The organism is Microbulbifer sp. MI-G (assembly GCF_030440425.1).
Taxonomy (GTDB): Bacteria; Pseudomonadota; Gammaproteobacteria; order Pseudomonadales; family Cellvibrionaceae; genus Microbulbifer; species Microbulbifer spongiae.
The window spans coordinates 3,546,888-3,662,230 of sequence record NZ_CP098023.1; the positions used below are offsets into that span (position 1 = coordinate 3,546,888).

At 46.8% G+C, this 115,343-nt stretch carries 36 protein-coding genes (2 of these 36 cut by a window edge); 9 read left to right on the plus strand and 27 right to left on the minus strand.

What is annotated here, in order from left to right; genetic code table 11:
• From M8T91_RS14855 to M8T91_RS14870, 4 genes are all read left to right on the plus strand, one after another.
• A protein-coding gene (locus tag M8T91_RS14855; protein ID WP_301414943.1) for a proline--tRNA ligase crosses the window boundary here: on the plus strand, positions 1-918 show its 3' portion. The gene continues 810 nt to the left of window position 1, outside the view; only the last 918 of its 1,728 coding nucleotides appear in the window; the start codon falls outside the window, past its left edge; it ends in the stop codon at positions 916-918.
• Between the two features lie 131 nt (positions 919-1,049).
• Positions 1,050-1,616, plus strand: coding sequence for a lytic transglycosylase domain-containing protein (locus tag M8T91_RS14860; protein WP_301414944.1), 567 nt, complete (start codon positions 1,050-1,052; stop codon positions 1,614-1,616).
• Between the two features lie 3 nt (positions 1,617-1,619).
• Positions 1,620-2,684, plus strand: coding sequence for a helix-turn-helix domain-containing protein (locus tag M8T91_RS14865; protein WP_301414945.1), 1,065 nt, complete (start codon positions 1,620-1,622; stop codon positions 2,682-2,684).
• Positions 2,685-3,027: 343 nt separating this feature from the next.
• Complete coding sequence (locus tag M8T91_RS14870) at positions 3,028-3,870, plus strand: sterol desaturase family protein (RefSeq protein ID WP_301414946.1); 843 nt, start codon at positions 3,028-3,030, stop codon at positions 3,868-3,870.
• A gap of 331 nt (positions 3,871-4,201) precedes the next feature.
• Here M8T91_RS14870 and M8T91_RS14875 read toward each other — a convergent pair whose 3' ends face one another.
• The 3 genes from M8T91_RS14875 to M8T91_RS14885 all read right to left on the minus strand — a co-directional run bounded on the left by M8T91_RS14875 (position 4,202) and on the right by M8T91_RS14885 (position 6,611).
• A complete protein-coding gene (locus M8T91_RS14875) occupies positions 4,202-4,633 on the minus strand; it encodes a DUF4345 family protein (RefSeq protein ID WP_301414947.1) in 432 nt (143 codons plus the stop codon).
• 165 nt (positions 4,634-4,798) lie between these two features.
• Complete coding sequence (locus M8T91_RS14880) at positions 4,799-5,275, minus strand: Lrp/AsnC family transcriptional regulator (protein ID WP_301414948.1); 477 nt, start codon at positions 5,273-5,275, stop codon at positions 4,799-4,801.
• A 136-nt stretch (positions 5,276-5,411) separates the two neighbouring features.
• Positions 5,412-6,611 carry a pyridoxal phosphate-dependent aminotransferase gene (locus M8T91_RS14885; protein ID WP_301414949.1) on the minus strand — a complete coding sequence of 400 codons (1,200 nt, stop codon included), beginning with the start codon at positions 6,609-6,611 and terminating at the stop codon, positions 5,412-5,414.
• Between the two features lie 721 nt (positions 6,612-7,332).
• On the opposite strand from M8T91_RS14885, the gene M8T91_RS14890 reads away from it, so the two are divergent.
• Positions 7,333-8,070 carry an aspartate/glutamate racemase family protein gene (locus M8T91_RS14890; protein ID WP_301414950.1) on the plus strand — a complete coding sequence of 246 codons (738 nt, stop codon included), beginning with the start codon at positions 7,333-7,335 and terminating at the stop codon, positions 8,068-8,070.
• A 216-nt stretch (positions 8,071-8,286) separates the two neighbouring features.
• Here M8T91_RS14890 and M8T91_RS14895 read toward each other — a convergent pair whose 3' ends face one another.
• Positions 8,287-8,517: a tautomerase family protein gene (locus tag M8T91_RS14895; RefSeq protein WP_301414951.1), complete on the minus strand. Its 231-nt coding sequence runs from the start codon at positions 8,515-8,517 to the stop codon at positions 8,287-8,289.
• 255 nt (positions 8,518-8,772) lie between these two features.
• Between M8T91_RS14895 and M8T91_RS14900 the strand changes: the two genes are divergently transcribed.
• Positions 8,773-9,201, plus strand: coding sequence for an MAPEG family protein (locus tag M8T91_RS14900; RefSeq protein WP_301414952.1), 429 nt, complete (start codon positions 8,773-8,775; stop codon positions 9,199-9,201).
• A 216-nt stretch (positions 9,202-9,417) separates the two neighbouring features.
• Here the strand turns inward: M8T91_RS14900 and M8T91_RS14905 are convergent, their stop codons facing one another.
• Together M8T91_RS14905 and M8T91_RS14910 are read right to left on the minus strand one after the other, a co-directional pair.
• Positions 9,418-10,890: a cryptochrome/photolyase family protein gene (locus tag M8T91_RS14905; RefSeq protein WP_301414953.1), complete on the minus strand. Its 1,473-nt coding sequence runs from the start codon at positions 10,888-10,890 to the stop codon at positions 9,418-9,420.
• A gap of 249 nt (positions 10,891-11,139) precedes the next feature.
• Complete coding sequence (locus M8T91_RS14910; RefSeq protein WP_301414954.1) at positions 11,140-12,087, minus strand: DUF523 and DUF1722 domain-containing protein; 948 nt, start codon at positions 12,085-12,087, stop codon at positions 11,140-11,142.
• Between the two features lie 258 nt (positions 12,088-12,345).
• On the opposite strand from M8T91_RS14910, the gene ydiJ reads away from it, so the two are divergent.
• From ydiJ to M8T91_RS14925, 3 genes are all read left to right on the plus strand, one after another.
• Entirely contained in the window at positions 12,346-15,384 is a 3,039-nt protein-coding gene (ydiJ, locus tag M8T91_RS14915) for a D-2-hydroxyglutarate dehydrogenase YdiJ (protein WP_301414955.1), read from the plus strand.
• A 75-nt stretch (positions 15,385-15,459) separates the two neighbouring features.
• A complete protein-coding gene (locus tag M8T91_RS14920) occupies positions 15,460-16,197 on the plus strand; it encodes a tetratricopeptide repeat protein (protein WP_301414956.1) in 738 nt (245 codons plus the stop codon).
• Between the two features lie 502 nt (positions 16,198-16,699).
• The gene (locus M8T91_RS14925; protein WP_301414957.1) at positions 16,700-17,104 is read left to right on the plus strand and encodes a 3D domain-containing protein; all 405 of its coding nucleotides are present in this window, start codon (positions 16,700-16,702) and stop codon (positions 17,102-17,104) included.
• 1,821 nt (positions 17,105-18,925) lie between these two features.
• Here the strand turns inward: M8T91_RS14925 and M8T91_RS14930 are convergent.
• The 21 genes from M8T91_RS14930 to M8T91_RS15030 form a co-directional block, all read right to left on the minus strand.
• Positions 18,926-22,240, minus strand: coding sequence for an NACHT domain-containing protein (locus M8T91_RS14930; RefSeq protein WP_301414958.1), 3,315 nt, complete (start codon positions 22,238-22,240; stop codon positions 18,926-18,928).
• Positions 22,241-23,398: 1,158 nt separating this feature from the next.
• On the minus strand, positions 23,399-24,367 hold the full coding sequence (locus M8T91_RS14935) for an acyltransferase domain-containing protein (protein ID WP_301414959.1): 969 nt from the start codon (positions 24,365-24,367) through the stop codon (positions 23,399-23,401).
• A 4-nt stretch (positions 24,368-24,371) separates the two neighbouring features.
• Entirely contained in the window at positions 24,372-25,517 is a 1,146-nt protein-coding gene (fabD, locus tag M8T91_RS14940) for an ACP S-malonyltransferase (RefSeq protein ID WP_301414960.1), read from the minus strand.
• Positions 25,518-25,539: 22 nt separating this feature from the next.
• Positions 25,540-26,766: a beta-ketoacyl synthase N-terminal-like domain-containing protein gene (locus M8T91_RS14945; RefSeq protein WP_301414961.1), complete on the minus strand. Its 1,227-nt coding sequence runs from the start codon at positions 26,764-26,766 to the stop codon at positions 25,540-25,542.
• A complete protein-coding gene (locus M8T91_RS14950) occupies positions 26,763-27,008 on the minus strand; it encodes an acyl carrier protein (RefSeq protein WP_301414962.1) in 246 nt (81 codons plus the stop codon). Before M8T91_RS14950 ends, M8T91_RS14945 begins: the two co-directional genes overlap by 4 nt.
• A 124-nt stretch (positions 27,009-27,132) precedes the next feature.
• Positions 27,133-27,903, minus strand: coding sequence for an enoyl-CoA hydratase/isomerase (locus M8T91_RS14955; RefSeq protein ID WP_301414963.1), 771 nt, complete (start codon positions 27,901-27,903; stop codon positions 27,133-27,135).
• Entirely contained in the window at positions 27,903-29,162 is a 1,260-nt protein-coding gene (locus M8T91_RS14960) for a hydroxymethylglutaryl-CoA synthase family protein (RefSeq protein ID WP_301414964.1), read from the minus strand. Before M8T91_RS14960 ends, M8T91_RS14955 begins: the two co-directional genes overlap by 1 nt.
• A gap of 74 nt (positions 29,163-29,236) precedes the next feature.
• Positions 29,237-29,863, minus strand: coding sequence for an MBL fold metallo-hydrolase (locus tag M8T91_RS14965; RefSeq protein WP_301414965.1), 627 nt, complete (start codon positions 29,861-29,863; stop codon positions 29,237-29,239).
• Positions 29,864-29,931: 68 nt separating this feature from the next.
• The gene (locus M8T91_RS14970; protein ID WP_301414966.1) at positions 29,932-33,996 is read right to left on the minus strand and encodes an SDR family NAD(P)-dependent oxidoreductase; all 4,065 of its coding nucleotides are present in this window, start codon (positions 33,994-33,996) and stop codon (positions 29,932-29,934) included.
• A 20-nt stretch (positions 33,997-34,016) separates the two neighbouring features.
• Positions 34,017-47,750, minus strand: coding sequence for an SDR family NAD(P)-dependent oxidoreductase (locus M8T91_RS14975; protein ID WP_301414967.1), 13,734 nt, complete (start codon positions 47,748-47,750; stop codon positions 34,017-34,019).
• A gap of 186 nt (positions 47,751-47,936) precedes the next feature.
• The gene (locus M8T91_RS14980; RefSeq protein WP_301414968.1) at positions 47,937-59,105 is read right to left on the minus strand and encodes an SDR family NAD(P)-dependent oxidoreductase; all 11,169 of its coding nucleotides are present in this window, start codon (positions 59,103-59,105) and stop codon (positions 47,937-47,939) included.
• Between the two features lie 86 nt (positions 59,106-59,191).
• Entirely contained in the window at positions 59,192-74,164 is a 14,973-nt protein-coding gene (locus M8T91_RS14985) for a beta-ketoacyl synthase N-terminal-like domain-containing protein (RefSeq protein ID WP_301414969.1), read from the minus strand.
• Positions 74,164-74,916 (minus strand): alpha/beta fold hydrolase, encoded by a 753-nt coding sequence (locus tag M8T91_RS14990; protein WP_301414970.1) that lies wholly within the window; start codon positions 74,914-74,916, stop codon positions 74,164-74,166. The genes M8T91_RS14985 and M8T91_RS14990 overlap by 1 nt, the downstream gene beginning before the upstream one ends.
• Positions 74,917-74,988: 72 nt before the next feature.
• Entirely contained in the window at positions 74,989-79,497 is a 4,509-nt protein-coding gene (locus tag M8T91_RS14995) for a beta-ketoacyl synthase N-terminal-like domain-containing protein (RefSeq protein WP_301414971.1), read from the minus strand.
• Positions 79,466-80,179 carry an SRPBCC family protein gene (locus tag M8T91_RS15000; protein ID WP_301414972.1) on the minus strand — a complete coding sequence of 238 codons (714 nt, stop codon included), beginning with the start codon at positions 80,177-80,179 and terminating at the stop codon, positions 79,466-79,468. Before M8T91_RS15000 ends, M8T91_RS14995 begins: the two co-directional genes overlap by 32 nt.
• A gap of 433 nt (positions 80,180-80,612) precedes the next feature.
• Entirely contained in the window at positions 80,613-81,302 is a 690-nt protein-coding gene (locus tag M8T91_RS15005; protein ID WP_301414974.1) for an SRPBCC family protein, read from the minus strand.
• A gap of 28 nt (positions 81,303-81,330) precedes the next feature.
• Positions 81,331-82,650 carry an MATE family efflux transporter gene (locus M8T91_RS15010; RefSeq protein WP_301414976.1) on the minus strand — a complete coding sequence of 440 codons (1,320 nt, stop codon included), beginning with the start codon at positions 82,648-82,650 and terminating at the stop codon, positions 81,331-81,333.
• A 355-nt stretch (positions 82,651-83,005) separates the two neighbouring features.
• Positions 83,006-90,142, minus strand: coding sequence for a non-ribosomal peptide synthetase (locus tag M8T91_RS15015; protein WP_301414977.1), 7,137 nt, complete (start codon positions 90,140-90,142; stop codon positions 83,006-83,008).
• Positions 90,139-100,008 carry a non-ribosomal peptide synthetase gene (locus tag M8T91_RS15020; protein ID WP_301414978.1) on the minus strand — a complete coding sequence of 3,290 codons (9,870 nt, stop codon included), beginning with the start codon at positions 100,006-100,008 and terminating at the stop codon, positions 90,139-90,141. The genes M8T91_RS15015 and M8T91_RS15020 overlap by 4 nt, the downstream gene beginning before the upstream one ends.
• A 20-nt stretch (positions 100,009-100,028) precedes the next feature.
• Entirely contained in the window at positions 100,029-113,651 is a 13,623-nt protein-coding gene (locus M8T91_RS15025; protein WP_301414979.1) for an SDR family NAD(P)-dependent oxidoreductase, read from the minus strand.
• Positions 113,652-113,827: 176 nt separating this feature from the next.
• Positions 113,828-115,343: the end of an aldehyde dehydrogenase family protein gene (locus M8T91_RS15030; RefSeq protein WP_301414980.1), read on the minus strand. The gene runs 1,547 nt beyond the window's last position; the window shows 1,516 of its 3,063 coding nt (coding positions 1,548-3,063); its start codon lies off the right edge, out of view; the stop codon is at positions 113,828-113,830.

Genomic DNA, 115,343 nt, shown 5'->3' on the forward strand with positions numbered 1-115,343 from the left:
AAGGCAGACCCGGCACACTCCGTGAAAACACTGATCGTTCTGGGTGAATGTACACAGGGTGAAACCCCACCGCTGCTTGCACTGGTACTGCGTGGTGATCACGACCTGAATACACTCAAGGCGGAAAAACTGGCCGGTGTCGCCAGCCCATTGCAATTTGCCCCCGAGTCGCGTATCGCGGAGGAATTACACTGTACTATCGGCTCACTGGGCCCGGTGGGGATGGAGATTGAAACCATTGTGGACAGGTCTGCCGCCCATCTTGCGGACTTTATCTGTGGTGCCAATCGCGACGACTATCACTACACCGGCGTCAATTGGAACCGCGATGTGAAACTCGACCGCATTGAGGATCTGCGCAATATTGTCACCGGTGACCCCAGCCCGGATGGCCGGGGTACCCTGGAAGTCAGGCGCGGCATCGAAGTGGGCCATATTTTCCAGTTGGGCGACAAGTACAGCCGCGCCATGAACGCCACCCTCCTCGATGAGAACGGTAAAGAGCAGCTGATGAGCATGGGCTGTTATGGTATCGGTGTGTCCCGTATTGTGGCAGCGGCCATCGAGCAGAAACACGATAGTGCCGGCATACTCTGGCCCGAGGCCATTGCCCCTTTCCAGCTGGCCATTGTGCCCATCAATATGCACAAGAGCGATAGGGTAAGGGACAAGTGCGAGCACCTGTACGAATTCCTGCGCAGCAGAGGCATTGATGTACTGCTGATGGACGAGTCCAAGGCGCGCCTCGGCGCCATGTTGGCGGATATTGAGTTGCTGGGTATTCCCCACCGTGTTGTCATTGGCGATCGCGGTCTGGAGAAGGGCGTGGCGGAGTACAAGGGTCGCGCCGATAGCGAGGCCCAGGACTTTGCCCTCTCCCAGTTGGAGACAGTGCTGCTGGAAAAAATTGACCGCTGACACTTGCATTCCGGCCCGCCACTGTTTGGGCCGGATACCCCGCTTACCCAAGAAAACTCTAGACAGGGGGTAGTACCGCCAGTCAAAAAAGGGGCTGCCCATTTTCCCGGGCTTTTCGTAAAATCTCGGACATGATGAGAAAAGCCACTGCTGCTCTGCTGCTCTGTCTTGCCTGGAGCAGTGTCGAATCCCAAAGCCCCGCTGTGAAGGTAGACCCCGAATTGCGCCTCGCGCTGCAGGAGGCTATCAACCAGGCAGGCAGTTTTGTGGATCGCTTCGATGCCGAAGTGTGGCTGATGTCAAAATCCCAGCCGCTTTCCCGCTATATCAAAGACCCAAAAGAGCGCATGCAGGTGTTAAAGGCGGTGCACCGGGAAGCCACCCGGGCCGGCCTGCGCCCCGAGATTGTGCTCGCCGTAATCCAGATAGAGAGCGCCTTCGATCCCTACGCAGTTTCCCGTGTCGGTGCTCAGGGCATGATGCAGGTCATGCCTTTTTGGAAAAAGGAAATCGGGCGCCCGGATGACAACCTGATCAACATGGATACCAACCTGCGCTATGGCTGTACCATTCTCAAGCACTACATCGAAAAGGCCAAAGGCAACCTCGCTAACGCCCTTGCCTATTACAATGGCAGTTATGGTCGCCATACCTATAGCAGCAAGGTTCTGGATGCCTGGGCAACACGCTGGAGATAAAGCATGACCGCCGGTTATTTATTTTTCTCCGGCGGCGCCTGTGCCCTGCTGTTACTGGCAGCGGCAAAAGTGTCTTTGAATCACCATCGACTGGCCGCGGGGCGCTGGCTGATACTGGTGCTGGTTGGCGTCATTTGCTATTTACTGTGGCCCACCCTACCGCCAATGCCTCCGGCAGGCGCATTCCTGATTAACCTGCCGATTTTCTTGGTACCTGCAGCATTCTGGCTCTTTACCCACCTGCTTTGCCGAGAGGAGGAGCCCTTCCCCCGCTGGGGCTGGATACCTATCGGCCTCGCTATTGCATTGAGTATTTTTGCGAAATACGCGCCTTCTTCCCTGGCTTCAGGGGCCCAGACATTGCTCTTTAACCTGTCCCAACTACTGAGCATGGGGCTGGTTGGTGCCGGCATGCTGACGCTGTTGGGGCAATTCCACTCCGACTTAGTGGAGGAGCGCCGGCGGCTGCGTGCCATTTTGCTCATTGCCGTGGGTGTCTACATGCTGATCGTGATCGGCGCTGAATTCCTGTTTACCTACCACCCGGTACCCCATGGGGTACCGACCTTACACGCACTACTCGCCAGCCTCCTCTCCCTAGCCGCCTGCCTGTGGTTGCTGGCACTCTCACCCAGTGCTTTGGGGGAGTCCCTGCCCCCATCCGCCACTCCTGCCGAAGAGAAAATCTCACCTCCTGCACAAGCACCCTCTCCGGATGAGCAGCAGCAAGCACAAATGAGAAAACTGCAGGCACATATGCACAACGGGGGCTATCGCCAGACAGGTCTCACTATTCGTGAACTGGCTGAGCAACTGGATACCCGTGAGCATCTATTGCGCATCCTGATCAACCGCCACCTGGGTTATCGCAATTTCAACGAATATCTAAACCAGTTCCGTATCGATGAGGCCAGTGCGCGCCTGGCCGATCCGGAGCAGGCCCACCTGCCGGTACTCACCATCGCCCTGGATATTGGCTACCGGTCACTGAGCCCTTTCAATGCAGCCTTCAAGCGCCGTCACAACCTGACCCCAACTGAGTACCGTCGGCAAAGGTTACCTACCTGAATCATTGCGGGTTCGAAATCCGTTAGAAATTTTTCACTTTCCGCAAGCCGCGTCATGAAAACCTCTCCAGACTGAGTGCACCACTGCATACAACCCCCGAACAATGGTGGGACACGATATCCCGATAGGGTGTCGCAACAACCAAACTGGGTTGTGCGACAGTGCTGTACGGCATAGTGCCACCGTCAGGCGGGTGCCGTTGAGATTCGGACAATCTCGGACAGTTTCATTCGTGTTTCAAGGGCAACCGCTACCAATTGGTCATTACAAACGGATCGGTTGACCGGGTTGTATAGCAAGAAAACGACGTCTCCATTCCCAATACAATATTGATGGTGAGTGTATGGATTTTCTGATGGAACTGGCCCAATACGGAGCCAAGCACTTTCATTTGACCCTATTTCGCTATGTGTTGGCAGCCTCTGTAATGAGTATCTGCGCAGGCTGGCTGTTTCGTACCTGGATGCATCGCCGCCGCATTCAAAAGCGCCGGGCGGAATGGAAGGATATACGCCGCGAAGTCAGTTTCTCCATGCTGACCGTATGTATCTTTACTGTGATTGGCACCATTATCAGCCTGCTTGAAAAGATGGGGCTAACAAAATTATATTGGCAATGGGGCGACTACCCCATGTGGTGGAATATTGCCAGCCTGCCGGTGCTGATCCTTTTGCACGATGCATACTTTTACTGGACTCACCGGGGCATGCATCACCCAAAAATATTCAAGCACTTTCACCGCCTGCACCACCTATCCCGAACTCCCACGCCCTGGACAGCCTATAGCTTTTCTGTGGGGGAAGCCGCTCTAAACGGGCTCTTCTCACCACTGATCATCCTGATGATTCCCATGCACCCCACTATCTGGCTATCCTTCGTGTTTATCATGATTTTTCGCAACGCTATGCTGCATACGGGCTGTGAGTTTCATCCACGCAACTGGGTGGACGGCCCATTGGACAATATGACCACCACCACCCACCACGATCTGCACCACCAACGCTTCCAGGGCAACTACGGTTTCTACTTCACCTGGTGGGACCGTTGGATGGGTACGGAATTCAAAGACTACAAGCTCGCTTTTCGCCGGGCAGTAGACGGGACGCTATCTGATGCTTCGCAGGAGAAAACAGCCGATGCCCGGACAAACTTAAGCCAGGGTGGCAGCGCCAATATGCCGGCCTGACCCATCCAGCCCGCAGCCGGCCAAATGCGCCAGAACACAATCTGTGGGCTGTGGGCTGTGGGCTGTGGGCTGTGGGCTGTGGGCTGTGGGCTGTGGGCTGTGGGCTGTGGGCTGTGGGCTGTGGGCTGTGGGCTGTGGGCTGTGGGCTGTGGGCTGTGGGCTGTGGGCTTCAGTCTACGCGAAATTGGATTGTTTACTCCCCATCGGTGAAAACCACCACTGGCCGCAGTCTGGCACAACCCTTTGAAATACCAGCGGTTATACGCAATTGACGCGATATCTCAGGAGCGATCAGCCAACAATCTAAGGGATCGAATGGTTTCGGAGTGCACTAATGACCGTGTTGGAGAGGCAGCCAGCGAGATTCACGGTAACAAAAAAGCCCCCAAACCACCATCACCACTTCCAAAAAGAAAAACAGCAGATTGCGCTCGTCAAATCCGCTGATGAACAGCATAGCGTACAACCGGCCGAGCCCAAAGCCGATATAGGCCATTGAAAGCGCCGCATAGGCCACTCTGCGATACCGCCGCAATGCCTGTGCAATCAAAAGAACCACAGCAATCGCCAGCATAAAACCGCCATAAGTAGCCAGAAATTCAGGCATTGCGGCAGAGGTATTGAATGTGATCCCGATAGCAGCGGCGAAAGCTTGCGGGTAAAGCAATGCCCCCAGACCCACAAATGCAAAAATCAACGCATTGCCAGCCAGGTAGATCCTTCCAAAATATCTCAATGCTAATTCCCCTCCAACCGTAGTCATCGAACACTTCTTGCGACCGGCCCCAAATTGTCCTACGGCACGACTAAAGTGTGACTACAGTATATATGAGGCTCTAACCGCCATAAGCCCTATTAATCATTCGTTGGCAGTGTTTGCCCGGTAGATGCTAAAAAACGGGAACTGGGCCAGTTCCTGAAATGACATTTAGTCTTTGAAGAGCAGTTCGAGGGGATATCCAGTGAACCGCTTGGTTTTCTCGATCACAAGATGCGAAGTCATACGGGATATGGCTGCTGCTTCATTGGCCAACAGTTGTTCAGATACCAAATTGAAGTCCGCTGCGTCCGGACATACAAATCGCAACATATAGTCGAACTCCCCGGACATCTTCACACAGGAAACAATCTGAGGGATATCATTGATAATATGGCGGAAATTTTCACTGGTCCGCGCATCTTGGCGCTTCAGTGCCACATTCACATAAAATTCGGCATGGCGCACTTTGTCCAGGTTTATCTCTGCAAGAAACGCGCGGATATAACGCTCACTGGTCAGGCGCTTCACCCGGGCCAGACAAGCACTCTCCGACAATCCAATCTGTTCACTCAAGTTCAGGTTGCTAATACGGGCGTTGGTTTGCAGTGCCTGCAAAATACGCAAATTATGCCGGTCAATTTTCACGAAGTTGGTTTCTTTTGCATCTGAAAGGGGGCAAGGATAGCGGTATTCGCCGATGGCTGAAACACTCTATTGTTTCGCGCGGGTAGAAGTGCTCGCCTCGGCAAGGGCATCCGGGGCGTATTCAACAGCCGTCCGCTCAGCTGACCTGGCGGCACCCGTGGGTAACAAAGCGCTCAATACGATCCAGCGCACGGGTCAACTCTGCCTCCTCTGCCGCGAGAGTCAGACGCACATGATTCACTGCACTCCGGCCGAATGGCGCGCCGGGCAGCACGGAAACCCGCTCGGCATCCAGCAGGGCCTCGGCAAACTCCTGCCCTGAGGCGGCCACTTCGGACACATCCACCATCACGAACATGCCTGCCTCTGGGCTGTAGCAGTTGAGGCCCGGTATCCTGCCAATACGCGCAACAATCAGGTCCCGGCGCCGCTTGTAGGCATCGCGCATCTGCTTGACAAAGTAGCTGTCAAACTCCAGGGCAAACGCGGCCGCTTCCTGGATAAACTGCGGGCAGCCAAAAATAGTGGCACCGGCAAACTGCGCCAGTCGCTCCACCAAAGGTCCCCGCGCCACTGCCCAACCCAGGCGCCAACCACTCATCGCGTGGGATTTGGACAGGCCATCGATCACGACAATATTGTCCAGCGCTTCCGCCGCGGTGCGTAGGGAAGTATGCCGGCGAGCAAAAGTGATCATGGAGTACATCTCATCGCACACCAGCCAGATCCCCCGTTCACGACAATCGGCCGCAAGCGCACGCAACTGCCCCGGTGTCGCCATGGCACCGGTGGGGTTAACCGGAGTGTTGATCATCACCACCCGGGTTTGCTCGCTGATGGCCGCCTTGATCGCCTCCACATCAAAGGCAAAGTCCTTTTCTGCCGGGCAGGCCACCCGTTTCACCGACAGCCTGAGACTGTCGCAGATGGGCACATAACCGATATACATCGGTTCGGGGATCACGATCTCCTCACCGGGGTTGAGCAGGCAGGAAAGCACGGCATAAATGGCGTTAGTCCCACCGGGAAACACCACTACATCATCGGGATTGCAGGGGTGTGGTGACACTTTGCTCTCAATATCTGCTATAGCGCGTTGCAGCATGGGCTCACCGGCGGCAGGTGAGTAATGCGTACGCCCGACACCCAGGCGGGCACGGGCAAAATCCAGAATGGGCTCAGGGGTATCGAAATTGGGATCTCCCACACAGAGAAAAATAACATCTTCCCCGGTGTTGGCCAGCCTGTGGGCCCGGTCACTGACGGCCCAGACATTGGAATCCTCACAGTTCAGTGCCTCGCTTTGCAAGCTGAATCGGGGAGTAAAATCTGTCACGCTTTTTAACACTTTATCCGCTGTTTATGCCGCTACCTTAGCGATCGCGAAAGTAATCGATTACGCTATATCACCATAGAATGTGCAGTAGTCAGGTGTTTTCGGGGCTTTTCCCGCAGATAATGCTGTGGATACGTCCTCTGTGGCGATCTTCGACCCGGGATTGGCTTCCGGTCTGCCTTGGGATGACCTGTTCTAAAAAAGACAATCTGTTACCGATAAAACCCCAAGCACCGTCAAAAATCCTGACTGCCAAGACTGTTCTATCATGGGGCAATTCTAGCGCCATCAAAAAATGCCTGATAAAGCACTACAGGCAATGCGAGACTGCACAAACTCGCTACCGGTTTGCAGTTCAGATCTGCTTCACACTGCACTGGTGCCAATAAAGGCAGCGCAGTACAAACTTGTCTACTGTCTTCTCACCACTGTGCATCACCCATATAACTCAATTCAGGCTACCAGGCAGTGATGGTAAGAGACACGATTACCGTTTAAACCTGAAGCCGGGGTATCTACAGGCCAACAAAAACCAGGCACACCTGTTGGTAACCCAACCGGTACAGTATCTTCTCGGCTGCTGAGACATTTTCAAACGGTTTGAAACACCTTAAGCTTACCACCAGCATTCGCGAAACCATGAAAGCCGATCAAGGTGGAACACATCCCATACAACTCCTTAATACTCACCTATATTTACAGGTTGAAAAGGAAATAGCGTATGAAAAACCGGCATTACACAAAGCATGTTGGAATTGTTGGCTGCTCCGCCGAGGGTGCGGCTCTCTGCTACAAGACTATCTGCACAGAGAGCAGAAAATACCTCGGTGAGCATGCACACCCCGAGATCTCCATGCATACCCATTCTTTAGCCCGTTATGTGAAATGCCTTGAGGCAAATGACCTGCGGGGCGTTGGCGACCTGATGCTCTCTTCTGCCAACAAGCTCAAAGCACAGGGGGCAGACTTCCTGGTCTGCCCGGACAACACCATTCACAAGGCTTTCGATTATGTTGTACAAAAATCCCCCCTGCCCTGGCTCCATATCGGCGATTGTGTGGTTGCGGCAGCACAAGCTCTCGGGTACAAAAAGCCCGGCATACTGGGCACCCAGTGGCTGGTAGAAAGCGATGTGTATCCGGCAAAACTAGTAACTGCCGGGCTCAGCTGGCAGCGTCCACCAAAGAAAGCGATAGAAAACATAGGCCAATTGATTATGCATGAATTAGTCTACGGGATTTTCAAGCCTGAAACTGTTCAGTACTTTCAGAATATCATTGGTGATCTGGAGGATGCGGGATGCGATAGCGTTATCCTGGGTTGTACAGAGATACCATTAATTATCGATAACAGTAATTCATCAATTCCAACACTCAACTCCAACCGCCTTTTGGCTGAAGCAGCGATTAAAGAGGCTATACCCGTTGACCGGAGAATGTCATCCTACCATACCAGCTAGGTGTAGTATTCAGACCATACCCTCATCAAGGATCCTTACCGCCCTACCTCCCATAGAGCCAGAGACGCGGTCAATGAGCACCTGGCCCATGATGTAGCAACCGTTTTTGCACCAGCGTAATGCTCCCTGAAGTCAGCATTCTGCCTGCAATTGCAGCAGGTCAATTGATCTCGCGAGTTGATGCCTGTCTCCCCAGGTACCTTTCCCTGTGGGGCGCTAACCACCGGTTTTGTGAAATAGTTTTTCACGTTCCGCAATCTCAGGGCAGGTATCGGTGAGCAATTGCCCGCCTACACCGATGTTATCGTAGGAATGCTCTTCAATATGGATTGTGAGCAAGTTGGCATCCAGCCCTGTACTTTCCTCAAAAGCCCGGGTTAATGCAGCGACACAGGCAACTTTTTTCTCCCTCGGCAGGCGGGGTGCGTAAACAACAATGTGTGGCATAACCAATCTCCATCCTAAACTGTACAGACGTCTACCGTGTTGATTCGGCATTCAGACTAGCATGAATACACTAGAAACAGGGACCTCGACCGTCACCGTTGCGGTATCCCAACTGGAATGACCTTTTAAGGCGGACTCAGATGGAGAAAAGAACCTTGTTATTGGGCCGCCTTCACGGTTCACATCCCCCAGTCTCACCCTAATGTGGTATTGTTGGGTAAGAAATAATAATTATGAATAGTCTTGGGAGCAGATATGGAAACCAAAATTCTCATGATTCAACCCATAGTTGCGCTGATTATCTGGTCGCTGGTGATGTGGGCATGGATGTATGTAACCCGCCTGCCAGCCATTGCGGCAGCAAAAATGCAGATGGACCCCAATGCCCCCGCTGGCGATCAGATGTCAAAACTACCGGCAAAGGTCCGCTGGAAAGCCGATAACTACAATCACTTGATGGAGCAGCCAACGATCTTTTACGCCATTGCGCTTTCTCTAGCCGTCATTGGTGATTCAGCTACTATCAATATTTTTGCCGCATGGTCTTATGTTGCCTTGAGAATTCTGCACAGCCTGATACAGGCACTGGGCAATAAAATTGAATTGCGTTTTTTCGTTTTCCTGTTATCCAACATCCCGCTGATACTGCTGACATTCAATGGCGCTCGAGCGGTTTTTCAATAGGCTAGCATTACTGGCACAACCGATTCAGATACCGGTTACTCGGTAGCTGCGCTGGTGATGCATCCGGCAGTTCCGGTCCCGAACCAGCATAACAACCTGCCAGGTTCTGCAGTTGGGGGCAGAGCGCGGTTTTTTCGAGAGTGGATTGCCTTTCCAGCACCCTGCCAAGGGTCTCATCGCCCAGCCTCCAAGGCTCTGGATACCAAACTTCAGGGCCTATTTTAGTCTGGCAAAAACCGCAATCGCGCGCTTGCGACCAGCCCCCACATCACAGATGACTTGAGGATACCCCGAAACAGGGGGTGGATTGTGGATTTCCCTGTTATTGAGTGAGGCCAGTTCCGGGATATATCGGCGAATAAATGTGCCGTCAGGATCAAATTTCTGCGATTGGCTGTAGGGGTTGAAGACACGGAAATAGGGGGCGGCATCGGTGCCTGTAGAGGCAGTCCACTGCCAACCACCATTGTTGGAGGCGAAATCGCCGTCGATGAGGTGCTGCATAAAATAGCGTTCGCCCCAGCGCCAGTCGATCAGCATATTCTTGCTGAGAAATGAGGCCACAATCATGCGCAGGCGATTGTGCATCCAGGCACTTTCATTTAACTGATGCATGGCGGCATCCACAATAGGGACCCCGGTTTCGCCGCGACCCCAACAGTCAAAAAGCTTCTGGTTATAAACCCAGGGAATCCGCTCAGTCTCCAGCTTAAATGGCTGGCCCTTACTCAGGCGAGGGAAGTCCACCAGCAGATGGGTGTAGAACTCACGCCAAATCAGCTCGCTGATCCAGCAGGCAATACCCTCACTGCCTCCCTGCCAATTACCATCATTTAAACTGAGAGCCATATAGGCGCACTGGCGAATGGAAATGGCTCCGCTGTTCAGATAAGGCGATAATCGAGAAGTGCTGTCCAATGCGGGGAAATCCCGCTCGGCCTGATATCTGGTGATCCTCTCACCAAATAGCTTCAGGCGCTTCTGTGCCTCCTTCTCCCCGGCCTTCCAGCCTTTCACCATCCCTGTCACAGTATTATCGATTGAATAGTGAGGTAACTGGCTGGGTATTTTCTGAGTCAGTCTGACACCCCTCCCCATTTCCAGCCATTTCGGCCAATGTGATCCCCCATCGAGGATTGGCATTTTTCTCGGCACCGGCAGAGGATTAACCGCACTTTCCGCACACAATTGAAGAAGGGTACGCTTGAAGGGGGTAAACACTTTATAGGGTTCGCCATTGCCGGTTCTTACCGATCCCGGTGGCAACAAGGTGCGGTCGCTATAGTACTCGATATGAATACCGCTCTTGCACAATATATCCCGCACAGCATGGTCCCGGCGCTGTTCATTTATTGGATACTCCGCATTGGCAAATACGCCCTCGATTTTCAAGCGCAGCGCAACTTGCTGCAGCGCTTTGGGCACCTGGGAAAAAGTAGAAATATTGAGGCAATACAGGGGAATATTGCGGGTTTGCAACCGGGTCTGCAATTCGTGCAGACAGGCCATGCGAAAGGCCACCAGAGCATCGCCCTCACCATGAGATTTCCAGTTGTGGGGGCAGGCAATAAAGAGAGCGGCCAAGTATTCGCAACACTGACTGGCGCGGTACAGGGCCGAGTTGTCCTGCATACGCAGATCGCTGCGAAACCACACCAGGCCGCGCGCCAGGGAAAGCGGCCGGCGCATTACTTTAACGGCTCCCGCAGTTGCTCAATTGCACTATCTCCACTGCCCGGCAGTACAGAAGTCATGGGCAGCTGTTCCAGCGTATCCAGACCAGGGCACAGCTTCAATATGGCACACCTCCCCCCCGCTGTAGAGGCGGTGTTACTTGCCGCTGCGGGCCCGCCAGCGGGCCGTCACCGGTACGAGGGGCCACTTCGCGAATAGGCAGGCGGGTCTCTTTGGGTGTTTCAGTGTCAACCATAGCGGCTTTCAACGGAATTCACACAAACCCAGCTCGGCGGGCTCGGCGGCGAGCAGAACCTGGCTGTGAATAAAATGGTGCGGGCTGCGCGGCAAATAATGGCGCAGCATGGTGAGCACCGCGGACAGGGGTTTATGCCCCTGGCGATATGCCTCAATCAGTTGTGCCAATTCCGCCCGCTCCGCCCTGCTTAAATATCCCTTCAAGTGCCCCTGACTGTGCATCAGGGCATTAGTCCGATCCTCGCGGCTGGCCTGGTGCGCAAGAATTTCCATCATTTTCCCCCGCACTTCACTGGCAAATTGCTTCGGCCCCAGCATGCGGGCGTTGGCGATAAACTGGCCGAGTGCTCGGGTCAGGGGTTGGCTGTGTGCGAGCAGGAGATACTTGTAAGCGGTATAGAACTCGATGACCCGCGCGGGACGCAGATCGGGCGCCACATAGCGGTGCCAGGCATCGTAGGCAAACACGCGGGTGAGGAAGTTTTCGCGCAGGCTGCTGGCATTCAAACGCCCCACTTCCTCCAGGGGCAGGTGCGGGAAATGGTGGCGCAAGCGCGCCGTAAACAGTCCAGAATCGTGAGCCAGAACACCCTTCCCGTCGGCCTTATAGTGCGGTGTGGTGCGCACACCGCAACTTGGGGACCTCTGCATCAGGATAAAACCGCGCAGGTTTTCCACCTCTGGCACAATCTGGTCCCCATAGGCCTCCAGTGCCTCGGTAACCTCTATGGCGGGATCATCCCGCCCTACCGCCCGCAGGCGATCGCTCACAATCAAGTGGATGGGTGGTCGCGGCACACCCATACCAATCGCCACCTCCGGGCAATAGGCGTGCAGGTCAAAGCAGTGACCCAATAATTCGGTGCAGACTTTACTGTGCTTGTGGCTGCCGTTGTATCGCACCGGATCACCCATCGCGCAACGGCTGATTCCCACCGGGATCTTGTGAGGCAACAGCTGGATATGCATGGTTTTAAGGCGCAGAAAATATCTGTTTCTTTTTTATAGCCTGTCGTGTTTAGTTATACAAGGACTACTTTTATACAGCTTTCTGGCGCCAGGGCTTGAACTCCACCCCGCTTGCACCCACCCCCATCACAGCTACAATGCGAGGTCACATTCTTATCGGGCAGCTTGACAGCCAGGCTTTACTTCACCGCCTCTACCGGTCACCTGTGCGGTCTCTACCTGCCCGAAACTACGGATTAGCCCATGATTCCAGCATTGCGCGAAGTCGACGAGGTTCAGGCGCTGTATTTGCAGTTTTTGCAGACGCTGACAGACGCTGGTTTTCGCGGTGACATCGCCTCCAGTTATGCCAACCGCACAGTTCTGGCAACAGACAACTCCATTTATCAGGTACTGCCCCAGGCAGTGGTATTCCCCCGCGACAATCGCGACCTGCAATTATTGGCGGAACTGGCCGACCGGGAGGAATTCCACTGCGTGGTGCTCTCCCCCAGAGGCGGTGGTACCGGCACCAATGGCCAGTCCCTCAGCGACGGACTGGTGGTGGATATCTCCCGACATATGAACCAGATTCTGGAAATCAATGTGGAGCAACGCTGGGTGCGCGTACAGGCGGGCGTCGTAAAGGATCAGTTGAATGCCGTCCTCAAGCCCCACGGCCTGTTCTTTGCCCCGGAACTCTCCACCAGCAACCGCGCCACCATCGGCGGCATGATCAATACCGACGCCTCGGGCCAGGGCTCCTGTGTCTATGGCAAGACCCGCGACCACGTGTTGGAGCTGCATACCGTGCTCATAGGCGGCGAACTGTGGCGATCCTCATCAATAGAAGAGGCGAAGTTGCGGGAAATCAGCAGCGGCGATAACCGCTCGGCCAAAGTGCACAAAACCTGCGACGAAATTGCGCGGCAAAAGGCGGATTTGATTGAGGAGAGATTTCCCAAGCTGAACCGCTGCCTCACAGGCTACGATCTGGCCCATATCCGCGAGAACGGGTGCTTTAACCTCAACAGTGTGCTGTGCGGCTCCGAGGGCACCCTCGGCTTTGTGGCAGAGGCAAAGCTCAACCTGCTGCCAATTCCAAAGTGCGTAGCGCTGGTAAACCTGAAATACGACCACTTCCGGGATGCCCTGCGCGACGCCAAGCACTTGATGGACGCCGGCCCCATGTCTATCGAAACGGTGGACAGCAAGGTACTGCAGTTGGCCATGGAGGATATCGTGTGGCACAGCGTGAGCGGGTTTTTCCCCACAGAGGACAGGCCAGTCAAAGGAATCAACCTGGTGGAGTACACAGCGGATTCCGAAGAGGAGCTGGAAAGTGCACTGGCAGGATTCACCGCACAAATAGGCGAAGCGATCGGCCAGCCGGGCAAGAGCTTCGGCTACTCCGTCGCCCGCGGCCATGCGGAAGTTAACCGCATCTGGGCCATGCGCAAACGGGCAGTGGGTCTGCTGGGCAATGCCCCTGGGGAAAAGCGTCCGATTCCGTTTGTGGAAGATACTGCGGTACCCCCGGAACAACTGGCGGATTTCATCACCGAATTTCGTGCGATTCTGGATGGAGCGGGACTCGATTATGGCATGTTTGGCCATGTGGATGCAGGGGTATTGCACGTGCGCCCAGCCATTGATATGAAAGACCCGCAGCAGGCGGCACAGATACGTCCCATCACAGATCGGGTAGTGGCACTCACACAGAAATACCGGGGGTTGTTGTGGGGTGAACACGGCAAGGGAGTCAGGTCAGAATATGCGCCGGAATTTTTTGGGGAACTCTACCCCGAGCTACAAAAAATCAAAGCCGCCTTCGACCCACGCAACCAGCTGAACCCCGGCAAAATTGCCACACCCGACAATAGTGCCAACCTGTTGAAAATTGACGTGGTGGCGATACGCGGCGAATACGACCGGCAGATTCCCGCCCGGGTATGGGAGGGCTACAGCGAGGGGGTACACTGCAACGGCAATGGCGCTTGCTTCAATTGGAACCCTGACAACGCCATGTGCCCCTCCTACAAAGCCACACGCAACCGGATTCACTCGCCCAAGGGACGCGCCTCACTCATGCGGGAATGGCTGCGTCTGTTGAGCAGTCGCGATGTGGATGCGGTAGCCTGTGCACGCAAATACCGGGAGCGCTCCTTTTTTGTCGGCCTGCCCAAGCGCATCGTGAACTCCCTTGCCAAAATGCGTGGCGAGTACGATTTCAACCACGAAGTGAATGAGGCCATGCAGGGTTGCCTGGCATGTAAATCCTGTGCGGGCCAATGCCCTATCAAAGTGGATGTACCGGAGTTTCGCAGCAAGTTCCTCGAACTATATTACAGTCGCTACCTGCGTCCGTTAAGAGACTATGTCGTGGCTGGGTTGGAATTTTTGATGCCGCAGTTGGCAAAGCTGCCACAGCTCTATAACTGGCCGTTGAAACTGAAGCCGGTAACTACCCTGATGGAACGCGCTCTTGGTATGGTAGACAGCCCGCTGCTCTCACAGGCAACACTGCAGGCCAGGGTGCAGGCACTGGGAGTGCCTACCGCCAGCAAAGCCTGCCTGGAGACCCTGGGCCCCAGCCAGTGCAGCCGTGCGGTGATTATCGTACAGGACGCCTTTACCAGCTATTTTGACGCCAAAGTGGTATCGGACATACTGCGCCTGCTCAAGCATCTGGATTTCGTACCCCTATTGGCGCCCTACCGGGCCAACGGCAAGCCGCTGCATGTGTACGGATTCCTGCGCCAATTCCAGCGGGTAGCTCAGGGCAACAGTGAAATGCTCAACGATCTGGCGGCGCGTGGTATCCCCCTGGTAGGCATAGACCCCTCCATGACTCTCACCTATCGCTCGGAATACAAAAAGCTCCTCGGCGAACGGGCGCCAAAAGTCCAGCTGCTGCAGGAATGGCTGGCTGAGCAGCAGGATCACCTGGTACAACAACGCGAACGGATACGCCCCGGCAGTTTCCAGTTGCTGCCCCACTGCACAGAACAGACTATTGCCACCGCCTCGCTGAAAGACTGGCAAACGATATTCTGCGCACTCGGTCTTGAGCTGCAAACCGAAAGCCTTGGCTGTTGCGGCATGGCCGGCACCTACGGTCACGAGACTGCACATAAGGAAACCTCGCGGATAATCTTCCAACAATCCTGGGCCGCCAAACTCAGTCACGGTGACAGCAACCAACTCGCCACCGGCTACTCTTGCCGCTGCCAGGCGAACCGCTTCGCGGGTGTTAGTCTGCGCCACCCTCTGCAGGGAGTGCTGGCACAACTCAAAAACTAGGGATTAACTGACATAAGGGGCCGGCAAAAGTGCATCCCTGAACCGTCCACCGAAAGCAGCCTGCGGGAAGTCCCAGTGTACAAAGACCCGGCCAGTTTACCGATCTTATTTTATCAACTCCTCGGCATGGTGGTACTGCTCCTTGTTCTCTTTACAATGCAAAACACCTGGCACAAAGAGGCGGAAATTGGAAGGAACGGTACCCAGAACCCGCTGGCATGGATCAATAAGGCCGAAACCCTTGCCCGCAGTGGCAACTACCACGACGCTCTGCCCTTGTATGAAAAAGCCATTGCCGCACTTGCGCCATATCCATCCCAACAGCACCCCCTGCGCTACCGGTATGGTATTGTTTTAAATGCTCTGGGTGCCAAATCGCGTCCAGACCTGTATTTACTAGCCCGCGCCCAGTTTCAATCCGTACTCGACTACCTGAATTCCGGTGCCAAATTACCGCTTTCAGCCGCCAGGGTCCGCTCCGCGCTGGCACACACCTATCATCAGCAAGCCGCCAGCGAACCCACAACCACCCTGCGCACGCAGCTGCTGAACACGGCCTACCTCCTCTATAAGGATGCTGTGGCCGGGCTGATGGATCAGGGGGAATGGCACAACCTCGCCATTACCTACTTCAACCTGGGTCAGGTCTGTGAATGGCAGGGCAACCTTCAGGAAGCCATCGCCTGGCTGGATAAGGCGGTGCAACTGGATTTTCGCTACGGGTTTCCCGACCTGAAAGAGGACAGGGACTACCTTTCTGCACTGCGCCAACAGGTCCAGCCGATTGTGCAGCACACGGAAACTCCCCTCTGAGCGCACTGTGTGCTTACTCACTACCTTGTGATTAAAAAGTGCCTCTGCCGTGCCACCCCATTTCTCCGGTGATTGAGTTGATTTGGATGGTCAGTCACAAATAATTGCAAAGAAATTTTTTACTTTCCTGCCTGTGTCCGGAAAGTCCATCTCGGGCGGGGGACTTCCCTGTCTTAGGATGACATCGCTGTCATCTTTTTTTTCACTATCGGAAATCATTTACCAAGGGGGAGTGGGTCTGCGCCAACAGCAACTGCACAAAAAGCGATCAGAGCAAAATAGTTGCTCCAAAAGGCCAGTAACGGGTATTTGGTATTATTTTTGAAAAAAAAAAAGCCATTTCATACGGGTTATTGTGGTTTTTCAGAAAAAGTTGATCAGTGCGAGATCGCCTGTAATATAACCAGCGTTGATTAAATATTGATCAAATATTCCTAAGGATACTTTAACTTCATAAGCACCGTTTGGCTTGTGATTATTTTCCTCCTGGAGGTAATGGGACATGACGAAACAGACTCTGCGTAATACCTTCTTCTTCCTGGCCGCTTTCCTCGCTATTGGTATAAGTGTCAATGCATCGGCAGCTATTAAGAAAACCATGGTCGTGGACGCAACGGCTTACAATTCTGTACCCGGGCAGACAGACAGTGACCCCTGGGTAGCAGCCTGGAACAACCGCCTGCGCCCGGGCGATAAGGTGATCGCTGTATCCCGTGATCTGGAAAAGCACGGTCTGACCAATGGTGCCAAGGTAAAGATTGAAGGACTTCCCGGTACCTATACCGTGCGCGATCGTATGAACAAGCGCTTCAGAAACCGTATCGATGTGTGGATGGAAAAAGATATCAAGAAAGCCCGTGCCTGGGGCAAGAAAAAGCTGAAAATCATTTTTGAACCGGCCAAATAAGCAGAGCTGATTTCATCACTCCTTGTGACCCCGCCCTCCAGCGGGGTTTTTTGTATTGTCATTACATGGCAATCAGCCAGCACTGACGAACCTGAATTAAAATAACCAATGACAATGGGTGAGCTGAAATTAAAGCGTGACATTTGTATATATAAACAGAATTTTACCCCCAATACTGTTTACCACGTTACAGGGCTACCTTATACGTCACCTAGAAATACCGCCAATAGTTGGCTCAGCCTACAACTATTGAATCGGTACTTTCACTTCTCAACTACCAGTTTCTGGTCCTCCAAACCAGGGGTAACCGGGTATTTTAAATTGGACGGCATTAAACACCCTTCCTTTCTGTGAAGAACTTTGCGGCTTTATTGGTCACCCAGGCTACCTCTGCAGCGCTGCTATAAACAGGAATAAGCCATCGATCAACAATGAGCAGATCACTGTCATGGATGTCAGCGTCCAATATGTTGTGGTCATTGCCCTGAATCGTCTAAGTTATGCATGAAAAATACCATCGGAGAGTGCTCAGACAGGGTAATAGATTCAGAATACTCTAAAAACCAAATTCTGTTAATCAACTTATTCCCAGAATCAACTTATTAAGTTGTGTAATTAACATATTGCGTATTCTTAAGCCCCTCAATATTAAGCTCTACTTGAATCATACGGGAGTCTTTTTTAACTCATCCTTTCTCCTCACAAAAATCACGAGTGGAGGCAGATTTGAAGGTCAGAAAAACAAGTGCTCTTCCTAGATTTTCATCTTTCTTTCAATAATCAAATGAAATAGCAGATTAATCTTATTTTGTGTCAAATCCGAATGCAGTTTCAACATTCGAAAACCTATTAGAGAACCCATATGACAAAATTGACATAAAACCGACGGTACCGGAGGTAGATTATAAATATTAGTCATATCACTAAGATAGAGATTTACATCTCAAAAATATGGTTATTTGCTATGACTTTACTACTTAACTATAAGATCGTTATTTATATTAACGGAGAATTAAATGGAAAAAACTGTAGCAGTTTGCAGAGAAGGGTTGGCTGAAACAAAGCTCGCCCATGCATAACCCAACGGTGATGAGATTGCGCTAGTTAGTCCACTTGGTAATTTTAAATTGTCACTGTTAATACCGCATACTTTGACTGAATCTGATTTTAACAGTCAATCGCTGGTATCACTGTCAGGCATTTTACCAAAGGTTAAGATCCTGCAAGATAAACGCGTTTCTTGCGATTCGAACCTTGACATGGTTGAAAAGACAAATGATCAGAGAATCAAATAAAAGGCGGATATGTCCTTATTGGCGACAGATAGCCGTTATACAAATGACCTTCCTGGAGCATAGGAGGGGAAATATAACTGCTCGAGAATCTTATTTATAATTTTTTAACCTCCATCTGGCATTAGCCAATCGGATTCTTATTGTTAGTGTAGACCCAATTACAATTGCCGAGGAATTATCACGAGATTACGCAGACAGGACAATTACCCAAGCGGAAACCAAGTCAAATATTTTACCAGTAGAAAGCAAGAATATAGCAATAAATACTCTTAAATTACTGGAAAAAAAATTAATTGTTAATCTTGGTCAGCAGATCATCTCATCCACTTATGAAGATAAGCCAGAAGGTGGATATGCCACTACCGACAAAGATCAGAACTTACATTACGACATTATTTTTCAGGCTGTAGGTAGCTCTACAAATAGAATACCTATCTATCAGATTTATATTAAGCCCATATTTCTTGTAATTTAGGTTATACGTGGGTAAATTCTGCATGCTAATGCGGTCAAATTGGAGTGCTCATCAAAAGTCCATTGGCAATTTTGTATCTTCTGAAACATGCCTAAAGAAAATTTTCTTAAACTGTTCCTCCCCTATTTCAGTAGCAATAACAAGTAATTTTTCCTTTAAAGATTGAATAAGTTGTGGTTGATTTAGAGTTAATAATGTATTCCATTCTCTTGCCAAAAGTGGCAATGCTGAAAAAAAATCACGCTTAAGAAAAAAGATTTCACTTTGCAAACCTTTCAACAAGTCGGTGTTATCAACAAATGTTTTGTCAGAGTTGTATTTTAGTTGGTTAAGGATTTCTTGTGCATCGGCAAGCTCATTTCTATCCAATCGACTTATCAATATATCCAGCCGTTGTCTTTGCTGAAAACCTGGCGGCGCATGGTCATAAGGAATTTTGTAGAGTATTTTATCTTCGAACTCTCGAGCAAGTTGCGGATGATGATTTTGCAAGTGAAACAACGACAGTGACTTGTAACACCGGATCAGTGGCTGCCAGGCTTCTCTAGCCAGATAGATTGCCGCCGTTTTTTCACATAGAGCGATACCTTTATCAGTATCCTTAGTATGTAGGTAAAATGCCTCCAAGCAGCACACTACCAGTTGGAAAAGGAGGATTTGGTTTTGATCAAGTTCACCATCAATCTGTACAAACCACTGTTGCCAGTATTCAATCAATTTTCCCAGAAAAACTGGTAATGTTTCTGTTGTTTTTTGGTGAGTCAATGCATAATTAAGTAATTTCAGACCTGCCAGTTGTTGAGTTACTTCCATTTCAGCATCAGCATGCGGAACAAATTGCTCAATTATTTTAAAAGTCCATGCCGTTAGTTCGTACTGTAATTTATGTTTGCTCAGTAACTCATGCAGGGGTTCCAAAGTGGCAAAAAATAGTTGATATCTCTGCTCTTCCCATATTTTTTCCAAATGCTCCGCCCAATTGCGTCGATTAAACAACAAATTATTTTCAATATAAGGGTTTGCCTGCTTAACCATTCCTCCACACAAAATCCTTAATCCTTCGCACACTATACTGCTAAATGCACTGATCAATGCGAATTGATCGGTACTTTCTAGTCGTTGTTTTGCAATTTTTTCAAGATGAATTTTAGCCCGCTCTGCAATCACATGACCATGAGGTAAGCGGTTAACAAATCCACGCAATTCAGCTTGCCGGATTTCTTCAGAAATGTTTTCCGTCGTTTCCATTCCAATTTGATCTTTGAAAGCTGCTATATCTGCAATGGCTTGATCAGGTGGTTGTTGAAGGGCAATCATCAGCATTTCCAATAATAGGTTGGGAGTTTTTGAGCTGAGTAACAGCAGTTTTTGCCAAGCAGGTTCAATATTATTCCACTGCCAACTTATGATCTTCTGATAACTAACCCGGGGTGGATTTAACACCTTGTTCAATGTCTGGTCGCTGTGTAATGGGGTTACTTTCAAACAGGTTTCCAGCAGCAGTGGGTTACTGCTAAGGGCAGCCAGCCAGGGCTGACCTAGGATTTTTTCGAATAGATATGGCTGTTGTAACTGCTGCGCTCTGCTATAGATAAACTGATGCTGCTCTGGAACACTAAATCCCTTAAGAATAAAGTGAGGTTGTTTTTGATTGTAGACAAAATGATGAGTTAATTCTGCGCTCTTAAGAATTATCACAACCTTGTGTCGGCTTTCTTGCAGGGCTTGCAACCATTGCCAGATTCCAGCGTCAGCCATATCACCACTGTCGGTATCTATCAGGCTATCCGCATTGTCCAGCACTAGCAGACTGGTGGTAGCTAACCACTTTACTTGTACGGTGGCAAGATCCTCTTCATTTTTAGCAATCAATGGCCGCACCATTTGCAACATATCATTTAGCGAGTAGTTTTCTTGAGCAAAATCAAAATAAAATCCCCAATCTATTTGTTTATGAACCGCTAACCAAGCCGCTAACTGGTGTACCAGTGTGGTCTTACCAATACCCTGTGACCCCGATAAACAAACCATCCTGTGTTCACCAAAGCTTGTCAGTACATCGGCAGCAATGCCATCACTCAACGGATAAAAAGTTTCTGGTAGTAACTCGCTTTTGAATCCGGCCAGCCGTGCATGTAACTGTCCCAGTAACATTTCCTGCAAATATTTCTCAGTTTCGCTATTGACCACTGTCTGACTCATAAAAAAACGTACATCTTTAACAGTAAATAATGCAGGCAATAACCAAGGATGATAGCCGGTTGCCAATGCTGGCAACAGAGTTTCTGTCTTTGGATTTTGCAATGACTTTCGCGCTTCCACTACGGCCTGGGATATCGTTCTTCCCAGAGTTAGCTGTCGATAAATTTCCGCATATGTTGTAAAACTCACAGCGCTATTTAATGGATATTGTAGCCACAGCACGTTACTAATCTCAAATGTATGGGCGATACCTGCCAATTGAGCCACTTCCTCGGTTGTAATCCTGCTACTTAGGCTTAGCAAGTGCACTTTATGGGCTTGTAAATCCTGACAAAGCTCAGTGAAACCCAGTGTTTTCAACGGGTTATCAGCCTCTCCTTCGAGAACCAGTAAGTAAGTACCACACTGCTTTATTATCTGACCACTAAAATGAAAAATATGACAATTCTCAGGTAATGTCAGTGCTGCAGCCTGGCTTTTTCCAAGCAAATGATATTCAATTGGATCAGCACGCAATTTAGTTTTTATCATGCCTGTTAGTAGCTGACTGAAATCTTCGCTAGTTGAAAACAGACTTGTAAAAACGGCAATGTTCAAGGTATCGCCGGAGTGGGGATCCCAGCGAATTTGGTGCTTCTGATCTTGCAAAATATCCTGTACACCGGGCTTGCTGGCAGGTTGTAAAGCCAACTCCAGTGGATAAACAAGCTGCGGATCAAATTCCTCAGTAAGTACTCGACAAAATCCTGCACAGGCAGCAGCTAGTACAAACTTGCTGTCTGGCAAAATTAGCGATTCCCAAAATTCGGCCATAAACATCGGGCTACTGGAAACTATAAACACCTGAAGCTGGTGATAACCTGTAGTTTCAACTGCATTGGCAATTTTTTTTAAATCACAGTTATCATTATCTAGTTTTTCAGCTAGAAGTTGACCAAGCTGCAAAAGTTTATTAAACACCCATGCAGCTTTTTCTTGCTGATCAAGCTCAAACGGATACTGGTTAAAATACCATCGGAGTTGTTGCTTGATTAAAGGGTAAAAAGGTGATACGAATGTTTTTTCTGTGATGAAATGAATCTGTGTTGTACTACTGGTAAAGGTAATTTCAACTTTACCTTGTCGTGATTCGTCAAATGATAATTCTCTGAAAATTAATAACATAGAAGAAACTTATCTAATTATCACTATTGTTAAGCGATGCTTTACTGTACACACATACAAATCAAGTTATTGAACCATGTACAGAAAAAAGTGTTCACCGCGTGAATGACCTTGACACTTTCCAAGTCAGCTTTAAGTAAAGATCCATGCGAATATTCCAGTCAATAGAAAACAGGTTTCAGAATTTTCACTTATACTATTAAGATTGATAGCTTTCTTATTGAGCTAATATAGAATTTGAATCTCTAGCCAAAACCAGTATTTGTATGATAAATGATTTACTGCGGTCAATGCATGAAATTAAATTTAAAATTAATTTATTCAAAAATCTAATAATAACAATTTGATTCTCCATGGCCTATTTTTCACTTGATACAATGCAAACTCAACAACCCAAGGCCCTCATGAGCAAAGCTACTTCCCCAATATTCAGGCCCATTCGTTATGGTTTGGATGGCAATGATTCGGGAAGTTTTGCAAACACCTATAATTAGAGTCTATTTATACTTTGTCCTGAAAGGATGCTTCATGCAGATGATGCTGGCTGAGTTTACCTGAATTAGTACAAACATACAGTGCATCAGGAACATAACACGAGATTAGAGCACTCAAAATAATTTTTAATTGCCTTGGATAAAAATATAGTAATCATGTTTTCTCAACTGCCTTTTGAGTATTGGAGTACTCTTTTGGGATTATTTCAACGATAAATCATCAATGGTTGTATCTCTCTGAAAGTATTGATGCTATAATCGCTGACAGCCTGCTTAACAACCAGAAAGTATACTGTTCAGTATCTCTTTGCACTTTAATTCTTTAATAGCATTCTTCTGTTGCTTTGACCAACCATTTGCTTAATCTGCTCAGATTTTGCTTCATCCTGTAGCGCCAGTGGCATTGCTGGAATCCCGAGCTGACTTATTGATTTTCTCGATCTGGGTGGAAAAAAACTCTTCCGAATTACTGTTCGAGTCATGATTCATTATCTGTACCGCATCAAATGATAGCAATAGTGAAAATAATTTTTTGGTCATTTTTCTCTCTAGTACGTAAAAAAATATCTTATGATAATACTTATATAAACTAACTTCCCAGTAAGGCTAATTCTCTTGTAGCCTAGATATAGGCTAGCTATTTTAAAACCCTCATAGAGCTTTATCAGATCGCAGTGAAACTTTGCAAAAGCCTGTTGATTGCTTTCAAATCATGACCAAACGGATTAATAGTTTCAAATGTTGTTGAACCAGGATAATCTCTTAAAATATATTTAAGAAATGTAGCCAGAGTAGCACTAGGACCAACATCAATAAAGTAATAATCAGATTTTCCAGCCATACATTCTATAAGTTGTTGAAATTGCACTGGTTCGCGAATAATCCGCCATAAATATGGCTGAGTGATTTCGGTAACCTCATCAACGGTACAGGCAGACATCATTTTAATTTTTCCTGGCTGTGCTACTAACCATGGCTCTGAGGTCAAAAATCTTTCCCGAAAACCATCAATTGCCGCAGAGTGAAAACCATATTTTACAGCCAGTTCATGGCTAGCAATACCGAGTCGTTGCAGTCGATTTTTCAGTTTCTGTAAATCACTATTGCTTCCAGATACTACAAAACCAGAATGAAAGTTATAGCCAGCAATTGTGGTACCTGAAAACAAATCAGGCTGGCGTTGGTAAATGTCTGGATCGGATATCACGGATAACATCCCTGCTTGTTGTACATATTTTTTAATATGTCGAGCTAATCGAATTGAGTAACTCAGCCCTTGTTCAATACTGACAGCATCAGCAATCACCGCTGCAGACAATTCACCCAAGCTATAACCTACCAGGCAACCGGGCTTTATTCCTTCTTCTATCAGTATTTTCGCCAGACAATATTCAATCGCTACCAGTGCTGGATTAGTCAGAGTAATGTCATCAAAAGAATCAGCGATACCAAATTCATCAGAAAATAAGTGTTGAATGATAGAAATCGATATCTCCTCAGCAATAATTTCATCACAATAATCCATCCAGGTGCGAAATCTTGAATTGCTATTATATAATTCTTTACCCATACCATAGTATTGTGAGCCTTGTCCTGAAAACATAAATACAATAGGCTTGCGTTTAGATATCATAGTATTAAGTCTTGGGTATCAGTTCATCCAAGCAAAAGTATCCATTGTAACCTTCCATATAAACCACAGCCCTATGACCGAAAAGTACAATTGCTTCAGTGCGAGTGATTAGGTCACTGTAATCAGAAAGAGTACTGACTACCTTGGTGCCGATAGGATACTGCTGATTCCAGTTAGCTACTTTTTGATCAGCGGTCAATTCGACACTATCAGCTGCCTCCACTCTGGACACTGATTCTGATTGTACAAATGACTCTGTCGCTTCCGTTGACTTTTTTTTGTCGGCAGGGAAATCATTGCAATTTTCAAAGTCACGCTTGATTTTTTTAACCAATTTAGACAATACATCACCATGACCAATTTCAACGAACTCCATTTCCTTCTGCGCAAGCAGATACTGTACTGTTTCAGTCCATCGTACAGGGCTGTCCATTTGATTTGAAAGGTATTCCAATATCTTTTCCTGCTTATAAGGAGTACCTGTCACATTGGCAATTACCGGAATCTGTAGCTTTTGTAAATTAAATTTTTTTAGATAATTTAAAAACTTTCTTTTCAACGGAGACATAAATCGTGAATGGAAAGCACCACTGGTATTAAGGGGAAAGAACAATGCATTTCCCTTCTGAAACACTTCTTGAGATTTAGCCACTTCATCCTTGTCGCCGGAAATAACAATCTGTGACATTGTATTAAAGTTAGCCAAGTCAATATTATGCAGGTTGTGTTGTTGTAACAGATCACGAATTTCATGCTCAGATAAGTTAATAATGGCCGCCATCGCACCATTATCAGCTTCTCTCATTAATTCACCACGTTTTTTTACTAGCTTTAATCCTGAGCTAAATGAAAAACATTCAGAAGCCAGCAACGCATTGAATTCACCCAGGCTATGTCCGGCAACAAAGTCAGGTTTCTGATTGGTTTCTGCTATTTTTTTATAATAACTCAGCGCATTAACCACATATAGTGCGGGCTGGGTAAATTGAGTTTGACCTAGCTGTTGTTGCGGATCTTCCAGACATAGTTCCTCAATGGAATATCCGAGTATCTTGTTTGCAGACCGAACCAAATCAGGAAATTGTTCAAACAATCCTTTGCCCATACCGCGAGCTTGGGAACCCTGCCCGGGAAATATATAAACTTGCATAGTTGTCTCCAGTGATTAATACCTATTGTGTAATACAGATCGCGCTGTTCATACCGCCAAAGCCCAAGCTCAAATTTAACGCACACTTAATTTTACAGATTTCGGGTTGACTCTTTACCCAGAAAAAACGATCGTTCAGTGGTTTTTGCAAATTGCGACTTGGATGTAATCGCCCGGCAATCATTTGTTCAATGGTAACAATAACCTCAACCAAACCGGCGGCTGCCAGACCATGACCGAGAAGGGATTTTGTGGTATTAATACGAGCGTGCAATAAATATGACTGTGCCAGTGCCTCAAGCTCTATTGCATCACCCAACAACGAGCCTGTACCGTGAGGATTAACATAATCAATATCTGACGCCGTTATCCCTGCCTGTCTCAGTGCTAAACGAATAGCACTTTTCTCTCCTTCAAGAGATGGATTTGGGTTGCGATTGCCATCAATAAAAGTACCCCAACCTGTGATCAGGGCTAACGACTTAGCTTGACGCGCCGATGCATGAGCAGCTTTTTCGATCACTAAAGCGCCACAGCATTCACCAAAAATAAACCCATCACGATCTTTGTCGAAAGGTCTCGCCGAATATTCCGGTTGTTTGGCAAATCTCTCTGATCCCAATGCACCGGCAGAACGTAAGGCCTGTAGTTCCCAATGGGATAGATCCGTAAGCATACCCAGCACAATACAAGCATCTAACGAACCTGATTCTAGAAAATTAATGGCATTAATGAGTGCGAACTGACCGCTGGCTGAGGCCCCTCCCGTGGAACAACTAAATCCGTGCACCCCTAGGTATTCGCAGCAAAACCCCGCCACGTCAGTGTCCATAAAAGATATACCATAAGCGGGGCGTGTAAAGGTTTCATTTCCATGCAACTGACGATGCATCACAGCCTGTTCTCGCTGCTGAAAATTAGACCCGGAGAGTATTAAACCCACTCTGTGTCCATCGACAGAATCAAGATTAGCGTTTTGCCAGGCTTCCCTGGCGGTAACAGCAGCAACTCTACCCGACCAAGACAGAGTTCTCAGTTGTTTAGAGGACAAATCATCGGGGTATCTCAACTCAGAAATTTCGGCACCGATAAAAGGGGCAAAATCATGTTCAAGATCATCTGGTAACTGCCTACCCTCTCTTTTCAATACTGAGAATTTATGCATTCCGGCAAACAACGACTGAGTAAATTCCTCCCGCCCCTGACCGATACTGGTAGTAATACCGATCCCGGTAACTGCAATAGTCATCGGCTATACCTTTGTTGAAGAATATCAGCCAGCTCTCCCATATTGGTAGCTTTAGCTAATTCCAGTAAAGGCACATTTAACGACAACGCCTGTAGCGTCATCATAACAATTTCTGATCTATCTAGTGAATTCGCGCCCAACTTTATTAGCGTATCACTATACTGAAATTGATACTCTTCAAGTTCCGGTAATACTTCAATCGCATGCTTCACAATGAGATCAAAGATTTCTTTTTTTTGCATATTTGTGTCCTTTTTACTGTGAATATGGACTACTACCAGGAAAACTCTTTGGTGCAGACATAAGGGATAATATTACATACAGTATCATTGCCAAAAAACATCTCCTTAATACAATCCTAAAATATCACTCCCAAGGAAATCGACCTGTTGCAATGTAACGAGAAATTTTGCGCACATTATTTATGTCGGAAAACGTTTTCATATTGGCTTTTCGTGCCAAAGGCTTTGCCTGTTCCAGATCGGGATGCAATTGCTGCATATACTGTTTGTAATTCACTATCGTATTTTTCGATAACCTTCGCAACCGTAGTAAATGGCGCCGCAATAGATTAGGGGTATTGGCCTCCACTTCATCAACCAATTGCCAGCATTTGGCTCGATTCGCGCTAATTGGACTTGTCATCATGGTCATATAATTGGCTTTAGCAAAACCGATACGACGAATTAAAAAAGGCAGCACACAGGCAGGCAGTACTCCAAATAGCATTTCCGAAAGGCTAAACACTGCGGACTCTTCACTAAGCACAATATCACAGGCAGCCACAAATCCCACTCCGCCGGCATTGGTTTTACCACGTACATGGGCAATAGAAACAAATGGACTATGTGCTAGCCGCAGCCAGAGATCATAAAGCGGTTCAGGATCATTGGCCTGATAACTGGTCGAATTGAATTGACGGTTTATTTCATTAAAATCTGCGCCAAAACAAAACACTTCTGGCAGGCCTTCAAGCACCAGCACTGTAATAGTGTCTTCAACACGATCTAAAAACAGGTTACACTCTGTTACCAACTGCTGGTTGATAGTATTGTTTTCTTCGGGACGATAAATTTGTAGATAACCGATGTCCCCATCCAGCCGCGCCTTAATGGTATGAAAACTGAGATCACCCACTAACCTATCCACTGGTATTCCCTATGGAATTCTTTAATTTCACACAGAAATAATGTAGGTTTTACCAACTGGTTTCTGGCGGCACGGAAAATTTCTGTATCCAATACCACATTACGTGTTCCAAACTTGACTGTATTACTGGATACCAGCAGTTTCTCGTATTCCTGCATTGACATTTCATAGCGGCTATCCAGTTGATTCAATATGTCTTGTTGGCGAATTTTTTGCTGGCTTTCAGCGCTAGCGACGCCGCTAAAAAACTCCGAACAGCAACCAGATCCATATGAGAAAATACCAATGCGTTTAGGTTTATCAAAATTGCCATGGTCTATTGTACTGGCCAGCGACAGCATGGTTGTAGCTCCCATAATGTTACCCACCCGTTGACAATATTTCAGCCCCGGAATAACCCTAGCTTCAAAATCGGCTTCGATCTGTGGCGGCTTTGCCTTAACCAACTTACGCATAAGATTACGGTGTGCACCTTTAATCATGCCACCAAACGGAGTGTGCATTGCCAAAAAGTCGAAGGTTTTATCATAACTGCATCCTTCTACCCGTTTTTGGTATTCAAGAAAAGCCTTTTCGCAGCAATCTAAATAAGACAACAATGACAGATCAGAGTCCCCTGCTTCACTGTCAGGATTCGGCCGACAGGCGTCCATAACCTCGTAACCGTAATAACCATTAGCACCTACATCAATTTGCAGTATTTGTGGATTATCACTCACCAATATCGCAACAGCTCCGGCACCACCACTAGGCTCGGCAAATGACCAGTCAAGGGTTAAGGCGTCCCCCCCTTCCTCAATTATAAAACGAGAAATATCAGTAGCCAATAACAACACTTTTGCACCTGGTGAAACCTGAGAGAGAATAAAGTTAACTGCAATTTGTAACCCAGCCACTCCAGAATAGCAGGCATTTTTTACTTCAAATAAACGACAGTTACGATTGAGACCAAGTAAATCATGACAATAAGTGCTCATAGATTTACCAAAATCAAATGATGATTCTGTACAGGTAATAACCATCTCGATACGATCTTTTTCCTCCGGGGATAAAACTTCGATTAATGGTTTAGCAGCATTTATCGCAAAGGTCACCGGATCTTCATGAGGTAAAGCGACAGTTTTCTCTTTCATTAATAGATTTTCAAATCGTGTAAGATCTAATTGTCGATGTTCAGCCAACTTTCGTACATCTACAAAAGTTGTTCCGGGAAACACATTCATGGCCTCGATTCCTACCAACTTCATTATATATCCTCAAACAAGTTATTTATAAGTGATTCTATGTACGGCTGGAACTGCAAGTTACAGAAGTTGTGATTTCAGTGAAAAGCAAATAATTTCTTTCGACATTGCTTGCGCATTCGAAAATCGATGAAAGATTCTTCGGAAGGAATTTGTAAATAGAGATTTTGTTGTTGCACCATAGCGAATGTTTGACCTGGCATCAGTCCAAAACTGTGCCCGGGAAATATCCGTGTTGAAGAATTAAGTCTATTCCGTAATTTTTGCAGACTCCAAAACATCTGCCGGGCTGCATCCGGATTAGGGCACATGCCACAGCCTTCAGCAAACAATACGTCACCGGTAAATAAAAAGTTATCGGTTCTATAGCAAATACACCCAGGGGTATGCCCAGGGGTGGCGATAGCCTCTACAACCAATTTTCCCAATGATAGGCTGGTTTCTTCAATAGCTTGTAAATAGGGACTGCTGAATCCGGAGAAGATAATCTCTGTACCGGACATAAATATTGGGCACTGGTATTCCTCAGCTACTTGACCAGCTAGATTAATATGATCAAGATGAGAATGCGTGATCAAAATGCCTTTTAACTGAGCATTCTGCGTTTCCAACGCCAGGTGCACTTTGTTGATTTCCCAGGCCGGATCCACAATCATAGCTTCGCGACTACCGTTATCCATTAGCAGGTAATTGTAGTTTTTCATCTCCTGGAACTGGACTTTAAAGCACAATAAATCAGCCTCTTTTCCTTTAATGAGTTTACAACACATTGTTAACCGCTCTCATTAACCATTGCCACATTATCCTGTGCCAATCGCCAGGGCACTGAATATCCCTGCACCCAGGCCGCTGCCAGTGGGGTTATATTACCTGTTGTTACCCATTCGTGTATTTGTGCTTCATCAACAGACTGCTCTCGACTTTTGTCCATTACGTTCCCGACCATAATCGCTGTGTCATCAGTTTGCTCATCACCAGCAATAAATCGCTCAATCAGGGCTATTAGCTCAGCAACTGATGCAACAATAAAAACCACCCGTTCATCTAACTCTGTACGACCAATTTGTAAGGTCCGAGCGATACGTAAAAGTGTTTCTGGATCATCGGTTAATCTGGCAAGAAATTTCGGAAATGGCTGCAAACATGCAAGCAACCTGTCCTTATCAGATGCAGAAAAAATACAGCATTGTGGCTTTGCCTCAGCCTGTTGTTCAGGTAATACCGTGGTGGCAATAAATTCTTGCAACACAACATGGGCATTAACACCACCAAAACCAAAGCTACTCACGCCTCCGATGCGCAGTTTACCGGGCTCTTTCTGCCATTCACATGCTTGCTGGGCAATTTGCAATCGGGTTCCTGCCAGATCTATATAAGGGTTAATATCTTCACAGTGCAAACTTTTGACAATACGACGATGCCGCATTTGCAAAACAACTTTGATCAAACCGACAATCCCCGCTGCAAACTCCAAATGACCAATATTGGATTTAATACTCCCGAGCATACAGGCATGGTCACTGGCAGCCTGTATTTTATTTTGGGCAGCAACCATTTTCAGGCCGTTGATCTCTACAGGGTCACCAAGTGGAGTTCCAGTACCATGGCACTCCACATATCCCACTTGTGAAAAATCAATCCCAGAGTCATCCAGTGCTTTGTTGATCACCGCCGCCTGAGATTTAGGATTAGGTGCAGTCAGAGAGTTTGTTCGGCCACCATGATTTTCTGCACTGCCTTTAATCACCGCATAAATGTGATTACCATCCTGCAAAGCCTGCTGTAAAGGTTTTAACATGATCATCCCAACCCCTTCTCCGCGTACATAGCCATTGGCTTGGGCAGAGAACGTTTTGCAGCACCCATCTTTTGACAGCATACCCGCTTTAGAAAAACTGATATACGCATGAGGCGTTAATAACAAATTAACACCACCGGCAATAGCCTGCTCACAATGTCCCAAACGGATCGCTTCGATGGCCCTATGAACCGCGACCAAAGCACTACTGCAAGCGGTTTCAACCGGATTACTGGGACCATGCCAGTCCATCAAATAACTCATTCGATTTGGACCTACCGAGGTGACTTCTCCAGTTGCGGTGTAGGCTTCCACGGGCAGAGCATCGAGGATCGCAGTGTAAGCGCTGGCGCCACAACCGATGTAAATACCGGTGTTAGATCCCTTGGTGGCATCGCCACCACAACCTGCATTTTCCAAGCATTCCCATACGTATTGCATGATCAGCCGCTGCTCGGGGTTGATATACAAGGCTTCAGCTGGAGAAATACCAAAAATCAACGGATCGAATTCATCGACGCCGTCGATAAAAGAGCCCCACTTACTAGCTTCCAGATAATCCCGCCAGTCCCAGCGATGCTCTGGGATCTCACGGATCATATCGCATCCTTCATTCAGCAACTGCCAGAATTCATCAAGATTACGCGCTCCAGCAATACGACAGCTTATACCAATCACCGCAATATCCTTGATACGGTAATGAGTGGCACTGAAGTAGGCTTGTTGAAATCTAGCGGCAAAATCACTCAGGGCTTCATCCCCCTTTTGTTCTGACTGTCGCGTTATTGGTACAGTATTCTCTTCGACCGAAGTTTTTGATACATCCAACAGTTTCTGTATTGTATTATGGTGGTGTTGAAGTAAATATTCAGCAAAAAGCTTGATATTAGTTGCTTCAAAAAAAACAGTAGGCATAAGGCTAAGTTTAAAATAAGCATTGAAGCGATTAATCAATTCAGCCAATAAGATAGAGTCAAAACCAAAATTAGCCCAGTCTGCCTGCAGATCCAGATCTCGTGATTTTTGTTTTAAATACCCAGCTACTTGCTGCTGTACAATCTGAATAAGTTGCTTTAACAAAGGCTGATTATCCTGATAAGTCATCTGCTTTTGCTCGATAACATCAGGCGTTGACTGTAGTTTTTGTATCGAACTACTAAAATAGTTGTGAATGGTTTTTTTCTGTCCATACAGCACTAATAACTGGGTATATTCACTGAGCAGTGTCTGTTTAAGTACTTTCATCCCCAGCTCCGATGGCATTGGGCTAAGCCCTATGACCTGTCGCAAGTTTTCCTGTATAGACTGATCAATCTGCATGCCGTCACTCAACCATAACGGCCAGTTAATGCTGACGCTTCTACCAAAACACCTGCCTTCAGAAACTCTGTGCTGACGTTGACTAATGTAATCATCCATATAACCATTAGCAGCAGCATAATCGAATTGTCCAGGGTTACCAATTACCCCGGCGATAGAGGACATAGTTACAAAAAAGTCTAAATCCATGGATGCTGTTGCTTGGTCTAACGCCTGCAAACCGGAAACTTTAGGCGCCAACACCCGTTGGATCTCATCAGTGTTTTTATTTGCTATATAATTATCTTCAAGCACCCCAGCACAGTGAAATACACCTTGAATATTCTTATATCGATCTACTATCTTGATAAGCTGTTCTGCATTAGCAATATCACAACTATGATAATCAACTCTCGCTCCGTTATGGGACAGCTGTTTGAAAAACAATTTTAATTCTTGATTTAATGCTTTACGGCCCAACAAAATCAGCTGGCAACTATCTGTAGCTGCGACAATGTCCTCAGCGAGCAATCTTCCGATGCCGCCAGCGCCACCAGCAATCAAATAACAACCCTGATTACGCCAAATGTTATCGAGCTTGCGATTCAGATTAACTGCTGTGTTCACCAATTCAATTTTCTGACCAGCTTGTTGTAACAATATATTTATTGAAGGATGTTCTTCACTTATGGTACGCAGTCCAGCCAGGATCCCTCGTTCACCACTACTGTTATCGGAGAGTTCTACTAACAACCAGCAGTTACTTTTCTTGGCAGCTAGTAAATTTTTCGCCTGCTGCAATACATCGATTACCAGCTTTAAATAATCATTACCACCTTGAATACGCACCACATGTTGCCCCCTCAAATCGGGTAAAGCGCTGTGTTGCCAGCAGGGTGAATAAGACACCAGATGATCATCTTGATCATCAATTTGGCGACCAATAAATCCACTAATCCGAACATAGACTGCACCGGATAAGTCAGCAATCGTAAATTCGATGCCTTCTTTACTTGTATAAATATGTCCAAACATTTCATCTGTCAGCGCATTAAATATATCTATTTTTCTGATAGTAAATGGTAATTGCACTGCGCTTGTCAAATTGTCAGGAAGAATTGAAGCCGAGGTAATAAACCCGTCCAACATTCCCGGATCCATACCCATATCGCGCTTTGCGGAACCGGGTAAATTGACCCAAACCAATACCTGCTGCTCTCCTTGGTGTTCTCCCGTTAGAATACGTTTTATACCCTGATGACTCGGACCCAATTCGATACCTTTGTCGAAGAATTTCTGATAAAATTTCGATACAGGAAAATTATTTTTTTTTATTCTTTCTTGTAAACCATTCAGATCAATATAAATTTCGTTAGCGCTCAACTGCACAACCGCTTGATAACTGGCTTTACATTGAAAGTGTATTCCATCAGTGCTACTGACTTCTATACCCCATTCTTCGTCGCCGGAAGGAAATACTCTGATCGTGATAACTTTCTCTTCATTTACCAACAGTGGTCGCAAAAACACACAATCATTAAGGCGAATAAAATGATCCTCTGACATGCTGACAGTATTTTCTAATGCCGCTCTGGCAGTTTCTAGATAAGCAGTAGCAGGCAGTATCTTTTCTCCCCGAATAACGTGATCACGAAGGAATAACTCATCGCCTGATAATGTGGAATGAAACTCAGAAAAAGGATAGGACTCCAGATCCTTGCGATCTATAGATACTGTCATTTGATTTCCTAAAATCTATTTCAAAATTGGGCGTGTTTGCCCAAGATATATTCTTTACTAGGGGAGTCTGACAATGCACGCACATAGAAACCTTCGATCATCAGCAGTAAATCACCACTTAGGCTCAACAGCGCGATATCAAATCTATTGATCCCCGGAATCTCTCTATTGAACTGATCTACAGGTGTTACGTACACATAAAGTTCCTGGGTAAGTGGACGGTGTAAGGTCAAAGTATCTATGGCAAATGGCAACTGCATAGAAGTGTCAGTTCCCGAGGTTTGTAGATACAGATAGCCTGCGACAGATTGTAGGGCGCCATCTAATAGCACAGGATGAATTACATAGCTGGCATAATCAGAAATTAACACTACGGGTAATTTTAACCTGGCTATTGCATGTTCGGAGCAACTGACCAATTGCCGGATTGTCCGAAAGCTTTCTCCATACTCTAAGCCTCGTATGGCAAGCATCTGATAAAATTCTTCAGCTTCAAGGCTGTATTCACATTGCTGTTCTAATTGCTCAACAGAAAATTTTTTTATTTGGGTTTTTCTATCCATCCAGTCCAATTGCATACGCCCTTCAGCGTGAACAACGACTTGCATATTGTCATCCGTAGAAACCTGTTCAAACTCAATAAAACCACCAATATCTTTCAATACCGTGCTCAGACACCGATCGCCCTCCACAAAACTCAGTGGTTTAGCCCAGACAATATCTTTGAGCATAGTGACCCTGCCTTCTCCGGCTTCACTGCCTGCTATGCAAGCAATTTCCAGTAATGCAGTACCAGGAAAAACGGCCTCACCGTTAATTTTGTGATCGGTTGCATAATAACTTTGCCGTTTAAGGTGGGCCTCAAAACGAGTCTCCCTCAAACTGGACACATTGACAGTCACTAGAGGGTGAATACCGGACTGCACGTCTGTATCTGTTTTTTCTTGGGGTGGTTTGGCACTGGCCATTCCTGCCCAGTACACACTTTGTTTAAACGGATATGTAGGCAGGGAGATACGCTGAGTGACTGATTCACTATAGAATACTAACCAGGCTATCGGCTCTCCTGTCAACCAAGCTCTGGCCAGTTGCTGATAATCACCGTTATTAAACCATTGCTGGTGGCGTTGCTGTTGTTCAGCTGATGTAAATTTGATTTTTACCTCGCCGGCCACCATGATCGCCTCATTCCTTTTTTTGCCAATATACTCAGCCAATCGCTGACGTAATTGCGCAACACTGCTGGCTTGGATTACCAATCTATGACTGTGCACTTCTCTGCCTACCTGTAAGGTATAACAAAGTGCACTAAAGTGTTGATCATCAAGACTATCCAAGGCAGCAGTTACTGCCCGAGCTAACTGCATTAGCTGGTTGTCTGTCTCAGCACTTAATAGCACCAGTGGAGCAATATGGTGAGTGTGGCTAAAACTTTGTTGCGGTGGCTCTTCTATCACCAGGCAGGCATTGACGCCTCCGGCACCAAAGGCGCTAATTAACGCGGTACGGCAACCCAATTGTGGTAACTGCCAGGGCTCAACTGAGGCTAATACCCGTAATGGACTGTTGGTCAGATCAATATCCGGATTCAGATTGTTGGCAAATCGAGCCGGCACCAATTGCTGATAGCGCATTTGTAACAGTACCTTGACCAGCCCGGCCATACCCGCCACAGACTCACCATGTCCTATATTCGCCTTGACAGATCCCAATGCACACTGTCCCTGTTGCAGCTGGTGTTTACCCAATACTTGATGCAATGCAGCCACTTCTAGACTGTCACCAATCTGCGTACCTGTACCATGTCCTTCAATGTAGGAAATGCTCGTTGCATTGATTCCAGCGGCCGTAAGTGCCTTTTCCACTACCAAAGCCTGTGCAGCCGGGTTCGGTGCTGAATAACCGTTTGAACGACCACAATGCTCATAAGCCCCCCCGGCAATCACACCCTGGATATTATCGCGGTCGTTCATCGCCTGTTGTAATGGTTTTAAAACTACGCTACTGATGCCTTCACCGGGGATAAAACCATCGTCACCTGCTGCAAAACTGCGACACTCTCCATGTTGTGCTAGCATACGTTTTTGACACAACGCGTGATATTTGGCCGGGTGTAAATACAGGTTAACAGCTCCTGCAATCGCTAACTGGCATTGCTGGTCTCGCAGACTCTCACAGGCCATTTGCAACGCCACCAGCGCTGAAGAACACGCAGTATCTACTGGAATACTCGGACCATTAAAATCAAAGATATATGAAATGCGATTGGCAATCGACCAGGGCATAGATGCCGGAGAAACCATATGGCCCTCACGCCAAGCATCCGGAGCGATGATCTGATGAGAGCTGCTGGTGACACCGACAAACACCCCAACATTGGCACTGCGACTTTTTGGGTTCAACTGGCGCAGACTTGACCTAGTATAGCCAGCATCTTCCAATGCCGACCAACAGGATTGTAAGAAGCGCCTCTCCTGGGGATCCATGATCAGTGCTTCCTGATCATTTATATTGAAGAAATCTGCATCAAACTGATTAAAATTATCAATAAACCCACCCCATTTACAATAAATTTTACCTGCTGCGGCCTGAGAAGGATCAATGTCATACCAGGCTTCGGCATCCCAGCGTTCTGATGGTACTAGTGTGATCATGTCATTAGCCGCCAGCAGGTTTTTCCAAAATTCTTCCAGATTGGCAGAACCTGGGAACTCGGCATGCAACCCAATAATGGCTATTTTTTCTGTCTGAGGCTGCTCAGCCACAGCGATATGCTGCGAGGATGCAATATTGGCTGAAGAATCCGGGCTGGCAACATTTATAGATCGCACAGCTGTTGGCGGCTCACAATCAAAGTGATTGGCAATAGCAATCGTATGATTGGTAATCAAATAATCTGCCAGTTTCTGCAAATTATCGTATTCATATAATAGGGTGTTTGGCAGTTCACCAAATACGTTTTGCAGCTGCATATTAAACTGGTTGATCATCACCGAATCAACACCGTAAGCATCAAAACGCTCGCCGATATCTATGCGTTCTTTCGGGATACGACTCTCTTGACAAAGCATCTCCAATAGATAGTTATCCAGTGCTTTGCGCAACTTATCCTGATCTTCACCACCCCGAACATAATTCACCTGTGATGCTGACTGCACCGTATGGTAACTACTGGCAGCCAACAGTTTTTCTCTGATCTGTTGCGGATAACCGTATAATGGTGCACCCGCATTAACGCCAGCCGACAGATAATATAACAGCGCCTTCACGCCCTGCTCTTTTTGTATCGGCAGCAGCCCGGTACGTCGGGTCATTAACGCTTGCTGCGATTCTCCCAGATTCATGCCTCCTGCTGACCAGTACGGCCAGTTAATGGCGACACTCTGTCCACAACGTAATCCGGCGGCGACTTGCTGGTTACGGAAACGAGCGAATTCGTTCAGATACTGATTAGAAAATCCATAATCTGCCTGTCCAGGGTTACCTATCATTGCCACAATAGAAGCAAAGAGAACAAAACTGTCTAACTGCAAGTCGGCACTGGCCCGATCAATGTTAATAGTTCCCTGCACTTTAGACGCCATCACTTTAGCGAACTCACCCTGACTTTTGTTGCGTAGCAGACTGTCACTGTTTATTCCGGCACTCAGAAAAATACCGTTCAGATCACCGATTTCCGCCAGGGCCTTTGTAATAATTCTGCTGGCATCTTCAGCTTTGGCCACGTCGCCACGAATATATTTCACTTTACTGCCAAAGCTTCGCAGTTGTTCTAAATGACTGTATTGCTCAGGCCGCGGATCAGAACGACCAACCAGAACCAAATCTGCCTGATAATGCTGCGCAAGATATTCGGCAAACATCACTCCCAGCCCCCCTAATCCGCCTGCAATCAGGTAACGTCCCCGTTGCTTAAGAGTAATATTGACGGTATCAATCGCGTCAACTTCGGCCATTTTTTGCACTTCCCGGAGCCACAGTTCACTCTGGTTGTTATAGTGATAATTCACCACGACTACACCATAATGGCTGGCGGCGAACTCCTCTGTTAACTGAACATTTTCTGAAAAACCTGCCCGTTCACTGCTAATCAGTTTTACTTGGATTGTAGGATATTCAGCCGCCAAAGTGCGATAAAAACCTGCTAATGCCATCCAAAACACCTGATCCAATCCCTGCAAATCACAACAGGACACTATTTTCAATTGGCGACACTCAGGTTCTTGCAGCACCATCGTTAATAAACTGACATAGTCCAGTAATTGCTGCTGGTATGACCACGACAGTGAGCTGGGTGATGGCCAGTGCCAGATCTGTCGAGGCAATTGCTGGTCTTTGGATAATTGCTGTAGCATCCGCCGCACCTGCTTTTTGTCGGCCAGATCCAGCTGAAAACAATTGCCAGTAATTTGTTGATATGAGTCACCATGTTGTAACTCAATACAGGCCGCACCATTTGCCAATTCAGTTAACGGCTGATACTCACCTACCAGCAAGATTGGTCCGGGTAACGTCGGGTCTGCAGCTGTAGGCAGTGGCTGCTGCTCCCACTGATGCTGACAATACACAAGTTGGGGCAGCTCTTTATGTTGCATCGAGGGCTGTGACGGCTGTGACGGCTGTGACGGCTGTGACGGCTGTGACGGCTGTGACGGCTGTGATGGTAAATTTTGCTCTACGGTCTGAGTATCGGCATCAATCCAGTATCTTTCCTTTGCAAATGGATATGTGGGTAATGACAGCTTTACTGGCGGCTTGTCCGGATAAACTAGTGTCCAGTCGATGCTGGCACCACGTACCCACAGTATCGCTAGTTTTTTCCAGTCCCTTTGTCGAATCACCACATCTAGATATGCTTCACCAGCTTCACCATCCAATAACTGATTATCGACATCCACTTGCGCTGTGAAGCAATAATCCGCAGTACCCGGTTCAGACAACGCAGCTACTAGCTGCTCAACGGAATCGGCGATAATAGCGAGACGGTAGGAAAACTCACTGCGCCCGACCCTGAGCGAATGAGCAACCTGAATGAGACTGGCTGTCGGGTTATCTGTCAAAAACTGCAATAAGTTACCCGCATATTCAGTCAGTGCCTGTTCACTCTGGGCCGACAACACGACCAGTTGAGGTAGCGACGATGGAGTTACCTGCCGCTGATCAATATATTGCTCAATCACCAGATGGGCATTCGCACCGCCTGCACCAAATGAGCTGAGTCCGGCCTTGTGCGGCTGCTGCTTCATTTCCAGATCAGTCGCTTCACGCTGCACATAAAAAGGTGATTGCTTGAAATCGATATTGGGATTAAGGGCATGGGCATGCAGCGACGGTACCAATTTCTGATGCTTAAATTGCAGCAACACCTTGGTCAACGCAGCAATACCCGCTGCCGCTTCCAAGTGACCTATGTTGGATTTTACCGAACCAATGGGACAAAACTGTGTGTTGCCACTATGCTCAGCGAAGGCTTTACACAATCCGGCAATTTCTATCGGATCACCCAATGCGGTTCCGGTGCCATGAGCCTCCAGATAACTCAGCTGTATCGGGGTTATGTCCGCTCTCTGTAGGGCCTTTTTCACTACTTGAGCCTGGGCATTAGGATTAGGTACGGTATACCCATTGGTTTTACCGCCATGATTAATAGCACCGGCTTTTATTACCCCGTAAATATGATCGCCATCCCGCTCTGCCGTAGTCAGCGGTTTCAAGAATGCTGCGCCAACTCCTTCACCCGGAACATAACCATCGCCACCTTCACCAAAACTGCGACAACGGCCATCACTGGCATGAAAACCACCCTGGCTAAGGTTGAGGTATTTGTGAGGATGGATGGATATATTAACCCCCCCCACCAAAGCGCCAGCTATTTCACCACGGCGAATTTCCTCTGCGCCCAAATGAATTGCAGTCAGTGATGATGAGCACATGGTATCCAGAGCCAGACTAGGACCCGAAAAATTGAACAGATAAGACACCCGATTGGCAACCGAGGCGTAAGAAGAGCTGGGAATCGTACCGGATGCAGTGAGTTGTGCACCATACAACTCATATTGCCCCCACATAATTCCAACATAAACGCCAATACAAGCACCAGACAGTGAATCTTTTGAGTACCCGGCATCTTCGAACGTTTGCCAGGCTATTTGCAGAAACAAGCGTTCCTGAGGATCAATCACCTCAGCTTCTTTGGCAGAGATATTGAAAAACAGTGGATCAAACTGATCGACGCCACTTATAAAGCCACCCCATTTACTATAGCATCTGCCTTTTTGATATCTGTCCTCAGAGTAATACTGCTGATAATCCCAACGCTCTGGAGGAATTTCTGTAATACAATCTTTGCCGGTTCTCAGGTTGTGCCAGAACTGCTGTAAATCATCAGCCTGCGGATAACGCCCGGACAGGCCAACAATAGCAACTTCCCGGTCGACAGCCGCTGGTTTCGATGCCTGCCAGCTGGCATTGTCCATAATGCGAAATGCTGTCTGGCGAAAGCTGTTTTTGGATTTAGTCGCGCCAGAAACTTGGTGTTGATTGCTGATCACAGATGCCTGATACCGGTCAGGAGTTGCCTCTGATTTCAATAGAGATTCAATGGTACTGGCATGATGCTGCAGAAAATAGCTGACTAGCTGGGCGATAGTTTGATACTCAAATAACAGTGTTTTTGACAGACTGCCAAAAGTTTTTTCCAATTGGTTGGTAAGGCGCATCGCCAACACCGAATCAATACCAAAACTTTCAAATTCAGCATCAGCATCAATGCGCTGCTCTGCCACTTTGAGAATCATTGCAAATTCAGTTTTGAGAAAAGCGATCGCCTTCTCTGTGTAAATTACAGTAGTTGCCTGATCATCTGAAGCTGATACTTCTTCCCTCACCTTAGTTTGTTGTAACCATTTTTTGTCGTCACCCGCCAGAAGGGTAGTATAGATCTTGTCCAACCTGCCAGATAGCGGCATAAGTTGCTCAACCTGGTGTTTAATAGCAGTATGAAACGCCTGAATACCTACCGTAGTCTCCAGAGGGATAATTCCGGTGGTCTGAGTAATTGCTGCCAGCTGCATATCGTCCAGGACCATACCACCATCGCGCCAAAACGGCCAATTGATGCTCACCGTTAGTCCTGATCTGTTATGCTCTTGCACCTGAGCATTGCGCTGACGGGAAAACTGATCCAGAAAACCATTGGCGCAAGCATAATCACCCTGTCCTGCATTGCCTATAGCCCCGGATAACGAAGAAAACAGCACAAAGAAGTCCAGCGGTACCTGTTGACTGGCCAAATCCAGATTCACTGTGCCAGCCACTTTTGGCTGTAATACCTGGCGAAACTGTTCAGTATTTTTTTGTGTCAGCAAACAGTCAGCCACCATGCCGGCACTGTGAATAATACCATTAAGTCCACCGTAGCAATCAATGATGGTCTCAATCACTGCTTGGCAGGCTTGTATATCGGCAAGGTCCAGTTGATGATAATGAATCCGGAATGCTTGTTCAGCATCGCCACCCGCCTGTGACTGTACTTTCTGCAGCTGGGATCTGATGTGGTCATTCAGTGGGTTACGCCCGGTGACAATCACCTGCGCGGCTGAGGTATTTTCAAGTATGTCGAGCGCAAAAATTTTCCCAAGAGCACCCAGACCCCCGGTAATCAGATAGATACCACCGTTCTGATACACTGTTTTGCTTGATTTTTCCGCATCGCCCAATGTTAATTCTTGCCAGTGCTGCCACACCAGTTGCTGTCCCATGCCATTTACCTGGCGAAAATGCTGGATGCCGGTCGTAGTCAAACTTACCTGTAACAGCCTAGGTAACTCAGTTAACTGCTCCGGGCTAACCTGTAACCACTGACTGCGAATATGTGGCTGCTCGAAGGTTACAGTGTTAAATAAACCAGAAAGCCCGGATAAATAATCGCACTCACAGTTTACCACGCATTGCAACAGCAACTCCCCACTGTGGGATAGTTGCTGTTGCAGCCAATTTAGGCTTTCCAATGCCGCTTGTTGATAATGATCGGCCACTACAGAGTCCACACCACTATCGGCTGCCGGGGCAATAAACCTGCTGATTTGTGCTTCTACAGCATAATCGGCGATTTGTTGTTGGCTAAATCCCAGCAACAATAACCTTGTCTTTACCTGAGGCGGCAGGATTACCTCATCATCGGACTGAGCCAGAGTTTGCCATTTAGGCACCATTAGATGCGCTGAATCCACAGCAGCGGAGGAAAACTGAGCTGAACTTAAACTGCGGGTGCTTAACCCCAATAACCGTATACAAATATTGCCGTTTCCATCCAGCAGTTCAATATCAAAACGTATGATGTCAGCACTTGTCACATCGTTCAGGCTGCGGATCAAGGCATACATTTCGCTTTGACAGGCAGCAAACATCTGCATGGTATCTAATGCAAAAGGCAGTCTCACAGTATCAGGCAATTGCTTGCCATTGCTAAAAAATCCGATACACGCCTGTACCGCCCCATCCATAATCGCCGGATGCAGCTGCCATTGTTGCATGGATAGATCAGACCCCAGCTGCACCAGCAGCTCGTTTTTTCCCCGATACAAGGATTTGATTGACTGAAAGCTAGGCCCATAGTGAATCCCCAGTCGGACAAACAATGGATAAACCCGTGCAGCAAATTCTGGCTGTAGCTGCATGTTCTGTTTAATTGCCACGATATCTCGCACAGGCGGCACTGCTACTGGGGAAAACTCCACAGCACCCTGGCAGTGTAGCTGGGAATCAGAACCCCGATTGGAGCTAACAGCAAAAGTCACCGTATTAGCTACCTCGAACGTCAGATTGACCGAGGTTGGCTGGGTAACAGTCAGCGGTGATAGCCAGATCAAATCATGCAATTGCACACTATATTCCGATCCCGGTACTGCATTTTGCAAGGCGGCGTTCGCCATTTCTAGATACGCCACCGCAGGCATCACAGGCTGCTGTCTAGGGATTCCCCCTCCATCAGCTAACTTCACCTGATGCTCGTTTATAAAAAACTCTGTACCAGTAAACCGAGATGAATACTCCTGCCGGTGCAGGCTTGAGATGTTTTGCTGTAACAGTGGATGTAATCTTGTCACTCCACTTGACTGTTGACAGTCCAGTGGTGGGACAAACCAGTACTTTTCCTTGGCAAACGGATAGGTGGGCAAACTGACAAATCCTGGGATCACATCTGGATAAAACAGTGACCATTCACAGGGAAACCCATTGACCCAGACCTCTGCGAGATTATTCAACATGCCTCGATTAATCCAATTATTCACTGCCTGCTGGATTTCATCATCCTGGGTCAACAGTCCCAGCATTTGATTGCTGTCCTGCTCTTTTCCAAACACAATGTTGTCTTGCGAAGCAGTAATTTCGCTGGCTTGCTGCAAGGTAGTGACTAACTGCTGTGAAGACTGTACTACCAGGGCTACCCGGTACACCATAGCCTCTCGTCCCAGTTGTAGCGTATAGGCAATTTGTGCCAGCCCGTGGGGCCTGGCCAATAATTGCTGTCCTGTTGTGTCAGTTAAGAATCGCTTGAGCTCGGCAATTTTTTGTTGTAACTGCGATCTGGATTGCGCTGACAGTGGGATCAGATACCCGGCAGCAGCAGAAGCCGGCAGTTTTTGCCTCTGAGTCAACTTATCGACTACATATTCTTCCATCACTATATGGGCATTGGATCCACCTGCACCAAAAGAAGAAATTCCCGCTATCCGGGGAATCGACTGCCCGTCGATCATCGGGCGCTTCCAGGGTGTTAGGGATTGATTTACCACAAATGGCGTCGCGTCAAAATCTATGTGTTGGTTTAGATTGGCGGAATGCAGCGAGGGGACAATCTGTTGGTACTGCATTTGTAACAGGATCTTAGTCAGTCCGGCAATGCCTGCTGCCGATTCACAATGGCCAATATTGGACTTGACTGAACCAATCAGGCAGTAGCCCGTATCTCTTCGAGAAACTTTGCGGTTAAACGCCTGAGTGAGTCCGGCTATTTCGATCGGGTCACCTAATTTGGTACCAGTGCCATGTGCTTCTACATAACTGATATGATAAGGATCGACTCCGGCCTGTTCCATCGCGCTCACAATAACCGCCGCCTGGGCATTTGGGTTAGGCACAGTATAACCATTGGTCTTGCCGCCATGGTTAATCGCCGTTCCCCGAATGAGGCCATAAATATGGTTACCATCCCGTTGCGCATCAACGAAACGCTTCAACACTACTACACCAACACCTTCGCCGGGAATATAACCGTCGCCACCCTCGCCAAAACTTTGACAATGGCCATAACTAGAAATAAATTGCCCGGCACTAAGCATCAAATATTTACTCGGTTGAGTCGTTACATTCACTCCTCCGGCAATGCCCAGATCAGTACGCTGCATTTGGAGATCCTGACAGGCCAAATGAATGCTAGTCAGCGACGATGAACACATCGTATCCACCACCATGCTGGGGCCATGAATATTAAAAAAATAGGAAACTCGATTGGCAATGCTAGCAAGGTTTCCCGCAAATGCTGCAGGAAAACCCAATACACTGGCTTGGGCACCCAGCAACTGGTATTCACTGTACATCACTCCCACATAAACACCCACCTGAGCCGGCATGCCCTGATTATGGGTTATTTGTAGACTCTCTCTTGTATAGCCCGCATCTTCAATTGCCATCCAACTATGCTGTAAAAATAATCGCTCTTGGGGATCCAATAGTTCAGCTTCACTGGGTGAAATCTTGAAAAACAGTGGATCAAATTCATCAACTCCGGAAATAAATCCGCCCCATTTACTAAAATGACGCCCCATTTCATTTCTGTCTTCCGAGTAATAATCCTGCCAGCGCCAGCGATCTTCAGGAATTTCAATAATACAGTCGTTACCATTTTTTAAATTCTCCCAATAAGCGGCAACATCTTCTGACTGGGGATAACGGCCACTCAGACCGACAACAGCTATCTTATCCCGGGGATAGCTCTGCTTAACTCCGCTAACAGCTCGGTTATAAGTGAGTTTAGAGAAAGCAGTCGAGCGGAGCTTTTTGTGCGATACAGTTACAGCCGGTTTTTCAGAAGATGGGTTCTGAAATTGATGAGCCTGATCATTGAGGGATTGTTGCCACTTTTGTGGATATTGTTGTAACAGGTAATCACATAGATCGTTAATGGTCTGAAATTCAAAAAAAAGAGTTTTGCTCAGAGGACCAAAGTAGGATTCCAGATGGTGCACCAGAGTGGTGGCAAGCACTGAATCTATACCGTACTTCTCCAGCGGTGCCCGGGGGTCAATCTGTCTGGCAGGCATTTTCAAGAGCTGACTCAACTGGCTGGTCAAAAACACCAAGGCATCCTGTTTATTCATCCCAGTCGAAGTATCAGTGAATAGAGACTGATCTTGCCCAGAGGCAACCTTGACCATCTGTCGTGTGTTATTTGCCTCAATAGTAGCGGCTTTAATTTTTTCTGTATCTCCCTTACAGGCAAATAATTGTGATTCTCTGCTGTTAAGTGCATAGCAAAAAATCTCCATGCCGGTATCCACTTCCATCGGTATCATTCCGGTATTAAGATACACCGACTGTTGCGCCGTTTGCTGCAAACCCATGCCTCCCGCCTGCCATAAAGGCCAGCTGATAGCAATGGTATGACCTTGACGCTTACCCGTCTGTACCAAACGATTACGATACTGGGCAAAGCCATCCAGAAAACCGTTGGCGGCGGCATAATCACTTTGTCCGGGATTACCAAAACTGCCTACCGCAGAAGAGAACAGAACGATAAAGTCTAAATCCAAGGCAGAGGTGGCTTCATCTATTAACCAGGCTCCCTGCACCTTGGGTTGCAATACCGCCGTAATTTCCGTTTGGGTTTTATTTCTAATCAGCTTGTCATCAATACATCCGGCACTATGGATAATCCCGTTTATTGGTGCTATTTCTTGATTGATTGTCGCGATTTCAGCGTTAAGCTGTACTTTATCAGTAACATCCAACTGTCGATACACCAGTTGTGATGGCTTACCAATTTCAGCAAGCAAAGTTTGTTGCTGTGCTTGACTCAATCTCTTGCGTCCGCACAGCACCACTTTAATCTCAGACCCCTGGGCCAACATCCAGGCAGCAAACAACTTTGCCAGCCCACCTGTTGCTCCAGTGATCAGGTAGCAACCGTTATGCCGCAAGGGTAATGGCTCGCTCACTCCCTGCTCATTGCCAGCATCAACCAGCTGTTCCCAACCCCTTACCCAGCGTTGTCCATCACGATATCTGACCAGTCTCTCTGGCTGGCTGATTTCATGAGCTAACCACTGTTGTAATTGAAACGTTTCGCTATGGGCTGGCACAAACAACAGTTTGCCAACAAATTCAGGATGTTCTTGCTGAATAGTCGCCAGTAACCCTTGTAAACCTTGAAACACTTCTGCGCCAGGTAGTTCTGCAATCGCAATCACCACAAAAAGATGACTGATATCGACACTGTCTTGTAACAGTTCAAATATGGACAGCACCAGAATTTGATAATCCTGATGCAAATTTTTCGGACTATAGGATAGGCTACGTACCGACCAGCTAGCCGGGGCTTTATGCTGACTGACCTTACCCAGATTAAGGCTAAACAGATGCAGTTTGGGAATATTCTGTGGTGCTTTACGTTCTGGGTCTAACGACTGTGATTGCCAGCCGGGGCTGGCCATAAGTAACCCCTTTGCGAGATCTGCCCGAACAGGTTCCATTGGAAAGACACGGGTGGTAAATCCACGAACACTAGCTACGGCGCTGCCGTCTTCACTATATAAATCAATGCTGTACTGATTGTCCTCAGCACCGCCACTACCACTGGGTTGCAACACCGCAATACAATTAGAGGGAACCGCCCGATATAGGATCATTTGCTGCATGGCAAATGGCACCCTAATCGATGCAGAACCATCATGACGACCTTCTGAGAACCCCCAAATGCCCTGAAATGCGCTGTCTAAAATTCCCGGATGAATCTTCAAATAATTATCAACCTGTCCAGCTTCGTTAAATCGATTAAACCCCTCATCTTCCAATGCGATAGTTACCACCACTCTTGGTGCAGGTGTTGCTGTCGATGTCAGCAACAGTCGGGCAATACCCCTATGACTTCTTCCATAATCCAGGCCAAGATCACTATAACTCTGATAAACACGCTCGCCAGAGATACTACTGCTAACTTCTTCGTTCAATAACAAAGCGGCATCAATTGCTTTGGGGATGCCAAGGGCTTGGGCTGATATCGTACCGCAACAATAGATGAGCTCATTATCATCTTTGTCAAGTGAAAAAATATTAAATTGAAACGACATCTGCTCCGGATCACCGACAGGTAATAAATGGGTAAATAACTCGCCATCCTCAGTTGGGTGATATGGTATTTGCCAGAGTAATTCACTAATATTGACTTGCTGTTGTTGCCAGTCAAGGGGTAATGAAAGTTGCAGCGCTGCCACTGCCATTTCAATGTAAGCCGCACCGCATAATACTGCACGGCCAGCCAACTGATGATCGACTATAAATACATCGTTAGGGCTAAAACGCGTACGAAAACATTGCTGTGACAGGTCAGAAATATTGTCATGCAGCAATGGATGTAATTTCCTATCACCAGAATCATTACCAACAGCAGTCTGTTTTATAAGGGCTAAGGCCTCGCCTTTTGACAGTCGCTGTTGTTTGAACTCGGAAACAATATATTCAATTAAATTGACCATTTGACTGTACTTTATACGTATTATGACACATCACAAGCACATGCAATAATCGCCATGCAAGCACAGTGTCCAATGTGATTTGCTTTATGAAAGAAAGTAAAATTTTCTAAGCGTGTAGTTCAGCAGGGCCGCGCACACTTCAAAGAATTTATTAGGGTGTAAGATACACTAAAGAAAAATATGTTTTTACAACAACTGCTGCAATAACTCAGCGGCATCTGAGGTTGATAACGCATTATCGATTACACGATCTAATAACGTCTCAGCAGTGTGGCCGTGCTTTAGCATATCTGACTTTAACACTGCAATTTCTTTAGCGTTTTTCTTTTTCACCCAAATAGGATGTCTGGCAAATTGATAGCTTGGCATGGCAAGGTAATTTGGTCGATATTGGTTAAGCAGCTGTTGATCAATTCGATTCGTATCAGCGGCGGAGGCATGAGTTAGTTCTTTTACACAAACCTGTAACAGTGGGTGTAGGTGTGTTGAGGATTCTTTGCTTTCAACACTATTCTGATAGGGCCGGTATTGACCGATCCAATAACGTTCTTCAGCAAATGGATAGCCCGGCAGAGTAATTCGCTGAGGCAATCCATCCGGGTAAAGAAAATGCCAGTCAATTGTCAGCCCTTTGCTCCACAACTCAGCCACTTTATTAAATCTGTCTTGCTCACACCATTTGCGTACAACGGCGATGCGTAGTTCATCATCGTCACTGAGAAGACTCAGGGCTTGAATATGATCCTTACTATTATGGGTAAAAAGCCTATCTCCTGCGACTTCTCCAGAGATAAATTGCTGTAGGTTTTTCAATAAATCTGCATGATCATTCACCAGAAAAATCAATCTGTGCTGCAGCGGTTTTCTCCCAACCTGTAAAGTATAAGCTAAATTAGCCAGGTTGATATCTGGCTGCCGTTGCAAAACATCCACTAAAAATTGTGCCTGTTTTTGTAGCGCTTTTGGAGTTGTTGCAGATAACGGCAGCAACACTGGTACAGTAACCTGAGTAGGACTGCTGGCCTGTTGATACTCCTCAAGTACGATATGCGCATTGGTACCACTAAATCCGAATGAATTGATAGCAGCCATGCGGGGCCGCCCATCAATGGACTGCCAGTCGCGCAATTGGTCATTAATATAAAACGGTCCGTTATTCAGTGATACATGGGAATTCAGTGTATCAAAATTAATTGTTGGCAATAACTGCTGATTACGCAATGACATCACCAGTTTAATTACTCCAGCAATACCAGCTGCCGCTGAACAGTGGCCAATATTACTTTTTACTGAACCTACTGCACAATAATTCTGTTTATTGGTAAAATCTGCAAAGGCATTTCTCAAGCCTTCTATTTCAATGGGGTCACCAAGTCGAGTTCCTGTACCGTGCGCCTCTATTTGACCAATATACTCAGGGTTAATGCCGAATCTTTGGTAAACATGGGTTTGCAACTTACTTTGCGCCTCAGGGTTTGGCGCCGTTATACCATTAGTCTGGCCGTCCTGATTAATTCCCCAACCTGCTATGATACTCTTAATGGGATCCTTATCGCGTTGAGCATCGGCCAGGCGTTTTAATAATATCACACCGCAACCTTCACCCAATACAATGCCATCGGCCCGTTGATCGAAACTATAACAGTGCCCGGATGGCGATAACATCCCTGCCTGGGAGGCTTTGATATGCATTTCTGGAGTAGACAAAACAATAACCCCGCCCGCTAATGCGGAATCACACGTGCCGGAATTGAGGCTTTCACAGGCATTCGCAATTGCTACCAATGACGATGAACAGGCAGTATCTATGGCGATGTTCGGCCCTTGCAGATCAAGAACGTAAGCAATTCTAGCAGCAAGAATCGAGTTTGCACCACCGGTAAAGCCATGTGAACTTATACGTAGTTCCCGTGACAGTTGATTATAATCGCCAGTAGTACAGCCAACAAACACGCCACATCGCGTCCCCGACAGTGACTCGGGGTTATATCCTGCATCCTCAATGGCATGCCATGAATTTTGCAGGAAGAGGCGTTGTTGTGGATCCATATTTTCAGCCTCAAGAGGTGAAATATTAAAAAATGAGGGATCAAATTTATCGTAATTGCTCAGCATGCCTATCCATTTACTTACTGATTTACCTGGAGTGACTTTATCCGGATAATAGTATTTGTCGTTATCCCAACGCTGTATCGGAACCTCTTCAATGCAATCAACCCCGCTCGCGAGGTTGTGCCAATACTGTTGCAGATTGTCAGCTTTTGGGAACTGTCCGGCCATACCCACTATGGCAATAGCCTGCTCTGATTCACCGCTTACTTTATTGTTCGCAGTGGATCTCAGTGGCATTTGAACAGCTTGCGGTTGTACACAGCTAAACGACTTCAGGTTATGCCATTGCCCAAAGTTGGCTGGCTCAGGTAACTGGTGCACGAGATTTCTCAGACTCTTAACTGAAGGCACAAGAGGAAGTTCCGTCACGGAACTCCTCTCTAATGCTGTCTGGACCATCTGGGAAAATTGTGCCATTGTGGGCAGTCGATAAATTTCCGTTGCTTCTATATCGAGGCCATATTGATTATTGATTTTCTGGATCCAGGTTACCCCAGTGATAGAATCCAACCCTAAATCACTAAATTGCGACTTCGGGTCAATTTCATCAGCGGATATCTCCAATTCCTGAGCCAGCAACTCCAATAATTCATGGGTGATTCGCTCGTTACGATCATCTGTCGCAACAATCTTCGCAATACCGCTACGCTGCTTAGCCAGAGGAAGCTGCTGTTGCAGGAATTCAACGAATAGCCTCAACGTGGGATATCTGTAGATCCCGGTGACATCCAGGTCAGTGAGGAATTTTTCGTTGATCTGTCGGATCCAGGATACCCCACTGATCGAATCCAGCCCCAAATCCATAAACTGGCTGTCATGGTCAATCTGTCTCGACGGAAGTTGCAGCTCTTCAACTAGCAGGGCTTTTAGCTCTTCGACTAAGCCGACGGTATCGATCTGTTGCTGCTCAAGCCGTTGCTGACCCAGGTCCGGTAGACTGTCAGATTGGGAATTTTGTTCAGGACTGCTCACCACACTGTGCACAATATACGCAGTTAAACTGGCTATGTTTGAATAGCTATAGATTTTAGTGGCATCCAAATCAGATTCGAGCGCCTGGTTGATCTTTTTGATCCAAGAGACAGCGGAAATTGAATCCAGACCCAAGTCAACAAATTGCACTTGTTCGGTGATCTCAGCAGTACCAATTTGTAGTTCTTCACACAGACTGGTTTTTAAATATTGCAAAACCTCTTCATACTTCCGACCTTCCACAGTAAGAGGCACTGTAGAATTGTGAGCAACGGGCGGTGGAGCCTCAGCAAAATTATGTTCAATGTTAGCCAAAACAGCGTCATTATTAACAAAGGTTTGCTCATGCATTGCCAGTTCAGCACGGTACGTCATTTGCAGCGGCTGTTGCTGCATATTCTGCCAGTGGGTTTTTAGCTGACATACAGTGGTGCGAGGCAATTGAGCAATACAATCAGCCAGCTGCATAGCCTCCGACAGTACCTGCTGCCGTGCAACTGTATTCAAATCAGGAACCTTAGCCGCTAAGTCACTACCTCTATACCTCTTGCCGCTAAACAAAGCTTCTCTGGCAAGATCGGTCCCTAATCTTACAGGCATCACCCAAGTGGCCCCGGCACCTGGAGTAAAGCCATAATTCATATAGGGCGCCTGGTAACTACTTTGGCCACTGTACAATAGCAGATCGGCAAACAATCCCAGTGACCAGCCGCCACCAATAGCATGTCCCTGCATCGCAGCAACGACAGGTAGCGGGCACTGCATCGCAATCTGGAATATTGGGTTGTCAGTAAATTGATTTTCTCCCCGCTGAATCGACTTTAAGGTACTTTCATCACCTCCTGCCGAGAACCAGGCACCATCGCCTGTCATTACCACGCACTTAATCTGCGGATTAGTTACAGCCCGGCTGAATGCATTCTTTAAACTACGCACCAAGTTATCAGAAAACAGATTTTTATTAGTGGAATCCTGTAAGCTGATCACCCATATCCCAGAGGCTTCCACAGAGACAGCCACCGAATTATTGTTACCGGTAACCGGCTGCTCCGCAACAGCTGATTCCATCAACTTCTGGGCTGCCAGAGTTTGCCACTTTACCCGACAGAATCTGATCACATCCTCAGAAAAGTTGGTGAGTCGATCAACAACTGATCCTGGAGTTTGAACATTTTCAAGTTGCTCAATTCCATAAAGGTTAGCCTTAAAGGACTGAGTGATTAATTGTTTTGCCTGAATAATCGAACCGGACAACAATGCATGCCTGGCCAGATCAGCACCATAGCGCTGTTCAAACACTGCCATTACACTGGTTGCTAAGGTTTCGTCATCGAGCAAGCCATGACTGTCAAATACGCTGCTATCAGTCACTAGACACAAATCACACTGGGCTGCAATGAGCCAGCAGATTGCACAGTTATGCCCTGCACCATTGAAAACCAGTATCGCCTTAGCAGTATATAACGCAGAAAATAGTGGAATAAAATGTTTGATGTCTGCGCAGCTTAAGGATGCAAACAGAATAGCGTCCAATTGTAAACAGACACCTTCGGGTAAGCTGTTAATAATAGAAATCAGTAATTTACTCATCTGCGCGGGATTTTTTTCCTCCGCAATATCATCGGCTACCTGGCGAGAAATTGTCAACCAGCGCGAATTGTTTGTTGAAATTTGCAGGGCGGAATGATATTTATCCACTATGCCGGCTTTTCCACCTGATATAATTTCAGGATTTAATAGCTTGGTGAGCCGAGCGGTTACCAACTTAATTTCTCTTGCCAGATGCTTTTTCAATAGCCCCAGTGACAACAGCGGCTTGCTAACTATGCTGTACAGCAGCTCGTAAAGAGTTTCGGCCATTTTTCCGCTCGCAACTCTGTGATAGGCAAGTCTGTTTTCGGTAGGCCATTTATCTGAATCAACTAATAACTGTATCGGCATTTTGCCATTAAAGCGTACAGACATTAACTGCAGTAAGGCGCTATCAGGTTGTAATGCCACACCTGCTGATAGGGCGTATTGACTGTCGCTTTCAAGCAGCAGCAAATCGGCCAAACAACCCAAAATCCAATCCAGTCCCGAGGCATCTCCGCTAAACACATTCACTACAGGAATTTCGATGGAAGTCAGTTGTTCTAGCAAGCCCGCTTGCAATGCATAGTTGTAGGCGGTGATTGCATCCTGCTTAAAACAACTTCCTAATCCCTGAATAGACAGTACTTTTGCATATTCAATTGCGGTTACTGTATTAAACGCACTGATTAAATAATCGATGAAAGCCTGCTGCTGGCTCTTTGTGCCATCAAAGTTGATCCGCAACTGAATAACACCATTACCCATTTCAGTGAGTTTTATCCAGTCACTATGTACGTTTACATTTGGACTATTACTTGCTGTTACTGATGTCAGGCGTATCAACGGCTTGCTGGTCGTGTGGCGCTGCTGTTCCGATAATTTCTTTAATGTAGCGTCTGTAGATAATTGAATACCCGCTGGCCTGGATCGGGAAGGCTGTGCCACCGAAATAAGGGTTTTGGTGCATTCAGGTAGGGGAATAACAAGCTGCGTTTCTGGCATCGCTGTCACTGGCTGTGCACGCGGCCCGGCTTGTCCTGGCTGAGAAGTCACAGATTGTGATACAGGCTGACGGATTGTTGTTACATAGTGAATACCCGATAGACTGTATAATAGTTTGCCCTGACGATCGACCAGTTCCATATCTAGCAGAATCCGATGCTCAGTGCTGCGGTTGTGGCACAGTATATAAATATCGCCCGCCAAAACACCACGATAGGTGATCTGCTGAATGCTCAGCGGTGTATACGAGTATTGAAATTCGACATCGCCGATAAACTGGTTAATCACTGGCTGAAGCTGCACCTCTACAGCATTGGCCAAACCGTGTTGTGGCTGGTTAAATTGGGCTTGCAGGATCAGCTCATTGCCATTAGCAGCAATCACACGCAATTGTGGACTAAACAAAGCCGCATATTGTTGTTGATGGCTATTACCTGTCCGTTGCAGCAAGGCACCCACATCCAGGTGCTTATTCGCCAATGCTTCACTGCTCACCTGTCCCTGGCAGATCACGTCTGCATCAGGAGTACAGATCTCTACACCAATACCTGCAGCTAACTGCACTACCCTGGTATGTAGGGTTTGAGTTTTCTCACTGTTAAATTGCTCAGAAAATTTCAAACCATTGATATTGATTTGATTGTTGCCATCAGTCGCACATATTGCCCGATCCACTGCCGCACACACCATTTCCAGTGCCTGCCAGTAATGCAGTTGTTGCCGAAAAGTTGTTCTAAACGTCACCTGAGCCAATGAGGAAATATTCTGCTGTAATAATGGATGCCCGATGGCTGCCGGTTGTTCGACTGACTGTTCAGTAACCGCGCATAGACTGCGGAAACGCATTGGGGTTTGCCAATATGATTGCCTTGTAAACGGATACAGTGGCAATGGTATTCGCCCAGGGCTCGCCTCTTGCCATAAACTTTGCCAGGGAATATCCGTGCCTTGTAACCAATCAGCCAATAGTGCATGCAGGTCCCGCTGTTTGATATTCAGTTCAACACACCGAGGCAAATCACCTGCATTATGTTGACGACTGCGCACGCTGGACCTGTTTTCTGCCGTCAACCCGCTCGGATTGTGACAAAAGTCGCTGAGTTGTTGCCCTAGCTCAGCCAGTGAATTGACCACAAAACCCAGTCTTTCCATCATAGCTTCGCGGCCAACCTGCAGAGTAAAGGCTACTTTGGCCAGTACGGCTGACTGCAGTTGATCGATTTGCTTTATCAGCGCTGCGGCTTTTTGCTGTAATTGTTGTTCATTTCGCGCTGACAAAATAACCAGTTGTGATTGTAGTTGCTGGTTACTGGCCACTACTGTTTCAGGAGCTTGCTGGATGATCAAATGAGCATTCGATCCTCCCGCCCCAAATGAGGAAATTCCCGCCAACAGTGGCTTACCTTTTCTTGGTAGCCAGCTACAGCTAGTTTGCTGTAGTGTAAACGGAGTATTAGGGAAATGGATTTCCGGGCTGATGGTTGAAGTATTAATTGATGGTACCAGCGTGCGATGCTGCAATTGCAGGACCACTTTACTTAATCCGGCAATGCCAGCTGCAGATTCGCAGTGACCAATATTGGTTTTTACTGAACCAATCCCACAATACTGCAACTCCGCAGTGTGTTCCTTAAATGCCTGGCTTAATGCCGCTACTTCAATGGGATCACCGAGTGCTGTTCCTGTACCGTGCGCCTCAATATAACTGATATCAGCAGCACTCACCCCAGCATCCTGCAAAGCAGCAGTTATCACTTTCGTTTGTGCCTGTACATTGGGTACTGTGTAGCCATTGGTTTTACCGCCAGCATTAATGGCACTGCCTTTTAGTACAGCATAAATATAATCACCATCTTGTTGGGCGGTACCGAGCGGTTTTAGCAACACACAACCTACTGCCTCAGCATCAACAAAGCCATCTGAATCAGCAGCAAAGGCACGCAGGTTGTTGTCGGCAGTTAGCATATTGAGTTCGGACAAATACTGGTAATGTCCAGGATCAACAATCACGTTAACCCCGCCCGCAATTGCCACTCGTGCTTCACCCTGTAGTAAACACTGTTTTGCCAAATGAATTGCAGTCAACGATGATGAACATGCGGTATCAATTGCCATCGATGGAGCAAAAAAATTCAGCGTATGAGATACCCTGTTGGCAATTGAAAAATAACAGGGTTGGGTACTGTAACCTGAGTTCATTACCCCCACATACACAGCAACACCCTGCCGAGAATCTAAAGAATCAGGAGTATAACCTGCATCCTCAATCACGTGGTAACAGGCTTGCAAAAACAGTCTCTCCTGGGGATCTATCTTGCTGGCTTCTTTGGGAGCAATTTTGAAAAAAACCGGGTCAAATTTATCTACATCCTCGATAAAACCGCCCCATTTACTGTAAATACCGCCAGACCCGCGTGAATTCTGATTGTGCTGTTTCCAATCCCAACGCTGTTCTGGAATCGTGCTGATACAGTTTTTGCCAGTTTTCAGGTTTTCCCAGAAACTCGCCAGATCAGGCGCCTGTGGATAGCGCCCTACCACACCGATAATGGCAATATCGCTGTTGGTTCGCGCGCTCGATAATTTATTTGACCGAGAGCCGGATACTAAATCATCTTGCTGTGGTTTCCAGTTACTTGTTAGTTTTGCAAACCTAGTTTGCTGATTAGTCTCTAGGATCAGGGCCCCTAAAGATTTTTCTGCAGAAATCCGTAATGTCTGAATAACTGCGGGATATTCGTCTACAAAATACTGTACGAGGCCATTAATGGTTTGTACCTGAAAAAACAGGGTGCTGGTAATTTGCGGGAAAAGTTCTTTGAATTTATTAGTCAGTTGTACCACCAAAATGGAATCCAGTCCTATATCAGCAAAGGTGGTATCATTGTCCAGTAGATCCAGTTTGATTTTTAAGGTGCCGGCAATCAGCTGTTTAACGTATTGCTGCGCATATTGTAACAGCTCATCTCTGTTTGTCGCCGCTCCCTGAGATGTTTCTTTAGTCGTTGTCGGATACTGCTGTGTCGCAATTATATTGTCAGGTACAGTAGGTCGTTGATTAACCACCTGCTGTATCACCTTACCATTACTTTGTGCCACTATAATCTGTTGTCCTAATCCATGCAGTATCTTTGCGGGAAACACTATATTATAAAAACCCTGTTGAGCGAGAATTTCCCCCCATTTCTCAGGCGCAATAGCGGCGCTGCCATCGATCCGTAACGATGGATCCTGGCAATACCACCAGCCTTCCAACAAACCAAATGTCAGGTGGCTAAACAACGACCAGCTACTCACTTCATTTAACAGTAACACACCACCCTTTTTCATAGTGGCCTTAACATTGTCCAAAGTGATGCGGACGTTGTCGGTGGCATGGATTACATTGGTGGCAATCACTACATCAAATGCTCCGGCCGTTATAGCTTGTTCGACAACAGGCTTGGAAACATCAAATATAGCTGTGGAAAGTTTTTTAAATTGTGGCTGATAATGTCGCTCGGCATGTTGCAGAAATACCCTAGATATATCGGTATAACAATACTCGACTATCTGAGCTCTATGGGCTATTAAGCACGGCAACAATAAAGAAGTTGTGCCTCCGGTACCAGCACCCACTTCCAGGATGCGAATAGTCGCTCCTGATTGCAGCTGACTGAGTAATGCCTGGAGGTTTTGCGCCAGTAACATATTATACAGATCAGCCTGTGGATTGTTCTTGTAAACCTTTTCTACCAGCATTAGCTGTGAATTGGGGAAGAGTACATCGGTAGCTGCCAGATCTGTGCTGAGAATGTCAGCCAACTTCCGTAAGCAGCTTTCCAGTAGGATTACATGATCAGCGACAGCAGCCTGCTTTCGCCACTGTTCAGCCTGCTGAAGCCAGCTTTGCCACAGCTGTGATAACGATTCGGGTTCACCGATCACCGCCAGTTGATCATCCAGCAGTTGCTGTTGTTGTAAATAACTATGAGTCCTGTGCAGCCAGCGCAGCAAATAGCTTTTGTGAGTGGGTATTACATCGATAACTGACTGCGCTACAGGGCGACATAAATTAAGCTGCTGCAGAATTGACAGTACAATTTTTGCTGCAAGGGTATCCATTGGCATGGCTGTGATCCCCTGCCCCAGATCGTCGACCTTAGCCATCAGTGTATGATCCGGCCGCACTGATAACGGCGCGTTAAGCACAGTAATTTGTGATGCCCTAGTCTGCAATAAAGGGGTGAACAGAGTTTGACGGGCAAAGGAGTCATATACACTCACCAGGCTGATCTGATTCTGTGGTGACGCCAGCAAGGCACTGACTGCCTGTGTTGCCTGTTTATGTGGAATAGAGGCAATACCATTTTGCGTCATCAGTGCATTGTACTTTTCACTGCTGACCGCACCCACATCTCCCCAATATCCCCAGTTAATGGTTTTTGATACCAGGCGGTTTTGTTGTTGCAAAAAAAACGCAAAGCCATCCTGAAAAGTTGATCCTGCAGCATAGTTGGCCTGTCCCTCAGAGTGTAACATCGATACTACAGAGGAGAAAAACAGAATAAAATCTCGCGTTATCCCGGCAAAAGCTATTGCCATATTCACACTAACATCTACTTTACTGGCATAGCTTGCCTGAAAATCTGTCCAATCCATATTGGCTAAACGGCTATCATTCAGTACCAGCGCTGAGTGGATAATGCCATTTAGACTGCCAAACTGACTAATGATCTGTTGTTTAGCTTCTAGTAACGCCGCTAAATTACTGGCGTCAGCCTGGATATAAACAGGAAGTTTTCCAAAAATACCCAGACTCTTAATTTTTTTTCTGATAGCTTTATCTATTGGCCTTCTTCCCAACCAGATAACCTTAGCATCAAACTGTTCAATTAAATACTGGCTAACCACTTCCCCCAAACCACCAGCTCCACCAATAATAAGATAGCGACCACTCTGCTGGAATACTCCTTCGTCAGGTTGCTGCAGTTCAGTGTAGACATGACAGGGCTGATACCAATGACCTTTTCGATAAGCAAGCTGTTGATGCGCATTGATCAATGGCAGATTGAAACAATCACTGGCTGTCAGTTCTGCCAGGCTCTCAATATCCAGTAAGCGTAACGACCAGTTGGGATGCTCTTTTGCCAACGAACCTGCCAGGCCCAACACGCCTGCATAGGTGGGATTGATCAAATCATCTTCCAGTACCTGCTGACTGTTGGCAGTAATTAATATCAAGTTGATTGATTGATCTGTTGCAATTGTGATCAGCCGTTTAATGATATCAAACAGCTTCACAAACTGTTGTTGTTCGGGCAGTAAGTTTTGCAGTAGGGCAACAACAGGCTGCTGTTGTACATCGGGAGCCATCCAAACTAGGTTAATATCGCCTGCAGCATTACCCAAATGCTTACCAAGCTCAGCAAGATCGGTTATGTTTTGTGCTGACTTATCTGTTGTTTGTAACCATGACAATTGCTGTTCAGTACCATTTAATAATAAAAGCCGGTTTGCCCTGGGTTGTTTACTCGACAGCTTCTCAATATCAATAATTCGCCAATGAGGCGTACCAATCAGCGTTTGTTGTACTAGGGAAGTTTTTTGCCCGGTTGACTTGATTGATTTAATAGCCTCCAGAGCATCGTTCTGACTGATGCTACCCTGTGCCAGTGCTTGATAAATAGCCTTTAGGCTTTGCGCGTGTTGCATGAAAACTCCTGATCTTAGAAAGATCGTTATCCAGCCGTTAATTACGCCATGGACAGAAGTAAAAGATACACTCTATTTATTTATAATTATATAATTTCCATATCCACTGCCTCAGCAATGCTAAGCTGGTTGTTGGAAATTTTTGCAACAACCTGTTGGTAAAAATCCAGATCAAATTGATTGTGCTGAGCACTGTTATGAGCAGCAGTATTACGAGTAACAAATCCACGACACTCAACGCAAACCCGACCCTCTACATCAAGCAGGTCGATATTCATTGTTACCATGCCTGAATTGTCCTGCGGTCCTTCGCGAGTAATCAGCGCAAGCATCTGCTGCTCTGTGCTGCGATGTACAATCAGGCTGTCAATAGAAAAGGGCAATGACGGGGTGTTGGGGGTGTCGATGCCGTAAATTAGAGCAAAGCTTGATTGTAAGGCACTGTCCATTATTGAGGGGTGTAACAGGTAATCATTGATTGTATCGGTAACCACGGAAGGTAATGCCAACTCAGCGAGGATTTGCTTCTGATCACCGCTTAGTCTGACAATGCCCTGATGGCTAGTGCCATATTGCAAACCCATTTCCTGCAGCAACTGATATGCCATTGTTCCGCTTATTTCGTTACCGGTGTTTTTTGCAGTTAACTCAGCCACATTCTGATCAGCCGGAGTATAAACTGGGATAACCACAACATTGCTTTGAAATAGAAGCTGTAATCCGACATCTGTAGTTGATTTGATATGTACTTCCAGCTGCAGATTGCCGCTTGGGCTATCAGCCACAGGAGTAATTTCTGTAATGATCTCTGTACTGCTGGTTACTACTAACGACCTGATCCAAGTACTCTGATTCAGTTGTAACAACTGTTCATCAGCCAGTTCACCTAGTGCATGTTTGGCGGCGTTCAGCGCCATTTCCAGATAAGCAACCCCAGGTAATAACGACTGGCCCTGCACTTTGTGGTCGGTCAGGAACCACTCAGTACCCATCAGGGTAGTTGTATAGCACTGCCGTTGCAGATCAGACTCATTTCGGTGTAACAATGGGTGCAACTGCACCGGGATAGAGGATGCTTTATTGAGCCTCAATAGTGCATCATTATCATGTTGCCAATAGCTTTCTTTGGCAAAAGGATATAGTGGCAAAGTGACTCTGTTCGGCATAGCCAGCGGATAAAGTGCTTTCCAGTCAATTGGCATTCCCTGACACCAGGCCTCGGCTATCTTATTCGCAGCCCCTTGTTGCAACCAATGCATGAAGTTCTGCTGCGGTGTCTGGTTCTGATCAGAAAATGCCTTAGTGTATAACTTTTTATCGGCACAAGCTTGATATACAGAGCCGACACACATTGTATTAGGGTCTGCTCCGGCAAGATAAGTGGATAAACTTTTTTGTAACTGTTGTTTTGAACTGCAAACAATTGCTAGCCGATAGATCATTGGCGCACGCCCTATCTGCAGACCCGCCGCCAACTCTGCCAACAGCAGTTCGGGATTGGCTTCAATGAAAGCATCCAGTTGGCTGGCGCTTTGCTGTAATTGAATTTCAGTTTTAGCTGACAGTGGCACAATAAATTTCTGTGCCAATAATCCTAGAACTTTGTTTGCCTGATCAATAGATTCTGTCACCTGCCCACCTTGTTCAAGCACCAGATGCGCATTGCTGCCGCTGAAACCAAATGAGCTGACAGCCGCCATTCTGCTGTTAGCAGGGTTTAACGGCCAGGGCCTGGCCTGGGTATTAACATAAAAAGGGCTGCCGCTCAGGTGAATATGCTCATTAATCTGCGTAAAATTAATACTAGGTGGCAATATTTTCTGCTGTAAGGCCTGCACCACCTTAATTACACCAGCAACCCCTGCCGCTGCCACAGAATGACCAATGTTACTTTTTACCGAGCCAAGTGCACAAAAATGTTCAGCATCAGTAAATTGTGCAAAGGCGGTTTTCAATCCTTCCACCTCAATTGGATCACCTAACTTTGTGCCCGTACCATGTGCCTCTATCAAGCCAATGTGTCGAGGATCTATCGCAAACTTGCGATAGATTTGTTGCTCCAGTTGTGCCTGAGATTGGGCGCTTGGCGAAGTAATGCCATTGGTTTTACCATCCTGATTAGTCCCCCAGCCTATGATATTTGCAAAAATATGATCATTGTCGGCACGGGCCTGTTGCAGGCGCTTTAACAACACCACTCCGACCCCTTCACCCGGAACAAAACCGTTGGCTCGTTGGTCGAAGGTAAAACAACGACCGTCCCTGGATAACATTCCAGACTGAGCCGTTTTGATGTGCATTGCCGGACCAGACATCACATAAACGCCGCCTGCCAATGCCATGTCACAACTATTAGCTGTTAGGCTTTCACAAGCCGATGCTATAGCGACTAAAGACGATGAACAGGCGGTATCTATAGAAAGACAAGGGCCTTTAAAGTTGAGGTAATAAGCAATACGTGCTGCCAAAATAGAATTGGCACCTCCGGTAAAACCTTGAGCCGTCAACTGTTGCAGAGAAAACTGCTGATAATCCCCACTGCCACAACCGACAAAGATTCCGACCTTGGTGTCTGCCAGGCTTTCCGGGTTATACCCGGCGTGCTCAATACTATGCCAGCTGGTTTGTAAAAATAACCGTTGCTGGGGATCCATACTTTCAGCCTCAACTGGTGAGATATTAAAGAATAGAGGATCAAATTTATCGTAATCATCTAACACACCCATCCATTTGCTATTGGTTTTACCAACATCAGGCTGCGCTTTGTCCTGGTAAAATACAGCGCTGTTCCATCTGTGCTCTGGTACTTCACTGATACAGTTTTTAGCATCGAGGATATTCTGCCAGAAACTGTCAATATCCTGTGCCATAGCAAACTGTCCGGCCATGCCAATAATTGCGATCCCGTCAGTTTCCGCAACACTGCTCGCAGAGCTTTTTTGTACCAAGCTGCGAATTGATTGCAGTGCTCTATTCGGTCTTGTTGCAGCAACATGTATTACCGATTGCTCCGACAGCTTATTTTTACCATCAGACGCAGTAACTTTCTCTGGCTCATTTAGTTCAGTGACACTGGCAAGATATTTATGCATATCCGCCAGTGTTGGGTAGCTGTATATCCTGGTAGCTTCAATCTCGATGGAGAAATGCTCATTCACTTTGCGCATCCAGGTAACTCCAGTGATTGAATCCATTCCTAAATCTATAAACTGAGCATCGTCTTCAATCTCACTTACAGACAGATGTAATTCTTCGGCGAGTAGCTGTCGCAGAGCGGACAGAGCAGGTTGATTTTGTTGCCGCTCGTTGTTGTTGGTGGTTTCTACTAGCGGGGCTAATGATGACAGCGTTTCAGTAACAGGCGCGAAGCTATCCGGCGTTGCCGGTGGAGCTGTATATAGTTCAGGTGCCTGCTGAACTACTGATTGCGCCAGTAATTTATAGAACTCCGCCAGATTTGGATAGTTATATACCTGGCTCGCTTCTATCCCAAGATCAAACTGTTTATTAATATTTTTAATCCAGGTTACTGCAGTAATTGAATCCAAGCCTAGATCAATAAACTGGCTATGATCGTCAATTTCATCAGGATCTAAATGTAGCTCAGTAGCTAATAGCTGGCGTGCTCGCTGCTGTATTGACAGCTGATCTGCTGCTACATTTTGTTCGCTTTTTTTCGAAGTCGAGAAAGCTTCACTGATAACCTGGTGATTGACATTGGCTTGTTGAGTAAATTGTTGCTCAATTCGACCCAGGATCTGTTCATTACCTACGAAAGTCTGCTGGTGCATTGCCAATTCCTGGGCAAAGCCATCTTGCAACTCTTCGGCAACTTCCTGCTGCCATTGTTTTTTTAAAGCTCTGAGCTGGGATTTTGAAAACTGTTTTGCCAGTGCCTGGGCTAACGTCAAAGCTTGTGTAAGGGTTTCTGCTCTTGAAGCCACCAACAGGGCCGGGCTGGCCTGAGCCAGAGTTTCTCCAGTAATGGCATCACCTGCCATCAGGTTGCGACCTGCAATGCTAGTGCCTAACTTTCTTGGCAACAGTCTGGTAGAACCTGCGCCTGGGGTAAATCCGTAATTGATGTAGGGGCTGATGTAGTGGCTTTGTTTACTGAATATTGATAGATCGGCAAACATCCCCAGCATCCAGCCTGCGCCTATGGCATGCCCCTGCATAGCGGCCACCACAGGCAATGGACACTCCATTGGCAAAGCGAATACTTTACGATCAGTAAATCTCGCCTGCCCCTGTTGGATCGCCTTTAGGGTTTCTTTGGAGCCACCGGAGGAAAAGTAATTATCATAGCCGGTAAGCACCACAACTTTACAGTTTTTTCGCTCTGCCAACAAAGTAAAGGCCTGGCTAAGGCCACTGATTATCTGTTCTGTGAACAAATTTTTGCTGGCCTCATCCTGCATAGTAATTACCGCTACGCCCTGATCATCCAGCGCGGCAGTAATCACAGTACTGGCTAAATTAATTATCTCGGGCTTAGCAACTGCCGGTTCTCGCTGTGATTGGTCAGCTGGCGATCTTAACAGGCTGACGTTAATGGCAGTCAGCTCCCAATAGCAACCACAATCAGTTCTCAGCAGTTTATCAGCTAATTGCTGTCCCGCAGGCAGTGGCAATACCAACAGATCAGGCCGCCAAAGTTGCAGCTGCTCGGTACTGTACTGGCCATCACTGAATAAAACCATTCTGCCATGCTGTTCACCCAGATGTCGACGACACAGGGCATCACTTAACAGTAAACCCACGCCTGTCGTCCAGGGATCGGACAGTCTGAAGCTGGCACCGGAAGGATAAATCACAGTGTTGGCTGCCATGCCTATCAACCAGGCAAAACCAACGATATTTCCCGAGAACATACAAATCACTCGTTGACGACAGGCAAGGATTTCTTGCAGCAGCTCAGCGGCCGATTGTGGGTCCTGTAATGTAGTCAATGCAGGCAGAAAGCCAGGTGCATCGCTACACAATAACAATTGGCTGTGATAATCATCTTGCTTGAGCTTGTTCAGAAAATCTAGCAGTGCTTTTATAACACTTTCAGCGTCGCTGGCATTGGTAGTTACCCTTAGCTTGAGGGCGTGACCAGCTGTTTCAACTACAAGATCAGACACTTCTGGTTGCCATTGCCTGTCATTGGTGGCGTTGCTTGACATTTTGACTGAATAAACGCTCAGTTGTTCTCCCAGCGCTGACAAAATCTGCTGGCGAGGCCCTGCCAGTGTGTTGTGTAACAGGACTAACGCCTGGGGCGATTTTTCGCTGAGATTGACCGCCAGACTCAACGCCTGATCGGATAGCTCAGTCTGTTTGCTCACATAGTGGCCCCAACCAGTATCAGCCAGTTTTCGGGCATTACAGATTTCACCACCTGTAACATTCAGTTCTTGCCACGGCGAAGCCATTGCCAGCAGCTGACGTACTGCTGGTAAAAGTGGCAGATCAGACAGAGAAAACCGCCCATTGTCAGCGTACAGTACCCAGTCACAACTGGCTGCTAACAACCAGGCAGCACCAAAGCTTTGTGCACGGTTAATAAAAATGGTGGGCTGTTTGGCGATGGTCGCTGGCAGATCATTTTGCAGTAGAGTTCTGGCCTGGGATAAATCTCCTTGTAGCCCGAGACCGGGGTCAGTAGCAATAAGGAGTACTGTGACATCCTGCCGTGATAACCAGGCAAAGCTGTCACTAAGCGCCTGCTGTAATTCATCGTGCAGGATGCCCGCCTGTAAATTGATACTGAAAACTCCTGCACCATGATCCAGCACCTGTAATAATGGCAGTCCCTGAGCCACTGTGGCTTCACTCAAAACAGCCAACTGAATTGCCGCAGGCTTGGATAAAATTGGCGTAGGCGACTCGAAGCGTTGTTGCGCCGGCAACTGAATATTGACAGGCTTGGCTCTATTAGTGACTGCACTCAGCGGAGACGCAACATTATTTTTTCTGGCGAAAGCACTATGACTGTCCAGCTGTATGCATAGATCAGCGTTGGAAAAATCAACAACTACAATTGAGTTGTCCGCTGACTGTACAGTAGCCTGGTGTGCGAAATTTGTCGCAGGTTCTCTCTCAGTCCGGAGCGCTTTATCAGCCACTGGCACTTGGGTTACTACAGTAGTTTTTACCCCCCGCAGCTCGGCAAATATACGCTCCTGGCTATCAAGCAGGTAGATGTTGTATCCTGACAGCAGGTTAGTTTCTGACGGGTATTGCAGCATTATGCTACCATTGACAGGTAGCTCCTGCTGAAAGGTCAGTTCGGCAATCGACGCTAATATCAGCTCGCTGTTAGTGAACTGATTAAGCAGTGCTTCAACCTGCCCAAGCCAGTCCACCAGCAACAGCGCATTATCGCGTTCTCTTAGGTGCACCTTCTTGTGCACCAATGACTGTTCCTGTGTCGTCGGTGGTAAAGTACCCTGTCGTTCACTGTGGTTAAGTAGTAGTTTGCCCTGACTCCAAATCCGCTCTTTGTTTATTGACGTTGAGCTATTTCTTAAGTCACGGTTGTTTTCTGGCTCTGAGCTGTATATCTCAAATACACCCTGATCCTTGCTTACCATCATTAACGCCACACGAATATTGCCCAGTTGTAAATCTGGAATCCCGCCAAATTCAACTTCACTCAGTAGTAGTTGAGGAACTTGTTCCAGCACCAGACCACTGCACTGCACTGCTGCCATCACCAGGCTCAGGCTCCAGGCCTGAGGCAGTGTGGCTGAGTCGGTTAAATGACGGTATAACAGAGCGCCGGAGCTGCTAAAACAAAGCTGCTTCAGGTCGGACACATTGGCCTGTAATAGCGGGTGAACAATACTGCCTGTATATAATAAGTTCGCATCATCCGCTACCCTTGCCACCCAATAACGTTCCTGAGCAAATGGGTATCCAGGTAGGCTTATCAGCAATGGTGAATGTTTTGGATAGAATTTATCCCAGTCGATCTGCAAACCTTTGACCCACAGATCCAATAAATTTGATAATTTACGGCTTGCTATCCAGCGCTCAACCGCAAGTTGCATATCCTCATCTTGATTAATAGCCGATAGTACATTTTGTTTCACTTGACCGCTGTACACATCGGTCAAGTCCTTTGCTCCTTTGAGGTACTCTCGTAATTGTTGCACCAGGTGAGTGACTGATATAACGATCAGACCCAACCGTTCAGTCATTACTTCACGCCCTGTCTGCAGGGTATAGGCTAACGAGTGTAAATTGAGCGTCTCCTGTCGCGACTCGATAAAAGCGATTAACTCTACTACTTTTTGCTGTAACTGCATCGGGTTTCTGGCTGATAGGGGCACTATCACCGGCTCAACGCTAAGCTGCTGTTGAGCGTTTATTTGGTTCTCGCGTATTTCCGAAGGCTGATATTCCTGGATCACCATATTGGCGTTGGAGCCTCCTGCACCAAACGAGGAGATCGTTGCTATGCGCGGTTGCTCTTTGCCATCTATCACAGGACGCTGCCAGTCCGTTAACTGCTGGTTAACAACAAATGCACTGCTGGCAAAATCAATATGAGGGTTAAGTACTTGAGAGTGCAACGACGGTACAACCTGCTGATGTTGGAGCTGCATCAGTACCTTGGTTAATCCAGCAATTCCGGCAGCTGATTCACAGTGGCCGATATTAGATTTAGCCGAGCCGATTAGACAGTAGTTTTGGCCACGCTGCTCAATGCCTTCAGCAAATGCGTGGTTGAGAGCGGCTATTTCAATGGGGTCTCCTAATTTTGTACCGGTGCCATGTGCTTCTACATAGCTGATCTGTGCAGGCGTAATTTGCGCGTTACGTAATGCCCGTTTGATCAACTGCCCCTGAGCCTTAGGATTAGGTACTGTAAAACCGTTCGTTTTACCGCCGTGATTAAGGGCGCTGCCTAGCAATACTCCGTAAATGTGATTACCCTGCTGTTCGGCTTCTGACAAGCGTTTTAATATAACCGCTCCAACGCCCTCGCCGGGAATGTACCCATCACCGCCTTCACCAAAGCTTTGGCATTGTCCGGTGCTAGAGATAAATTGTCCGGCGCTTAACATCAGATATTTATTGGGGTGTATAGTGACATTCACCCCACCGGCAATAGCCAAATCGGTACGTAGCTGCTGTAGATCCTGTAATGCCAGGTGGATAGCGGTAAGTGATGCAGAACACATGGTGTCCAGGGTCATACTGGGACCATGCACATTTAGGAAGTAAGACACCCGATTGGCAATACTGGCCACACTGCTGGCGATCCCCATACGCTGTCTGGACAAACTGTTTTCTGCACCAAACAGTTGATATTCATTGTACATAATCCCGACATATACTCCCACCTGGCCGGGCAAGTCATCGGCATGGGGGATTTGCACAGCATCCCGGGTGTAGCCTGCATCTTCCAAAGCATGCCAGGCAGTTTGCAAAAATAATCGCTCTTGAGGATCGAGAATCTCTGCTTCCCTTGGCGAGATACCAAAGAATCTTGGATCAAATTGATCGACACCAGAAATAAAGCCACCCCAACGACTGTAATGAGCGCCGGATTGGGTACGATCCTCGCTGTAATAATCCTGCCAGCGCCACCTGTCCCGAGGCACTTCAACAATGCAATCTTTACCTTCGCTAAGGTGTTTCCAATAGGCCATAACATCATCTGAACCTGGATAGCGACCACTCAGGCCAACAATAGCCACCGGCTCTGGAGTACGATTCGCGTTACCTGCTGGTTTGGTCACAAGGGGTGTGGCTAAACGGAAACCGCGCCGCTCAGATACCCCATGAACCATTGCCAAAGCAGTATCGTTGGCCTGTTTCGCCTGTCGATTAACTGTCTGATTACTGGTAATGATTTTTTCGCCGTGGTATTGCTGTAAAAAGTCAGCCAGCTCATTTAAACTGTGGTATTCAAAAAACAGGGTTTTCGGTAAAGTGCCAAACTGTTGTTCCAGTTTCTGAGTCAGGGTCATCGCCAAAATTGAATCGATACCGTATTTTTCCAGAGCTGTAGCACTGTCGATTTGCTGGGCAGGCAACTTTAATTCTGCAGCAAATAACTGGCGTAATAATTCAGTCGCTGCACTTTTTTCGGATATTACCTGCTTCTCTACTACTGTTTTTGAATCAGTTTTTGTGGAGCGAGCTGGTTGGGACAATGGTGATAATTGTTGTTGTTTTACTACCTGTGTACCGATCTGCATCACATTGCCATAGATCGTCATTAACCTGAACATACCATTTGTTAATACCAGGTGCAGCACCTCCAGTGCTACCTTACTGGGCATTGGTGACATACCAAATTGCTGGCGCAAAAACTGTAATCCGCTGTCTTCAACCTGAATACCACCTTGTTGCCATAGCGACCAATTAATGCTCACGGTAATACCACGACGCTGTCCGCTGGCGAACAGCTGATTGCGATACCCGGCAAAGCCATCCAAATAGCCATTGGCCAGTGCATAGTTAGACTGGTTGATATTACCCAATGCAGCGGTAACCGAGGAAAATAACGCAATAAAGTCCAGATCCAGCTCGGCGCTGGCGAGATCCAGGTTTTCTGTTGCCAAGGTCTTTGGCAGCATCACCTCAATCAAATCACTACTGCTATTGCTAGTAAAAGGTCGATCAGCAGTTGTTCCAGCACAGTGGAAGATACCTTTTACGGCCGACAGCTCTGCAAACAGTGCTGTTACCCCATCCCTATCGGTCAGATCGACCACTCTATAGTTGATACTCTGTCTGTGTTTCAGTTTGGCCTCTAATTCCTGTAGCTGGCCCAGCGAGGCTGAATTCAGCTCTGATCGGCCTACTAACACCAACTGCACACTGTCGGCTTTAGTCAATAGATGATTGCAAATAATACGCCCAATTTTGCCCAGTCCACCCGTGACCACATAAGTGGCAGCCTCCTTCATCCAGGAAGTCGTCAGGTTATGTTGCCACGCCGCCGGTTGAGTCTGTTGCCAAAGTGGTTGATACCATCTTTGCTGTTGCCACTTTAAATGATTAATATTTAATTGCAGGCCATCACTCAGCAGATCGGAGAATTCTGTGGCCGTAGGAAGCTGTGGCAACTCCAGTAATTGACTACGTAACCGGCGCTGTTCCCGATTAATGGTTTTTAGCAGCGCCGAAATTCCCTCCACTAATCCCACAACAGGCGAGCCAACAATGACCAGTTGTAGCATAGTTTCGGAGTGGGTGTTCGATAATAGGCTCTTAAGCAACTCCGTTACAATCAGAACATGTTGCTGATACTGTTCAGCGTTACTAACGGTATTTTTCCTTAACTGCACAGTCTGAATTGTGTACTGCGACGACAACTGACTGGTAAGCTGTTGTGTGTCGATGGCTCCATCGGCCATTAGCAGCAACTGACATTGCATCTCAGAGGTTGGTTCACTGACAGTGAGCTTAGGCAGTTTTGCCCATTGCGGTTGAAATAAAACTAATTGCTGGCTGTCATCAGCAGTAGACTGATAATTGAATGTACGGGTTGTTAATCCCCGTAAACGGATGCATACCACACCAGATTCATCCAGTAAATCTATATCAAAACAATTTACGCTGTGCTCACCAGTATTATCTACGGAACGTATCCAGGCAAACATGCGCTGACAACACGGGCGCAGCACCATAGCCTCGGTTAAGGCAAAGGGCAATGCAGGTTGCGCAGGCAAATCAGAAAAATCCCAAAGCAGTGCATTTGTGGCCTGGAAAGCGGCATCAACAATGCCGGGCTGGATCATGTACTGATCCAAGCTGTCCTGCATGGATTTTGGCAACAGGATTTCCGCAAGTGCCTGACCGTGACCCAATCGTATTTTTTTCAGGGTTCGGTGAGACATTCCATATTGCAAACCTACCTGAGCAAAGCTCGTGTACAGTAGCTTTGCACTGAGTTCTGCAACGGTCATTAGACCGATGATGTCAGGCAGGGCATGAGTCTCAGGCTGCTCTGGCTCATGTAGTATATAGTGACCGGAGCAACATAGTTGGTCCTGTTGACCAATGATTCGCGCGATGGAAAAACTCAGTTTTCCCTGTGGATCGACTTGCACACTCACTTCAACGTCAATGTCAGTTTCATCCTGACCAACAATAATTGGACGATGCCATACCACATCTTGCAGTACTGCCTGCATACCAGGGGTTTCCGCCAGTGCTAATGCCAGTGCCTCCCGTGCCATTTCGAGGTAGGCGACAGCGGGCAATACCGGACCTGTCGCCAGATGGTGATCATTAAGGAATGTTTCATTACCGGTAAATACTGAACGATAGCATTGGCGATGCAGATTTGAGGTATTCCGGTGCAACATAGGATGCAACCTAAAGTGACCCTCTGATACTGTATCGCCCAACGCATAATCCCCAGGTTCACCCAACCAGTAAGACTGTAGATTAAACGGATAGGTAGGTAAGACGATTTTACCCAGGTTATTGCCCTGAAACAGCAGTTGCCAGTCGAAATCCAAACCTTTCACCCACAGTTTGGCTAATTTGGTAAAGTTGCCATCCCTTAACCATCTGTTAGTAGTCGTGGCCAGTTCGTGATCACTATTGAAAATCTCTACCGATTGATAATCACTGTCCCGATTGCCTGTCAAACAATTTTCTGAAGCCCTGTTATTCAACCATTCCACTAGTTCAGTCTTCAATTCGATAACAGAACTGACCAGCACTGCCAGTCTGTGTTTCATCGCTTCTCGGCCTGTCAGTAAAGTATAAGCCAGTGCGTGCAAATCTATTTTCTGCTGTGCGGTCACAAAATGCAGTAGCTTTTCAGCATACTGTTGCAGCTGGAACTCGCTACCGGCAGACAAAACTACCATGATAGGCAGCTCACAAACCTCTTGAGGCGCTGCAGGGGATTCACTCAGGTACTGTTCAACAATCAGGTGAGCATTGGTTCCTCCAGCACCAAAACTACTGACACAAGCGCGACGCGGCCGTTCACGGCCATTCACTACTGGTGATTGCCACTTCTGAGTGTGATCAACAATGTAAAAGGGGCTGTCCTGCAACTCAATTTGTGGATTACGGGTTTTACAGTGCAAGGTTCCTGGCAAAGTGCTATATTGCATGGCAAGTAACACTTTACACAACCCGGCAACTCCAGCGGCCGTCTCCAAATGACCAATATTACTTTTAATGGAACCTAAACCACATTGTCCCGGCTGTATGACGATATTACGTTCACGATATAATTGTTTAAAAGCCTTTTTCAAGCCATTAATTTCGATGGGATCGCCCAGTGCCGTGCCTGTACCATGACATTCCACATAGCTGATGGTAGCAGGATCTATTCCGGCTTGATTAAAGGCATCGACGACCAGTTTGGCCTGACTATTAGGGTTTGGTGCAGTGAGTGAGTTGGCTTTACCGCCATGGTTCTCCGAAGAACCGATGATCACTCCCGCAATATGATCGCCATCGCGCTCAGCTTTTGCCAGGGGTTTTAACAGCACTGCGGCGATCCCCTCACCCCGCACATAGCCGTTGGCCTCAGCGGAAAAAGTTTTACAGCGGCCATCCTGCGCCAGCATTCCAGCTTTGGAATACAGCAGGTGCATTTTGGGGGTGATAATCAGATTAGCGCCGCCTGCTACAACCATTTCGCAGTTGTCCTGACGGATCGACTGCACTGCCCGGTGAACTGCTACCAGTGATGACGAGCAAGCGGTATCTATCACTTCACTCGGCCCGGTAAATCCAAATAAGTACGACAACCGATTCGCGGCAAACAGATGCATCAGGCCGCTCATTTGCAAGACATCATGACGTCGTAAACGACTGGCTACCAATTCAGCATAGTCGTTGAGATTAATGCCCAGAATCACCCCGATCTTTTCCCCGGAGAGATTATTGGGGTTGTAACCCGCACACTCCAACAACTCCCACGTACACTGTAAGAACAGTCTGTGCTGTGGATCCATCAGTTCAGCTTCTTTGGGGCTCATTTTAAAGAACAACGGATCAAATTGATCGATACCATTGATAAAACCACCCCACTTTACCTGAGTTTTGTCGCCATTTTTTGGATCGCCCCAATAGCTTTGCCAGTCCCATCGTGTCGCAGGAATCTGCTCAATACAGTCCACCTCATGTGCCAGTTTTTGCCACAGTTCATCCAACCCTCTTGCCTGCGGAAAATACCCGTGAGCACCAATAATGGCGACTGGTTGCTGTGTCGTTTTGACAGTTTGTACAGGTTGCTGCCGGGTCCATTTTTCGATCAACCGTTGAGGAATAGCTGGAATTGGCGAACTATCCCTACTACTGTCAGTGACTGAGTGCAGATGCTCTGTCACTGATTCAGATAACTTCAGCTGTTCGCCAAGGCTGGTCGATAGTTCTTTCAAGTTGCTAAAGTCAAATAGTGTGGAAGGCTGTAATTCAACACCCAGTTGACTATTTAAGCGCTTGACAAACTCGACAATTAAAATCGAGTCGAGTGGATATTCTCGCAATGGCAGTTCCAAACACACCTCAGAAATGTCCACTAGTGTAGTGTCAGAAAATGCCGCTATCACAATATCTTGCAACTGTTGTAGCTTCAGTTTATCTGGCTGAATTCCCGGAGCGGGATCCGACCGATATTTTTCTAATTGGATTTCTGCAGTCATTGCCTGGTATTCACGTAACCCTCCAGGAAAAGTACTGATATTGATGTTGTCAGCATTTTTATACCAGGAAGAACAGGCGGCATTTTCAGAGGCCTGTGCCGAGCGGTGCTGAACCCATTGATAGTACTCTTCACTAACTTCACGCCTTACTTCAATTGCGGGCGATCCGCTCTGCGCCTGCAGTTCAATCAAGCGGCAGATATAGTCCACCTGGCATTCAACGAATTCGGTGACCGAGCTGGAATTAGTATTTGTATTTGGTCCATAAAGAAAAAACAGGTTAGGAAATCCTGGAGTGGAAATTCCCAAATAGGTCACTGGGTGATGCTGCCAAGCCTGTTCCAGGCTGTTACCAGAAGAGTCAGTAATTTGATATGGCGGAATCAAATTATTAAGCTGGAATCCGGTCGCGAAAATTACTGCATCTAGCGGATATTGGGACTTGTAAGTGTGGATTGCAGTTGAATTGAAGTGACTAATAGTGTCTGTGATTATCTGCACATTGGGTTGCCGCAATGCCTGATGATAGGTGTGGGAAGCCAGTGGCCGTGAACATCCCGTAGGATAACCAGGACGCAAACCCGCTTGATCCAACCATTGGTAGAACGAGAAAAATTCACTGAAATTAACTGATGCTGACTGCGCATAAAGTTCTGCAACCCTGGAATTGGCATCAAACGGGTCAAATTCTGGGAAGTTATCCAGCAGCTTCCGATAACCATCCTGATTATCAAAAAACTGCTGACGCATGGCTTGCCAATATTGTGGATCTGCAGCCATTTTTTTCAAAGTAATATCGGAATAAGATACCCTGGGAAAAATATATTTAGCGCTACGGGCAAACACACACAAAGACTCCACTTGACTCTGCAAGGCTTCAATAACTTGCAGGGCACTGGCCCCATTACCAATGACGCCGACCTGGCACCCTGACAGATCTAACTCCTGAGGATATTGAGCAGAATGGTGCAGCGGGTTACAAAAACTTTCCATACCTTTAAACTGGGGAATAAACGGTGTATTGAGCTGGCCTGTCCCATTAACCAGGTATTGCCCCTGGAACTGCCGCTTATCCTTACAAGTTACCTGCCACTGGCTTCGCTCATCATTATATGCCGCCTGCTGTACCAGAGCATGAAATATTATATGCTCACCAAGGCCATATTTATCCACGCAGCGCTCAAAATAATCCAATATTAGTGGCTGTTTCGGCCACGCAGGGCCAACAAACTGTTCAAAGGAATAGCAGTATGCAAACATGGGAATGTCACAACCACAACCGGGATAACGATTTTGACTCCAGGTTCCCGCCACAGTGTCGGTTTTTTCTAAAATTACAAAGTCTATTCCTCGCTGTTTTAATGCGATTCCCATACAAATCCCGGACAAACCGGCACCGACTATAACGACTTTTTTACGGATAACTGATGACATTAAAAAACCTCCCGAATAAATCTCTGGATGGTCTGCATGGCGATTTGATGGTTATGGGCTATTGGAATGAGATGACCACTATCGACCACTATTTCAGCCTTCTGCTGGTAACAAGCTGCAGTAAATTGCGCAACTTCCGGAGGAAATAAAGGATCCTCCTTTCCATTAATAATTTTTATTGGAATGTAAGCTCGACATGGCTGCTCGAGAATGTTTTGAAAAAATATTTCTAATTCCAAACGACTAAATCCCTGCATTACCTTTCCCATATAATCGTTTTGCTGTTGTTTTGAAATATTGCGCATAGTTGCAGGAGAAAACATCATGATTGGATTGATGCGATTCCTAAAAAAGTCAACCAACCCGTCTGCGTTTTCATGAGCCAGCTTTTGGAAAAATCGTAGTGTGAAAATGAGATTATTTTTTGGTGGCACTGAAGATAACAATACTACCCCCTTAGCAGCTCCTGGCAGACGATTTTGCACTAATAACTGCTGACAAATAGCCCCACCCAGGCTTAGGCCGATGATCACATATGGACCGTTTACATACTGAGTCAGATATTGCTGAACACAGTTTACGCATTGCTCCAGATTAACCTGTTGCCTCTGTTGTGCGGTAGCTGAAGGCTGATGCCCAGGCAAGTTAACGGTATGGGTAATAAACCCCAGACGCTGAAACCAGGGAAGGAAGTGATGAAACACCCATACACCCAACCCCAAACCATGAATAAATATTAAATGCTTAGACATTATTTCGTTGCCTTGAGAATTCAGGCTTGAAAATACTTTGTCAGAATATGTTGGGTAGCGGCATGGGTATGGTCAGTACAATTGTGGATTTCGCTGTACTTTGATCACTGTCTTGCCCTGCGCCAGAATTTCGATTTGCTGCTGATCAAAAACGACTGTTACCTGCCTGCCATAAGCAGACATCGGATATATTTCAATATTCCTTATGCTTATAATTCCTGTGTCCTCTCTCACCAACAGTGGCAGAATTTTGCTTAAGGCATTGTTCGGAAGCTGTTGTCCCTGAATTTCTGAAACCACTATTGGCGTTGTACCGATGTAGGTTGACTCTGATCGCTGTAATCCCACATCTTTGATCGCCTGTATTGTCAAAGTAGCCAGCTCCACTGCACCATGTTGCCGGATCACTGAAAATAGTATTGCCAGGGAATCAGAGTTATTAAGCTGCGCATCAAGACGTAAACGGATAGCAGCATCATCAGTCAGTATCGCCGGTTGGTATCGTAATTCGCTGATCAACCAACCATTGACTCCCGGCATAAATCTGGCTGCACTACGACAGGCGGATTCCAGTAGCAAGTTAAGCGACAGACAGCGGAATTGTTCCTGATTGAAAATATAGCGGTCTGGTAATTGCAACCAATTTTTTTCACAGCTTATTGTTGTTTTCCTTTGACTGATATCACCGAGAATATCATCTACTATCGTATGCTGTTGTTGTGTTACAAACCAATGTCTTTTACCCTGGAAAACATAGCCCGGCAAACGAAGTTTATCGGGAATTTCATGGTAATCGCCACTAAAATCTATGATTTTTCCTGCACACCACGCTCTGGCCTTATCCAGAGCGGTTACTAGCGATTGATCGTAAGTCACTACCGGCGAACCAATTACTTCACCACTAATAAAAGTTTCCGAGGTATGCTGTTGCTGTAACCAACAATCCAGTCGCCTTATTAGCTGGGAAAAAGAACTGGCGGCGAATGCCAACCGATGCCGCAAAGCCGCTCTTGCAGTTTGCAGAGTGTAAAGAAATGCTGCAAAGTGCGCCTCTGATTGTTGCTCTTCAGCCCAGGCTTTTATTGCTCTAACATTGGCTTTTAACGCCTCGGGGGTTTTTGCCGATAATACCACCACACCCTCACCAAACAAGCTGCCAAACCGCAGAGGAGCAGCGTAGTTTTTTAATACCACATGGGCATTAGCGCCACCGGAACCAAAGCTGCTGACCCCTGCCAGTAATGAATGATTGTCACTGTGCCAAGCTTGTGCGCGACTGGCAATGGCCAAACCACTATCCTGCAATTCAATCTCAGGGTTGAGCTGCTGAAAATGTAATGAAGCTGGGATCTGCTTATGCTGCATCATCAGTATAACTTTCAATACCCCAGCTAAACCTGCCGCTGACTCCAAATGACCAATATTGGTTTTCACTGAACCCACCAAACAGTGACAGCTAGCAATGCTTCTGCTATTCGCCATTGCACTGCGTATAGCTTCGATTTCGATCGGATCACCCAGTGAAGTTCCAGTGCCGTGGGCTTCCAGATAACTGAGTTGATCGGCAGTTATTCCTGCATCCTTCCAGGCAGCATTAAGCAGTTCTTGTTGTCGGATGGCATTTGGGACAGTTAAACCACCGGCTAATCCGCCATGATTGCTGGCACTGCCAGGGATCAGTGCATGAATTCGATCGCCACTCTTTTCAGCATCTGCCAAATGTTTCAGCGCCAACATGATAATACCTTCAGAGCGCACATAACCATTGGCTTTGCTATCAAAGCTTTTACAGCGCCCATCACCGGCCAGCATTCCGGCCTTGTTATAGGCCAGGCTCAGATAGGGGTGACAAATCACATTTGCCCCCCCTGCCAGCGCCAATTGACAGTGGCCCTGCCGTAATCCGGTAATAGCCTGATGCAACGCGACCAGTGAGGAAGAACAAGCAGTATCCATCACCATACTAGGGCCGCAAAAATCGAAAAAATAAGATATTCGGTTGGCCGCAACTGACAAAGCGCTCCCGGTGGCAAAATAGGCGTGTACACCCATGCGACTATCCTGCATGGCTCTGCCGTAATCGATATTACTGATCCCGATATAAACCCCGGTCTCACTACCTTGTAGTGTATCTGGCGCTATACAGGCATCTTCCAGGCAATGCCAAGTAGCCTGCATTAACAGGCGTTGTTGAGGATCCATAGTAACGGCTTCAACAGGTGAAATACGAAAGAAAGCTGCATCAAACCTATCTACATCTTCGATAAAACCGCCCCACTGGGTCCCTGGGTACTGTTCGGCATTGAGCCACAGTCCACGGGACTTGGGATATTCACCGATGACACACTGCTCGCCTTGTAAAACCTTCCAGAATTGCTGCGGATTATTGATACCGCCGGGTAACTGACACGCCACACCCACCACTGCAATAGTCTGCTGTGACACTATGCCAGACGGATCAGTACCGGTAGTGGTTTTTTTGTACGATAGCTTATCACAAACACTGGACTTGCCGGTCAACTCACCGGCCACAAAGTTACTCAACTTTATCAGGTTATTGTGTAGGAAGAATACTTTTGACGATAAACGAAGCCCGTATTTGGTTTCAAGCTGCCCTTGCAACTTTAATAAATCTGCTGAGTCCAGACCCATTTCCATCAATGGCTGCTCAGGGTCTAACTGTTGCTCATCCAGGTCCACAATAGTGCCAATCAAGATGCTTAACTCCTGACGAATATCCGCTTCACTAAACGGGTATGCTCGATTGGCAGTAGTTGGGTTGGTGAAATTTCTTGCCACAGTGCGCTGATCAATATCGTAAGATACCAGCACGCCCTTATGCTGATTTCGGCTGTCCTCTGGGCGATAGTTGGCAACTGACGATACTATCTCGGCACCATGGGCTCGATGAAAGGCCAGTATAGTATCCTGATTGACATCTCTACACTGAATATACTGCGCAAAATCCCGATGTTTAGCCGCCGTATAGTTTTTACACAGTGTGACACCAACCACACGATCAACACCCTGAGTCAGCGCTGCTTTTTGTAGGGTAAACTCCAGCAGCTGATCACCCAGCATCAAGTGCTGGAAATCAGGGTGCAAATTAATCGCCAGTAGCTGTACTATATGCCCAGAGTCATCATGTAACTCATGTACCGAAAGATAATTTTGCTGGAAAATTGCCGAAACTCGATTTATACGCTGACTGTAAACTACGCCTATCACGGCTCCCTGATATTCCAGAACCAGTTGTCCCGCCGGGTATCTAGCAATACGCTGTGCCAGCAATTCATTGGGGATCTGTGAATGATCCCAACAAAGCTGCTCCAGTACTGATAACCGCGGGATATCGGTGTAGCAGGCATTGCGGATACTATAATCTCGCAGCTCCATGGTATGCAGACTGGCCTGTAACCAGCTGCCGCTTGCGGGAATACGAACAGCGGTGGTTTGATCAAACCAACCTCTCCCCGCAGCCTCAATCATCCATTGCCCGGAGCCAGTAATTCCAGCATTGGCTAGTAAATCTGACAGACTTTTCGGCACATTGTTCGCCATCACCACAAGGTGCACATTGTCCCGGGCCAATAAAGATAACCTAAATAGTTCAGCCTGTGGCTGGCCGGTTAAATCAACCAGCACCAATTGCCGTGATGCATCCAACTGTACCAAAGGCAACATCTCGGTAGTTACGACAATACAGCTGACCCCCATGGCCTCAGATAATACGGAGCGAAAAATGTCCAGTGGCAACTGTGTCGATCCACTCAGCAGAAGCAATATCAATGGCGATTTTTCTCGACATATCCTACCCAGTTGCTGGGCTATTTCGCTAGTAAATGATATTAGGTTCACTGCGCTTAAATCAGTGCAATGGGATGATAACTGAGTGGCGAAGCTGCTCAGATGACGGCGAAAAGCAATTAAGGCTGCCAACTCTTCCGCACTGTTTTCACTGAGTGGAAGTGGTGTTTGCTTGCTTAACCAGTCCATCAAAGATTGTGGCAGAGCCGTCAGAGCAGATGATGATTTTTCCTGTTCAATAGTACCGGACAATGCAAGCTGCATATTAATAATAACTGATAAGCTTTGCGTTATTATTTGTACCTCGACGTTGTTATGTTGCTTTGGCAGTGTGGAAGAAAGTTCAACAATAGCTTTATCGCCGAGCTTTTCGGCTAACTGCTCAGGCTGGCAATGATACAGTTCCGTCAACAGGTCAATTGCTACAAGCTGCTGCAGCCTTTGTCGTAAACGAAATCCTTTATCCAGCTGCTGTACGACCAGCCCCGTATTCTCTAACAACTCCAGTAGCCAGCTTAAGCGACTTTTCCCAATGGCAGTAGCTTTTACCAGACTGTCCAGGGTTTGATAACTATTAACTCTCAAAGCAGAAAATAGTCCGCATTTTTGACTCGCGTCAAGCAGAGGCAACAGCAAGTAGCCAGCTAAATTCTTATGAAATATTTCATTCATTTTAAAACAAACCAGGGATCTGAAATGATGCTTTTGGTGAACCTGAAACAACATCATTAGCAGAAGTTCATCAAGGCTCCTGAATAAAATCAACTGTGGCATCTTTGTATAACTCACGATCCAACAATGATTGCATGTGATACATGACTCGATACATATATTTTTTCATTACTGAGTTAACCAAAAACCCGGGCATATTACCGCCGAAATCCTCGTCAAAAACAAACTCCACTTTGACCTGACCGTTCTCCATTGGTGTCATCGTCCAGATATTATGCTTATGGGTGGTACGCAAACAGCAGGGATCTCTTTCGGAGCGATTTGGTGCAGCAATAATATTGGTCACCACCTGGCCTGTCTCAGGATTCTGCTGTGTGTGAATCATTACCAGCTTTTCCCGCCGCTTGAACCACAAAGGCATATTCGTTTTGTAGCTGGAATACTGTATATTATCGGCGACCTGTTCAATCAGCTTACCATCATGACAAAAACTCCCACAGGCATTGGGATCGTGGATCATTTTCACGAATGCTCCCAATGTAGCATTGACCTTAGTTGAACTTTTAAAACGCATCAGAGTGGTTCCTGGCTCTTTTAGTGAATACACCTGTACTCCGTTGTCTTCACGAATCAACTGCCATTCACCGGTACCTGAATAGGTGAAGTAAATCAACCATGCTATTGCCACAAGCACTATGACAAAAAAAATAATACCAATATATCTGCCTATCTTTTTTAGTATTACTAGTGGTTTTACAGTACTTTTTATAATTTCAGAACTCATAATCATTCCTGCTTCTATTGATATTTATAATTTACAGAGAAAACAATGCCTCGACATTCAATCAATGCAGAATCTGCTCTTGGGAGATATGATTAAAACTATCTTCACTCAACTTTAAGTATTGAAATCTAAAATTAAATTTCATCTCACGTTATGAGAGATTATAAATATTCTTCAAGAGAGCGCAACATTATTGACAATGGGATGCTACAATCTAACCGGTGTTATTTATCAGCTCGATGTTTTTACTGGAACTGCGACTTCGTTAATAACAGTTCAGGGTTCTCTTTGTAGGCGCTTCCAGAAAATCCTGAGCATATAGCCAAAAAATATACCGGATTTATCGTTAATTACGGAATAAGATCCTTTATTGAAAATCCTAATTTAATAAAATCAAGAATAGAAACACAAAGGAACGGATGTGCAATGATATTTAGGACACCGTAATAAAATCGAAATGAGCGTTCCGGTATTTTTCTCGATCAACAAAACTCTGGAAACGGCTCAACACCCTAAATGCGCCATTAACAAAAATTTTGTTCAACATAAAATCAGGAAAATACACACCCGGGTTGAAATCGCGCTGCATTTCTATCTCAATAATACCATTCTCTTTTGGGATAAATCGGTAATGGACGTTGAACTCTGTAACTCTGAAACAGCAATCATCTACTGGCAGCACGTGAGGGGCAGCAGTATGATAATAATAAACAATACCCGTGCCAGCATCCTGCACAAATTGCGACTTAACCACAAACTGTCTGACACTGTGATTCATGGGAAATGGGTACTTAAACTCCGAATAATAGAGCTGGGGACTTTTGCGGTCAATAATTTTTGCTTCGAGACAACCAAATTCCGGGCAGGTGGTTTGATCCTGAAAAAATGCAATGACGCTATGCATGTTTGCCTGCACATCCACATGTGCCTTTACTCGTTTGAGGCCTTTTCCCGGTGACTTCATGGAGTACACCTGAACGCCATTTTTATCAATCTCCAACTGCCATTCGCTGGAACCTGACATCTTCCAGTAAAACTGTATGACCTGCATTAATGCCAACAATATTGCAATTGTCCCCAATAAATAAACAGTGATTTTACTAACTATTTTTCTGCCATTCACTCCTTATCTCTCCTATGCAAATAAATAATTAAAGTGTTTTCTTTTGCCAAGCACCTGCTCTCCACATTTGCAGCAATATAATCACCAGTAACAATCCATACAAAGTTTGTGCCACCCAAACTTGCAATAATCCAAGCTGTAAATGAACAACCATTACCCAGGCTACAGGAATGAACAAACACCAGCGCAATAAAAATGATACCAGAGCTACTTTTTTTCCGTAGCCGACGCTGAATAAAGTATTGCTTAAAATAAAACTTATTCCGACCACGCCTGTGGTGGCTGCGATAACTTGTACAGGCACTATAGCCAGTTGCACAGTCGCAACATCGTTAAGAAATAACGCCAAAAATTGTTCAGGAAAGAACAGCAAGGGTGCCCCCAAAGTACTGATTCCTAACACTCCTAATAAAGTTACATCCCAACCCCATTGCATGGCATCATCAGGGTGTGAACTACCCAGCGAATTCGAGGCCAGTGTGGCTAGTACTTTGCCCAGAGCACTGGCAAATACCAGCAGCACCATGCTGGTTCTAATTAGCACGGTAGCAGCGGCCATTTCGGCCGCACCAATCAGGCCATAAATCCAGAACATCACTACTGAGCCAAGCGAAAATAGCCCCTGCTGGAAGGTTACCGGAAGTGCTATTCTGCCCAGCGTCATCAACTGGTTTTGGTCAACCACCATGCTGCTAAGAAACACCTTTCGGGTTTGTACTATGGTGATCAGTAAATAACATAACACACCGCTATATAAAGCAATTACAGTAGCCAGTGCGGCACCTTTGGTTCCTAAAGCCGGAGCACCCCAGTTGCCCTCAATCAGGATGAAATTACCAAGCAGTTTCAAGCAGTTAATCAACAAAAGTACCAGCATAAACCACTTAATCTTGCCCTGACCATTCCAATAGCCATCAAAACTATTGAGCATGCCCTGAGCGACTATTGCCAATAGCAGTACCTGTAAATAGGGCAATCCCTGTTCAACAATACCGGGGGCACTCGCCAGTCGGCCATAGACATATGGCATCACGCTATAACAGATAATCAGCATTGGCAGTCCCAGTACTACTGCCAGTAGCAGCCCTGAATGCAATATCCTTAGCAGCTTGTCTGGCTCCATGCCCTGCCCCTTGCCACGTGCAGTCAAACCCTGTACCGCCGGCACTATGCCCAGCATAACCGCCAGGATTAGGGTGTTTAAAAAGCCTGACAAACCTACTCCAGCTATAGCACTGTCGCCCAGGGCGCCCAACATGGCTAAATCGATGAATACTGTAATCAGAGAAGATCCTAACGCAATCACCAGAGGCAAAGCGCGGGTTATAATTGTTTTGAAACGCTGCATTCTGCCCGCTAAAACATTGAGATCAGAGGCTATAGAATCTGTTGGCATAAGGAATTAATAATTATCCAGGACTTCTGACAAATCGGAACAAAGCAGTTACATAAAAATTCAAAGGGTACAAAAGCTGAAAGCAGGGGCCATTGTAGAGATTGGCAACGGATGAACTGTGATGCTCCAGGCTGCATCGCTCGCCGGCGTTTTCGCCTACCTTCACATCCCCTACCGTCGAGCAGGGTCCGCTACGACCTCGATGAGCCATTGATTGTCGAAGTATGTGGAGCCCTGGCCCATACTGGCACTTTTCTCAAGATCTGATTGCCTAAACCTTAGGTCTACCGCGCACATCTTCTCGGACTCAGTCCAGCTTCATGCGATTGCACTGCAAAACCAAGTTGGTCTGCGCCAGCATGCTGTTGTGATCGCCTGATACGGTTAGCAACTTAACCTGACCTCGACATAAATCCTGCCAAGCAAGGTGATTAGCCTGTTGCTTACCGGCAAGATTTCCATCCTGAGCAATGATCAGATTGATATCAATGCTCTGCAGCAGGCTTTCCGGACGATAATCCCGATAAGCTCGAATATCAGCACACACCTGTTCCACTAGGCCCTGATAATCGCTTTTGTTTATGCCGATCCGTTGTCTGGAGCAACAATCCATAAACAGATCCAGCAAATCATTGCCAGAACCTTGCTGCGTAGCCTCTACAATAAATTCATGCGGTGATGCCCCAAGACCATTCATTAACTCAACAAACATTGACTTTAGCAGACCTTGTGTATCGCTAAATAATACTTGCCACAGCAGTGGTGCAGCAGTATCCAGTAACGTCAAACTAACCACCTGTTGGCCAGCCTGTTGTAATTGCTGCACCATCTCAAAAGCCACTACACCACCAAAAGAGTGGCCAATAAGATGAGGTAGCTCTGAGCCGACTTGCGTAGATATAGCATTAATATAATTACCTGCCAGTTCTTCAACCGTCAACGACTTCGCTCCCCAATTGCCATTGTGCACCACCCAGAAATCAGTATTGGGCAGCCTTTTTGCAATGGATTTCCATGACTGGCTATTACCGGCGATACCTGATACGGCAAATACTGGTGGCTTTCCCTGTTTTTGCAACGGCAGCAGTAACTCAGGGATAAGCGGTTGCTGCAACTCAATCAAAGCTCCGAGCTTTTTCGGAGTATGATGTGATAATACTGTGGTAAGCGGATAATCAAGTTGCTGCTGCTGATTAACCTTGCTCATCAATTGAACAGCAAGAATTGAGTGTCCACCCAAATCGAAGAAGCTGTCATGAACACCAATTGTATCAACCGGTAGATCAAGCACCTCACCCCAAAGTGCTACAAGCTGTTTTTCCAGCTCGGTTCCAGGCGCCACATACTCCTTGGTACTCGGGATCTCCACGGACAGGCTTGCCAACTTATTCCGATCCACCTTGCCGTGATCTGTTATGGGAATACTTGCCAGTGGATGAAATATCGCAGGCAGCATATAGCTGGGAAAGTGCTTCTCCAGATCAGCTCGTAACAATGCATTCAGATCGTCAACCGCAATGTCCCTATGGTTTCTGCGGCTGTAAAACGCCACCAAGTATCTATTCTCCCGAGAGCCTGTTTGCTGCAATACAACCGCACAGGATTGCACATCAGGGTGGCGACTTAACTGGACTTCAATTTCCTCTACTTCAATACGATAGCCCCTGATTTTTACCTGGGTATCCACCCTGTCCAGATATTGCAAACTGCCATCATCCAGCCACCTCGCCCTGTCACCACTGCGATACATTCTCTCGCCTGCAACAAATGGATCCACCAGAAATCTCTGCTGCGTCAGCTCTGGCTGATTAACATAACCCCTGGCCAACCCCGCCCCTGCAATATATAGCTCACCCGCTACTCCTATCGGCGCCAAACGGAAATAGTCGTCCAATATGTAAATACGGGTGTTGGCGATGGGTTGTCCTATAGACACCCCGCCATCCGGCAACAGCGCCAGATCATCCATACCAAAGCTTGCTGTAGTACAACCAACGGTTGCCTCCGTAGGTCCATAAATATTAACAATCTCAACCTTTGCCGGATACGCTTGTAAAAATACCAGTTGCTCTTTGCTTAGGGCTTCACCACCAATAATAAGCCGCAGCGGCTTGCAGTCACTGGTGAATGTCGCACAGCGCAGGATAGACAAATGTGCTGGAGTGAGAGTAATAAAGTCATAGCTTTGCTGTAAAAACTTGCCGGAAGCAAATAATTCAGTACCATCCAGTTCACTGATATTTACCAACCTGCCCGATACAAGCGGAACAAACAGTGCGGTAATTGATCCGTCAAACGTAAATGCTTGATGTGCAATGCTGGACTGCCCTTCATCACTAACGTTCAGATACTGGTTTTTACAGTAAATTAAATAGTTCACTAAACTGCGATGCTCAATGGCAACGCCTTTTGGCTGACCTGTCGAGCCTGAGGTATAGATAACATAAGCAAGCCCGTTAACCTCCGCCCGCCGGCCCATAGCCGTGCCAGTGACGCATTGCCCACAGTCCTGACGGTCCTCATCTAAACAAATAATTTGCTGTTGTCTAAAACCCATTTCATGTAGTTCAGCGGCATGAGAGGACTCAGTAACAACCACATTGATCCCACTATTGGCCACTACATGTCTAAGGCGCTCTGCGGGATGCGCCACTGACAGGGGCACGTAGGCACAACCAGCACTCATAATACCCAGTAAAGCCACCATCATATTGAGAGAAGGCTGCAGATACACACCAATCAGTGCCTCAGCCGACAAATCATGCCCAGCTAAAACAGCGGCTAATTGTTCCACCCGCTCGGCTAACTGAGCGTAACTCAACAGCTCCCCGGCACAGGAGACTGCCGGGGCATTAGGCAGGGTTTCCACCTGCTCATAGAACAAATCAATAAGGGTTTTATCAGCAGGAAAATCCGCATCTGTGTTATTGAAATCCTGAAGTAGGCGAATGCGCTCCTGCTCTGGCAGATAATTAAGCTTGGCCAAAGGTTGTTCGGCCTGCCTCAGTACCACATCACACCAACCGGCAAAGTGCTGATACAGACGATCTATGGTTTGCGTGCTAAACAGATCCGTGCTGTATTCCAGGTTTAAGGTTAATCCTTCGGCCTGTTCAATAAATTCCAGGGTCAGATCAAATTTGCTCACCTGATGCGGTAACTGCAGTGGCTGAATATGCGCATCCAGTGCCACCTGCTGGGTATTCTGCAATACCACCATTACCTGAAACAAGGGTGTGGCTGACAGGTTACGCTCCACCTGCATCGCCTCAACGATTTTTTCAAACGGTGCATCCTGGTGTTCATAGGCCGACAAACAGGTGTTCTTCACCGCTGCCAGCAGCTCGCTAAAACTGGCCTGTGGCTGCAGCTTGGTCCTCAATGGCAGGGTGTTTACAAACATACCAATCAACCGCTCGGTTTCCACAAAATGGCGGTTGGCAATAGGGCTACCTACACAGATATCGGTCTGGCCGCTGAATCGCCACAACAATACCTTGACCACACTCAGCAGCGTCATGAACAAAGTCGCACCCTGCTCTCTGGCAAACTGGTTCAGTTGCTGCAGTTGCTCTACCGGTAGGTGATAACTGCGTCTTGTGCCGACAAACCGCTGCACTTTGGGCCGCGGGAAGTCTGTCGCCAACTCCAGCAGTGGTGGTAGTCCCGCCAATTGTGTTTGCCAGTAATCCAACTGCTCGGACAGTAGTCCATGCTGCTCCAGGCGACGGCGTTGCCAGATACTGTAATCCGCATATTGGATTGGCAGTTCCGGTAGCTGTGGCTCACGCCCCTGCTGGTAAGCATGGAGTAATTCGCCCAGTTCACTGAGTAATACACCGGTCGACCAGCCATCACTCACAATATGATGCATATTCAGCAGCAATACATGTTGTTGAGGGGACTGTTTAATCACCAGCCCGCGCACTAACGGCCCTCTCTCTAAATCAAAGGGCTGCCGTGCTTCCTGTAGGCACAAGGCCTCGATAGCCTGCTGTGGCTGCTGATCCACAGACAGGTCCTGATATTGAAACGCGAACTCCCTACTCTGCAGAACCCGCTGTCGGGCACTGCCATTTATATTCGGGAATACTGTACGCAATACCTCGTGGCGTGCAATCACCTGGTTGATCGCTTGATTGAGCGCTTCAATATCCAGAGTTCCCTGCCAAACAACAGCAAACGGTATATTATAATGACTGGCGCCAGGGTCGTGATGGGTCAAAAACCACAACCTTTCCTGGGCATAACTGACCGGCAGCAACCCTGCCTGTTGCTTTGGCCGAGGCTGTAACCCCCTGGCTCTAACAGGCATTTCGGGTTGCGTGTTTTTAGCAATATAACTCGCTAACCCGGCTATGGTGTTGTGCTCAAAAATCAACTTCAATGGCAAATCCAGCGATAATCGCTGCCTGATAAGTGAAAACAACTGGGTAGAGGTCAGTGAATGTCCACCCAAATCGAAGAAGCTGTCATGAACACCAATTGTACCGACCGGTAGATCAAGCACCTCACCCCAAAGTGCTACAAGCTGTTTTTCCAGCTCGGTTCCAGGCGCCACATACTCCTTGGTACTCGGGATCTCCACGGACAGGCTTGCCAACTTATTCCGATCCACCTTGCCGTGATCTGTTATGGGAATACTTGCCAGTGGATGAAATATCGCAGGCAGCATATAGCTGGGAAAGTGCTTCTCCAGATCAGCTCGTAACAATGCATTCAGATCGTCAACCGCAATGTCCCTATGGTTTCTGCGGCTGTAAAACGCCACCAAGTATCTATTCTCCCGAGAGCCTGTTTGCTGCAATACAACCGCACAGGATTGCACATCAGGGTGGCGACTTAACTGGACTTCAATTTCCTCTACTTCAATACGATAGCCCCTGATTTTTACCTGGGTATCCACCCTGTCCAGATATTGCAAACTGCCATCATCCAGCCACCTCGCCCTGTCACCACTGCGATACATTCTCTCGCCTGCAACAAATGGATCCACCAGAAATCTCTGCTGCGTCAGCTCTGGCTGATTAACATAACCCCTGGCCAACCCCGCCCCTGCAATATATAGCTCACCCGCTACTCCTATCGGCGCCAAACGGAAATAGTCGTCCAATATGTAAATACGGGTGTTGGCGATGGGTTGTCCTATAGACACCCCGCCATCCGGCAACAGCGCCAGATCATCCATACCAAAGCTTGCTGTAGTACAACCAACAGTTGCCTCCGTAGGTCCATACATATTAACAATCTCAACCTTTGCCGGATACGCTTGTAAAAATACCAGTTGCTCTTTGCTTAGGGCTTCACCACCAATAATAAGTCGCAGCGGCTTGCAGTCACTGGTGAATGTCGCACAGCGCAGGATAGACAAATGTGCTGGAGTGAGCTTAATAAAGTCATAGCTTTGTTGTAAAAACTTGCCGGAAGCAAATAATTCAGTACCATCCAGTTCACTGATATTTACCAACCTGCCCGATACAAGCGGAACAAACAGTGCAGTAATTGATCCGTCAAACGTAAATGACCAATGTGCAATGCTGGACTGCCCTTCATCACTAACGTTCAGATACTGGTTTTTACAGTAAATTAAATAGTTCACTAAACTGCGATGCTCAATGGCAACGCCTTTTGGCTGACCTGTCGAGCCTGAGGTATAGATAACATAAGCAAGCCCGTTAACCTCCGCCCGCCGGCCCATAGCCGTGCCAGTGACGCATTGCCCACAGTCCTGACGGTCCTCATCTAAACAAATAATTTGCTGTTGTCTAAAACCCATTTCATGTAGTTCAGCGGCATGAGAGGACTCAGTAACAACCACATTGATCCCACTATTGGCCACTACATGTCTAAGGCGCTCTGCGGGATGCGCCACTGACAGGGGCACGTAGGCACAACCAGCACTCATAATACCCAGTAAAGCCACCATCATATTGAGAGAAGGCTGCAGATACACACCAATCAGTGCCTCAGCCGACAAATCATGCCCAGCTAAAACAGCGGCTAATTGTTCCACCCGCTCGGCTAACTGAGCGTAACTCAACAGCTCCCCGGCACAGGAGACTGCCGGGGCATTAGGCAGGGTTTCCACCTGCTCATAGAACAAATCAATAAGGGTTTTATCAGCAGGAAAATCCGCATCTGTGTTATTGAAATCCTGAAGTAGGCGAATGCGCTCCTGCTCTGGCAGATAATTAAGCTTGGCCAAAGGTTGTTCGGCCTGCCTCAGTACCACATCACACCAACCGGCAAAGTGCTGATACAGACGATCTATGGTTTGCGTGCTAAACAGATCCGTGCTGTATTCCAGGTTTAAGGTTAATCCTTCGGCCTGTTCAATAAATTCCAGGGTCAGATCAAATTTGCTCACCTGATGCGGTAACTGCAGTGGCTGAATATGCGCATCCAGTGCCACCTGCTGGGTATTCTGCAATACCACCATTACCTGAAACAAGGGTGTGGCTGACAGGTTACGCTCCACCTGCATCGCCTCAACGATTTTTTCAAACGGTGCATCCTGGTGTTCATAGGCCGACAAACAGGTGTTCTTCACCGCTGCCAGCAGCTCGCTAAAACTGGCCTGTGGCTGCAGCTTGGTCCTCAATGGCAGGGTGTTTACAAACATACCAATCAACCGCTCGGTTTCCACAAAATGGCGGTTGGCAATAGGGCTACCTACACAGATATCGGTCTGGCCGCTGAATCGCCACAACAATACCTTGACCACACTCAGCAGCGTCATGAACAAAGTCGCACCCTGCTCTCTGGCAAACTGGTTCAGTTGCTGCAGTTGCTCTACCGGTAGGTGATAACTGCGTCTTGTGCCGACAAACCGCTGCACTTTGGGCCGCGGGAAGTCTGTCGCCAACTCCAGCAGTGGTGGTAGTCCCGCCAATTGTGTTTGCCAGTAATCCAACTGCTCGGACAGTAGTCCATGCTGCTCCAGGCGACGGCGTTGCCAGATACTGTAATCCGCATATTGGATTGGCAGTTCCGGTAGCTGTGGCTCACGCCCCTGCTGGTAAGCATGGAGTAATTCGCCCAGTTCACTGAGTAATACACCGGTCGACCAGCCATCACTCACAATATGATGCATATTCAGCAGCAATACATGTTGTTGAGGGGACTGTTTAATCACCAGCCCGCGCACTAACGGCCCTCTCTCTAAATCAAAGGGCTGCCGTGCTTCCTGTAGGCACAAGGCCTCGATAGCCTGCTGTGGCTGCTGATCCACAGACAGGTCCTGATATTGAAACGCGAACTCCCTACTCTGCAGAACCCGCTGTCGGGCACTGCCATTTATATTCGGGAATACTGTACGCAATACCTCGTGGCGTGCAATCACCTGGTTGATCGCTTGATTGAGCGCTTCAATATCCAGAGTTCCCTGCCAAACAACAGCAAACGGTATATTATAATGACTGGCGCCAGGGTCGTGATGGGTCAAAAACCACAACCTTTCCTGGGCATAACTGACCGGCAGCAACCCTGCCTGTTGCTTTGGCCGAGGCTGTAACCCCTGGCTCTAACAGGCATTTCGGGTTGCGTGTTTTTAGCAATATAACTCGCTAACCCGGCTATGGTGTTGTGCTCAAAAATCAACTTCAATGGCAAATCCAGCGATAATCGCTGCCTGATAAGTGAAAACAACTGGGTAGAGGTCAGTGAATGTCCACCCAAATCGAAGAAGCTGTCATGAACACCAATTGTACCGACCGGTAGATCAAGCACCTCACCCCAAAGTGCTACAAGCTGTTTTTCCAGCTCGGTTCCAGGCGCCACATACTCCTTGGTACTCGGGATCTCCACGGACAGGCTTGCCAACTTATTCCGATCCACCTTGCCGTGATCTGTTATGGGAATACTTGCCAGTGGATGAAATATCGCAGGCAGCATATAGCTGGGAAAGTGCTTCTCCAGATCAGCTCGTAACAATGCATTCAGATCGTCAACCGCAATGTCCCTATGGTTTCTGCGGCTGTAAAACGCCACCAAGTATCTATTCTCCCGAGAGCCTGTTTGCTGCAATACAACCGCACAGGATTGCACATCAGGGTGGCGACTTAACTGGACTTCAATTTCCTCTACTTCAATACGATAGCCCCTGATTTTTACCTGGGTATCCACCCTGTCCAGATATTGCAAACTGCCATCATCCAGCCACCTCGCCCTGTCACCACTGCGATACATTCTCTCGCCTGCAACAAATGGATCCACCAGAAATCTCTGCTGCGTCAGCTCTGGCTGATTAACATAACCCCTGGCCAACCCCGCCCCTGCAATATATAGCTCACCCGCTACTCCTATCGGCGCCAAACGGAAATAGTCGTCCAATATGTAAATACGGGTGTTGGCGATGGGTTGTCCTATAGACACCCCGCCATCCGGCAACAGCGCCAGATCATCCATACCAAAGCTTGCCGTAGTACAACCAACAGTTGCCTCCGTAGGCCCGTACTCATTAACAACCTCAACCTTTGCCGGATACGCTTGTAAAAATACCAGTTGCTCTTTGCTTAGGGCTTCACCACCAATAATAAGCCGCAGCGGCTTGCAGTCACTGGTGAATGTCGCACAGCGCAGGATAGACAAATGTGCTGGAGTGAGCTTAATAAAGTCATAGCTTTGTTGTAAAAACTTGCCGGAAGCAAATAATTCAGTACCATCCAGTTCACTGATATTTACCAACCTGCCCGATACAAGCGGAACAAACAGTGCAGTAATTGATCCGTCAAACGTAAATGACCAATGTGCAATGCTGGACTGCCCTTCATCACTAACGTTCAGATACTGGTTTTTACAGTAAATTAAATAGTTCACTAAACTGCGATGCTCAATGGCAACGCCTTTTGGCTGACCTGTCGAGCCTGAGGTATAGATAACATAAGCAAGCCCGTTAACCTCCGCCCGCCGGCCCATAGCCGTGCCAGTGACGCATTGCCCACAGTCCTGACGGTCCTCATCTAAACAAATAATTTGCTGTTGTCTAAAACCCATTTCATGTAGTTCAGCGGCATGAGAGGACTCAGTAACAACCACATTGATCCCACTATTGGCCACTACATGTCTAAGGCGCTCTGCGGGATGCGCCACTGACAGGGGCACGTAGGCACAACCAGCACTCATAATACCCAGTAAAGCCACCATCATATTGAGAGAAGGCTGCAGATACACACCAATCAGTGCCTCAGCCGACAAATCATGCCCAGCTAAAACAGCGGCTAATTGTTCCACCCGCTCGGCTAACTGAGCGTAACTCAACAGCTCCCCGGCACAGGAGACTGCCGGGGCATTAGGCAGGGTTTCCACCTGCTCATAGAACAAATCAATAAGGGTTTTATCAGCAGGAAAATCCGCATCTGTGTTATTGAAATCCTGAAGTAGGCGAATGCGCTCCTGCTCTGGCAGATAATTAAGCTTGGCCAAAGGTTGTTCGGCCTGCCTCAGTACCACATCACACCAACCGGCAAAGTGCTGATACAGACGATCTATGGTTTGCGTGCTAAACAGATCCGTGCTGTATTCCAGGTTTAAGGTTAATCCTTCGGCCTGTTCAATAAATTCCAGGGTCAGATCAAATTTGCTCACCTGATGCGGTAACTGCAGTGGCTGAATATGCGCATCCAGTGCCACCTGCTGGGTATTCTGCAATACCACCATTACCTGAAACAAGGGTGTGGCTGACAGGTTACGCTCCACCTGCATCGCCTCAACGATTTTTTCAAACGGTGCATCCTGGTGTTCATAGGCCGACAAACAGGTGTTCTTCACCGCTGCCAGCAGCTCGCTAAAACTGGCCTGTGGCTGCAGCTTGGTCCTCAATGGCAGGGTGTTTACAAACATACCAATCAACCGCTCGGTTTCCACAAAATGGCGGTTGGCAATAGGGCTACCTACACAGATATCGGTCTGGCCGCTGAATCGCCACAACAATACCTTGACCACACTCAGCAGCGTCATGAACAAAGTCGCACCCTGCTCTCTGGCAAACTGGTTCAGTTGCTGCAGTTGCTCTACCGGTAGGTGATAACTGCGTCTTGTGCCGACAAACCGCTGCACTTTGGGCCGCGGGAAGTCTGTCGCCAACTCCAGCAGTGGTGGTAGTCCCGCCAATTGTGTTTGCCAGTAATCCAACTGCTCGGACAGTAGTCCATGCTGCTCCAGGCGACGGCGTTGCCAGATACTGTAATCCGCATATTGGATTGGCAGTTCCGGTAGCTGTGGCTCACGCCCCTGCTGGTAAGCATGGAGTAATTCGCCCAGTTCACTGAGTAATACACCGGTCGACCAGCCATCACTCACAATATGATGCATATTCAGCAGCAATACATGTTGTTGAGGGGACTGTTTAATCACCAGCCCGCGCACTAACGGCCCTCTCTCTAAATCAAAGGGCTGCCGTGCTTCCTGTAGGCACAAGGCCTCGATAGCCTGCTGTGGCTGCTGATCCACAGACAGGTCCTGATATTGAAACGCGAACTCCCTACTCTGCAGAACCCGCTGTCGGGCACTGCCATTTATATTCGGGAATACTGTACGCAATACCTCGTGGCGTGCAATCACCTGGTTGATCGCTTGATTGAGCGCTTCAATATCCAGAGTTCCCTGCCAAACAACAGCAAACGGTATATTATAATGACTGGCGCCAGGGTCGTGATGGGTCAAAAACCACAACCTTTCCTGGGCATAACTGACCGGCAGCAACCCTGCCTGTTGCTTTGGCCGAGGCTGTAACCCCCTGGCTCTAACAGGCATTTCGGGTTGCGTGTTTTTAGCAATATAACTCGCTAACCCGGCTATGGTGTTGTGCTCAAAAATCAACTTCAATGGCAAATCCAGCGATAATCGCTGCCTGATAAGTGAAAACAACTGGGTAGAGGTCAGTGAATGTCCACCCAAATCGAAGAAGCTGTCATGAACACCAATTGTACCGACCGGTAGATCAAGCACCTCACCCCAAAGTGCTACAAGCTGTTTTTCCAGCTCGGTTCCAGGCGCCACATACTCCTTGGTACTCGGGATCTCCACGGACAGGCTTGCCAACTTATTCCGATCCACCTTGCCGTGATCTGTTATGGGAATACTTGCCAGTGGATGAAATATCGCAGGCAGCATATAGCTGGGAAAGTGCTTCTCCAGATCAGCTCGTAACAATGCATTCAGATCGTCAACCGCAATGTCCCTATGGTTTCTGCGGCTGTAAAACGCCACCAAGTATCTATTCTCCCGAGAGCCTGTTTGCTGCAATACAACCGCACAGGATTGCACATCAGGGTGGCGACTTAACTGGACTTCAATTTCCTCTACTTCAATACGATAGCCCCTGATTTTTACCTGGGTATCCACCCTGTCCAGATATTGCAAACTGCCATCATCCAGCCACCTCGCCCTGTCACCACTGCGATACATTCTCTCGCCTGCAACAAATGGATCCACCAGAAATCTCTGCTGCGTCAGCTCTGGCTGATTAACATAACCCCTGGCCAACCCCGCCCCTGCAATATATAGCTCACCCGCTACTCCTATCGGCGCCAAACGGAAATAGTCGTCCAATATGTAAATACGGGTGTTGGCGATGGGTTGTCCTATAGACACCCCGCCATCCGGCAACAGCGCCAGATCATCCATACCAAAGCTTGCCGTAGTACAACCAACAGTTGCCTCCGTAGGCCCGTACTCATTAACAACCTCAACCTTTGCCGGATACGCTTGTAAAAATACCAGTTGCTCTTTGCTTAGGGCTTCACCACCAATAATAAGCCGCAGCGGCTTGCAGTCACTGGTGAATGTCGCACAGCGCAGGATAGACAAATGTGCTGGAGTGAGCTTAATAAAGTCATAGCTTTGTTGTAAAAACTTGCCGGAAGCAAATAATTCAGTACCATCCAGTTCACTGATATTTACCAACCTGCCCGATACAAGCGGAACAAACAGTGCAGTAATTGATCCGTCAAACGTAAATGACCAATGTGCAATGCTGGACTGCCCTTCATCACTAACGTTCAGATACTGGTTTTTACAGTAAATTAAATAGTTCACTAAACTGCGATGCTCAATGGCAACGCCTTTTGGCTGACCTGTGGAGCCTGAGGTGTAGATAACATAAGCAAGCCCGTTAACCTCCGCCCGCCGGCCCATAGCCGTGCCAGTGACGCATTGCCCACAGTCCTGACGGTCCTCATCTAAACAAATAATTTGCTGTTGTCTAAAACCCATTTCATGTAGTTCAGCGGCATGAGACGACTCAGTAACAACCACATTGATCCCACTATTGGCCACTACATGTCTAAGGCGCTCTGCGGGATGCGCCACTGACAGGGGCACGTAGGCACAACCAGCGCTCATAATACCCAGTAAAGCCACCATCATATTGAGAGAAGGCTGCAGATACACACCAATCAGTGCCTCAGCCGACAAATCATGCCCAGCTAAAACAGCGGCTAATTGTTCCACCCGCTCGGCTAACTGAGCGTAACTCAACAGCTCCCCGGCACAGGAGACTGCCGGGGCATTAGGCAGGGTTTCCACCTGCTCATAGAACAAATCAATAAGGGTTTTATCAGCAGGAAAATCCGCATCTGTGTTATTGAAATCCTGAAGTAGGCGAATGCGCTCCTGCTCTGGCAGATAATTAAGCTTGGCCAAAGGTTGTTCGGCCTGCCTCAGTACCACATCACACCAACCGGCAAAGTGCTGATACAGACGATCTATGGTTTGCGTGCTAAACAGATCCGTGCTGTATTCCAGGTTTAAGGTTAATCCTTCGGCCTGTTCAATAAATTCCAGGGTCAGATCAAATTTGCTCACCTGATGCGGTAACTGCAGTGGCTGAATATGCGCATCCAGTGCCACCTGCTGGGTATTCTGCAATACCACCATTACCTGAAACAAGGGTGTGGCTGACAGGTTACGCTCCACCTGCATCGCCTCAACGATTTTTTCAAACGGTGCATCCTGGTGTTCATAGGCCGACAAACAGGTGTTCTTCACCGCTGCCAGCAGCTCGCTAAAACTGGCCTGTGGCTGCAGCTTGGTCCTCAATGGCAGGGTGTTTACAAACATACCAATCAACCGCTCGGTTTCCACAAAATGGCGGTTGGCAATAGGGCTACCTACACAGATATCGGTCTGGCCGCTGAATCGCCACAACAATACCTTGACCACACTCAGCAGCGTCATGAACAAAGTCGCACCCTGCTCTCTGGCAAACCGGTTCAGTTGCTGCAGTTGCTCTACCGGTAGGTGATAACTGCGTCTTGTGCCGACAAACCGCTGCACTTTGGGCCGCGGGAAGTCTGTCGCCAACTCCAGCAGTGGTGGTAGTCCCGCCAATTGTGTTTGCCAGTAATCCAACTGCTCGGACAGTAGTCCATGCTGCTCCAGGCGACGGCGTTGCCAGATACTGTAATCCGCATATTGGATTGGCAGTTCCGGTAGCTGTGGCTCACGCCCCTGCTGGTAAGCATGGAGTAATTCGCCCAGTTCACTGAGTAATACACCGGTCGACCAGCCATCACTCACAATATGATGCATATTCAGCAGCAATACATGTTGTTGAGGGGACTGTTTAATCACCAGCCCGCGCACTAACGGCCCTCTCTCTAAATCAAAGGGCTGCCGTGCTTCCTGTAGGCACAAGGCCTCGATAGCCTGCTGTGGCTTATCTGCTCCAGAGAAATCGTAAAAAGCAAATGCAAATGACCATTCTGACAGCAAATGCTGACTGAGCTGATTCTGCTCTGTGTATATAACGCTACGTAATACTTCATGTCTGCATAAAATCTGGTTGAAGGCTCTATCGAAATTAGCCAGCTCAAAATCACCGCTGATCGTTACTGCTCGCACACCATGGTATTCCGTATTATCAGGTTGTAATTTTTGTAAAAACCACATGCGCTCCTGAGCATAACTGAGTGGTATCGCTTTAACATGTCGACGTAGTACTGGAATTTTTTCGTCTCCACTGGCTGCTTCAGTACTGATAAATGCTGCCAGGGACGCAATAGTAGGATGGGAAAACAGACTCATCAGTTGCAATTCGATCGCCAGTTCCATTCTGATCCTAGACACCACCTGAGTCGCGGTTAATGAATGACCGCCCACCGCAAAGAAATCATCATTAATGCCCAGTTCCGTATCCGGTAATTGTAGTGCTTCACACCAGATCGCCTGTAGGCTGTGTTCAATCTCGTTGCGGGGAGACACTTTTTCGGTTGGCGAATCACTTACTATCCTGATTTCCTGTAAGTGTTTACGATCGATTTTACCGTTGCCGGCCAGGGGAAACTGTTGCAGATGAGAGAACGCTGCTGGACGCATAGGTTGGGCTAATCGCCGGGCAAGCCATTGTTGGATTTCTTCAAGTTCCTCGCTGGTCAATGCTTTTTCACGTTGATAAAACGCCACCAGTTTTTGATTTACTCCTTCCCCTTGTACCACCACAGCCACTTCGTCAAGCAAAGGATGTGAAGATGCTGTCACTTCTATTTCAAAGATTTCAATTCTGTATCCACGAAGCTTTATCTGGTTATCCAGTCTGCCAACAAAAGCAATAGTACCCTGCCTTGTCCAGTAGGCTTTATCACCACTACGATAAAGTTTTTCACCGGGAATAAATGGCGAATCGATAAATTTTTCTGCACTAAGCTGTGGATTATTTAAATAGCCCAGTGCCAAGCCCGCACCGCCAATGAAAAGCTCTCCGGCTACGCCTTCCGGCACTGGATTGAGTTGCTGATCCAGCACATACACCTGACTATTGCTCAGGGGTTTACCCAAACTAATTTCTACCTCAGCTGCACTTAGGTCGTCACTAGATAGCTTCGAAACTGTGGTTTCTGTCGGTCCGTAATTGTTATAGATACGACATCGTGGATTGGCGTTTCTCGCCTGTTCAAGTAAATCTTTGCTGAGTGGCTCGCCTGCGAATACCAAGACCTGCTGGGGCATAACACACTGGCTATGTGACAGGGTGAACATGCGAAAATGAGACGGGGTGAGCTTGATGCAATCTATATTGTGACGATTGAAGTAGCTGAGTAACTCCGGCGGATTATGCACCAAATCTGTGTCAATGAGATGCAGAGTTTTGCCAAACAACAGGGAGACAAATAAATTGAAGTAACCCAAATCCGCTGATAATGTCGAAACATTGGCAAATACAGCACAGGACTGCAATTGCAATCTATCATAGATGCTACAGCAATAGTCAATCAGTGCACCCTGGCTTATCATTACCCCTTTTGGCTTACCAGTAGTACCTGATGTGTATATCACATAGGCTAAGCTATCACTGCCCGATTGCGCAACTGCGCCTGTGCTAAGCAGTGCAGCTGTATCTGCCAGGGTCACATCAATATCAATAACGGTTACATCAGGTAATTGTTTTAGTACCGTACTACTGGCAGACTGCACCATCAACCAATGACAGCCGCTATCTTGTAGAATCTTTGCCAGTCTGTCATCGGGAGTATCGGGATCAATTGGCAGGAACGCGGTACCAACCCGCCATGCAGCCAGCATTGCTGCCACCATAAACGCACCGCTTTCGGCAATAATAGCCACCAGTCCACCCGCCGGCAATTCATTTTTTTGCAAACTATAGGCCAGCTTTCTGACCTGCTGTTCCAGCATAGCAAAACTCAGTTCTTCACCACGCCATACAAGTGCGACACGATCCGGATTAAGGCTTACCTGTTTACTAAATAATGAATAAAGCCCAGCTTTAGTTGGATACTCTCTCTTGGCAGTCTGCCCTAAACTGAGTAGTAATCTTTGTTGCTCAGGTGTACAGATCCGCAGATTTTGCAATTGTAGATCTGGCTCCTTGCTGATCTGCTCAAGCAGATAGCTGAAGTGTTCTGCTAACTGCTGCACCAATACCGGTGAATACATGGATTCGTCAAATTTGAAACGTAAGGAAAAATCCTGATTTTTTTCAAACACTTCAAATGCAAATTCAAATTCACCCTGCTGATGGATATCTTCCACGATAGCCATATGCAATTGGTCATACATAGCCAAACCAGACAAATCACTACCCTGAGTAAAATTTTGGTACGCATAGGCCAGCTGAAATACCGGGTGACGATCTTTATTCTCGATATCAACCCCATTCAACAATAATGGAAACGGATACTGACCATTAAACAGACCATCCAGCATGATTCGCCGGGCTTCTTTTAACAGTGCTGAAAACGCCATCTCGCTATCCACATTCATGCGTATAGCCAGCATATTGATAAAATACCCCAGCGTATTGGCATAATCTTTACTAGGTCGCCCCAAAGTCGGCATACCCAATACTATGTCCTGCTGACCACTGTATTTATGTAACAGCAGTTGGAACATTCCCATAAAGAAAACAGATTTGGGTATTGACTGCTGTTCACAATATTGCGTTATCCAACTGACTCTTTGTTGCTCAAGTGCAAACCAAAGAGTCTGGTTTTGGGCCTGTCGACTAGATTTCTTCAGGTTGGGCACCAGTTCAAAGCTGTATAATTCATCGGCAAGTTGTTGGCGCCAGTACTGTTGTTGGGATCTGCCTTGCTGCGAGGCTATGAATGTCGTCTCCCACTGTACATAGTCGGCAAAATCAGCCCCCTGGTTCTCTGTCACATATGGAATGTCTTGAAGCAGACTTTGATACCTAGCAAATAATTCTTGTAGTAATAGAATAGCTGATGTGCCATCAAGTATAATATGGTGAATAATAATCAGCAGATAGTGTAATTTGCTGCTATCGGTATAGTAGTCGATTCGGGTTAACGGCGCATTATTCAGTGTGAATGGTATTTCCACAGCCTTTCTAATGGCTGCCAACATAGCATTTTTATCGGGCAGTAGTACATGGGTTCTTAATTCACTCAACCCCTGTTGTTCAACGTTATTTACCAATCCCTGAGGTGTTTCCTTAATTCTGGCCATCAATATTGGATGCTGCTGCAACAGCTGCTGCCACGCCTGGTTGAATACTTTTGTGTCTATCGCTGCATCTAATGTAAGACATACAGGGATGTTGTATGACACAGACTCAGGATTCTTTTGTTGAATAATATACAAACCTTTTTGTGCAATAGATAACGGAAAACTGACCGCTGCCTGACGCACAGACGACTGAGTCTCACCTGCCTTTTTAACATCTCTTAGCAACAAAAGTTGAATAATCTCAGCTTTGTGGTGAATAATTTTTTGCTGGATCTCAGCTGTCACTACCCCTGGTTTGGCGTAACAGCTGAGTTGTTGCCCTTTGACAGCCAGTTTGATACCTGAAGACGATAATTGCTTCAAAAACTGAATTACAGTATGCATAATGAATCTCAGGAAATCATTTAAAATGTAAATTGATCCACATCAGAAAACTCTGACTTATCAGTTTGTCTGATCTCATCAATCAAATCATTTACTTCCAGATTATGCTCCATCGCTGTCAGGCTGCTTAGGCTGGCCCGGGTTTTTACCAGTTGCAATGACATGATTTTTTTCGGATATTTATCCGCAAGCTGCTTCGCCAGCGATAACACGGTAGAATAATTAAACAAATCGCCAACGGACAGCTTAATGGTCAGTAATTCGCTCAGTTCCAGCGCAAGACTTGAAATTTCCAGCGATGTCATTCCTAAGGCAATAAAGTGCTGATGATGAGAAATATTCTCCGGACTGGCAGTCAGCGTTTTAGCAATATACTGACTAATAAATATGATCATTCTTGTAACGGCATCTAACCGTGTTAGCGACTGAATATTTTCGCCAGCAGGGAAATTACGATAAAACTGATAGAATTCAAATTTTGTTTCATTCTGTAACGGGTCGTTACTGGTGTCTGCCGGAGTGAAAATCTCAGCCATATCTGCCCAATAACGATTACGGGCAAAAGGATAGCCAGGCAAAGATTGCTTAAGAGGCAATTTATCTTCATAAATCTGCTGCCAGTCTATGTTTAGCCCACGGCACCAGAACTCCATCAATTTTTCCGGTTTATCGTTATTCACCCAACTCGTGATCAGGGATGCGGCCACTTTAGGATCTTCCTGGAGTAAGCGAATGCTATCTGCATCCTCGGCTATATTGGCATAAAATAGCGAGCTTGAATCAAGATTTCCCGTTAAATACGCTTCCAGCCCATCACAGAGTTGTGCATGATTCTGTGCAACAATTGCCAATCTGTGGTCAAACGCCTCTCTACCCATTTGTAAGGTCGCTGCTATTTGCTGCAAGGAGACATTATCTAACTGTTGAGACTGTAACCAAGTAAACAGGTTGTCAGCTGTTTGCAGCAACTGTTTTTTGCTTTTTGCTGACAACGGGAAAATCAACTGATGTAGGTGACTTGCGGTAATGCCTTCGTACTGCGCAGTATACTCTTCAAGCAGTATATGGGCATTAGTGCCTCCAACACCAAATGCACTGACACCAGCCAGGCGGGGTTGAGAATGATTTGATGGCCACGCAACAGGCTCGGTCAGTAGCCGAAAAGGTGAATCGGCAAGTTGCAAATCGGGATTAATCTGCTCTAGGTTCAAATTAGCCGGAAGCCATTGATGACGCATCGCCATCAGCACCTTAATCAGCCCCAGCATACCCGCCGCTGCTCCGGCATGACCTGTGTTGGATTTAATCGCACCGAGATAACAATAGTTTGCTGCCAGCTGTTGCCTCTGTTGTGCTGCCATCATGGTAAACGACCGTTTCAGTCCGTCGACTTCTATGACATCTGCCAATGGCCAGCCAGTGCCATTGGTTTCTATGTAACTAATGGCGTCGGGTGAGACACCTGCTTTAGCATACACTCGGGAAATCAGATCTGCCTGGGCGTGTGGACTGGAGGCGAACAATCCACCTGATTGCCCTTTGTGATTGACACCCGAACCGCGAATAATACCATAGATGTTGTCACCATCTGCCTCGGCCTGTGACAGAGGTTTTAGTAACACACTGGCGACTGCCTCCGCGGGCACTGAACCATCAGCATTTTTATCAAACGCTCGGCATTGCCCACTGGCAGAAAATAACATGCTGCCGCTGACAAAATCAGGCGGCATCGGATTGATCATAATGTTAACGCCAGCAACTACAGCGGCCTGACATTCACCCTGCAATATAGAATCCACGGCTCTGTGTATTGCCAACAATGCGCTGGAGCAAGTGGTATTAATGGTTTCGCTTGGACCGGTTAGGTCATACATATAACTGATTCTGTTTGCTAGCAAGCTGTGTTCAGTATTGAGCGGATGCAAGTGCGTCGCCGCAGGTTTGTGTTTCGCCAGTACTCGCTGGTATTCACCTGAGCTTCCGCCCACAAACACACCCACTTTCCTACCTGCGAAAGCACTGCTGCGATATCCTGCATCTTCGAAAGTGTGCCAAACACTTTCGATCAATAAGCGATGTGAGGGCTCCATTAATGCTGCGTCTGTTTCTGAAATAGCAAAGAACGATGGATCAAACTGATCAATTTCATTGATAAAACCACCGCGAATCGTCGCACTTGCTGAAATGGTATTATCAATCTGTTGCGCTAATTGATGCCGCTGTGATGACAGTTCACTGACCACAGAACGACCATGAATAAGATTGTCCCAAAACTCATCGGCATTGGCCGCACCCGGAAAACGACCAGAGATGCCCACTATAGCAACTTTATCTCTAAGCGTCGGCACAGCTGTCGAAGCTGCTACCGACTCAGGTCCAGCCCGGGATTTTTGCCGGATATTGAGTTCATCAATACGCGATTGGTAGTGGGCACTCAATTCTGTCGCATATTGCTCACTTATATGAGCCGTCAGTTCGTTAAAGGTTGGGTATTCGTAAAAAGTGGATGGAGTAAGGTTAAACGCATAGGTATCTGCAATGATCTTAAATAGTCGGGTCAAACTGATGGAATCAAAGCCATAATCACCCATGTTGATGTCACGGGCAAAGTGTTCCCTGTCGACTCTGAGCACGTTTTCAACCAAACTCATAAAATCGTCTTCAAACCACTGGGAAACCAAGCTTTGCATATCTTGCTTTGTCAGTGGATTTGCAGCATCATCTTCAACTTTACTGCCACTCGCTGTGTGGCTGCTTGCAGCTGATATAAAAATGGGGGTGATTTTGCCAGCTTCACCAAAAGCAACCGTAATCTGTGGATGATGTGCTGACAGGGCCGCCTCAAATGCTGCAATACCCTGTTCGGTGGTGAGTGGATGTAGCCCAGCGGCAGACTGCAACATGGTTACAATATCGTCACTCACCTGCATACCACCGTCCTGCCACAATGGCCAGTTGATAGCCAACAGTTTACCCAGTCCGTTATGCTCTGCGAGGTGATGGGCCAGTTTGTCCATAAAAGCATTGGCATAGGCATAATCGCTTTGTCCAGCATTGCCCGTTGTGGCCGTAATGGATGAGAACAGCACCACAAAGTCGGGAGTTTGCTCAGCAAATTGCTGGACCACGTTCACTGCGCCGTGTGTTTTAGCAGCAAGTACGGCCTCAATATCTATCAGCGATTTATTGTTGAGGAGAGCATCACGGGTGAGTCCAGCACTGTGTATGATGCCGTCAACAGATCCAAACTCGGATAAAGTTGTTTTCCGCAAACGGATAACATCATTGATATTAGCAATATCGGCACTGACGTAGCGTACCTGAGCACCCTCTGACTGAAGTTTATCGACCAACCTTGTAATTCTATTGTCTTGTTTGGAGCGACCGGTCAGTACCAGCCTGGCCTTCACATATTGCGCGAGATGGGTAGCAAAAATAAGCCCCAATCCACCTGTACCGCCTGTGATCACATAGACACCCTGCTGCTTAAATGGCTTTAGTGCTGGTGCAGCCAGAGGTACGTAGCCTGCCTCCCATGACAACAGCTGTCCATTGTCAATAACCAGCTGTTTCATCTCCACATCAATACTGGTTAATGCTGCACGTAATTGCCTCATATCAGCCTGTGATAAGCTGTGTTTACCCAGAGCATTGCGCACGGCAATGTGTTTAAAACGTAGCGGCAAACCTTCCTTAACCAGACTTTTAAACAAAGCGCTCACAGCCCCATCAACAGGAGTTAAGTTATGGCTTTGACTAACCGTCAGATAACTAAACCCTAGTGAGCGTCTAGTCTGTGCTGTCATCGCCTTAAGCAGTAACATGGTAGCGATTGGTGCCAAAGTAAGTTGCGGAGTTAAATCGTCTTCAACACCAAAATCAGTAGTGTATGACCAGTGATAAATAATGGTATCTGGCAACTGGTCCGCATCAGCTAGCCGCTCGAACAACTGCTGATAGTGATCTTCACAATTCACCTCTAGGGTAAATTCTTTTGACCGTTGCAACGCGTACTTTTGTCCCGGCCACAGCCAGATAATATCTTGATCTACCAGAGGCTCCAGCAACTCAGCAACTAATTGTTTGCCTGCTTTGCTATTGACCAGGGCCAATACTCTGCCCGGATTGTGCCACTGCTCAGCAACTGTTGTGGTCTGCCAGGTATGTTGGTAGCACAGCAGCGATAGCTGTGGTTGACTACCGTCGGTAGTGATAAACTGCGGCATTACATTGTCATCACCAGTCATTTGCTGCAACCACACGCGCTGGCGAGCGAAAGGATATCCAGGTAGAGAAATACGTGCTGGAAGTTGTTCACTATAAAGTTGCTGCCAGTCCACAGAAGCACCATGTACCCAGGAATTGACTACAGAGATCAGTTCGGACTCGACACTATTGGCCGTCACTGTGATTTGAGAAAACTGCTGGGACCAGGCTTTATCAGCTTTTTTATCTTTGTTCAGTTGGTAGGTGTAAATGGAATCAGTTGACTCAGTAATTGTTGCAATCTGTCGTAACTTATCACATACATCTTGTATGGAGCTGCTGACAAATCCTGCTCGGAAATCCATAAGATCACGGCCAACCGCCAGAGTATAGGCAAACTCCGTCAACTTTGGTTGATGCCTTTCAATAAACTGCAACAGATTACTGGCGTATTCCTGCAAACGTTTAGGATCTTTCGCTGAAATCAGGATTGGATGAGCGCTAAGCGTAACATCTGACTGCCAAGTAGAGCGATATTCCTGCAAAACAGCATGCGCATTGGCTCCACCAAAACCAAACGAGCTAATTCCGGCACACAGGGGTAATTCCTGATTACTTGTATCTTTTCTGCGTTTCCAAGTCTGAGTTTTATCCACCACATAAAATGGGGTACTGTCAAGATCGATATAAGGATTCAATTTCTCGAAGTGCAATGATGCCGGAATTTGCTGATGTTTGATCGCCATCAATACTTTAATTATCCCGGAGATTCCAGCAGCAGTTTCAAGATGACCAATATTGGTTTTTACCGAACTCAAACCAATTAATTTTTCGGTTGCATATAAATTTTGATGATGATGAAATAACTCTCTAAATGCACCTTTCAGTCCTTTGATTTCTATCGGATCACCCAAGCTGGTTCCGGTGCCGTGGCATTCAATGTATCCTACTGAAGTTGGATCAATATCAGCTTTTTTGTATGCTTCAATCAGCAGATTGACCTGGGCCTGAGGATTGGGCGCCGTTAAAGTGGTCACTTTACCGCCATGATTTTCTGCAGTTGCACGAACCACTGCATAAACCGGGTTTTTATCCCTTTCAGCCAAATACAGGGGTTTTAACACTACAGCACCAGAACCTTCACCGCGTACATAGCCATCTGCACGTTTATCGAAGGTTTTACATTTACCATCAGTACTCAACATGCCTGCCTGACCAAAACAAATGTAAGCAGATGGTGATAACATGACCTGCACTCCGCCAACAATTGCCATCTCAGAGCTGCCAGTATGGATGGATTCAATGGCGCGATGTAAGGCAATTAATGATGATGAACAGGCGGTATCAATCGGTGCACTGGGACCTCTCAGGTTTAGTAAAAATGAAATTCTGTTTACCAGTACAGAGTGAGAGTTACCTGTAGAAGTATAGGCATCCAGAGGTAACTTCATATCTCTGATCACATCGGTATAATCATTAGTGGCAACGCCAACAAACAAACCCGTTTTGCTGCCGGACAAATCTGCTATTTTATGTCCGGAATCTTCAATAGCATGCCAGACAGTCTGCAAGAAAATCCGCTGTTGCGGATCCATCATCTCTGCTTCTCTGGGAGAGATTCCAAAGAAGAACGCATCAAATTTATCCACTTCCTTCATAAATCCACCCCATATAGAGTTGGATTTATTCATTTCTGTCATAGGATCGCCAAGAAATTCCTGCCATGACCAACGTTCTTTGGGGATCTCGGTAATCATGTTTTTAGCATCGCGCAGATTCTGCCAAAACTCTTCAACATCTTCTGACTGAGGCATAGTGCCAGCAACACCGACAATGGCTATTGGCATATCGACAAAGCGGTTTGCCGGGTTAATCTGAGCTGCTTGTTCTGGTATTGCAATGGCACTGCCCAGATATTTCGCGCTGGCCTGTTTAGAAAAGGTGACTGGATGCCCAGTGGCTTGTAGAGGTTGCACTGTCTTTGGGTGCGGGTCCGCAATACTGTCGTTTTTTTCTCTACCGACTTGTTCTGGATAGGTCTTTGCCAAATGACCTGACAATTCGCGAATCGACGGATATTCAAAAAACAGTACCGGAGACACATCCAGCTTGTAAATTTGGTTAATTTTATTGGCAAAAGTGGTTAATCCAATGGAGTCAAACCCCAGATCCAGAAGGATCTCATCAAGATCGATGTCTTCTTCTGCCAATTCCAGAAAATCCATTACCACCCGTACTAAACGCTGCGACACCTGATCTGCAAGTTTGCTCTCATCCGCATTGACAGCGGCAGTTTGATTAATGCTACTGTCTGTTGCAATAGCATGCGGTTTACGTATACCCCAAGCATTTTCAATTTTATCTGGAATGCCCTGTAGAACAACTAACTGATTCAGCTTGCTGGTCAGCCCAAGCTCAAATGCCTCCAGTCCTACATCGTTCTGTAGCGGAGTGATACCAAGGACATTGCGGAAAAACTGCTCTGTCTGATCATCCAACTGCATACCACCATTACGCCAAATCGACCAGTTAAAACTCAACGAATGACCATATCTCAATCCTCGTTGCTGTAACACATGGCGTCTGTGCATATAACTGTCCATAAAATGGTTAGCATACGCGTAGTCTGACTGTCCTGCATTACCACCCACCGCAGCCAACGATGAAAATACCACGAAGAAATCCAGCTGATCCTGTTGACAGCTTTCATCAAGATGAAGTGTGCCTTGAATCTTTGGCGCCAATACAGCATCAAGCTCTTCAGTTGTTTTATGTTGCAATAACGAATCACGTAACACCCCAGCGCTATGAATAACTCCATTAATCGTGCCAAAGGTATCTCGAGTGGCCTGGGTAAGTTTGGAAACATCAGTAATTTTGCTGACGTCAGCTGCAAAGTAACTCACCTCAGCACCAGCGTCTCTGAGTGCTTGTAATTTCTGATCAATTACGGCAGATGATCGTGAACGTCCCGTTAGCATTAATTTAACTTGATAACGTCTTGCAAGATGCTTAGCGAACATTAGCCCAAGTCCACCAACGCCGCCTGTAATCAGGTAAACGCCACCCTGTTTAATTGCGATCTCCCTTGGCTGCATAACTTCCGGGGCAACGACGGCCATTTGTCGTTTAAATCGTTGTCCATCAATATAACGGATAACACCATCTTTTTGACTCGCGACAAATCCTTCATATTGTAATAGTGCCAGTTTTTGAGTCATTGTCAGTGCTGTATCCCAGCCCAAAGTTTTAATTTTTATTTTCCTGTTTTCTAACTGAGCGGTAATAGCAAAACCATTAATAGCCTCAATAACAGGATTAGGTAGACCACTAAACTGATAAGGACACAATATTTTTCCTGTCCACTTTGCCTTCGACAGGGCTTTAAGAAGTGTTAACAAACTATAAATACTTGACTGTAGCTGCCTATCCAGCTCCACAGGCTGACTGTCAAATTCAGTCGAGTGCCAGTCGAAATAGATAACATCAGGAGTGCGACCCTGTTGTTGTAGGGTTGTTAGTAGTTGTTGGTAATTTTCTTGCTCTGAGGGGTTTATACAATAATGGTGGGTGTCAACTTTACTGAAATGATTACCAAGAGACGCCAGTACAACCTTGTCAAGACTGATCCCTTGTTGATTTAATTTTTCCTGGTAGCTTGCAAAATTATCCTGGATTTTGGATAAAAACAACAACTGCCCAACCTGCTGTTGTTGCACGTCACTGGGTTGCTCATCGGCCTGTTGCCAATAGGGAGTATACAACAGGCGCTGAACATCCGTGGTACTTGATACGCGTTTAGCATGTACATCCAGTAAGGGAACTCCTGTTGATTCATTGATCTTCACCAATACCCTGCCCGTTGCGTCCACTATCCTGATATTGGCCTTGGAGACTCTGGCATTTTTTTTGGTGATATTTTCTACGTAACTAAAACAATTCGGCGATAAGGGATGAAAAATTTCCACTTGACCAATTGAGTAAGGTATATACATTTCACCACCACCATCACTAACGTTGGCTCCCATTCCCGCTTGTAACGAACTATCTATTATGGAGGGGTGCAGCCAGAACTTTTCCAGCTCTCCGCCTTTGATCTCAGGGAGATTCAGAACACCCAGTATTTCTTTTTCATGGTGGCGAACTTGCTGCAAAGCCTGGAAACTTGGACCCAAACTCAACCCCAATGAGTTGAATAGTGGATAAATATCGGCAGCATCAATCACTTTTTTGCAACGTGCTTCTATTGCTGCCAAATCAATAAACTCATCGACTGGCGGATTTTCTGGGCGATATTCGAGTTTACCTTGACAATACAGTAGTTTGCGACCTTCCTGTTCGCTGAAAACTTCAAAGCTGACACTGCCCTCCTGAGGCATCAATTCAACAAATGCTTCTGTACCACCCGCCTTTTCCACTGTGAGCGGACTTACCCAAACTACATTACGAAGTTTCTGTACCTGCCGACTTGCCGACAGCTCTGCTGCTTTTCGTACCAGCTCTAAGTAGGCAACACCTGGTAATGTTGGAATATCAGACACCAGGTGGTCGTGAATACAGAAGTCCTGTTCGGTAAATGTTTTTCTGAACAGTTGCCTTTCGAAGGTTGATGCGTTGACGTCTATTAACGGGTGCAAAGCAGCTGTCAGGTTTACGCTCTGTAATTGCAATTCAGAATCAATCCAATGTCGCTTGTTGGCAAACGGATAAGTTGGTAAGGCAATACGTTTTGCTGTAGTGAGTTCTGTAAATCCCTGCCAATCATTTAGTATTCCATCAACCCACATCCTTGCCAGCTTTTCAGGTTGTGGTTGCTGCAGCAATATGTTCAACAATTCTGTTTTTTCAGACTGTGTCATATATTCGGTCAATTGCAGAGAATTCTTACTATTACCACGAAGAATTTTCTCATCTGTGGCGCCAGAAACAACTAACTCCAAAAGTTTGGTCAAATCTACAAAGTTATCGCTCAGTATCGCCACCCTATGTTCAAAGGATTTACGGCCACACTGCAAGGTAAATACCAGATCAGAATAATCAGGCAGACTATCGTTGTCTGTCTGTTTTAGTAGATAGCGGTGTAATCTGTCGGCGATTGCCATTAACTGTTTTTCATTGCGGGCTGACAGCGGCACAATTGTGTGATTGATACGGCTTTGGCCATTGACTGCAGCGACTGAATGTGGCTTGTACTGTTGCAGGATGAGATGAGTATTAGCACCACCAGCACCGAACGAACTGATCCCAGCAATAAGTGCTTTGCTATCATTTAATTTCCCAGCCGCTGGTGTCCATTCGGAGTGAGTTTGTTGTATATAAAAAGGAGAATTATCAAAGTCGATCAGTGGATTTGGTGCCTGAGAATGTAAGGATGGTACTAACTGTTTCCGTTGCATTTGCAACGCCACTTTATGAACACTAACGATTCCCGCCGCGGCCTCTAAGTGGCCAATATTGGATTTTATAGAACCAATCGGAATACTGCTGGATATCACATTGGTTGAACCAAACGCCATATTTAACGCCGATATCTCTATCGGATCGCCCAGTTCAGTGCCAGTACCGTGAGCTTCGATATAGTCGACCTGTTCTGGCGTGATCTTAGCTTTGTGCAATGCTTGTTTGATCAAGTCACTTTGCGCTTTGGGGCTGGGCACGGTGTAACCGCTGGTTTTACCGCCATGATTAACGGCAACTGCTTTGATCACGGCATAAATTTGATCGCGATCCTGTTGTGCCTGTGCCAATGGTTTAAGTAACACTGCCCCAATGCCTTCTCCAGCAACATAGCCATTTGCCCCTTCGCCAAAACTGCGGCAGACACCATCCGGGGAGAGTGCCCGCCCATTCCAGTTAATATCAAATTTATGTTGGTGCAAATCTAAATTAACCCCGCCCACCAGTGCCGCGCTACAGTCCCCCTGATTGATGGCTTCACAAGCCTGATACATGGCAGTAAGACTGGAAGAACAGGCGGTATCTATCGTTAAACTCGGGCCAGAAAAGTTCATCCAATAAGAAACCCGGTTGGCGATGCTCCACAAAAATGAATTACTACTGATTTCACGCCCGGAAATCTTTTGTTCTGAGCCAAGCAGCTGGTACATAGTCCATACCGCACCCACAAATACTCCGATATCCCTAGGTTGATCTTGTTTGACGATATTTTCTGGATAATATCCGGCGTCTTCCAAAGTCTCCCAAGACACTTCCAAAAACAATCGTTCCTGAGGATCCAGAACTTTGGCTTCACGTGGTGAAATATTGAAGAAGAGGGAATCGAACTTATCAATATTATTAATGAATCCCCCCCGATAACGAATGGTATTGGCAAAATGCGGACGTCCGTAGTATCTGTCCTCTGGGATGACTTCTACACAATCTCTACCGGTAATCAGGTTATCCCATAACTCTTGAAGATTGTCAGCTTTAGGATAACGTCCAGCCATACCTATAATGGCAATCTCCTTATTGGTGGCTTTGGCTGAGGATAAATTCTTTGCTGGCTGCGTGGCTGATGTTAACGGAATGGTTGTTGCTATAGCTGAATTAGTGACGGCCGTGGAGGGCTGAGGATCGTTATTTACGGTAGATTGTTCTACATTATACCAATCTTTCACCCGATAACGGCTCATCAGTTCTACTTCGCTCTGGAACTCATGGGTTCGCACCAGCTCTGCAATATTGATTGGCTGGTGCAATGCCTGCAAGAAGCGCTCAGTAGTATCATTAACTTGTTGTGATGTCATTCCCAATGGCACGGCAAGCCGAACCAGTTCATTGATTGATGTAGCTGTTTGCATGCCTATATTGTGCACACTCACACGAATCCCAGTTTGATTGAATAACCAAGCACAAAATGAAGCAGCAGGCTCCGCAAAATCTGCAAATGGCTCTAGCTGTTTAACATCCAACAAGACGCAATGACCTCCGACAGGCGTGACTATCGGCAGCTGGTGCGCCACGAATTCGTCTGCCAGTTGAGCGACCTGTTGGATACGATTTCTGGCAGCATTCATCCAGTAATTCTGAGTTTGCATGGCATTGACTAATGCCTTGCGATCAATTACATCCAATCCCAGTGCCTGATTTTGAATGACGGCTTCAACCTGGTTGATCAAATCTGCGTCATTGCTGGCAATTATGCCGCCTTTGTTGATTGCGAAGTCTTTCGCCAAACTCGCCACTACCACGTCAGCGAACATTAACAATTCATTAACCTGAGCCAACACCGCCTTATTGTTTTGTGGTTTGTCACAAATCAGCAAAGCATTATCTAATATCCTGGTAGCATCCATTATCAGGGCTATGTCAAATTTATCTAGTAGTGCTTTCAGTTTGGCTAAGTGCCCACAGGTTATCGGGCTGCCACCAGCAGCGTTATTACTAATTTCAACACAAGCAAAAGCTACCTCACCGGCATTTGTTTGCAGATATTCTTGCAGTGCTGTCAAATCGATGTTACCGCGCTGATAGAGGTTCCCATGCTGGTTGAAAAGTTCTGGCACAGGCATTTCTAATGGTGTAAAGCCCTTATCGATTTGATGGAAGAGGCAAGTGGGAAATAGGATATTTTGCGGGATGACCTTGCCCTCTTTGCCACACTCAGCCCATGCCCGATAAAATGCATCTTCCGCTGCTCTACCTGAGTCAGCAATAGCAAAGTAACTAAAGGGAAAAATTGTCCGGATTACCTTTGGCAGAGAAAATTGTAATCCGGAAGCTTGATGTAGCTTGGCAATTCTATTACTGATTGTATCACCGGTTAGCTGCGCCCATGAGTCAGTTTTTAAGTCTACGAAAACCTGATCGGCAGCAATATTCAAGGGGTTATATCCATGCTCCTGTAACAAAATTCCATTCTCACCAAATATCTGCTCATCACCGGTAGTCAGAGGGTAGTAAGCGCTTTCAGTCTGCTGTGACGTTATAATTGAGTTGGTTTGGGAAATTTGTTGAATTGGATAATTGAAATTTTCATCATCTGGTGTTTGTAGTTTCTCCGGATCAGCGATCATCATCACAATATCTATGATATTGTCAGCACGTCCTGCTCCCTGCTCACGACAAAGGTAAATACTGCTATTTTTTGGTCTGAATTTATTTTTGAACTGTAAATTGCCTTCATCATTAAACAGATTTTGTTCGCGTAGCTCGTCAAGTAAATGATCTATCTCAACATCAGCATTAGCATTAGCATTAGCACTATCATTGAGTTTAGGACCAAAAGTTGCTCCCAGGCTAAGCAAATTGGAGCCTTCTGCAGCCAGAATTTTGATAATTTCAACAATCGCAAACTCTAATCCGCCAAACGGCATGTCTTTGGGATAGAATTCCAGATCCATCAGATAACCCTTGTCCTCTCCCTCCATTGCAGTGATGATAATGACGTTCTGTAACAGGTTATCTGTTCGGGTCAGGAAAATCCTGTGTTCAGGACTGAAAGTCCCTGATATTATTTGTTCTCTAGCGATGTAGACAAGCGGATTGATCATGACGCGTTCGGAACACCAATCATCAATAACTGCAACAATTTCTTCATCCACTGCCGAATCATTACCACATTGGTATTCAATAAGCTGTGCTCCAGCCTGTTTTTCAAATTTCTGCACCAAATAACGTAGACGACGCATTTTCCCTCCCTCTAAGGAAAAATTGCGTATATTTCTGATTCGTTGCACGACACCAAAAGGTGTGGCACTAAAAGCAATATGCCCCACCTGTTGTAATGGTACATCACAGATCACATTGAGCTGTAAATCTAGATTTATGCAGTGGCTATAGAATTCCTCAACAATTGTTTCGAAATAATACTCCGGACCGGTATAGGCATAAGCCAGAATGATACTATTACTGCGACTGTAATTGATAAAGCCCTTGCGCTCTCTCCCCAAAAAAAGGTTAGGTGCAATATTACGCATACCGCGTGAAACGGAAGCTTCGTTTTTGTAAGCAGCATAAATTGGCGATAACAGTTCTGCTATGGCGGATTGCTCCAGTGCTTGCTTAAAGGACATCAAAATTGGCTCTGCAGGCAGACCTAAAGGGACGGTGCAGGAGGAGTTTGTCACTCTATTTATATCAAGTCCTGTACCTGTAGTGTGTCTCTGGTCGTTGACAGCTGCTGTCGTTTTGCCACCTTGCATCGACACTGTATCGCTCGCACTCAAAAGACGACTAACTGTAGACGGGTGCCTTTCAATAAAGTACCTGGCAAGGTCACTGATATTGAAATTCTCAAACAGTAATGTTTTCGGTAAATCACCAAATTCTTCTTCCAGGCGTTTAATAATTTTTAATACATGAAATGAATCAATCCCCAATTCGCCAAATGGCACGTCAGCATCTAACGTAAGCGCGGCTTTGTTAGAAACATCGGCGATTAACGATTTAAGATACGATTCAGTAAAGGGCTTAAGTGCTTCCTTTTTTTGCATGTTTAACTCTTGGGTTGCAAATTTGAATGAACTACATCAGTCGCAGAGAGTACAGTTCGATTGAAAAAAGTGCGCTTAAGAAATACGCAATTGAAGAACAACAGTCATCAAAAAGACCACTGTTTTACCATGATTAGTATTTTTACATGCACTGTGTGGTTGTTTATTAAACGCTATTAGTGTTTAAAAGGAGGTCTCATTTTGGCTGCCAGCCGAGCCACAAAATTAGATTGGGTGTATATTGCTTTGGCATGACTAAAGCGCTTAAAGCCATGGATACCATGATAGGCTCCGATCCCGCTGGCGCCAACGCCGCCAAATGGTAGATCTTCTTGGGCTGCATGTAACATGGCATCATTGATCGTCATGCCGCCACTACAGGTTTCTTTAATAAGCTGACGCTGTTCTACCTTGTTTTTACCAAAATAATAGAGAGCCAGCGGATTGGCTCGACTATTTATATAGTGAATGACCTGCGATAGTGTTTGATAAGATTTAAGTACTAAAAGTGGACCAAAAATTTCTTCCCTCATGACATCCAGATTCTCTTCAGGATCCACGATCAGATGTGGCACCATCAAGCATTGTTCCTCTTCTATCAAGAAATCATTATTACTTGTCAATGCAATAATTTCGCTATTTTCCTGTTGTGCTTGCTTTAACAGAGATAATACTCTCTGCATATGACATTTATTGATAATAGCAGTGTAGTCACGGTTACCCTTGATGGTAGGATACAGTTGCTTGACAGCGTTATGACAAGCCTGGATAAAAGGCGCGATATTTGCTTCTGGTACAAACACATAATCAGGGGCCAAGCAAATTTGTCCAGCATTCATGGTTTTTGCTGCCATTATTCGTAGCGCAGATTCTTGCAGGTCTGCATCAGCGCCAACAATTACAGGTGATTTTCCTCCCAACTCTAAAGTAACCGGTACTAACTGCTTTGCAGCACTTTGCAGCACTTTTTGTCCTATCCTGCCGGAGCCGGTAAATAATAAATGGTCAAATGCTAATTGACTAAACTGACTAGCCACCTCAGCACCGCCAGTAATCACGGCAATTTCCAGATCATCAAAATGGCTAGCAATAGCCCGCTTTAACAACTCTGTGGTAGCGGGGGTCAGTTCAGAGGGCTTCAACATTACCCGGTTGCCCGCTGCAAGGATACCGGCCAGTGGTTGCAAGGCTAGCTGGATAGGAAAATTCCACGGTGATATACACCCTACAACACCGATTGGCTGATATTCAATCGTTGACTTGGCACCCAGAAAATCAAGTGGAAAAAGCGACTTTCTGCGCTCTCTTTTTAACCAGCGAGGTAAATTTTTTATTGCATGCTTAAAGGCACTTGCAGTGGCGTTGATATCAGTTAATCTGGTTTGATGAGGAGATCTCTGTCCAAAGTCATGAATAATCGCCTCGACTAACGGTGCTTTATATTCTTTGAGCATGGTAATCATACGTTGAAGACGATGCTTACGAATATCCAGGGCTGGCCAGGGATTTTTTCGAAAATCTTGTTTTTGCGCTTCTAATAGACACTCCATATTGCTGACGTCAGTGCGTTCTTTTTGTTGAAAATTGGAGATGTTCAAACTGTTCACTATTGGTTCATTCCCGTTAGATTGGTTTTCATGTGTCTGACATATCATCTCCGCAGCCTTGGATGCGATTGCCATTACAGGTGCA

Excerpts from the sequence above, each read along its gene's own strand:
- M8T91_RS14860 (WP_301414944.1), top strand. The coding sequence starts at position 1,050 with ATGATGAGAAAAGCCACTGCTGCTCTGCTGCTCTGTCTTGCCTGGAGC.
- M8T91_RS14865 (WP_301414945.1), top strand. The coding sequence starts at position 1,620 with ATGACCGCCGGTTATTTATTTTTCTCCGGCGGCGCCTGTGCCCTGCTG.
- M8T91_RS14870 (WP_301414946.1), top strand. The coding sequence starts at position 3,028 with ATGGATTTTCTGATGGAACTGGCCCAATACGGAGCCAAGCACTTTCAT.
- M8T91_RS14875 (WP_301414947.1), bottom strand. The coding sequence starts at position 4,633 with ATGACTACGGTTGGAGGGGAATTAGCATTGAGATATTTTGGAAGGATC.
- M8T91_RS14890 (WP_301414950.1), top strand. The coding sequence starts at position 7,333 with ATGAAAAACCGGCATTACACAAAGCATGTTGGAATTGTTGGCTGCTCC.
- M8T91_RS14895 (WP_301414951.1), bottom strand. The coding sequence starts at position 8,517 with ATGCCACACATTGTTGTTTACGCACCCCGCCTGCCGAGGGAGAAAAAA.
- M8T91_RS14900 (WP_301414952.1), top strand. The coding sequence starts at position 8,773 with ATGGAAACCAAAATTCTCATGATTCAACCCATAGTTGCGCTGATTATC.
- M8T91_RS14905 (WP_301414953.1), bottom strand. The coding sequence starts at position 10,890 with ATGCGCCGGCCGCTTTCCCTGGCGCGCGGCCTGGTGTGGTTTCGCAGC.
- ydiJ (WP_301414955.1), top strand. The coding sequence starts at position 12,346 with ATGATTCCAGCATTGCGCGAAGTCGACGAGGTTCAGGCGCTGTATTTG.
- M8T91_RS14925 (WP_301414957.1), top strand. The coding sequence starts at position 16,700 with ATGACGAAACAGACTCTGCGTAATACCTTCTTCTTCCTGGCCGCTTTC.
- M8T91_RS14930 (WP_301414958.1), bottom strand. The coding sequence starts at position 22,240 with ATGTTATTAATTTTCAGAGAATTATCATTTGACGAATCACGACAAGGT.
- M8T91_RS14935 (WP_301414959.1), bottom strand. The coding sequence starts at position 24,367 with ATGATATCTAAACGCAAGCCTATTGTATTTATGTTTTCAGGACAAGGC.
- fabD (WP_301414960.1), bottom strand. The coding sequence starts at position 25,517 with ATGCAAGTTTATATATTTCCCGGGCAGGGTTCCCAAGCTCGCGGTATG.
- M8T91_RS14945 (WP_301414961.1), bottom strand. The coding sequence starts at position 26,766 with ATGACTATTGCAGTTACCGGGATCGGTATTACTACCAGTATCGGTCAG.
- M8T91_RS14950 (WP_301414962.1), bottom strand. The coding sequence starts at position 27,008 with ATGCAAAAAAAAGAAATCTTTGATCTCATTGTGAAGCATGCGATTGAA.
- M8T91_RS14960 (WP_301414964.1), bottom strand. The coding sequence starts at position 29,162 with ATGAAGTTGGTAGGAATCGAGGCCATGAATGTGTTTCCCGGAACAACT.
- M8T91_RS14965 (WP_301414965.1), bottom strand. The coding sequence starts at position 29,863 with ATGAAAAACTACAATTACCTGCTAATGGATAACGGTAGTCGCGAAGCT.
- M8T91_RS14970 (WP_301414966.1), bottom strand. The coding sequence starts at position 33,996 with ATGACAGTATCTATAGATCGCAAGGATCTGGAGTCCTATCCTTTTTCT.
- M8T91_RS14975 (WP_301414967.1), bottom strand. The coding sequence starts at position 47,750 with ATGGTCAATTTAATTGAATATATTGTTTCCGAGTTCAAACAACAGCGA.
- M8T91_RS14980 (WP_301414968.1), bottom strand. The coding sequence starts at position 59,105 with ATGCAACACGCGCAAAGCCTAAAGGCTATTTATCAAGCACTGGCACAG.
- M8T91_RS14985 (WP_301414969.1), bottom strand. The coding sequence starts at position 74,164 with ATGTCATCAGTTATCCGTAAAAAAGTCGTTATAGTCGGTGCCGGTTTG.
- M8T91_RS14990 (WP_301414970.1), bottom strand. The coding sequence starts at position 74,916 with ATGTCTAAGCATTTAATATTTATTCATGGTTTGGGGTTGGGTGTATGG.
- M8T91_RS14995 (WP_301414971.1), bottom strand. The coding sequence starts at position 79,497 with ATGCCACAGTTGATTTTATTCAGGAGCCTTGATGAACTTCTGCTAATG.
- M8T91_RS15000 (WP_301414972.1), bottom strand. The coding sequence starts at position 80,179 with ATGAGTTCTGAAATTATAAAAAGTACTGTAAAACCACTAGTAATACTA.
- M8T91_RS15010 (WP_301414976.1), bottom strand. The coding sequence starts at position 82,650 with ATGCAGCGTTTCAAAACAATTATAACCCGCGCTTTGCCTCTGGTGATT.
- M8T91_RS15020 (WP_301414978.1), bottom strand. The coding sequence starts at position 100,008 with ATGCATACTGTAATTCAGTTTTTGAAGCAATTATCGTCTTCAGGTATC.
- M8T91_RS15025 (WP_301414979.1), bottom strand. The coding sequence starts at position 113,651 with ATGCAAAAAAAGGAAGCACTTAAGCCCTTTACTGAATCGTATCTTAAA.